Genomic DNA, 110,751 nt, shown 5'->3' with positions numbered 1-110,751 from the left:
GTGGGTCGGCAGCGAGCGCCCGGGGCCCTGTCTGGACGCGGTCCTGGACGCGTGCGCGGCGGCCGGGTTCACCCCGGACATCGCGGTGGAGTGCGAGGAGTACGCGACCGCGCAGGGTTTCGTCGCGGCCGGTCTCGGCATCAGCCTCGTCCCGCTGATGGGCCTCGGCGGCCGTCACCCGCACGTGGTGGTCCGGAAGGTCCGCGGTCCCGAGCCGGTCCGCTCCCTCCACGCGGCGGTACGGGAGTCCTCGCTGGCCCTGCCGGCCGTGCGGGACCTCCTGACGGCGCTTCAGGAGGTCCGGACGGGCGGGGTCACTCCGTCGGCGCCGTCACGGTGACAGGACGGACAGGAGGTGCGCGACCTCCTGGGCCACGGCCGCGCGGGCCGGGGTGAGGTAGTGGCGCGGGTCGACCGTGTCGGGGTGCTCGGCCAGGTGGGTGCGGACGGCCGCGGTGAAGGCCTTGTTGAGGTGGGTGGAGACGTTCACCTTGGTCATGCCCGCCGTGACCGCCTCGGCGAGGTGCGGGTCGGCGACCCCGGAGGAGCCGTGCAGGACGAGCGGGACGTCCACCGCCGCGCGGAGCCGGGCGATCAGGTCCAGGTCGAGGACGGCGTCGCGGGTCACCATCTGGTGGGAACTGCCGACCGCCACGGCGAGGGCGTCTACTCCGGTCGCGGAGACGAAGGCGCGGGCCTCATCGGGGTCCGTGCGCACGCCCGGGGTGTGGGCGCCGCCCTTGCCGCCGACCTCACCGAGCTCGGCCTCGACCCAGACGCCGTGGCGGTGGCAGTGCTCCACGACCTCGCGGGTCGCGGCGACGTTCTCCGCGTACGGCAGCTTCGAGGCGTCGAACATGACCGAGCCCAGGCCGAGGGCGACGGCCTCGCGGACGAGGTCGGGGTTCTCGGCGTGGTCGAGGTGCACGGCGACGGGGATCTTGGCGGCGCGTGCGACGGCCAGGGAGGCGAGCGCGACCGGTTCCAGGGCTCCGTGGTAGCGGACGGTGTTCTCGCTGATCTGGAGGACGACGGCACGGTCGGCGTTCTCGGCGCCCGTCACGATGGCCTGGGCGTGTTCGAGCTGGAGGACGTTGAAGGCCCCCACCCCGGTGCCCGCGGCGCGGGCGCGGCGGACGATCTCGTCGGTGGGCGTCAGCGGCATGGTGCTTCTCCGGGATGGTGGGCGGGCGCGGGTCGGCGGTCAGGCATGGACGTCGGAGAGGACGACGGAGCGCGTGAGGTTGCGGGGGGTGTCCGGGTTCAGCCCCTGGGCCTCGGCGACGGCGACGGCGAGGCGCTGCGCGCGGACGAGCTCGGCGAGCGGGTCGAGGTCGCTCTCGGCGAGGGTGCCGCCCACCTTGCGCACCTCGTCCGCGAGTCCGGCGGGCAGGACGCCGAAGCCCCAGGTCACGCGGCCGGGTCCGGTGATGCTGATGGGGCCGTGGCGGTACTCCATGGCGGGGTACGCCTCGGTCCAGGCGCCGGCCGCCTCCCGCATCTTCAGGCCGGCCTCCAGGGCGAGTCCGTAGGTCCAGCCGGTGCCGAGGAAGGTGAACTGCTCGGCCCCCCGCACGCTCTCGTCGAGCGGGGAGACGAGGGCCCGCTCGGCGTCGCGCGCGGCGTCCTCGACGGTCGCGAGCCCCTCCGGGAGGGCGTCCTCGGACTCCAGGTGCGCGCGGAAGAGGGCGAGCACGGTGGTCGCGAAGCGGGTCTGGACGACGGACTCCTCGTCGGCGAAGTCGAGGACGGCGACCTCGTCGGCGAGGTCCATCACCGGGGTCGTGGGATCGGCCGTGATCGCGCCGGTGGGGACGGTGCCGCGCAGGCGGGACAGGACGGCGAGGACCTCGCTGGTGGTGCCGGAACGGGTGATGGCCACGACCCGGTCGTAGCGGCGGCCGTGGGGGAACTCCGAGGCGGCGAAGGCGTCGGTCTCGCCGTGGCCGCCGGACTCGCGCAGCTCCGCGTAGGCGAGGGCCATGAACCAGGAGGTGCCGCAACCGATCACCGCGACCCGCTCGCCGCGCCGGGGCAGGGCCGCTACGTGCTGGGACAGGGTGCGGGCCGCCTGGCGCCAGGTCGCCGGCTGGGAAGCGATCTCCACGGCGGTGCGGGTGGTGGTCATGCCGATCTCCTTGCAAGAAGAATGCGCGATGATGATGGAAGATGCTTGAAGACACGCCCATTCAAGCAGAAACATGCATCCTCTTTCCAGATCTCGCACCCTTCGGCGGCTAGAATCGGACGCGCGCACGAGCGGGGTGGTCATGCGGGCGCGCCCCCGGTGGAGGGAGGGACCCATGTCCAAGCACGAGCGGTGGAACACGCTTCTGGAGCTGCTCGCGGCCTCGGGGAAGCTGGAGGTGGAGGAGGCGGCGACCGCGCTCGACGTCTCCGCGGCCACGATCCGCCGGGACCTCGACGAGCTCGCCGAGCAGCGGCTGCTCGTACGGACGCGGGGCGGGGCGGTGGCGCACGGCGTCTCCTACGAGCTTCCGCTGCGCTACAAGTCGGCCCGGCACGCGCCGGAGAAGCGCCGGATCGCGGAGGCGGTGGCGGATCTGGTGGCGCCCGGCGAGGTCGTCGGGCTCAACGGGGGCACGACGACCACGGAGGTCGCGCGGGCGCTCGCGCTGCGGTTCGCGAGCGGCCGGACCGAGGCTCCCGGAGCTCCGGCGGCCGGGCCCGCGCTGACCGTGGTCACCAACGCGCTGAACATCGCGGGCGAGCTCGCGGTGCGTCCGCAGATCAAGATCGTCACGACCGGGGGCGTCGCCCGTCCCCAGACCTATGAGCTGGTGGGGCCGCTGACGGTCGGCGTGCTCAACGAGGTCGTGCTCGACGTGGTGGTGCTCGGGGTGGACGGGGTCGACCCCGAGCTCGGCGTGATGGCCCACCAGGAGGACGAGGCGAGCATCAGCCGGCTCTTCGCGGAACGGGCGAGCCGGGTCGTCGTGGTGACCGACTCCTCGAAGATGGGCCGCCGGGCGTTCGCCCGGATCTGCGGGCTGGACCGGATCGACCTCCTGGTGACGGACACGGGCATCACCCCCGAGACCGTGGCCCAGCTCACGGAGGCCGGAGTGAAGGTCCTCGCCGTCTGACGCGCGTGGACCCTGCCGAAATCATCATTGGTCTGAAGTCGGACCAATCCGGGAGCCAGCGTCTCAGGGCCTTTGCGTGTTCACACAGTAATTACCGCACGGATGTATACCTTTAAGCTCCCCTCCCCCATCATGTCTCCGACGTGCCGCTGGGGCACACCGTGACAGGAGAGGCGGGGCATGATTCCCATCAGCCGCAGGGGTTTCGTCGGGATCGGTGCCGGGCTCATGGCGGGGGCCGCGCTGCCGCCGGCGCAGGCTTCGGCCGCCGCGAGCACCGCGACCGGCACGCTCACCGACGTCAAGCACGTGGTGATCCTCATGCAGGAGAACCGCAGCTTCGACCACTACTTCGGCACCCTGCGCGGCGTGCGGGGCTTCGGCGACCGGGCCGCGGGCAACCTGCCCGGCGGCTGGGGCATGTTCAACCAGCCCAACTGGGGCGGCCGTCAGTACCCCTGGAAGCTCAGCGACACCCCGGCCGCGGGCGGCGTCGACGGCGAGACCCTCGCGCAGTGCAACGGCGACCTGCCGCACAGCTGGACCTCGCAGCACGCCGCGTGGAACAAGGGGCGTCTCGACAACTGGGTCACGGGCGTGGGCAACACCCGCTCGCTCGGCCATCTCGACCGGGGCGACATCCCCTTCCACCACGCGCTCGCCGACCACTACACGATCTGCGACGCCTACTTCTGCTCGACGCTGAGCGCCACGGGCCCCAACCGCACGTTCCTGTGGAGCGGGAAGATCGACGGCTCCAGCAAGGACGGGGGCGACGAGTCGGGCCTCACCTGGGAGACCTACGCCGAGGCGCTCCAGCGCGCCGGGGTGAGCTGGAAGGTCTACCAGAACGCCCAGGACAACTACGGCGACAACGGCCTCGCGTACTTCAAGAAGTTCACCGACGCGCGGCCCGGCGACCCGCTGTACGACCGGGGCATGGGTTCGGTCCCGAAGGTGACCGGCTCGACGCCGGACGACATCGCCGCCGCGATCCGCGCCGACGTCGTCGCGGGCACCCTTCCGCAGGTGTCCTGGGTGGTCGCGAACGAGGCCTTCTCCGAGCACCCGTACGCCCCGCCCGGGGACGGCGCCCACTTCGTCGACCTCGTCTACCGCGCGCTGGCCGCGAACGCCGAGGTGTTCGACTCCACGGTGCTGTTCCTCAACTACGACGAGAACGACGGCTTCTTCGACCACGTGCCGCCGCCGGTGGCCCCGCCGGGCACCGCGGGCGAGTACCTGGACGGCACCCCGATCGGCCTGGGCTTCCGCGTCCCCATGCTTGTCATGTCCCCGTGGACCCGTGGCGGCTGGGTGAGCTCCGAGGTCTTCGACCACACGTCGGTGCTGCGCTTCATGGAGACCTGGACCGCGGCGCTCGGCACCCCGGCGACCTGCCCGAACATCAGCGCCTGGCGCCGGAGGGTCACCGGCGACCTGACCGGCGTCTTCGACTTCGCCCGCCCGGTGTACGGCGTGCCCGCGGGCCTGCCCTCCACGGCCAAGGTCATCGGACAGGCCACCTGCGGCCCGCTGCCGAACCCGGCCCCGCAGAACAACGCGCTGCCCGCGCAGGAGTCCGGCACCCGTCCGGCGCGCGCCCTGCCCTACCAGGTGAACGGCAACCTCGACCGCCTGGAGTTCGGCGCCTCGGGCAAGATCCTGGCCTGGTTCTCGATGACCAACCAGGGCGCGGAGGCCAGGCGGCCGGCGCACTTCTCGATCCATCCGCACCAGTACCGGGACACGGCCGCCTGGCAGTACACCGTCGACCCCGGTGACACGGCCACGGACTTCTTCAACATCGGCCTGGGGTCGGGCTCGGGCAAGTACGACATCTCGATGATGGGCCCCAACCGCTTCCTGCGCCGGTTCATCGGGGACGCATCCAAGGCCGGCAAGGCCGTCGAGGTGGCCGCGCGGTACGCACCCGATCCGGGAACGGGCAAGACGGCACTGTGGTTCCGGATGACCAACAGTTCCGCCGGCCCGGTCACCTTCACCATCCGCTCGAACGCGTACCGCTCGGACGGCCCGTGGACCTACACGGTGCCGGCGAACTCCAGCCGCGAGGACTACTTCAACGCCGTGGCGTACAACGGCGGCTGGTACGACTTCACGATCCTCGCCGACATCGACGGGACCTGGTCGCGCCGGTACACCGGCCACATCGAGAACGGCGCACCGAGCGTCAGCGGCTGACCTTCCCCCGCATGCCGGGCGACGGCCTTCGGGCCGCCGCCCGGCCCCGGCCGGGGGCGCGGCACCAGGCCATGGGGCCGGTGGCGCGCGGTCAGCGCCCGGCGAGCGCCGCCCGGCGGACCGTGGCGTCGAGGAGCGCCACCGCGTCGTCGGCCGTACGGCCGGGCGCCCGGTTCCACGGGCCGATCAGGCCGTGCCAGCCGCGGGACCGGAGCTCGGTCATGATCCAGGCGGCCGCCTCGTGCATGGTGTCCGCCCCTCCGTAGCCGAGGCGGTGGGCGGCGAGGAGGGCGCCGCAGACGCAGCGCGCGCCACGGGCGTCACGCAGCTTGTACGGGGCGTTCTGCCAGCCCCACTCCGTGAGCACCAGGCGCGCGTAGCCGAGGTGCACGGAGGGGCGCAGCTCGGCCTGCCCGACGCGGCGCCAGGCGTGGAGGCGGTCCGGCAGCACGGCTCCGAGCCGTCCGGGGAGGCGGCGCTCGCCGGGGAGCGCAGGCGGCAGGGCCGCGAGGGCGTCGGCCACGAGCCGGTCGACCGGGACGCTGAGCAGCTCCCGCCAGCCCTCCCCGGCCGGTGGTGACGCCTCGGGGGCGGTCCAGTCCGTGACGATCCGCTGCCAGGTGGCGCTCTCGAAGAGTGCGGCCGCCTCGCGGTCGAGGCCGTCGGGGCTGAGGACGGGGGCGGTGGGCGGCATGGGATGACTCCTGGGTCGACTTCCTCCATTTTTCAGGATGAATGTCTGTTTTGCGACTTTTAAGCCACCCCGGAGAGTCGCCCACGTCACCCCCCCGAGGCGGTGATTTCCGCTCGATTTACCCAGTGCGGAATGAAAAGACCTATTCGGACATTGCGCCCTGGGTGACGCGACTCACTGGACGGGCCCCGCCGGTTCGCGGCATCTCCGCCCACCCCTTGCCCGGCAAGGAAGTTCGACGCCCCGATGACTGCGTCGATCTTGAATTCTCCGAATTCCGTGATCCTTTTCCCCTTACCCGGCATCCACTCCTCTTGTTATCCGTCGCATTACTGGCCTACGGTCACCTCCATTCGAGCGGAACGCCCAATCCTGCCGCCGCTCGCTCAACGTCCCTTTTCACCCGACGGCAGGAGCGGGGGACCCACGAATACGCCGGTCCGGATTCCGGAACGGCTCGGGGTGCAGCCGCGTGCGCGCGGCCGGACATCTCCCGTCCGAACCCGACAGCTCACCCCGCAGGCGCCGGAGAGGAAACCGTCATGCCTGCTTTCGGTAAGCACCGCCGTCCCCGTCTCGGCCACGTCTCCCGCGGCTTCGCCCTGGTCGGAACCGGTGGCGTCGCCCTGACCCTGCCGCTCATCGCCCCGGCCGTCGCCGGCGCCGCACCCCTGTCCGGCGCCCCTCAGGCCGCCGTCCAGGCGCCCGCCTCTCCGGCCGCGACGATCACCGTCAAGGCCCCCGCGGCCCCGGCCGCCGCCCGCACCTACACCGTGGTGAGCGGCGACTCGCTTTCCCTGATCGCCCACAAGAAGGGAATTCAGGGCGGCTGGAAGAGCCTTTACCAGGCCAACAAGAGCGTCGTGGGTGACAATCCGTCACTCATTCGCCCGGGCCTTGAACTGACGATTCGTCGGGATGCCGCGAAGGCCACTCACGCCGAGGCGAAGAAGTCCGCCGCGACCGAGCGGGCGAGCCGCTCCGAGCGTCGCGCCACCCCGGCCGTCGCCACCGGAACGGGCTCCTCCGCCGCCGCGGCCGCTCCCGCCGTCGCCGCCCCCTCCGCCGTCAAGGCGGCCCCGATCGCCGCGACGAACTACGCCGACAACCTCGACGGCTGGATCCGCGAGTCGCTGGCCATCATGGGCCAGCGCGGCATCCCCGGGTCCTACGACGGGATCTACCGCAACGTCATGCGCGAGTCCTCCGGAAACCCCCAGGCCATCAACCTGTGGGACTCCAACGCGGTCGCCGGCACCCCCTCGAAGGGCCTCCTCCAGGTCATCCAGCCGACCTTCCTGGCCTACCACGTGCCCGGCACGTCCATGGACCTGTTCGACCCGGTCGCCAACATCACCGCCGCCTGCAACTACGCGGCCGACCGCTACGGCTCCATCGACAACGTCAACTCGGCGTACTGATCCCCCGCCGGAAGTGCCCGGCGAACCAGGAGGTGGCGAGGTCCGCCACCTCCTCCAGGGCGCCGGGCTCCTCGAAGAGATGCCCGGCGCCCCCCACCACGGCGAGCCGGTTCTCACAGCGCAGCAGCGCCAGCGCCCGCCGGTTGAGGTCCAGGACCAGCGCGTCCGCACCGCCCACCACCAGGAGCGTGGGGGCGCGCACCGCGGCCAGGTGCTCGGCCGCCAGGTCCGGCCGGCCGCCGCGCGAGACGACGGCGCTCACCGGGGACGCGGGGTCGCCCGCGGCCCACAGGGCCGCGGCGGCACCCGTGCTCGCGCCGAAGTACCCGAGCGGCAGCCCGGTGCTCTCGGGCCGCGCGGCCAGCCACTCCGTGGCCCCGGCGAGCCGCCCGGCGAGGAGCGGGGTGTCGAACACATGGGCCCGGTCGGTCGCCTCCGCCTCGGTCAGCAGGTCGAAGAGCAGCGTCCCGAGGCCCGCCCGGTTCAGCGCCGCGGCGACCGCCCGGTTCCGGGGACTGTGACAGCTGCTGCCGCTGCCGTGGGCGAACAGGACGACGCCGTCCGCGTCCTCGGGCACCGCGAGCCGCCCGCCGAGCGCGACCCCACCGACCGGGATCCTGACGTCCGTGTCCTGGACCACCGGGACACGCGCGGTCCTGTTCCGCTCCAGGCAGGCGACGACCTCGGCGTCCGGGGTCTGCGAGAAGTCACGGTAGAACTGCCCGATCGCGAAGAAGAGCTCCGGCGCGTGCACACCGACGGTCTCGTCGGCCTCCCCGCCGAGGCGGGTCGTCCACCCGCGCGGCCCGACCGGGACGGCGAGCACGATCCGGGCGGCGCCCCGGGCCCGGACCACCCGGCAGGCCGCCAGCGCCGTGGCTCCGGTGGCCAGACCGTCGTCGACCACGACGACCGTCCGCCCGTCCAGCGGCACCGGTGCCCGGCTGCCCCGGTACCGGCGGGTGCGCTGGTCGAGCTCGGCGAGCTCCCGCTCCTCCACCGCCGCGATGTCCCGGTCGGTGACGCCGGTCTCCCGTATCACCCGCTCGTTGAGGACCCGCACCCCTCCCTCCCCGAGCGCCCCCATCGCGAGTTCCGGCTGATCGGGCACCCCGAGCTTCCGCACGAGACAGATGTCGAGCGGCGCGTCGAGGGCCTCGGCGACCTCCACCGCCACCGGCACGCCACCCCGTGGAAGCCCCAGGACCACGACGTCATGGCCCCTGAGATGGTCGAGCCGGGCGGCGAGCTGCCGCCCCGCGTCCGTCCGATCGCCGAAGAACATGGTTCCGCCGCCCTTCCGCCCGCGCGGCCGGGACCCAGGGACGTCGCCCGCCCCCGGCCCGTCCCTCCAGGGTAGACGCGTCCACGCACGGGACGGCGGGCCGCGCCGCGCCGGAGGGGACCACGGGTCAGCGGGACTGAAGGGCGTCGAGGGCCACGGTCTGGGCTATCGCCAGGCGCCGGTCGAGCTCGGGGTCGGCGATGTCGAGGACGTACCGGTCCCGGATCCCGAACCGCTTGTCGACCGACATGACGCGCCGCTCCCCCTCGGCGAAGTCGAAGTGGTACGGCACGACGAAGGGCAGGAAGTCGGTGAAGGGCAGGAACTCCCAGGCTCTGCGCAGCAGCGCCACGGTCTCGTTCCGCTCCTGGCCGGTCACCTCCGCCGCGTCGCCCTCTCCGCTCATGTGCCAGGTGCTGCGCAGCAGGGAGGCGCCGAAGTTCTTGCGGAAGGAGCCCAGTCGGGTGCCGGAGGCTCCGAGCACGTCGTACGTCGCGCCGAGGTCGACGACCTGACGGGCCTTGAAGGTGAAGAGCACCTGGCGCCGGGACTCGTCGGTGTAGAAGGTGACGTGCTCCTTGAGCGCCATCCTCTTCTGGTGGGCGAAGGCGACGAGTTCTCCCTCGGAGCCGTCCGGACCGACGGTGTGGACCAGGTACCGGTTGGCCATGAGCGTGACCTTCTGCCGGACGAGAAAGCGGTGCTGCGACTGTGCGAGGCCCATCGGTGGTGCTCCTGCCGGTAGGGGACGGTCCCCGGAAGACCGCCCCCGAGGTCGAGAGCACGATGATCCGATGCCGGGGAGCCCCGGCGCTGTCCTCGAAAGTCGTCGGTTCCGTCGACCTTCGGATGAGGCACCGGGGCCCGGCGGTTCTCAGGCGGCGAGGAAGGCCTCGATCGCCTCCGCGAGGGCCCGCGGGGTCTCCTCGGGGGCGTAGTGGCCCGCGTCCTTGAGGACTTCGAGGCGCGCGTTGGGGTACCAGCGCAGCCAGGTCGCCTCCATCGCGTCGGTGCCGAGCGCGGGGTCGTGCGCGCCGACCACGAGCAGGACGGGGACCGGGTTGTCGCGGACGCGCTCGTGGAAGTCCGCGCGGGACCAGGAGTCCAGGTAGGCGCGGAAGGCCGTCGCGGAGGAGCGGGTGACGGAGCGTTCGACGAGCGCGCCCAGCCAGGCGTCGTCGTACCGTCCGCCGGTGGTGTTGTCGATGATCGCGCGGCGGTTGGCCGGTTCGTCGGCGGCTCCCGCGAAGAGCTCCCAGGTGTCCCCGTCGAGGGGGAAGCCGGCGGCGGAGACCGGTGAGACGCCGATGATCGAGCGGACGCGGTGCGGGGCGTCGAGGAGCACGAGCTGCGCGGCCTTGCCGCCCATCGAGTGGCCGATGACGGAGAACGACTCCCAGCCGAGGTCGTCCGCGACCGCGAGGGCGTCGGCCGCGACCTCCTCCATCGTGTACGCGCCCGCGTGGTCGAGGGCGTCCCCGTATCCCCGGCAGTCGACGAAGGCGTACGAGCCGACGGCGGCGTCCAGATGGGCGCGGAGGGGCGCGAAGCTGGTGCGGTCGCCGAACCAGTTGTGCAGCACGAGGGCCCTCCCGGGTCCCTCACCGTGTACGTCGTACGGAAGAACCCGGCCCGTCATCGTGCCCCCTGCTCGCGTGATCGTGCCGTCGCGCGGTCGGCGGCGGTCGACGACCGAGTGTGACGACGCGGACGCGTGGGGTCAACACCGTCGTCCGGGGCGTGCGGGAGCGCGTCGCGGGAGGGGCGTGCGGAGCCCGCGCGGGGTCGCGGGTCCGCCGCCGGGCGCGGACGCGGCGGCCCGGCGGGTCCGGGATGCGGGCCCTTTCGGGGCGGGGGCATGCTGGCTGTGTGACCTCGCACGGCGCGTCCGGCGCCGGCCCGGCGGGCGGCACCGGGCTCAGGTCCGGGATCGGAGCCGACGACGGGCCCGCTTCCGGTGCGCTGACCTGGGCGCTCGCGGAGACGGCCCTCTCGGCGGTGGAGGAGGTCGGCGGCTACGCGGGCGGGGTGTACCTGCGCTCCGGCACTCCGGGGCTGCTGCGGATGGCCGTTCTGGTCGGGCTGCCCGGACCCCTGTTCCGCCCGTGGACGCGGATGCACGCGAACCGGCCGTTCCCCGTCGCCGAGGTGCACCGCTCGGGGCAGGCCGTCCACCTCGCGGACGTCGAGGAGGCCATGCGGCGGTTCCCGCAGCTGGTGGCGAGCCTGCCGTTCCCCTTCGCCTCCCTGTACGCGCCGGTGGTCGCGGGCCGCGAGCGGTTCGGCGTGCTCGTGGCGCTGCGGCCGCCGACCCCGGGGGTGCCGGTGGACGGGCGGGACCGCAACCGGATGACCCGGGGCGCGCTCCGCCTGGGCGAGACCCTGGCCGGCCTGTCCCGGCAGGGCGTGGCGGTCGAGTGGCCCGGGGACCCGGTGTGCGTGCAGCTGCCCACCGGCTCGGGGCGCCCGGTCCGGTTCGGCTCCTTCGTCTGGGACCTGGCCTCGGGCACGGTCACGCTGGACGACGGGCTGCTCGCGATCCTGGGGGCGGGTGTCGTCTCGCCCTGCTCGATCGAGGTCCTGACGTCCCTGCTCGATCCCGAGGACGGCTACGCCCTGTGGGCGGCGGCCCGGCGGGCCACCGGCTCGGACGGGCGGCCGGAGGTCCGCAGGATCCGCCTCAAGGGTCCGGACGGCGGCCTGCACCTCCTGGAGGTGTCCGCGCGGGCCCGCCGGGCCGAGGGCAACGGCTCCGCCGGAGGCGCGCGGCTCGAAGGCACGCTGGTGGACCTCGGTACGGGTCTGATCGGTTCGGACGCCACGGACCGGCTGCCGCGCGCGATCCTGGCCGTCGACCGGCTGGGCCGGGTCACGTACGTCAACGAGCGCACGGAGCGGCTGCTGGGCCGGCCGCGCACGGCGCTGGCGGGGCGGACGCTGTGGGAGGCGCTGCCCTGGTTCGGCCACCCCTTCCACGAGGAGCAGCTGCGCGCCGCCCTGCTCTCCGGCGAGCCCGTGCACTTCCTGGCCCACCCCGAGCGGGGCCGCTGGCTGTCGGTCTCGCTGCACCCGGGCCGGGACGGCGTGACGATGGTGCTGGTCCCGGAGGAGGACCCGGCTCCGCTCGTACCGGCGTCGGCGGGCGCGCAGCGGACGGACCACGTCCTGTCCTCGCCCGGCGACCGTGCCGCGGCGCTGTACCGGCCGGTGGCGCTGGCGATCGCGCTCTCCGAGGCGGTGACGGCCCGGCAGGTCTCGGCGGTGGTGACGGAGGAGCTGCTGCCTGCGTTCGGCGGGCGCCAGCTGGCGATCTACCTGCTCAGCGACCGGCGGCTGTACCTGGCGTGGGAGACGGGGTTCCCCACGGGTTTCCTCGAACCCTTCGACGGGGTGGCCCTGGACGCCCATGTGCCGGGCGTGGAGACCCTGACGACGGGGAGGCCGCTCTTCTTCGAGTCCATGGAGCAGTTGGGGCGGGCGTATCCGGACCTGCCCCTGGACGCCCAGTCGGGCGCGCGGGCCTTCCTCCCGCTGATCGCCTCGGGCCGGCCGGTGGGCTCCTGCATCCTCGGCTTCGACGCGCCGCGCGGCTTCAGCCCGGAGGAGCGGACGGTGCTCACGGCGCTGGCGGGACTCATCGCGCAGGCGCTGGAGCGGGCGCAGCGGTACGACACGGAGTCGGCGGTCGCGCGCGGACTCCAGGACGCGCTGCTTCCCCACCGTCTGCCGGTGCGGGACGGCGTGGACACGGTGGGCCGCTACCTGCCGGGCACGCAGGGCATGGACGTGGGCGGCGACTGGTACGACGTGATCGAGACGGGCCACGGGCGCCTCGCGCTGGTGATCGGTGACGTGCAGGGACACGGTGTCGCGGCCGCGGCCACCATGGGGCAGCTGCGGAGCGCCGTCCGGGCGTTCGCGCTGGGCGGTCACCGGCCGCAGGACGTGATGCGGGGCACCAACCGGCTCCTGATCGACCTCGACCCCGGCCAGTTCGCGAGCTGCTGCTACGTCCTGCTCGACCCCGACACGGGCGAGGCGCGGGCGGTGCGGGCGGGGCATCCGCAGCCGCTGCTGCGGATGCCGGACGGGACGACGCGGCAGGTGGAGCTGGCGGGCGGGATGGTCCTGGGCGTGGACGCGCGGGCCTCGTATCCGGTGAACCGGCTGCGGCTGGCGCCGGGGGCCGTGCTCGCGCTGTTCACGGACGGCCTGGTGGAGCAGCCGGGCAAGGACATCGACGAGGGGATCGCGCGGCTGGGCGGCGCCCTCGCCGCGACGCACGCGCTGTCGCTCACGGAGGCCGCCGACCGGTTGATCCGGGAGGCACGGGCCGCGACGTCCCGGCCCGACGACATCGCGCTGCTGCTCGCGGCGCGGTGGGCGGACAGCCGCTGAGGCGCCCGTCGGGGCGGGGCGGATCCTTGAGGGCCCACCCGGTCGGGGCCCTCGGCTCCGGTCGCGGGCCCGAGCGGGGCCGGTCGCGGGCCCGAGCGGGAGCGGACGCGTGGCCGGTCGCGGGCCGTCACCAGGTCGGACCCGTGACCCGCCGCGCCGTCACCCGGTCGGACTCGTGGCGCTGGTCGGGGGCCGGGCGCGCGGGGAGGCTGGGGGTGCCGTGCCGATCAGGCCGGACGAGCCAGGGCGTCAGCCCGAGGAGGACACGTGCAGCAGGACAAGCAGCCCGAGTACGGCCCCGTGGTGTTCCGTGACCGCTCGGCGGGATACGCGTTCCTGACCCGCTCCACCGCGAGCAGCGACCGGACCATCGACTGGGACGACGGGAACACGTACCCCGTCATCGACGTCGAGATCTCCTCCGAGAGCCACCCGTTCTACACGGGCACGGCGCGGACGGTGGACTCCGAGGGGCGGATCGCCAAGTTCCAGCGCCGCTTCGGCGAGGAGGACTGAACTCTCCCGCGAAACTGGCCAGGAGATGGCCGGTTCGCCTTCCAGGATGAGGTCACGAGGACGGCGGGGCGCTCGCGCTCCGCCGCGGACTTCCCTGGAGGGGAACAGCTGTGATCGTGGTGACCGGAGCGACCGGAAACGTCGGGCGAACGCTGGTGGAGCTGCTGGCCGCGGCCGGCGAGGACGTCACGGCGGTGAGCCGCCGCCCCGCCGAGGGGCTGCCCGCGGGGGTGGCGCACCGGCGGGGGGACCTGGCCGATGTCGACGGTCTCAAGAGCGTGTTCGACGGTGCCGAGGCCGTGTATCTGCTGGTGGCGGGGCTCGGGGAGGAACTGCGTCCGCGCGAGATCGTGGCGGCGGCGGTGGCCTGCGGGGTGCGGCGGATCGTGCTCCAGTCCTCGCAGTTGGTGGGGACCCGGACCGGCTCGGCCTCGCACGAGATCCTGCGGGCGTTCGAGACCGCGGTACGGGAGTCGGGCGTCGCCTGGACGGTGCTGCGGCCGGGCGGCTTCGCGTCCAACGCCTTCCTGTGGGCCGATCCGGTGCGGTCGGCCCGGACGGTGGCGGCCCCGTTCGCCGATGTGGCGCTGCCCGTGGTGGATCCGGCGGACATCGCGGAGGTCGCGGCCGCCGCGCTGCGGGACCCGGCGCACGCCGGGCGGACGTACGTCCTGACCGGGCCGGTCGCGGTCTCGCCCCGCGATCAGGTGGGGGCGCTGGCCGACGCGCTGGGCGCCGCGGTGGAGTTCGTGCCGCAGAGCGCGGGCGAGGCCCGGGCGCAGCTGGTGCGGTTCCTGCCGGAGGCGGCCGTCGACGGGATGCTGTCGGTGCTGGGCGCGCCGAGCGACGAGGAACGGCGGGTGAGCCCCGACGTGGAACGGGTGCTGGGGCGGTCGCCCCGACCGTTCTCCGCGTGGGCGGAGCGGAACGTGTCCGCGTTCGTCTGAGGGGCGCAAGCGGAGGCGGGGGCGCGTGTCCATGGGACCGCGCTCCCCGCCTCGGCCGGGGGTGAGAGGGGGGCGGCGGGCCCTCCGCTCAGGTCGGGAAGGCGATCAGGCCTTCACGATGCCGGATTCGGCGACCTTGATGGTGGCCTTGGTGGCGCCGGAGGGGGAGCCGAGGGACTCGATCTTCTTGACCAGGTCCTGGCCCTCGAGGACCTCACCGAAGACGACGTGCTTGCCGTCGAGCCAGTCGGTGACGATCGTGGTGATGAAGAACTGCGAGCCGTTGGTGTTCTTGCCCGCGTTGGCCATCGAGAGCAGGTACGGGCGGTCGTGCTTCAGCTTGAAGTTCTCGTCCTCGAACTTCTCGCCGTAGATGCTCTTGCCGCCGGTGCCGTTGCCCCGGGTGAAGTCGCCGCCCTGGAGCATGAACTGCGGGATGACGCGGTGGAACGGGGAGCCGGCGTAGCCGAAGCCGTGGACGCCGGTCGCGAGCTCGCGGAAGTTGGTCGCCGTCTTCGGGACGACGTCGTCGTACAGCTTGAAGACGATGCGGCCCGCGGGCTCGTCGTTGATGGTGATGTCGAAGTAAACGTTGTCGCTCATGGGGACATCCTGTCATTAGTCACGTACGGCGCGCGCACGGGCCGCCTCCTCCCGGGTCACGGCGTGCCGGTGCCCCGCGTTCCCGTCGGAACGCGGGGCACCGGTCGCGACCTGGGACGCGGGCTCAGAGCAGCCCGCCGGCCTGCTGGTTCTGGAGGGCGCCCTGGGCGCCCTCGACGGTGTCGTGGAGGACGTCAGCGGCCTGGTCCTGCTGGAGGAGGCCCGTGGTGCCGGCCAGGGGGCTCTCGGTGGCGTTGGCCTGCGGCGGCGGGGTGACGAGGGCGGTGACGACACCGGCGGCGAGGGAGGCGATGGCGAGCATGCTGCGCTTCTTCATGCCCGGGTCAACTACCGAGGCGCCGTGGGGTTACGGTCGGCCGCGCTCGGATCCGTCCGGGGCGCCGATCGGCGCCTCCCCCTGACCCAGGCGAACAGCAGCAGGGAGGCGACCGCGGCGAGCGCGCACCAGGTGGAGACGAACGCGGTGCGCCACAGGAGGGCGCAGACGGCCGCGCCGAGGCCGGTGACGACGCCCAGGGCCCGCAGGAGCCGGTCGCGGGCGAGGAGCAGGGCGCCGACGGTGGCGAGCAGGTACCCGGTGAGGACGAGGGGCGCGTACGGCAGGTCGACGGCGTAGCCGAGGGTGTGCCCGCGGATCTCGGCCGAGACCGGGCGCGTGGCGAGGCGGTGGGCGAGCACGGCGGCGGTCGCGAGGCCCAGGACGAGCGGCGGGAGCGCGCGCGGCCGGTCCTCGGGCCGGGCGGCCGTCAGGACGCCGAGGGGCACCCAGACCGGCAACAGGGGCAGGGCGATCACGGCCCAGGCGAGGGTGGCGGGCCCGGCGCCGCCGCCGGTGTGCCAGACCGCGGCCTCCACGACCTGGTGGGCGCCGAGAAGCAGGGGCAGGGCGGCGAGCGGCGCGTCCCCGGCCCGGCGCACCGAGGCCAGGGAGGCCACGCCGACCGCGCCGATCCCGAGACCCGCCCAGAGGTCGGCGGTCGCACTCCAGCACATGACCTGACTTCTACCCGATATTCGAGCTTTGCGGCATATGGAGAAATTTGCGAGGAACCGTACGGCCGTCCCGTATGTCTCTGGCAGTGACACCTCTGTCCCCGGAACAGCGAAATGGGGGCCGTCATGCATCACCGCCACACCCTCGCGGCCGTCGCCGCCGGAATCCTCCTCACCGCCGGTACCGGCGCCACACTCCCGGCGGGCGCGGCCGCCGCACCGGCCCCGCGCTCCCCGGCCACGACCACGGCCCTGGTCGTCGGCGCCCGCTGGAGCGGGCACACCACCTACGACCGGCTCGTCATCGACGTCCGGGGCAAGCTGCCCCCGGTCACCGTCCATCAGGTCCGCTCGCTGCACTACGACGCGTCGGGGAAGAAGGTCCCGCTCCCGGGGAAGTACTTCCTGGAGATCCGGCTCTCCCCCGCCGCCGCGCACGACGGCGCCGGACGGTCCGTCCACCACGGTCCCCGGCTCGTGAGGATCGCCCTGCCCGCGCTCAGAGGGGTCGCCCTGACCGGTGACTTCGAGGGCGTGGTGACCGTGGGAGCCTCCTTCGACACCAAGCCCGCGTTCAAGACCCTCCGGCTGCACGCGCCGGAACGGTTCGTGGTCGACATCGCCCACCCCGTGGGCCGCCGGGGCTGACCTTCGGGTGGGGCCCGCCGTGCCGGACGGGCTCCACCCTCCGTACCGCCGCGGGTCCGCCGGCTCAGGCTCCGCCCGCTCCGGTCTCCACGTACACGGTCGACCCGGTCCTGCGCGCACGGTCGATCTCGGCGAGCCGGGCGAACTCGCGCGGGTGCATCTCCCGCTCCCACTCGTCCAGGGTCCGCAGGCGGTACTCGCTGTGCTCCTCGGGGTCGAGGACGACGGCGGCGATCTGCGCGTCCGTCAGTTCGCCGCCGTCGAAGATGAAACCGATGTGGTTGGCGGGCCAGTCCTCGCCCCGGTCCGTGGCGAAGTGGGTGGCGAGGAGGCGCGGCTCTCCGGTGAAGACGAGGCCGGTCTCCTCGTGGCACTCGCGCACGGCGGTCTCCCACGGGGTCTCCCCCGGGTCCATGTTGCCGCCGGGCCACTGCCACGGCTCCGTCTTGTAGGTGGCCCGCAGCTGGAGGGGGCGGCCGGCGGTGTCGGTGAAGTAGAGACAGGCGTACGCCGTCGCTCTCGGCAGGGTGTCGACGTACTCGGCGGCGGGCAGCCAGGTGTGCGCCATGGGCGGCTCTCTCTCGACGGACCGGATGGGTCGTCTCCATCCAAGCGGTCCGGGGCGGTCCGGCCGGCGGCTCGGCAGTGGATCACCGGATCGTGTGAGCGGCGTCCGCACCGGCCCCGCGCCGCGCCGCACCCCGTACGTCCTCGCGGGGCGCCGCGGAGAGGACCCGAGGGGTACGACCCCGGGTGACAGCGCCCGTCCCCGATTGTCGTCGCCGGTCCGATGTCCGGCCCGGCGTCCGGACGGCACGGTGGTGCGCATGATCGAAGTCAGCGAACTCACCAAGCGCTACGGCGCCACGACCGCCGTCGACGCGCTCACGTTCACCGTCCGCCCGGGCCGGGTCACCGGCTTCCTCGGCCCCAACGGCTCGGGCAAGAGCACCACCTTGCGCATGATCCTCGGCCTGCACGCGCCGACCGCCGGTGCGGTGACGGTCGGCGGCCGGCCGTTCGCCGACCGGGCGCGCGGTCTGCGGCACGTCGGGGCGCTCCTCGACGCCGGGGACGTGCACGGCGGCCGGACCGCCCGCGCGCATCTGGCGGCCCTGGCGCGCGGCAACCGCATCCCGCTCCCCCGCGTCGACGAGGTCCTGGAGGAGGTCGGCCTCGCGGGAGCGGCCCGGCGGCGGATCGGCGGCTACTCGCTGGGCATGCGCCAGCGGCTCGGCATCGCCGGGGCGCTGCTGGGCGATCCGCCGGTGCTGCTGTTCGACGAACCGCTGAACGGCCTGGACCCGGGGGGCGTCACCTGGGTGCGGGGACTGTTCCGGGGGCTCGCCGCCGAGGGCCGCACGGTGTTCGTGTCGAGTCATCTGATGACGGAGATGGAGCACACGGCGGACGAGCTGGTGGTGATCGGCCGGGGCGCGCTGATCGCGGCGGAGAGCCTGACGGAGTTCGCCGCGCGCGGCGGGCCGCCGAGCGTGACGGTCGGCACGCCGGAGCGGACGGGCCTGGCGGCGCTGCTCCGGGCGGAGGGAGCCGTGGTCGAGGAGGAGGCCGGGACGCTCAGGGTGACGGGTCTGACGGCCGGCCGCATCGGAGAACTGGCCCTGGAACACCGGGTGCCGCTCGACCGGCTGACCCCCCGTACCGCCTCGCTGGAGGAGGCCTTCATGGAACTGACCGGCGACAGCGTCGAGTACTCGGCGGGAGGTGCCCGATGACCGCCCTCGTGCCTCCTCACGCGCCCCCGGTCGAGCCCCGTGCCCGCTTCCGGGACCTGGTGGGAGCGGAGTGGCTGAAGCTGTGGTCGCTGCGCTCGACCGGCTGGTCGCTGCTGCTCGGCGCGCTCGCCGTGGTCGCCTTCAACCTCGGGACCGCCTGGGACCGCGCCCGCTACTGGCACCAGTACGACCCGAGGGGCCGGGCGGCCTTCGTGGCCGACGGCATGGCGCTGGGGGACGCCTTCACGTACAACGCGGCCCTGGTCCTGATCCTCGCCTCGGCGTCGATGGGCGCGGTGGCGGTGGTGGGCGAGTACGGCACCGGGCTGATCCGCACGACGTTCGCGGCGGTCCCGGCGCGGGGCGCGCTCATGGCGGCGAAGGTGCTGGTCGTGACGGTGACGCAGGTCCTGTTCGGGGCGGTCGTCGCGGGGGCCTCGTTCTGGTCGGCGCAGGCGGTGCTGTCGCTCCGGGACATCGGGCTCCCGATCACGCACCCGGGAGCGCCGCGCGTCGTGGTGGCCTCGGCGCTGCTCGCCCCGGTGTGCGCGGCGGTCGGGATGGCGCTCGGCGCGCTGCTGCGGCGGAGCGCGGTCTCGGTCGTCGGCGCGTTCGTCCTGCTCCTGCTGCTGCCCGCCGTCCTGACGGACCGGCGCCACACGACCGCGGTGCTCGCCCACGCGACCCCGCTGCACGCCTGGCAGCGGCTCGCGGACGCGAGGCCGCGCGCGCCGGAGCTGTTCCCGTGGACGGCGGGCGGGGCGTGGCTGGTGTTCGCGCTGTGGGCGCTGGGCGGGGCCGTGGTGACGGTGCTCGCGGTGCGGGGCCGGGACCAGTAGGGCTCAGGCGGGGCGCCGCAGGCGGCGGCGGACGAGGTGTTCGTGGACGAGGCGTCCGGCGAGGGCGCCTCCGTACACGACGAAGCCCACGCCGACGAGCCAGGACTGGAGGACGAGCACGGTGCCGAACTGTCCGTACGTCACGGCGTTCGAGGCGATCAGCGGGGAGAACACGAGCTGCGAGAAGATCCGCAGCCCGAGGAGGCCGAGTGCGGTGAGCACGGCCCCGGGGAGGAGGGCGCGCCAGCGGATGCGGCCGCAGAGCAGGAAGCGCTGCGACCACCAGAAGAAGACGAACGTCCCGAGGAGGTCGCCGAGGGCGACGACGGTGGTGACGCCCGCCGACGCGTTCTCGGGTGCCGGGAAGGCGACGAAGAGCAGCAGGGAGGCGACGAGCACGGCGAGCCAGACGACGTGCCGCCACATCGTGTGCCAGCGGGCGGTGGGCAGGTCCCAGACCCGCTCGTATCCGGTCTGGACGGCGGACCCGAAGGTCACGCCGAAGGCGGCGAGGGCGGCGAGGCCGAAGGCCGTGGTGCGCTGGAGGGCCTGTCCGGGCTGGCCGAAGAGCTGCTCGACCTCCTCCTCCGAGACGTCGGTGACCCCGAGGCCCTGGACCAGCCAGCGGGCGAAGCCCTGGCCGCTGGCGAGGTCGGCCGCGGCGACGACGATGAGCAGGGGGACGAGGGTGAGGAGGCTGAGCGCCGCGAAGCCCATGGCGCGGTGCATGAGCTCCATGGCCCGGCCGCGGCTCCAGGCGAGGCCGACGGAGGAGGCGAGGACGCGGTCGTGGAGCCGTGTGAACCAGTGGCCGTGTTCGGCGGGGGGACCGTCGCGCGGCGGACCGGGTGTGGAGGGCATGCCTGGTGAGGTACCCGGCCGGGCGGGGGGACATCGCAGCTGTGGGGCCGAACGGGTGGGGACGGTGCCGCCCCCGTGCCTCGCCGGCCGAGTGGGGCCGGTCCGCCGGAGCGTCAGACGGCTGTGCGCGGGCGGGCGGCCGGGCCCGTGCGGACGGTGACGTCGCGGGGCGTGAGCACGGCCCGTTCGTCGCCCTCGCACTGGACGACGACCCGGACGGGCGCGCCGCAGTCGGTGTGCCGGATGTCCAGGACGGGGCCCTCCGGCTCGGCGGCGTGGGTGTCGCCCCACTGTTTGAGGGCGAGGAGGACGGGCCAGAGGTCGACGCCCTTGCGGGTGAGGCGGTACTCGTGGCGGGTGCGGGCACCCGGTTCGCGGTAGGGCTCGCTGCGCAGCACACCGGCGGCGACGAGCTTGCGGAGGCGGTCGGCGAGGACGGCTTCCGAGAGGCCGAGGTGCCGGCGGAAGTCGTCGTACCGCCGGACGCCGTTGAAGGCCTCGCGCAGGATGAGCAGGCTCCACTTCTCGCCCACGACATCCAGGGCACGGCGCACCGGGCAGTTCTCGGTATCCGTCTCCAGCCAGTTCATCCGCCCACTGTAGCCATCTGGCTCTGTCGTTGACAGTCAGCTGACACGGAAGCTAGCTTCGCTGTGAAAAGTCAGCAGTGCGGCAGTCGGTGCCGTTCAGTGGCGCGACGGAGTGGAGTGGTGATGGGGCGGTCACGCACGGTCGAGTGGGAGGACGCCGGGATCACCGCGCGGGCCGCGGGGTCGATGGCGGGCATCGACCTCCTGCGCGAGATGGTGGCGGGCCGGCTGCCCGCGCCGCCGCTCGCCGCCCTGCTCGGTTTCGGCCTGGAGGAGGTCGAGCCGGGACGCGCCGTGTTCGCGCTCGAACCGGGCGAGGAGCACTACAACCCGATCGGCAGCGTGCACGGCGGGGTGTACGCGACGCTGCTGGACTCGGCGGCCGGCTGCGCGGTCCACAGCACGCTCCCGCAGGGCACGGCGTACACCTCGCTCGACCTGTCGACGCGCTTCCTCCGTCCGGTCACGAAGGACACGGGCAAGATCCGGGCGATCGGCACGGTGCTGTCGCGGGGGCGCCGCACGGCGCTCGCCGAGGCCGGCCTGTACGACGCGGAGGACCGGCTCCTGGCCCATGCGACCAGCACCTGCCTGCTGTTCCCGGCGCCCGCGTAAGCCCTCCTCACGGATCGGGGCCCGCGGCCCCGGCATGATCCGGGCCCCCAGGACCCGGCGCGGTCAGCGGGTGCCGGGGACCGGTCGGGTGCGGGTGCAGCCGTCCGGGGCGACGTCGGGCACGCCGTTGGCCTGGAGCGCGGCGCTCACCAGGGTGGCGAGCAGGTCGATGTCGGAGCCCATGTCCAGCAGCACCGTCACCCAGCCGGACCCCGCCCGCAGCCGGACCGCGCTCGACCCGAGCAGGGCCGGGCGCAGTTTGGCGACCATGGCGCGGGTGAGGTGGACGTCCGCCTCGTGTTCGCCGTGGAAGTGGACGATCTCCTGCGTCCCGGTGCCCAGTCCGAGCTCGGCGCCGCAATGGGCGCGGCCCGGGGTCAGCGAGGGCCAGCTCATCAGACGTTCACTGGCATGCCTGGCCGTGTTCATACGAGGAGCGTGCCGGGCGCCGGGGCCGTGCACAAGCGTCCTGCCGGAAGAATCCCGCCGCGGCCGGAAACAGGTGCTCGGCCGGGGTGGTGTGACCGTGCGTCACGGCGGCGCGTGGGGAGGATGTGACCCTGTGTCAGGGTTCCGGACGGGGGCGGATGCGGGCCGCGAGGACGGCGACGTCGTCCTCCGCGTGGTGGGCGTCGAGGCGGCGGAGCACCTCCTCGACGACCTGCTCGGGCCCGGAGTCCACGGGGAGCCGGAGAGCGGCGAGGCGGGCGAGCGAGACGTCGATGTCCTCGCCGCGCCGCTCCACGAGGCCGTCGGTGAAGAGCAGGAGGGTCTCGCCCGGGGCGAGCGGCCGGGTGATCGGTTCGTAGCCCCCGACGCCGGTGCCCAGCGGCGGACCCACCGGGAGGCGGACCAGCTCCGCGGAGCCGTCCGCGCCGAACACGGCGGGCGGCAGGTGCCCGGCGCCGGCGAAGGTGGCGGCGCCCCGGGCCGGGTCGACCCGGACGAGCAGACACGTGGCGGGCCGGCGGCCCTCGTCCTCGGCGACCACCGCGTCGAGGTGGCGCAGGACCCGGTGCGGTGGCAGGTCGGTGGCGGCGACCTCGCGGAGCGCCGTGCGGTACGCGTTCATGTCGACGGCCGCGTCGAGCCCATGGCCCATCACGTCGCCGACGACGAGGAGACTGCGCCCGAAGTGGAGCCGTACGGTCTCGAACCAGTCACCTCCCACGAGGGTGCGCGGGCCCGCCGGGAGGTAGGCGCCCGCGATCTCCAGATTGGGGTGCGGCCGGCCCGGCTCGGCGACGAGGGCGCGCTGGAGGTGGAGCGCGGTGTCCTCGGTGGCGGCGAGCAGGCGGGCGTGGCCGAGGTGGCGGGTGGCGAGCCGTGCCGCGTGCCGGACGACCTCGGTCTCGTCGGCGGAGAAGGCGGGGCCGTCGTGGCGCAGGACGGTCACGAAGCCGAGGGGGGCCTCGCCGTGGAGGGCCAGGGGCACGGTGAGCCCGGGGGCTCCTCCACCGCCGCGCGCGAGGTCGGGGGTGGGGGCGTCGGGCCGTGGCCGTGCGACGCCGGGAGGGAGGCCGTCCGACTGCGCGGCGCCGGGGAGCCTGTCCGACTGCGCGGCGCCGGGGACCCTGTCCGACTGCGCGGCGCCGGGGACCCTGTCCGGCTGCGCGGCGTCGCGAGGGAGGCCCTCCGGCCGGGCCACCCCGGGGGCGAGCCCGTCCGGCCCGGCCGCGCCAGGTGCCGCGCCCACGCCCGCAGGGTCCGCCAAGGCCGAAGCCCCGTCCGAAGCCCCGGCCGAAGCCGCACGCCGCGCCGGGGCGCCCGGTTCGGCGGCGAGGTCGACGGTGACGGAGCCGCGCACGTGGCGGGCGAGGAAGCCCGCGAGCTCGCGGCAGGTGGTCGTCTCGTCGAGCGTCGTGCCGATCTCGCCGATCGCCTCCTCCAGGGCGCGCACCCTGGCCAGGAGGGCCTCGTCCCGTTCCGCCACGACACCTCCACCGCCGTGCGGGCCTCCGGGTGGCGTACCCGGTCCCCCCATTGCACCAGTGGCCGGCGCCCCGCGCGCGGCGCGGAGCTCGTGCGGGACGGTTGTGCGGCGGTGCCCGATCTGATCAAGTACAGCTGAGGCTACTGGCCAGTACGAGTTTTCGCTCCCCAGGGGGACAGACATGACGACCGGATTCTTCACCTCCGTCGACGACGTCGCGGAACGGCTCGCCACGACCGGCTACCTGGCGTCGCCCGCCGTCGCCACCACCGTCTTCCTCGCCGACCGGCTGGGCAAACCGCTGCTCGTCGAGGGCCCCGCCGGTGTCGGCAAGACCGAGCTCGCCAAGGCCGTCACCGAGGTCACCGGGGCGCGCCTGGTCCGTCTCCAGTGCTACGAGGGCGTCGACGAGTCCCGCGCGCTCTACGAGTGGAACCACGCCAAGCAGCTGCTGCGGATCACGGCCGGGCGGGGCGAGTCCTGGGACGAGACCCGGACGGACATCTTCGGCGAGGAGTTCCTGCTCCCCCGGCCCCTGCTCACCGCCATCCGGTCCGAGGACCCGACGGTGCTGCTCATCGACGAGACGGACAAGGCCGACGTCGAGGTGGAGGGGCTGCTCCTGGAGGTCCTGAGCGACTTCCAGATCACCGTGCCCGAGCTCGGCACCATCACGGCGACCCGGCGGCCGTTCACCGTCCTCACCTCGAACGCCAGCCGCGAGCTGTCCGAGGCGCTGCGCCGGCGCTGCCTCTTCCTGCACATCGGCTTCCCCGAGGAGGAGCTGGAGCGGCGGATCGTCACCCTCAAGGTGCCCGGTCTCGACGCCGCGCTCGCCGCGTCGGTCGTCCGGGTCGTGGGCGCGCTGCGGGCCATGGACCTGCGCAAGGTGCCGTCCGTGTCGGAGACGATCGACTGGGCGCGCACCCTGCTCGCGCTCGGTGCGGACCGGCTGGACGAGCGGGTGGTGCGGGAGACCCTGGGCGTCCTCCTCAAGCACCAGGAGGACATCGTCAAGGCCGCTGCCAAGCTCGACCTGGACGCGGTGTGACGGGCGCGCCCTCCGGGACGCCGGCCCCGAGCGCCCCTGCCGACCCGGCCGGGACCGCCGCGCGGCTCACCGGTCTGGTGGCCGCGCTGCGCGCGCACGGGTTCGGGATCGGCACCGGAGAGACCGTCGACGCGGGACTCGCGCTCGAAGCGGTGGGCTTCACCGACCGGGAGCGGATCCGCGAGGCGCTGGCGGCGACCCTGCTGCACGGGGAGGGGCAGCGCACGGTGTTCGACCAGGTCTTCGACCTGTACTTCCCGCTCGGCGGGGCTCCCGGACGGGCCGAGGCGTACGACGACACCGCCACGGATCTGGCGGCGCTGCGGGAGCGGCTCGCGGAGGCCCTCGCCGCCGGGGACGGCGCCGCGCTGGACCGGCTGGCGGCCGAGGCGGTGGGCGGCTTCGGCGGATACGGCTCCGGCCCGGAGTCGGACGGCTGGTCCTCGTACCGGACGCTGTCCCGGGTGCGCCCCGAGACCCTGCTCGCCCGGGTGCGCGACCGGCTGCGCGCGGAGGCCGCGGCCGACGGGCCGGAGTTCGCCGAGCGGCTCCTCGACGACGAGATCCGGCGGCTCATCGAGGCGTTCCGCGAGCGCGTGCGGACCGAGGCCCGGCGCCGCGTGGCCGAGCGGCAGGGCCGTGACCGGGTCGCGCGGAGGGCGGTCGCGGGGACGGCGGACAGCGTGGACTTCCTGCTCGCGGGCCGGGCGCAGCTGGACGAACTGCGGCGTACGGTACGGCCGCTGGCGCGGAAGCTGGCCACCCGGCTCGCGGCGCGTCGGCGCCGGGCGGCGCGCGGGGAGATCGACCTGCGGCGGACGCTGCGCGGCTCGCTGTCGACCGGCGGGGTGCCGGTGCGTCCGGTCCTGCGGCGGCGCCGGCCGAGGCGTCCCGAGCTGGTCCTGCTGTGCGACGTGTCGGGGTCGGTGGCGGGCTTCGCACAGTTCACGATGCTGCTGGTGCAGGCGCTGCACGATCAGTTCAGCCGGGTCCGGGTGTTCGCCTTCGTCAACCGGGTCGACGAGGTGACCGGCCTGATCGCGCGGGGCGCCGCCGATCCCGCCGGCCTCGGCGACCGGATCCTCGCGGAGGCGGAGCTCACGGGCTGGCACGGGCAGAGCGACTACGGGACGGCGCTCGGGGAGTTCGCCGAGCGGTACGCGGAGGCGCTCGGCCCGCGCACCGTGGTGTTCGTCCTCGGCGACGCCCGCACCAACGGAGCCGACCCCAATCTGGCGGCGCTCCGCCTCGTCGCGGACCGCGCCCGCCGGGTCCACTGGCTCAACCCGGAACAGCCCTCGCTCTGGGGGACGGGCGACTCGGTGGCCCCCGCGTACGCGGAGCTCGTGGAGATGCGCCCGTGCCGCAACGCCCGCCAGCTGGGGGCGCTGATCGGCCGGCTGCTGCCGGTGTGAGGAGGGACCTGGCGGAGCGGCGGCTTCCGGTGCCGGGACCGGCTCCCGCCCGGTTGTACGCCGGAGGGGCCCTCGAACTAGCGTGGCCCCCATGGAACTCTTGGGACAGATCACGGCCGACCGTCCGCTGCTCGTGCTCGCCGTCAAGGAGGAGGCGCAGTTCCTCGACACGGAGCTGCCCGTCCTGCTCACCGGCATGGGGAAGGTGAACGCCGCGACCGCCCTCGCGACCGTGCTCGGGCGGGGGCCGCTGCCGTCCGGCATCGTGAACCTGGGGACGGCCGGGGCCCTGCGGCCGGGCTGGACCGGGACGCACGTCGTCGGCACGGTCGTTCAGCACGACCTGGACGGCGAGCTGCTCGCGACGCTGACCGGCGAGACGTACGGCGCGCCGCTGGGCCTGCCGGACGGTGGTGAGGTGGTCCTGGCCACCGGGGACGCCTTCATCTCGGACGAGGCGGCGCGCGCCCGGCTCGCCGAGCGCGCGCCGCTGGTCGACATGGAGGGGTACGCGCTCGCGGCGGCCGCGGAGCTCGCCGGAGTACCGCTGCGCATCGTGAAGCACGTCAGCGACGAGGCCGGTGACGGTGCCGCGCGCACCTGGCGCGAATCGGTCGCCGAGTGCGCGCGGGCGCTGGCCGACTGGGCGGCGGCGAACACCCCGTACCGTTCCTGACCCCGTCGCCGGACGGCCGTCAGCGGTGCTGGAAGTGGACCTCCGGGTTCTCGGGCGTCGGGCCGTCCAGGACCGGCCTCGGGAGGCCGCGCAGGTGCTGGTCGAAGAAGGCCGCGACATAGGTCCGGGTGACGGCGACCGCCCGTTCGGTGGGGAGCTCGGGCAGGGGCAGCCCGAAGTGACGTGAGATCACGGGCCCGTCGGAGAAGGTGAAGTGCTCGGATCCGGCGACCGTGATCCAGCGCTTCCAGCCGTCGAGCCGGGTCCACGTCCGGTCCCAGCTGTCGTCCTGGCCGCCGGGCAGGTGCACGCCGTCGTGCGTCCCGAGCATCAGGAACGGGCGGCCCCGCAGGCCTTCGGCCGGAAGGTCCTCCCAGAACCGTCCGTCCATGTTGACTCCCGCGTCGATCCGGGGATCGGCCGCCATCGCGGTGGCCGCGCTCGCCCCGCCGATGGAGTGGCCGGCCATGCCGACGTGGCGCGCGTCGATCGTGTCGGCGTACCGCCAGGCGGGACGCGGCCCGGTGAGCCGGTCCAGGACGTACCGCATGTCGGCGGCGCGGGTCGAGGTCACGACGCTGCCGTGCACCCCGCCCTCGTCGAGGGCCGTGCAGGCGACGCAGGTGAGGGTACGGCCGTCGGGGAGGCTGATCCCGTACGACTCGTAGGCGTGGTCGACGGAGGCGACGACGTAGCCCCGCGAGGCGAGGTCCTCGGCGAGATGGGTGAGCGTCCAGCGGGAGACGCTGAAGCCCGGTGAGAGCAGCACGAGCGGGTGGCGGCCGGGCGCGGGCCGGACGTCGGTCCTGCTGTGGGTGCGGGTGCGGGCGAGCACGTCGCCGGAGACGCCGGGCCCGAGCTGCTCGGCGAGCAGCCGCGCCTCCTCCCGGGTCGCGTACGGGGCCGGGCGGCCGCCGCCGGAGCGGGCGGCCGGGTAGTGGACCGTGACCATCAGCGCGCGGCCGTCGGCGGAGGGCACCCAGGGATCGGTGCGGGAGCGGTCGCGCAGCGGCAGGACGGAACTGCCCACGGCGTACGGGCCGGTGGGTGCCGGGAGCACGGGAGCCCGTGAGGCCGTGGCCGAGGCACCCGCGGCCGGGGTGTCGGGGACGGCCGCCGTGGCGACGCCGACCGGTAAGGCGAGGGAGCAGACGAGCGTGGCGGCGACGGCCGCCCTGGTGAATCGGATCATGTGGGGCACGCTAGGCCCGGCGGCCGGGGCGGCGCGTCCGCCTCTGGGCCGACGTCCGGTCAGACCGAGGTCTGACACGGCACCGTCCGGTCCGCCGCACGAGGAGCTCGGCCCGGACCCGCGCGGGGCGCCGCGCGGCGGGCAGCGGGCGGCGGGCGCCGCGTGGCAGGTGGCGGGTGACGGGTGACGGGCAGCCGGCCAACTGCCGCCCGTCGACGTGCCCCTGACGTCCCGGCGGCCGGAACGGCCTTGACAGCGCCGAAGGCGCCCTGCCTATGGTGAGCTGTCCCCGTCCCTTCTCCGGGCGGGACCGGACCAGGGGGGAGGCGCTCGTGCCGACGGTGTTCGCCACGTCGTACGCCACCGCCCCATCCGGTGCCAGGCTCGTCTGCCGTCGGCATGTCGACTTCTGCCGTACGTGCTCGGCCATCTGTCCTTCCCCTCGCGCCTGACCCCGCCCCGCGTGGGTCCGCGCGTCCCGTGACGTCCCGTCGCCCGGCCCCCGCGCCGCCGTGCTCCGCACCGCCGCGCCGTGCCGTCGCGCGTCCCTGCCGTTCGGAAGGACTCCCATGCCCCGCCCCGCCCTGCACCTGGCCGTCGAGATCGACGGCGACGGTGCCCATCCGGCCGCGTGGCGCCGTGCCGCGCACTCCCCCGGCGAGCTGCTGACTCCGCGTCGGCTCGCCCGGGTGGCGGCCGTCGCCGAGAACGCCGGATTCACCCTGGTCACTCTGGAGGACTCGATCCTGCCGCCCGGCAGCGCACCCGCCGGGGGTCCCGCGGGGCGGATCGGGGCGGTGGAGCGGGCCGCGTTCGTGGCCGCGTCGACGAGCGTGCTCGGCGTGGCGCCGGTCCTGGCGACCACGTACGCCGAGCCGTTCCACGTGTCCTCGCAGCTCGCCTCGCTCGACCACGTCTCGGCCGGCCGGGCCGGCTGGGTCGTCGGGGTCGAGGAGGACCCCGACGCCGCCCGCGCCTGGGGGCGGCCCGTCGTCGAGGGCGCCGACGCGCGCGCCCGGGAGGCCCGTGACGGCCTGCTCGTCGTACGGGACCTGTGGGACTCGTGGGAGGACGACGCGGTGATCCGGTCGGTGGCCACCAGCCGGTACCTGGACCGGTCCCGGCTCCACGCCATCGACTTCTCGGGCGAGACGTACTCCGTGCGGGGACCGTCGATCGTGCCGCGCCCGCCGCAGGGCCGGCCCGTGGTCCTCGCCCGCGCGGGCCTCGTCCCGGCCGGTCTCGCCGATGTGGCGCTGGTCGGCGGGGCCACCGCCGCCGAGGCGGGTGCGGCGGCCGCGGACTCCGGGGCGCCGCTCGCCTTCGCCGAGATCGAGGTCGCCCTCGACACCCCGGGCGAGCCGGCGCGGGAGCGGATCGCCGACCTGGAGCGGTACGCCCCGTGGGAGGGCGGCCCGGACCGGCTGCGCTACTCCGGTTCCGCCGCGGGTCTGGTGGAGCTGCTGACGGAGCTCGGCGGCCACGTCGACGGGGTGCGGCTGCACCCGCTGGTCCTGGACGAGGACCTGGCGGTGCTCTCCCGGCTCGTCCTGCCGGAGCTCTTCGTCCGGCGGATCGCCGCGCGCCCGCTGCCCGGCACCACGCTGCGCACCTCCCTGGGCCTCCCCCGGCCCGTCAGCCGCTTCACGACCGACGGCGCCGCCGCGCCCGTCCGGGAGGAGACCCGATGACCCGCGCCGATGTGAACGACGTCCCTCGCCCGGACGCCCAGCTGCACTTCGGGGTGTTCTTCCAGGGCGTGAACCACTGGACGATCTGGTCGGACCCGTCCAGCGGCTCCCAGATCGATCCGGCCTCCTTCCTGCGGGTGGCGAGGACCGCCGAGCGCGGCCTCTTCGACGCGTTCTTCCTCGGGGACGGCCTGCGGCTGCGCGAGTCCGAGGGCGGTGTGCACGAGCTGGACGTGGCCGGCCGGCCGGACTCGATCGTCCAGCTGTCGGCGATCGCCGCCGCGACCGAGCGGATCGGTCTCGTCTCCACGTCCAACACCACCTACAACGAGCCCGGCGACCTCGCCCGGCGGCTCGCGGGCCTGGACCTGCTCTCCGGCGGGCGGGCCGGATGGAACGTGGTGACCACGCACAACGCCTGGACCGGCGAGAACTTCCGGCGGGGCGGCTTCCTCGACCACGCCGACCGCTACCGGCGCGCCGAGGAGTTCCTCTCGCTCGCGCGCGCCGTGTGGAACGGCTGGGCGGAGGGCGCGGCGGCCGGCTCCGCCGAGGCCCGGTCCTGGTCGGTGCCGGGCTCGGTGGGGCGCGTGTCGTCGCGCAGCGACCACTTCGACATCGATCTGGCGCCGACGCTGCCGCGCAGCCGACAGGGGCATCCGGTGATCTTCCAGGCGGGCGACTCCGCCGAGGGCCGGGACTTCGCGGCGCGCAACGTGGACGTGATCTTCTCCGCGCACGGTACGGACTTCGACGACGCGCTGGCGTTCGCCGAGGACGTCCGGGCCCGGCTGCGGGCGGCCGGACGGGCGGAGGACGCCCTGCGGATCCTGCCCGGGACGGAGATCATCATCGGTGCCACCGAGAAGGAGGCGGAGGAGAAGGCCCGCTGGGTCCGCCTCGAACAGGTCACGCCCGCGGTCGCGCTGGGCATCGCGAGCCGGCTGTGGGGCTTCGACCTCGCCGGGCGGGACGCGGACGGGCCGCTGCCCGCCGAGGATCCGGTGGTCGCCGCGTACGACGGGAAGTTCGGCACCCGTCAGCTCGGCGAGACGCTGGCCACGGTGGCCGAGTGGCGGGCGAAGGCCGAGGCCAACGGCTGGTCGCTCCGCGAGACCGTGATCGAGCTCGGCCCGCAGCGCGGGCACGTGGGGACCCCCGCCGGGCTCGCCGAGAGGTTCGCCCGGTTCGCCCGGTACGGGGCGGTGGACGGCTTCAACATCTCGCCGTACCTCGTGCCGGACGGTCTCGACGACATCGTCGAACTGCTGGTGCCGGAGCTCCAGGAGCGGGGCGTGTACCGGACGGCGTACACGGGGACGACGCTCCGAGAGCACCTGGGGCTCGCGCCGGTGGCGTGACCGCCCGGCGTGGACGGGTGCCCGGCGCTCCCGGCCCCCGTCCGCGCCGTACGGTGCTCAGCCCAGCGGCAGTTCCAGGAAGGACGGCGCGTCCTGCGGTGAGGTGACCGTGGTCTGCGTCCAGGTGACGGAGGCGTCCCCGTACAGCGGGTCCTTGCTGTCGACGACCAGCATCAGCCGGTGTCCGGCGGCGACGTCGTACGCGGCGGCCTGGAGCCGCCAGGTGACGGTGCGGTCCTGCTCGGGCGTCAGCCCGTACACGTTGAGCGGCTCGTGGGTGACGATCCGGGCCGTGCCGCCCTCGGCGACGTCGAAGAGGTGGGCGACGAGGCAGGCGGAGGTGGCCGTGGAGCGGACGGTGAGGCGCAGCCTCGGGATGCCCCGGACCCGGCGTGCGGCCGCGCACCGCCCTCCGCGCTCGGTGAGGGGTGCCGTGGTCCACACGAGGGCGTGCCGCCGGTCGATCTTGCGGGTGTCGTAACTCTTGGGGTTGCCGGCCCGTTCCGCCCGGCCGGTGCTCAGGAGCGCGTCCATGGCGGTCGCCTCGGTGTCGACGCCGGCGAGGAAGGCGCGGCGCCAGCCGGTGACCTCGGAGGGTGCCGTCGTCTCGCCGGCGGGCAGGAGCCGGCCGTCGGCGCCGCCCGCGCCGTCGCCGGTGAGCCCGAGGACCTCGACGCCGGTGGTGACCCGGCCCCAGTCGGGGCGCTCCTCCCGGTAGGCGTCCTCGACGATCCGGTGCGCGCCGGACGGCCCGACGGCGCCGGGGTCCGGGACGGGTTCGGTGACCTGGGTGAACATGACCTGGCCGCAGACCTGCTGCCAGTGCTCGACTCCGTTGTGCTCGCCCTTGAGGTGGTGGTCGAGCCAGGCGTACGCCTCGGCCATGGGGAGGTTGGCCCCGTCGGGTTCCGTCCCGGTGAGACCCGGGCCCTCGGGGGCGGTGTGGTCGCCGATCCAGAGGTTGAGCCGCTTGGGGACGTCGAGCCCCTCGAAGGTCGGCAGGAGTTGGTTGACGGCGAAGAAGCCCTCGTGCCAGGCGTTCGAGAAGAGGGTGGCGGTCTCGTTGTCGTTGGTGAGGTGGAGGTACGACTCGGGGGCGCGCAGCCGGCCCCACTCGACGACCCGGTCCAGGTTCCGGTCGGCCAGGAAGTCGGCGAGGATCTCCCGGTTCGTCCGGTCGAACTTGGCCTCCACGGGGCCGCCGGTGAGGCCGAGGAGGGCTTTGACGGCGGCGAGCCGGCGGGTGCCGTGGTCGTAGAGGCTGGTGGCGAGGTTCCCCCAGGTGCTGAGCGCGACGACGGCGGAGACCCGGCCGTCGTGGGCGGCGACCAGCTGGCCGATGCCGGAGCCGTAGGACGCCCCGAGGAAGCCGATCACGCTCGGGGCGAGGTGGTCGGTGGCGAAGTCGATGACGGCGGATCCGTCGGCCCAGTCGTAGGGTCCGGCGACGTCGACGAAGCCCTCGGAGGTGGAGGGCAGCCCGGGGACGCCCAGGCCGCGGGGCGTGTAGGCGAGGACGTGGTAGCCCCGGCGGGCGAGGTCGAGGTAGCACCGGAGGAACAGGGGCCAGCCGAAGGGGTTCCAGCCGGCCGGGACGACGACGAGGGGGTGCGGGCCGGGGCCGCGCTGCCGGAGGCTGAAGGCGGAGAGCCGGATGCCGTCGGTCGCCTCGACGCGGTGGTACGCGGGATCGGCGAGGGCCCGTACCTCCCGGACGGCCGCGGCGAGTTCGGCCGGGAGCAGGGTCTCGGGGGCGCCGTTCCGGTCCAGGAGGGCGGTGGTGAGGGTCTGGGCGAGCCGGACGACGTCGGGGTCGACGGTTCCGTCGTCGGCCCAGAGGCCGCGTCCAGCGGTGCGGGAGGCCTCGGCGGCGGTGAGGCCGGCCGTGATGCCCGGGAAGCCGGGGAATGCTTCGGACGTTCCGTTGGTGAAGGGGTCGGTCACGTGCACCCGTTCCTCTCGACTGGGCGGTGGGCGGTCCGCACCGCGGACGGTCACAAGCCTCACGTACCGGGAACGGAGCGGCCAGAGCGCACGAACGGCGCACAGGACGCGCAACCGGGCGTCACCGACACAAGCCGCCCGGTTCGACGCCGGGCGCGAACGGGCGCGCCGGTCCCCCGACAATGCCCGGAAGTGTCGTCACTCTGCCGCCGTCGCGAGGCGGGCGGGAGCGTGACGACAGGCCCTACGGTGCCGCCAGACGGCATCCCGTCGCGGCGCGGGCGTAGGAGTGCAGGGCGGTGGTCACTTCCCCGGGAGAGCGGCGGCCGGCGAGCACGTCCATCTGGTAGCCGTCCTCCATCGCCACGAAGTTGGCGGCGACCAGGCGGGCCGGGTCGTCCAGGGTGAAGTGGCCCTGCGCCTCGCCGAGCACCAGGATCCCCTGGTAGACGCCGATCTGGCGCTCGGTCAGGACGCTGTCGAGGGCGGCGGCCTTGGGGTCCCTGAGGGTGCGGGGCCAGTACTCGAAGAGCAGCCGGGGCAGCCGGTCCTGGGGGCCCGAGGCCACACCGGCCGCGATGCAGCCGCGCAGCCTCCCGCGCGCGTCCGCGTCCCGCTCCGCCGCCGCCTCGCGCTCCCGGCAGAACCGCTCGATGGCCTGCTGGAACGTCTCGTACATCAGGGCGTCGAGATCCTCGTAGTAGTAGAGGACCGCCGCCGGGGTGACCCCGGCCTCGGCCGCGACGTCCTTCAGGCGGAGCCCTTCGAGCCCCCTGCTGAGCAGGGCCCGTGCCGCGGCCTCGCCCAGCTGGGCGCGCCGGGCCTCCTGGTCCTTGCTCCGCGCCACCGGGTCCCTCCGCACTCTCGTCCGCCACGCCGTGAACTGAACAGGGAGCAAAAGATACATCCCGAGGTCTTGACCTCGCCACGGCCATTTCCTTAAATCTGCGTTTAACGAATACGGGACGTGCCGTCCCGTCCGTACGCCCCTCATCGGGAGACCCCTCATGACCAGCGCGACCGACACCCCGCCCCCTCCGGAACCAGCTCCCGGGAAGGGCCTGCGGGGTGACTCCGTCGGCCTTCTCGCCACGATCGCCCTCGGGCTCGCCTCCGTGGCCCCCGCCTACAGCATCGCGATCACCCTCGGCCTGGTGACCCTCGTCGTCGGCGACCTGGCGCCCGCGGCGCTCGTCCTCGGCTTCGTCCCGATCCTCCTGACGGCGTTCGCCTTCCGGGAGCTCAACCGGCGGATGCCGGACTGCGGCACCACGTTCGTGTGGAACACCCGGGCGTTCGGCCCGGCCGTCGGCTGGCTGACGGGGGGCTGGACGGTCCTGGTCGCGACCGTCCTCGCGATGACCGCGCTCGCCCGGGTCGGGGCCGCCACGCTCCTGGCCTTCCTCGGTCTCGGAGCCGCGGCCCGCCACACCCCCACGGTGACCGCCGTCGCCGTCCTGCTGATCGCCCTGGTCGTCACCGTCGCCTACCGGGGCATCCAGCTCGCCGCCCAGGCGCAGTACGCGATGCTCGGCCTCCAGCTGCTCGCGCTGCTCGCCTTCGGTATCGCCGCCTTCACCCGGGACGGGGCCGCCACCCCCTCCGCGAGCTGGGTCGACCCCTCCTCCTTCGACGACTTCGGCTCCTTCGCCGAGGCCGTGCTCCTCTGTCTCTTCGTCTACTGGGGCTGGGACGCCCTGATCACCTTCAACGAGGAGACCGTCGACAGCGGCCGCACGCCCGGCAGGGCCGCGGTCGCCTCCACCCTGATCCTGCTCGTCACCTACCTCTTCACCGCCTTCGCCGCGATCTCCTTCGCCGGGACCGGCTCCGCAGGGCTGGGGCTCGGCTCGCCGGAGAACGCCTCCGACGTGCTGACCCACCTCGCACCGGCCCTCCTCGGCGACACCGCGAGCCGGGTCGTCACGCTCGCGATCGCCGTCTCGGCCGTGGGCGCGCTGCTGACCTGCGCCGGCTCCTCCCCCCGGGCCACCCTGTCGATGAGCGCGCACGGCGCGCTGCCCACCGCCTTCGGCCGCGTGCACCCGCGCTTCCGGACCCCCGCGTTCGGAACGGTGTTCTGCGGAGCCGCGGCGGCCGTGGCGCTGGTCCTGCTCACGCTGGTGTCGGCCGACTTCCTCGGCGACGCCATCCTGTCGATCGGCCTCCTCATCGCCTTCTACTACGGCGTCACCGGGTTCGCGTGCGCCTGGTACTTCCGCCGTCAGCTGCGGGACTCCCCGCACGCACTCCTCGTCAAGGGCGTCCTGCCGGTGGCCGGTGGCCGGTGGCCTGATGATGCTGGCGGCGTTCGTCCGCAGTGCCTGGGACATGGCCGATCCGGACTACGGCTCCACCTCGCTCGGCGGAGTGGGCGGGGTGTTCCTCCTCGGAGTCGGCTCGATCGTCCTCGGGGGCATCGTGATGCTGCTCGTGCGCGCCCGCCACCCCCGCTTCTTCCAGGACGGCCGCACGGCCGTCACCGCCCTCGTCGTCACGGAGAACTGAGCCCCATGCGCACCCTCGCCCTCGCGGCCGTCCAGACCGCCCCCGTCGCCCACGACACGAAGGCCAGTTGGGAGCGGTTCGCGGACCAGGTCCGCTCGGTCCGCGACACCTTCCCGCACGTCCAGCTCGTCGTCGTTCCCGAACTGCTGCTGTCCGCCGAGGCACCGCTGCTCCAGGCCCGCGCGGACTGGATGCGGGAGGCGGCCGTGCCGGTCCCCGGGCCGCTGACCGACCGGCTCGGCGCCCTGGCCCGCGAGACGGGCCTGTGGCTGGTACCGGGCAGCGTCTACGAGTCGGCCGACGACGGCCACGTCTACAACACGGCCCTCGCCGTCTCCCCCTCGGGCGAGATCGCCGCCCGCTACCGCAAGGTCTTCCCCTGGCAGCCGTACGAGCAGACCCGCCCGGGTCACGAGTTCGTCGTCTTCGACCTGCCCGGAATCGGCCGCGCCGGCCTCGCCGTCTGCTACGACGGCTCGTTCCCGGAGACGGCGCGGCAGCTGGCCTGGCTGGGGGCCGAGGTCATCATCCAGCCGACGCTGACCACCACCCGCGACCGCGAGATGGAGCTGGTCTGCGCACGGGCCAACGCGTGGACCAACCAGGTGTACGTGGTCAACGTCAACGCCGCCGACCCCGCCGGTGTCGGCGCCAGCGTCGTCGTCGACCCCGAGGGGATCGTCCGCCAGCAGGCCGGCTCCGGCGAGGAGGTCCTCGTCGACGTCCTCGACCTCGACACCGTGACCCGTGTCCGCCGGTACGGCTCCGCGGGCATCAACCGGCCCTGGGACCAGCTGGCCCGCTACGGCGACCGGATCCAGCTGCCCATGTACGGGGGATCGTTCCGGCCGGTCCCGCCGCGCGACTGAGCCGGCGACGCCGGCTCAGCGGACCTCGGGCGGGCGGACCACGACGACGGCGGCGACGTCGTCGTCGAGGCCGCCCACCCCGTAGGCGGACAGGTCGCGGTGGAGCAGGTCCGGCAGCGCCGCGCCCGGTTCCCGGGCCCAGCCGCGCAGGCGCGGTTCGAGCGGATAGAACGTGCCCGTGCGGTCGCGGGTCTCGCTGACGCCGTCCGTGTAGAGGAGCAGCCGGTCCCCCGGCCCGAAGGGCACCTCCTCGATCCGGTGGTGGTTCTCGGCGAGCCCCGCGAGGTTGACCGGCAGCGAGGGGTCGGCGAAGTGCACCGCCTCGACACCGTTCGCGCCCTGGAGCAGCGGCGCGGGGTGCCCGCAGCTGAGGAGCCGCGCCACGTCCTGGCCGTCGGGGAGCTCCACCAGGACGACGGTGGCGAAGCGTTCGGCGGCGTCGGAGTCCGGGTCCCACGCGCCGTAGCGGGCGAGTCCCTCGTCGAGCCGGTCCGCGAGGACCCCGAGGTCGGGCGCGTCGTTGACGGTCGCGCGGAAGGAGCCGAGCAGGACGGACGCGGTCTCCACGGCGCCGAGTCCCTTGCCCTGGACGTCGCCGAGCATCACGCGCACCGCGCCGGGGATCCTGACGGCCTCGTAGAAGTCGCCGCCGATCCGCGCCTTGGCCGCGGCCGCGACGTACAGCAGGTGCAGTTCGAAGCGGCCGAGGCGCTCGGGCAGCGGGCGCAGGACGACCCGTTGGACGACCTCGGCGACGGCCGTGACCTCGCGCAGGTCCCGCTCGTAGCGGGTCCTGACCCGGCTGACCCAGGCCGCGGCGACGGTCACCGCCGCGAGGATGGCCTCACTGGCGAGGAGGTCGGAGGCGAACGCCTCGCCGCGGCTGAGGTCGAGCAGGGCGCGGATGCCCATGGCGGCCGCCCCGATGGCGACGGTGGTGCGCACCGGCCACGTGACGGCCGCGAGGGCGGGCGCGGCGGCGAGGAGCCGGTCGAAGCGTTCCCGGTCGGGCGTGAAGAGGTCCGTGAGGACCGTCAGCACCAGGACCAGGAAGGGCAGCGCGCGACCGAGGTTGAACTGGGTGCGGGCCGTCGTGCCGGGAGGGCGGTGGGAACCGGCGTCGGGCATCTCATGATCGTACGCAGCGCCGTCGTCACGCCCCGGGTGCGACCGGCTCCGGGCGTGTCCTCCGCCGGACCGCCCGGCCGGGCAGGGCCAGGGCGGCGGGGACGGCGAGCGCGGCGACGAGCGTCAGGGCCGGAAGGGCGGCGCCCCTGGCCGGGACGAAACCGCCGTCCGGGACCAGGCCGAGGAGCAGGGTCGCGATGGCGACGCCGAGCGCCGGTCCGACGTTCATCGCGGTCTGCTGGAGGCCGCCGGCGACCCCGGCGTGCTCGGCGGGGGCCCGGTGGACGACGACGGAGGTCGCGGTGACCATGAGCGTGACGAACCCGGCGCCGAGCAGGGCGGCGGCGGCTCCGACGGGGGCCGTGCCGGACGCCGCGTCGAGCCGGGCCAGCAGCAGGACCCCGAGCGTGAGCAGCGCGGCGCCCGTGGTGGCGGTGGCCTTGGGGCCGAAGCGGCGCTGGAGGGGCGGGCAGAGCGGAGCGCCGAGGATCATCAGGACGGCGAGGGGCAGCATCCGCAGGGCGCAGCCGAGGGGGTCGAGGCCCTGGACGTCCTGGAGGAAGTACGTCAGCACGAAGAGAGCGCCGAAGAGGGCGGCCGAGGCCGCGAGGAGCACGGCGAGCCCCGCGACGACCGGCGCGCTCCGGAGCAGCGCCGGGGGCAGCAGGGGGTGCGCGACCCGGCGCTCCTGCCGCGCGAAGGCCGCCCCGGCGACCACGGCCCCGCCGCAGGCGAGCAGGGCGCCTTCGGCACCGCCGCCGCGTGAGGCCGCGTCGAGGCCCTGGACCAGGAGCCCGAGCGTGAGGGCGAGCAGGACCGCGCCCCCCGGGTCGAGCGCGGCGAGCGCGGACCCGGGGCGCGGCGAGGGCGGGAGGGACTGATGCTGCGAGGCGGGGGCGTTGTCCGGAGCGGCCAGGCGGTCCGGCGCCACCGATCGGTGCCGGGGTGCCGGGGCCGGAGCTCGAGCGCCGTCCGGAGCCGCCATGCCCTCCCCCACCGCCGATCGGCGCCAAGGCACGAGGGCCAGCGCGCCGATGGCGAGGGTCGGGGGGACGCCGAGGAGGAAGACCGAGCGCCAGCCGTACGAGGAGACCAGCGCCCCGCCGACCACGGGACCGGCCGCCGCTGCCAGGCCGATGGCCGCGGTGCGGATCGCGATCGGGGTCGCGAGCCGGTCCGGCGGGTAGGCCGTGCGCAGCATGCCGAGGGTCGCGGGCTGGAGGAGCGCCCCGCAGACGCCCTGCGCCACGCGCAGCGCGATCACGGCGCCGATGCCGGGGGCGAGGGCGATCCCGGTGGAGGCGGCGGCGAAGCCGAAGGCGCCGACGGCGAAGACCCGCCGGTGACCGTACCGGTCGCCGAGGCGGCCCGCGAGGACCAGGAGGCTCGCGACGGCGACGAGGTAGCCGGTGCTGGTCCACTGCACCTGGCCGACCCGGGCGTCCAGGTCGTGCTGGAGGGCCGGCTGGGCGACGGTCAGGACCGTGCCGTCGAGGGCGACGACGGCCGCGCCGACGACGCTGCAGGCGAGGGTGCGGTTCACCGGGCCGGCTCCGCGGGCCCGAGGTGGGCGTCGAGGGCGGCGGTCAGCAGGGGGCCGAGGCCGTCGCCGCCGGTGGCGAGGCGGAGGCTGCCCCAGTGCCAGAGCTGGGCGAGCCCGTGCAGGTTGGCCCAGAGGGCGCCGGCGAGAACGGCGGGTTCGGCCCCGGGGCGGACCCGGGCGACGAGTGCGGCGAGGTGCGCGAAGAGCGGCAGGCTGGTCTCGCGGAGCCCGAGCCGGCCGCTCTCCAGGAGGTCGTGCCGGAACATCAGCTCGTACATGCCGCGCCGCGTCCCGGCGTAGTCGAGGTAGACGCGGGCGAGGGCCTCGATCCGCTCGCGAGCCGGGGCTTCCTCGGGATCCTCCTCGGCGAGGCGGGCGGCCAGTTCGGCGAAGCCCTGCCGGGCGATCGCGGACAGCAGGTCCAGGTGGGCGGGGAAGTGACGGCGGGGCGCTCCGTGGGAGACCCCGGCGCGGCGGGCGATCTCGCGGAGCGAGAGCGCGTGGACGCCCTCGGCGTCGAGCAGCTCGACGCCGACCCGGACCAGCCGGGCGCGCAGCCCGTCGCCCTCGTCATGATCGGTGGAATGCATAGACACTGTCTACCAAGATCGAGTAGACAGTGTCTACCCTCTCTCGCGCCCCGATCGGTTACACTCGATGACAGCGAAGGGGAGTAGCCCTGCGAACCGGTCGTCGACACACTGGAGCCCTCGGGTTCCCGGTGACCGGGTCCGCGCGTCATGCGGACGGGCGAGACCTTCGGCCAGGCATCAGCCACGTCCGCGTTCCCGTGGGCGTGGTCCGTCATGCCGGGCCGAGTGGTCCTCCCGTCGCCCACCGAGGCGGCGCCCGGAATCACGGAGCCCGGACCGAGCAGAGAGCCCCGGTATGCACCTCGACCCCTTGGCGATCCTCACCGCCTTCGGGCTGATCTTCCTCGCCGAGCTTCCCGACAAGACGATGTTCGCGTCCCTCGCCATGGGCACGCGCATGCGTCCGCTGTACGTGTGGATCGGCACCTCCACCGCCTTCGCCGCCCATGTCGCCATCGCGGTGGGAGCCGGCAGCCTCCTCGGGCTGCTCCCCGGCTGGAGCGTCAAGCTGGTCTCGGCCCTGTTGTTCGGCTTCGGCGCGTTCATGCTCCTGCGCGGCGGGGGCGACGACGACGAGGCCGACGAGGGCGGCCGGACGGTCAGCGGCTTCTGGCCCGTCTTCTCGACCGCCTTCACGGCCGTGTTCATCAGCGAGTGGGGCGACCTGACCCAGATCACCACCGCCAACCTGGCCGCCACCAACGGCACCTGGTCCACGGCGATCGGCTCCTTCGCCGCCCTGACGACGGTCTCCGCCCTGGCCCTGGTCGCGGGCCGCTTCATCGCGAAGCGCGTCCCCCTCAAGACCGTGCAGCGCATCGGCGGCATCTGCATGGCGGGGCTCGCGATCTGGTCGCTGACCGAGGTCTTCACCGGCTGAGCGCCGTCCCCGCCCCACCGCGCGCCCCTTCCCGCCCCGGGAAGGGGCGCGCGGCGTTCCGGGACGGCGCGCCGGCATGCGGCATCCCGGGAAGGGGCGTCCCCCGTCCCGGGCCGGCCGGTCATCCCGGACTCTTGTTGAAGCACTGAATCACTGCTTCACTCCTTCCATGCCCTACCGACGCACCCCCGCCGTCCAGGCCCGGCTCGACGCCCAGCGCGTCGCGGTCGTCGACGCGGCCCTCGGCCTCCTCGCCGAGCAGGGCTACGCGGGCTGCACGATGGCCGCCGTCGCCACGCGCGCCGGAATCGCCACGGGCAGCGTGTACCGCCACTTCCCGAGCAAGGCCGAACTGGCCGTCGAGCTGTTCAGGACCGTGGTGACCCGGGAGGTCGCGGCCGTGTCGGAGGCGGCCGGGCACCCCGCGCACGGTTCGGCGGCCGAGCGGGTCGTCGCCGTCATCGAGACCTTCGCCCAGCGGGCGCTGAAGTCGCCGCGCCTCGCCTACGCGCTGCTGGCCGAACCGGTCGACCCGGCCGTGGACGCCGAGCGGCTCGTCTTCCGGCGGGCGTTCCGGGACGTGTTCGCGGCGCGCGTCGAGGAGGGCGTGCGCGCGGGCGAACTGCCCCCGCAGGACCCGGTCCTCACGGCGTCGGCGCTGGTCGGGGCGGGCGCGGAAGCGCTCGTCGGGCCGCTGGCGGAGGGGTCCGTCGGGCCCGGCACCGTACCCGCACTCGTCACCTTCACCCTGAGAGCACTGGGAGTTCCCGATGCCGACCACGCATGAGGTCACCAACCAGGCACCACCGCTGACCGGTTACGACGTCTCCGCCGACCCCGCGCTCCTGGAGGCGCTGCGCCGGGAGGGCGCGGGCTGGGCCGAGGCCGAGGTCCGCGAGCTCGGGGCGAAAGCGGGGGGCGAGGAGGCCCAGGAGTGGGGGCGGCTCGCCGAGCGCCACTCCCCCGTCCTGCACACCCACGACCGGTACGGGCACCGGATCGACGAGGTCGAGTTCCACCCCCACTGGCACGATCTGATGGACACCGCCGTGCGGCACGGACTGCACGCGGCGCCCTGGCGCGACGCGCGGCCGGGCGCGCACGTCGCTCGCGCGGCCAAGCTGTTCGTGTGGGGGCAGGCCGACGCGGGGCACCTGTGTCCGGTCTCCATGACGTACGCGGCGGTGCCCGCGCTCCGCGTCCAGCCGGAGCTCGCGGAGGTGTACGAGCCGCTGCTCACCTCCTCCTCGTACGACTTCGGGCTGCGGGTGCCGACGGAGAAGCGCGGCATCATCGCGGGGATGTCGATGACCGAGAAGCAGGGCGGTTCCGACGTCCGGGCGAACACCACCCGTGCCGTGCCCACGGGCGAACCCGGGCAGTACGCGCTGACCGGCCACAAGTGGTTCACCTCGGCGCCGATGTCGGACGTCTTCCTCACCCTGGCCCAGGCGCCCGGCGGCCTGTCCTGCTTCCTGGTGCCCCGCGTGCTCCCCGACGGCACCCGCAACGCGATCCGGCTCCAGCGCCTCAAGGACAAGCTGGGCAACCGGTCCAACGCCTCCTCCGAGATCGAGTACGAGGGGGCCGTCGGCCTGCTCGTCGGTGAGGAGGGACGCGGGGTGGCCACCATCATCCGTATGGTCAACATGACGCGGCTGGACTGCGCCGTCAGCTCCGCGTCCGGGATGCGGCTCGGGCTCGTCCAGGCGGTGCACCACGCCACGCACCGGGAGGCGTTCGGGGCGCGGCTCGTGGACCAGCCGTTGATGCGGAACGTCCTCGCCGACCTGGCCGTGGAGGCGGAGGCCGCCACCGTCGCGGCGCTGCGCCTGGCGGGCGCGGTGGACCGGGCGGCGCGCGGGGACGCCGAGGAGGAGCAGCTGCGGCGGCTCGGGCTCGCGGTCACCAAGTACTGGGTCTGCAAGCGGGCGCCCGCGCACGCGGCCGAGGCGCTCGAATGCCTCGGCGGCAACGGCTACGTCGAGGACTCGGGCCTGCCGAGGCTCTACCGGGAGTCGCCCCTGCCGTCCATCTGGGAGGGCTCGGGGAACGTCGCCGCGCTGGACGTGCTGCGGGCGATGGCCCGTCAGCCGCAGGCGGTGGAGGCGTACTTCGCGGAGGTCGACCGGGCCGCGGGGTCGGACCGCCGGCTCGACGCGGCCGTCGCGAGCCTCCGCAAGGACCTCGCCGGGCTGGCCGACCCCGACGCGGCCGCGTACGGCGCGCGGCGTCTCGTGGAGCGCCTCGCGCTGGTGCTCCAGGGCTCGCTGCTCGTCCGGCACGGACACCCGGCGGTCGCCGACGCCTTCTGCGCCTCCCGCCTCGACGGCGACCGGGGCCTGGCGTTCGGCACCCTCCCGGCGGGCGTGGACACGGCGGCGATCATCGCGCGGAGCGGTCCGGACGCGGTGGGCCCGGCGGCCTGAGCGGCCATGTCGGACAGGTGCTGACCTACTTCCCTCCTAGCGTGACTCCCGTACGGCACGGAGAGGCACACCGGCGAAGGGATCAGTGGGATGTCCGAGCACGACGGCAGCGTTCCGCGGGGGTACACGACCGTGGCCCCCTGGGTCGTCACCGACGACACGGGGGCCTTCCTCGACTTCGTCGCCCAGGTCTTCGGGGGTGAGGAGCTGGCCCGGGTGGTCACCGAGGACGGGGCCGTGGGGCACGGGGAGATCCGGGTCGGCGACACCGTCGTGCTGGCCTTCGACCGGCGCGCGGACTGGCCCGCCCTGCCGAGCCTGCTGCGGGTGTTCGTCGCCGACGCGGACGAGGCCTTCGCCCGGGCGGCCGCCGCCGGCGCCCGGGTCGTGACTCCGCTCGCCGACGACGCCTTCGGGCAGCGCGGCGGACGGGTCCGCGACCCCTTCGGCAACATCTGGTGGGTGACCTGCCTCGTCGAGGAGGTCCCGGAGGACGAGATGTGGCGGCGGCTCGAGGATCCGGCGTACGCGGAGGTCATGCGGGTCGCGCAGGAGACGCTCGACGCCGAACTCGGCGGCCGGGACGAGGGACGCAGCAGCGCGCCGGTGGGCCCGATCGACTGACCGGGGTGGCGGATCGGCGGATCGGCGGATCGGCGGGTCGCCGGGTCGCCGGGTCGCCGGGTCGCCGGGTCGCCGGGTCGCCGGGTCGCCGGGTCGCCGGGTCGCCGGGTCGCCGGGTCGCCGGGTCAATCCTCCTGCCCCGACGAGCCGTCGTGCGTGTCGCGTCCCGCGCCGACCTCCGTCACGAAGGCCCTGAGCAGGGCCGAGTCGGAGGCCGTGGGCCACACCAGGCCGTACTCCAGGGGCGGGACGTCGCGCAGGGGGACGTAGGAGATGCCGGGGCGGGGGTGGTAGCGCGCGCCGCGCGCCGCGCCCGGGGAGGCGCCCCGGCCGGCCGTCACATGGGAGAGGACCTCCTGCCAGGTGGCGGCGGCCGGTCCCCGGCCGACGGGGGCGCCGGACGGCGTGCGGCGGGGGTAGTGGTGGTCGGCCCAGTGGTCGGGGACGGTGCCACCGGGGGCGATCAGATCGAGGCCGGCGAGATCCTCCGGGCCGAGGGAGGCGCGGCCGGCCAGCGGGTGCCCGGCCGGGAGGAGGAGGACCCGCTCGTCGGTGACGAGGACGGGACCGGTGGTGAGGTCCGGTTCCAGGACCGGGAGGGTGGCGCACTGGGCGTCGAGCGTTCCGTCCCGGAGGGACCGGAAACCGCCGTCGAGGGGCACCTCGTGGACGGTGATCTCGCAGCCCGGATGGACGGCGAGCAGGCGGTCGGCGGCGGCCGTGAGCAGTTCTCCGCCCCAGGGGGTGCCGAAGCCGACGCGCAGGCGGCCGTGGACGCCGCGTCCGGCGGCGGTGGCGCGTTCCAGGGCCGCCTTGATCCGCCGGTACGCGGGCAGGAGGTCCTCGTACAGGGCGTGGCCGACGGGGGTGAGCCGGACGCTGCGGCTGGTGCGGGCGAAGAGGGGGGTGCCGACGCGCCGCTCCAGCTTCTTCACGGTCTGGCTGATCCGGCCGGTGGAGACGCCCAGTCGCTCGGCGGTGCGTCCGAAGTGGAGTTCTTCGGCGAGCGTGAGGAACGCCTCCAGTTCGTACCGTTCGAGCACCGGTCCCCGCCCCTCCCGTGTCCACCGATCGTTGAGTCCCGCTCAACGCCGGTTTCATGATGACATCTTGATCCACCGGGCTCCCGGCGAGGAGCCTTGAGGCGTCCCCTCCCCCGTACGGAAGAGCCTCCGTGGCCCCACGCCCCCTCGCCCCCGCGCGCCCCCCGAGCGTCCCGCTCCTCGCCCTCGCGGGGGCGGTCACCGTCGCCAACCTCTACTTCCCGCAGCCGCTGCTCGCCGCCGTGGCGCACGGCCTGGACGTGTCGGAGCGGACGGGGGGACTGCTCGCCTCGCTCGCGCAGATCGGCTACGCGCTCGGCATCCTGCTGCTCGTGCCGCTCGCCGACTCCGCGCGGCTGCGCCGCCTCACCTCGGTGCTGCTCGCGCTGACCAGCGCCGCCCTGATCGTCGCCGCGGCGGCGCCCGACGTCCTCACCCTGGCGCTCGCGACGCTCGCGCTCTCCACCACCACGGTGCTGCCGCAGATCCTCACCCCGGTGGCTGCGGTGCTCGCCGGACCGGACAGGCGGGGCCGGGTCGTGGGCCTGGTGGGCCTCGGCCTGACCCTCGGCTCGACCCTGTCCCGCACGGTGTCGGGCGCCGTGACCGACGCGAGCGGGAGCTGGCGGGTCGCCTACGGGGTCGCCGCCGTGGCCACGGCCGCGCTGCTCCTCGTCCTGCCCCGTCGGCTGCCCGAGCGTCTCGGGCCGCCGGGGCACGGCTCGTACGCGGGACTCCTGGCCGGGCTCCCCCGGCTCCTCGCGGTCCACCGCGAGTTGCGGACCTCCGCGCTGGTCGGCGCGTGCGCGTTCGCCGCCTTCAGCGTCTTCTGGTCCGTCCTCGCCTTCCACCTGGCGGCGCCGCCGCTCGGGTACGGGCCGGGGGCCGCGGGTCTCTTCGGGGTGCTGACCCTGCCGGCCGCGCTGCTGTCGGCGGCTTCGGGGCGGCTGACCGACCGGTACGGCGCCTCGGCGGTGAACGCGGGCAGTCTGGTCTGCGCGGGCCTCGGTCTCGCACTGGCGGGGCTCGCCCCTTCCTCGCCCGGGGCCCTGGTGGCGGGGGCGAACCTCCTGGTGGCCGGGGTCAGCTCGTGCCAGGTCGCGAACCAGGCCCGGATCTTCGGGATCGGCCCGGCGGTGGCGGCCCGCGTCAACACGGTCTTCACGCTCGCCACGTTCTCCGGCGGGGCGCTCGGCTCCCTCGCCGGGTCCTGGCTGTACGGGGCGCACGGCTGGCCGGCCGCGCTGCTCGCGGCGGGGGCGTGCGTGGCCGTCGCCGGGCTCGTGGTGGTGGCCGGGGCGCGACCGGGGGTCCCGACTTGCGGCGGGGGCGTCACACGGGAGGCTGGGGGTATCCGTCCGCGCATCCCGCAGGGAGAGTCATGATGCTGGACCTCACCGCCCTCGCCGACGAGCACCTGGCCGTGGCCCGCACGGCACCGCACGGGCGCAGCGCCCACCGGATCATGCACGACGGCGTGCTGCGGCAGACCGTCATCGCGCTGACCTCGGGCACCTCCCTGGACGAGCACAACGCGCCCCCGGCCGCCAGCCTCCAGGTGCTGCGGGGCCGGGTGAGCCTGACGGCGGCGGGATGGGCGGAGGAGCTGCCGGCGGGCACGCTGCGGATGATCCCGAAGGAACGGCACGGTCTGACGGCCCTTGAGGACGCGGTGGTGCTGCTGACCGCGGTGAACGACTAGGGCGTGTCCGGCCGACCCCGGGTCGCGGCTGCCACGGAAGCGGTCCGACCCGAGGAGGATCCTCGGCGGGCCGAGCCTGGTGGATCATGGACCGGTGGGCATCGAGGAACGCGAACGCAAGGTGTACCGGCCGCTGCGGCGGGCCGGTCTCGAGGTGATACCGGACGCGGTGCCGGACGGCACGATGCCGTTCGTGGCGGGGTATCGCCCCGAGGACGTCGTCGGCGGCTTCTCGCTCGGGTACGAGACCCCGCGGCTCGTGGAGCGTCTCAACGAGGACTGGTACGACCTGGCGGTCTCGTCGGGCCTCCTCGACGCCCGGCGCGAGTTCCTCGTCCTCCTCCCCCGGGGCGCCCACACCCACCAGGCCGTCCTGCGGCAGCGGAGCCGCCCCTACGGACGCCGTGCCGCACCGGCGGTCTGGACCCGGGTCCGGCTCCTCGACCGCTGGGACATCATGGGACGGGGCGCGGCGTCGGCGTTCCTCGGTCTGCGCGCGGGCCATCCCGGCTTCGGGATGATGGCGCTCGACGGCAGCGTGTACCTCAGCTGCTCGACGGGCGAGAGCGGTGTCGACGTGCGTGCCGTGGCGCACCCGGCCCGCTCCGACCACGTCCTGCGGTATCTGGAGTGGTACGCGCGCCGGGACGCGCGCCTCGCCGAGAGGGAGCTGCGGAAGCGGGTCGCCGACTGGCTCGCGGACCGCGCGCCGTCCCGGGCGGAGCCGGCGTAGACCCGAATATGCGATGCCGTGGCGGGCCGTGGCCGGGCAGACTCGCCCCATGGCAGACACGAGGGCGTTCCAGGACGAGATGAGCCGCTGGGCGGCGGGCGGTTCCGACGGGGAGACGGCCAGGGCCCTGGCCGTGGAGCTCGGTCTGCGGACGGCGGTGCTCCTTGAAGGTCCGAGTGACGTCGCGGCCGTCGACACGCTGGCCGCGGCGCGCGGCCGTGACCTCGCGGCGGAGGGCGTGTGCGTGGTGTCCATGGGCGGGGCGATGAGCGTCGCGCGGTACGCCGAACTGCTCGGGCCGCCCGGTCTCGACCTGCGCCTGACCGGTCTGTGCGACGAACACGAGCGGGGCTACTACGAGCGCGGACTGCGCCGGGCCGGCGCGCCCGACCGGGACTTCTTCGTCTGTGTGGCGGACCTGGAGGACGAGCTCGTCCGGACCCTGGGCTCCGCGCGGGTCGAGGAGATCATCCGTACGGAGGGCGATCTGCGCCCCTGGCAGACCTTCGTGAGCCAGCCCGCCCAGCACGGCCGTCCCCGGCACCAGCAGCTGCGGCGCTTCCTCGGCACGAAGAAGGGCCGCAAGATCCGCTACGGCACGCTCCTGGTGCGGGCCCTCGGCACCGCGCCGGCCCCGTCACCGCTTGAGTGCCTGCTGGCGGGGCTGTGATCCGCCGTGGTGCCGGCGGGCCCCCTGCCGGTGTCTCGCGTGCTCCCGTCCGTGGGAGCTCAGCCGTCCGTCGTGACCAGCACCAGCGGGGTGCCTCCGCAGGGCCGGAGCCGGAGGCCGTCGGCGCGGTGCTCGGCGGGTGGTCCGGCGAGGACGGCGGCGAAGTCGGGGCCCCGGGTGAGCGATCCGGCGAGATGGGCCGGGTCGGTGGAGGCGGCGACGCGGCCCCGCGCGTTGACGAGGCGGGCCGGGACGGGGAGCCGCTGGAGCACGGGCAGCACGGCCGCCTCGAAGTGCCGCAGGTACACGTCGGCGGCGGCGACGCCCGCGAAGCGGCCGCCGACGTCCACCGGCGCGGAGAGCGTGAGGCTGTACTCGTCGGAGCACAGGTAGTCCACGTAGGGCCCGGCGACGGCCCGGCGCCCGGTCTCGCGGGGCAGGGTGTACCAGTCCCAGTGCGTGTAGTCGGAGTAGGCGGAGTGCCGCGGGTCGAGGTCGAGCAGGAGCGGCCGGACGGCTCCGCCGGGCCCCCGCTGCCACCACTCCAGCCGGCCGGGTACGTCGGTCAGCAGACCCGGCGCGGCGACGAAGCCGACCCCGGAGACGAGCGGGTGCGCGCCCAGCCGGGCGCGCAGGCCGGGGCGGAGCGGCGCGAGGTCCGCGGCGACGGGCCCGCGCCCTGAGGTGCATACGCCGGTGAGCAGCGCGGCGGTGTCGGCAGCGGTCCCGGCGACGGCGGCGAAGACCTCTTCGAGGGAGCCCCGGACGCGGCGCACCACGTCACCGACCGGGTCCTCGGCCCGCCCCCGGTCGGCGGCCTCGCGCGCATCCCCAGCCTCGCGCCGGTTCACGGCCTCACGCGCCGCGCCCCCGTCCTGCCTCCGGACCTCACGCGCCGCGTCCCCAGCCCGGTCCGGTTCGACGGTCCCGACCGCGCGGTCCGAGTCAGTGACGGCCCCCGCGGGGCCCGCGAGCCCGGTGCTCCTGACCATGCGTGTCCTCCTCGGGACGAGGCTCGGCGCGGGCGGGGGTGCCGAGGCGCAGCGCGATCAGCCGCCCCACTGACTCCCGTACGCACGTCTCGGCGAGCGTTCTGGCCCGCTCGTCGGCCTCATCCTGCACGGCGGAGATCACGGCGCGGTGACGATCCGACACATTGGCCAGATGCGCGGGGTCGTCGAGGACGAGGCAGAGGAGTGCGCCCAGGTCCGTCTGCAACGCGATCTCCTCGCGGGTGAGGCGCGCGGACTGGGCCGCGGCGGCCAGCTCGACGTGGAAGCGGCCGTAGAGCCTGCTGCGGGCCGCCGGGTCCGCGGCGGCGGCGAGCTCCTCGACCGTGCGGGTGAGGGGGCGGAGGTCCCCGGGCTGGGTGCGGCGGGCGGCGAGCAGGGCGGCGGCGCCGGAGACGGCGGCCCAGTGGTCGCCGAGGTCGCGGAGTTCCTCGGTGGACCAGTCGGCGAGGCGGGCGAGCAGCCGCTCCTCGGGCGGGTCGTCGGGCAGGGTGACGAAGCTGCCGCCGCCCCGGCCCCGGCGGGTGGTGACGAGCCCCTGGTGCCGCAGGGCCATGAGCGCCTCGCGCAGGGTGACGGTGGAAACGCCGAGCTGCCCGGCGAGTTCGGTCTCGCCGGGCAACTGCTCCCCGTCGGCGAGGAGTCCGAGCTCGATGGCGTCGCCGATGCGGCGGACGACGGTGTCGACGCGCGCGCGGGTGTCGACGGGGGTGAAGACGGCCCTGCGGGCGGGGCCCGGGCCGGCGTCGCCTCCGGCGTCGTCCGGCCTGCCGTTCGGTCTCACGGTTAACCACCTCGCGCGTCGGGCGTTGACTCAGGCTTTACCTTAAAGGGGTCTTGAGATTTGAACTATGACTTCATATGTTTACGCCCACGCCCGAGCAACGCTCCACCGCACCAGAAAGGCTCCCGCCCATGGAGGCAATGGCGATCCGGCTGACGGGACTGCGCAGGACCTACGGGCGGACCGAGGCCGTGGCCGGGGTGGACCTGGACATCGCCGACGGGGAGTTCTTCTCGATGCTCGGCCCCTCGGGCTCCGGGAAGACGACCGTGCTGCGGATGATCGCGGGCTTCGAGACACCGACCGCCGGCACCGTGGAACTGGCCGGCCGCGACGTCACCCGGCTCGCTCCCTTCGAGCGGGACGTGCACACCGTCTTCCAGGACTACGCGCTCTTCCCGCACATGACGGTCGAACAGAACGTCGCCTACGGCCTGAAGGTCCGCGGCGTGCCCCGCGCCGAGCGCCTGGTGCGCGCCCGGGCCGCGCTGGCGCAGGTCGGCCTCGACGGCCTCGGCCGCCGCCGCCCGGCCGAGCTCTCCGGCGGCCAGCGGCAGCGCGTCGCCCTCGCCCGCGCGCTCGTCGGCCGTCCCCGCGTGCTCCTCCTCGACGAGCCCCTCGGCGCGCTCGACCTCAAGCTCCGCGAACGGATGCAGGTCGAACTCAAGGCGATCCAGCGCGAGGTCGGCATCACCTTCGTGTTCGTCACCCACGACCAGGAGGAGGCCCTCACGATGAGCGACCGCATCGCCGTCTTCCACCAGGGCCGGATCGAGCAGGTCGCCGCCCCCGCCGAGATCTACGAACACCCCGCGACCCCGTTCGTCGCCGGATTCGTCGGGTCCTCCAACCTGCTGAGCGGGGACGCCGCACGGCGGGTGGTGGGGGCGCCCGGCACGTACAGCATCCGGCCGGAGAAGATCCGGATCCTCTCCGACCACACGGCACCCGGCGAACCCGGGCACTCCACCGCCTCCGGCACCGTCGCGGAGGTCGTCTACCTGGGCGACTCCACCCGCTTCCTGGTCGACCTCGACGGCGGCGGCCGGCTCACCGCGCTCCAGCAGAACCTCCGGACCTCCTCCGCCGACCTCGCCGCCTTCCGGGGCGCCCGGATCGGCCTCCAGTGGCACCCGAGCCACGCCGTGTCCGTCCCGGAGCACCCGTAGGCCCCCAGCCCGCTCCCCCGTCCCCGCCCCCTCACGCAACGGAGATCCACGTGCGCCCGCACCGCTCCCTCCTGACCGCAGCCGCCCTCTCCGGGCTGCTCCTCGTCACCGCCTGCGGATCGGCCGACCCGGCGGGTTCCGGACGCTCCGGCGGGCTCAACCCGCCCGACCTGAAGGCGCCGACCTCGCTCGGCAAGGCCGAGGGCGAGGTCAACCTGATCGCCTGGGCGGGATACGTCGAGGACGGCTCCAACGACCCGAAGGCGGACTGGGTCAGCGCCTTCGAGAAGCGGACCGGCTGTCAGGTCAACACCAGGACCGCCGCGACCTCGGACGAGATGGTCTCGCTGATGAAGACCGGCGCGTACGACGCCGTCTCGGCCTCCGGCGACGCCTCCCTCCGCCTGATCGCCTCCGGCGACGCCGCACCCGTGAACACCTCGCTCGTCCCGAACTACGCCGATGTCTTCGCCGGGCTCAAGAACAAGGAGTGGAACTCCGTCAGGGGCGTCGCCTACGGCATTCCGCACGGCCGGGGCGCCAACCTCCTCATGTACGACACCGACCGGGTGAAGCCCGCCCCCGACTCCTGGTCCGCCGTCTTCGACCAGGCCTCGGCGCACAGCGGGAAGGTCACCGCCTACGACTCCCCGATCTACCTCGCGGACGCGGCCCTCTACCTCAAGGCCACCCGGCCCGAGCTCGGCATCGAGAACCCCTACGCCCTCGACCAGAAGCAGTTCGACGCCTCCGTGGCCCTGCTCAAGGCGCAGAACGCGCACATCGGCGAGTACTGGAGCGACTACCTCAAGGAGATCTCCGCCTTCAAGAGCGGCGACTCGGTCGTCGGCACCAGCTGGCAGGTGATCGCCAACCTCACCAAGGCCGAGGGCGGGAAGGTCGACGCGGTCCTGCCGAAGGAGGGCTCCACCGGCTGGTCCGACACCTGGATGGTCTCGGCGAGGGCCAAGCACCCCGCCTGCGCCTACAAGTGGCTCGACTGGATCGTCTCCCCGAAGACCAACGCGCAGGTCGCCGAGTACTTCGGCGAGGCCCCGGCCAACGCGAAGTCGTGCGCCGAGACCGCCGACAAGAACCACTGCGCCGTCTTCCACGCCGCCGACGAGGCGTACTGGAAGCGGGTCCACTTCTGGACCACGCCCATCGAGCAGTGCCTGGACGGCCGCACGGACACCCGCTGTGTCCCGTACGCCAAGTGGGTCCAGGCCTGGACCGAGATCAAGGGCTGACACCGGCGCCATGACCGCACTCTCCCCCAGGCTCTCCCCCGAGCCCGCGACGCGAGCGGCCGGCTCCGGCCGGAGCGCCGTCCGGCGGTTCGCCGGGGCCCTGCACCGGCGGCCCCGGCTGCGCCTCGCGGCCCTGCTCACCGCCCCGCTGCTGTGGCTGGTCCTCGCCTACCTCGGCTCGCTCGCGGCGCTGTTCCTCTCCGCCTTCTGGTCGACCGACACCTTCACCTCCGAGGTCGTCCGGATCTGGACCTCGCGGAACTTCGAGGAGCTCCTCACCTCCCCCGTCTACCGGACCGTCGCCCTGCGCACGATCGGCGTCGCGCTCGCCGTGACCGCGCTCTGCGCCGTCACGGCCTTCCCGATCGCCTTCTACACGGCCCGGGTCGCCCACCCGCGCCGCCGTCCGCTCTTCGTGGTGGCGATGCTGATGCCGCTGTGGGCCGGCTACCTCGTGAAGGTGTACGCGTGGCGGCTGATCCTCTCCGAAGGGGGGCCGCTGGACTGGGCGCTGAAGCCGTTCGGCCTGAGCGGACCGGGGTACGGTCTCACGGCCACGGTGCTCGTCCTCACGTACCTCTGGCTCCCGTACATGGTGCTGCCGATCCACACCGCGCTCGTCCAGCTCCCCGACAGCCTGCTGCACGCCTCGGCGGACCTGGGGGCGAGGTCCTGGCGGACCTTCGTCTCGGTGGTGCTGCCGCTGGTGCGGCCGGCGGTGGCCGCCGGGTCCGTCTTCACCTTCTCCCTCAGCCTCGGCGACTACATCACCGTGCAGATCGTCGGCGGCAAGACCCAGCTGATCGGCAACCTCGTCTCCTCCAACGTCACCCTGAACCTGCCGCTGGCGGCCGCGCTCGGCACCGTGCCGGTCGCCGTCATCGTGGTGTACCTGCTGGCGGTGCGGCGCTCCGGTGCGCTGCGCGGCCTGTGACCGGCCGGAAGGACCGCGACCGATGAACCTCTCCCGACCCGCGCGGATCGCGCTGCGCACCGCCGCCGGTCTCGGCTTCACGGCGATCTACCTGCCGCTGCTGCTCGTCCTGCTCGGCTCGCTCAACCCGGACCGCTCGGCGAGCTGGCCGCCGCCCGGTCTCACGCTCGACTGGTGGGCGGCGGCCTGGGACAACGAGGGTGCCCGCGCCGCCCTGTGGACCTCGGTCCGGGCCGGAGTCGCGGCGACGGCGGTCGCGCTCGTGCTGGGCACGCTCATCGCCTTCGCGGTGCAGCGGCACTCCTTCTTCGGACGCGAGGCCGTCTCGTTCGCGGTCGTGCTGCCGATCGCCCTGCCCGGCATCGTCACGGGCATCGCGCTCAACTCGGCGTTCGGCACGGTCCTGGAACCCCTCGGCGTGGGCCTCGGGATGTTCACGGTGGTCGTCGGACACGCCACCTTCTGTATCGTGGTCGTCTTCAACAACGTCGTGGCCCGGCTGCGGCGACTGCCCGGCTCGTACGAGGAGGCGGCCATGGACCTCGGCGCGCACACCTTCCGCGTCTTCTGGGACATCACCTTCCCGCTGATGCGCTCGGCCCTGCTCGCGGGCGGGCTGCTCGCCTTCGCCCTGTCCTTCGACGAGATCGTGGTGACCACCTTCACGGCGGGACCCGGCGTCCAGACCCTGCCGGTGTGGATCTTCAACAACATGACCCGTCCTCAGCAGGCGCCCGTGGTCAACGTGGTGGCGGCGGCCCTGGTGCTGCTCTCGGTGGTCCCCGTCTACGCGGCGCAGCGGCTGTCCTCGGACCCGCAGGGCGGCGGACGCGTGTGAGGGGCGCCAGGGCGGCGGTCACGTATCCGCCCTGCTAGTTTTCCCGAATGCGCCTTTTGCCCCGTCTTGATGTGCGCGCCCTCGCCCGGCGGGCCGGCGCTCTGCGGCTCCGTCGGCGCCGTGGGGACGACGTGACCCTGCCCGAGGCGGAGGGCGCGGGCCGCGAACGGCTGCGGGACCTGGCCGCGTTGCTGTGCGAGCTCGGCGCCGAACTGCTGCGCGCCGGGGAACGGACCGCCGAGGTGGAGGCGGTGCTGCACGACGTGGCCGCCCGCTACGGGATGCGCGTGCGCTCCTTCGTGGTCCCCACGGGCCTCTTCGTACGGGTCGGCGGCGGCCCCGACGGGCGGGGCGGCGAGCTGGACTTCGCCCCGGTCGACGGGCCCGCCCTCCGGCTCGACCAGGTGGAGGCGTTGCAGTCGCTGGTCGAGCGGATGCGGACGGAGGAAGTCTCCTTCGAGGACGCGCGGGACGCGCTGCGCCAGGTCAGGGAACGGCCCGAGCGCTTCAGCCCGGCCGCCACCGTCCTCGGGTACGTGCTCCTCACCGTCGGCCTCGGCGCGATGCGCCACGCGACCGTCCCGGCCGTCCTCGGGTACGCGGTGCTCGGCGCGGGCGTCGGACTGCTCCGGCTCGTCGGCGACCGGCTCCCGGCGGCCCGCACGGCCCTTCCGGTGATCGCCGCGATCCTGGTCACGGCGGTCTCGCTGCGCTGGGCCGGACCGCTCCTGCACGAGAACCCCACCGTCCTGTACATCCCGCCGCTGATCGCCTTCCTGCCGGGTGCCGCGCTGACCCTCGGCGCCATCGAACTCGCCACCGGGGCCGCCCTGTCGGGCATCGCACGGCTCGCCGGGGCCGTGAACGTCCTGCTGCTCCTGGCCCTGGGCATCCTGGTCGGCACCGAGCTCCTGCGGACCCGTCCGCCGGGCGGCCCCGCGGGCGCTCCGCTCGGCGCCTGGGCGGCGTGGGCCGGGGTACTGCTGCTGGGCTTCGGGTTCCTGCTGTACTTCTCCGCCCCGCCACGCGTCACCGGCTGGCTCCTGGGCGCGCTGCTCCTCGAACGCCTGGTGCAGTCGGTGGCCTCCGAGTTCGCCGGGGCGACCTTCGGCGCCTTCGCCGCGGGCATGCTCCTCCCGCCCATGGCGACCTGGATCGAGCGGCGGTCGCACACCCCGGACCAGGTGGTGTTCCTGCCGTGCTTCTGGCTCCTCGTGCCCGGCGCGGTGGGCCTCACCAGCGTCTCGGAGATCATCGTGCAGGGCGACACCACGGGCGGTCTCGACAGTCTGGTGACGATGGTCGTCACGGTGGCGTCGATCGCCCTGGGCGTGCTGGTGGGCGCCGGTCTCCAGCGGCGTCCCCGGCTGAGCCTCGGCGAACCCGCGCCCACGACACCGGCGCCCGCACCGGAGGACCGCGCGACGGAGGTCAGAACGTCGGACTGAGGGCGCCCGCGGCTCGGACGGCGACGGGTGGGGTGGTGGGGGCAGCGGGGGTGGTGGGGGTGCCCGCGGCGGCTGCGGTCTCGGCTCCGACCTCGCTGTGTGGGCCGGTCTCGGTGGGTGCGACCGCTTCGGCGCGTGCGCCCGCTTCGCTGGCCGTGCCGGCCAGGGCGCTGCCCCGGAGCCACTCGCGCCAGCCGAGGTTCCAGTCCCCGAAGCCGTTGTCGAAGGGCGTCATCGGCTGTCCGTACCCGTTGACGACCCGGACCAGGTCGCCCTCGCGCACGGTGCGGAAGAGCCAGGCGGCGTCCTCGGTGCTCATGCCCGTACAGCCGTGGCTGACGTCCTCGCTGCCCTGCGCGTCGAGCGACCAGGGCGCGGCGTGCAGGTACTCGCCGCTCCAGGTCACCCGGGTGGCCCAGCGGACCTTGAGGTCGTAGAAGTCCTCGGTGCCCCGGATGAGGCCGATGGAGTCGCCGCGCATGCGGACGAGGGGCTCCTTGCCGAGGACGACCTTGATGCCGCTCCTCGTGCGGTACCCGGCCTTGCCGGTGGTGACGGGCAGCACCCGCAGCGGTTCCCCGTCGCGGAACACGGTCATCTCGTGGGCGGAGACGTCGGTGACGGCCTCGATCCTGTGCCCGGTGGTGAAGGTCAGGGGACGTGAGGGGCCGCCGTAGAGTCCGTCGCCGATGCGGGCACCGTCGAGGCCGCTGCGCACGCGGACCGTGGCGCGCGCGGGCCAGTAGGTGCGCGGCCGGTAGTGGAGGGTGCTGTCGTCGACCCAGTGCCAGGCGCCCTCGACGTGGGGCTCGGCCCGGACGTCGAGCGCCCGCTCCACGGCGCGGCGGGCGTCCGGGGCGTCCTCCGGCACGGGCAGGCTGAGCTCGGCGGTGACCGGTCGGCCCACCCCGTACGTACCGCCGTCCTCCGGCCCGAAGGTGACGGTGAGGCGCTCCCCCTCCGGCGCCGGGCCGGTCCTGAAGTCGAGGCGGGCGCGACGCGGGCTGCCGGGGCGCACCCCGTCGACGACGAGCCGGGCCGCGTAGCGGGCGCCCGCGGGCAGGGGGGCGGCGCTGGTCCACCGGGTGCGGTCCGCGCTCTGCGCTCCGGCGATCCGCCGGCCCCGCTGGTCGGTGACGTTGACGTCGGCGAGCACCCCCGGGGTGCGCAGCGCGAGCACCACGGGCCTCGAGGCCTTCGGGTCCAGGGTGAACGGGCGGCCCGTCAGGACACGGCCCCCGCCGAGCGCGACCGCGTGGGGCGGGGCGGAGCACAGGCCGTCGGCGGCGGCGCAGCCGTCGACCGAGACGACGGCGCCGACGTCCTGCGAAGGGGCGCCCCACCACGCGTGCCGGCCGCCAGGGTCCGGGGACTGGGCGGCGGTGCTGACGAGGACGGCACCGACGGCCAGGGAGAGCGCACCCCACGCTCGCGCGGATCGGCGTGACGTCATGCCGGACACCCTCCCCTTCGACGGCGTCGGCGGATCGTGCCGACCTCAGCATCAAATCGGACGAGAGGAGAAAAAGATGATCAAGCCGCCGGGCGTGGCGGCGGAGTCGGGGGGCGGGACGACTCGAACGGGTCAACGGCGGCCCGAGGGGGTGGTCGGGGGGGCGGCTCAGCGCGGCGGGTCCGGGAGCTCCTCGCCGGTCTCCAGAAGGGACTTGAGGCTGGAGATCAACGCGGGCCAGCCCTCGCCGATCAGGGCCTTGATGATGCCGTCGGGCGCCAGGCCGCCGTGCGTGACGGTGAGCTTCACGGTGTCGCCGGACGGCTCGATCACGAAGGTCACCCGGGAGCGCGGTTCGCGGGCGAGGCGCTCGTACGCCTCCTTTTCGAGCCGGACGGCGTCCGCCCAGTCCTTCGTGAAGGTGTGCCAGGTGTACGAGAGCAGGCGGCCGGGCCTCGCCTCCAGGACCACCTGGTCCGGGTCCACGGTCCTGCGGCCGGCCTCGTCCCAGACCATGGAGGCGCCCGGGGTCCACGTCGTCTCGAAGGACACGCCCCAGTACCGGCGGGTGAGCTCCGGCTCGGTGAGGGCCTGCCACAGCTCGTCGGGCGTGGTCCGGATGTAGGTGGTGTAGACGAACGTGTCGCTGTCCATCGCGCTGCCCCTCGGATCTGCTCCCCCGCGGCCTGCCCCCTCCAGCCTAGGCAGCCGCCGGACGGACGTGCCAGCGAAGGGCCGCCGTCCGGCACCGCGGTCGGGGGCGCTCCCCGACGGGCGGGCCGACCGGCCTGCCACACCGGTTGAATAGGTGCGGAGGAAACTATTCAACGTGCTGCTAGCGTGGCCTGATGTCCCTCAAGCACGCCGTCCTCGCAGCTCTCCTGGAGGGCGAGGCCTCCGGATACGATCTGGCCAAGATCTTCGACGTGTCCGTCGCCAACTTCTGGGCGGCCACCCCGCAGCAGCTCTACCGCGAGCTGGAGCGGCTCGCCGAGGCCGGTCTGATCACGGCCCGCGTGGTGGAGCAGGAACGGCGCCCGAACAAGAGGATGTTCAGCCTCACGGAGCCGGGTCTGCGGGATCTGGCCGCCTACACGTCGGAGCCGCCGCGTCCGAGCGCCGTCCGTGACGAGCTGCTGGTCCAGGTGCAGGCCTGCGACGGGGGCGACACCGAGGCGGTCCGGGAGTTCGTCGCCCGTCGGATGGAGACGGCCCGGGCGAAGCTGGCCCGTTACGACCGGCTGCGGGAGCGGATGCTCGACGGACGCGACGAGGCCACGTACCTGGACGAGGCGGAGCGTGTCGGCCCCTACCTCACGCTCATGCGCGGCCGGTTCTTCGAGGAGGAGAACCTGCGCTGGGGCGAGCGGGCGCTCGCGGTGCTCGACCGGCGCGCCGCCGTGCGCGGGACGGCCGCGGCGGCGGTACGCCGGGGGTGACGGCGCTCGTACCGTGCGGTAACGTCACCGGCCGGCCGCCGGAGCACCGGCGGCACCGCGGGAACGGATCGGGGCGGGCCTGAAATGAACGTCGGTGACCTCGTCGAGGACTTCACCCTTCCGGACGAGACGGGCGCCCCGCGCTCGCTGACCGGCCTGCTGGCCGAAGGTCCGGTCGTGCTCTTCTTCTACCCGGCGGCCCTCACCCCGGGCTGCACCGCCGAGGCGTGCCACTTCCGGGACCTCGCGGCCGAGTTCCGCGCGGTCGGGGCCCGGCCGGTCGGCATCAGCTCCGACGTGGTGGAGCGCCAGCAGGAGTTCGCCGAGCGGCACTCGCTCGGCTACCCCCTGCTGTCCGACCCGGACGGCGCCGTACGGGAGCGGTTCGGCGTGAAGCGCGGGTTCTCGCTGGCCCCGACGAAGCGGGTCACCTTCGTGATCGGCCGGGACCAGCGGGTCCGGGAGGTCGTCCGCAGCGAGCTGCGGATGAGCGCCCACGCGGACCGTGCCCTGGCCGCCCTGCGCGACGCCTGAGCCGGCCGGGCCGTACAGAGGCCGCCGGGCGGGCGGCCCGTCGAGCGGGCGGGCGGCCCGTCGAGGCGGTCGCGGTCGGGCGGCGCGGAGAGGCCGGTCGGACGGGACTGCCGCGGGCGCCGCTCAGGCCCGCGACGGGCCCCGGATCCCGTCGGAACACGTCCGCGCGGGGTCCGCACGCCCAGCCGTCACGACGTGCGGGGGCGCGGAGGCTGGGTGAGACTCGCTCCAACGCAGGGCCCTCCCCGGCCCGCGCGCGAACGGAGTGTGCGGATATGGACGACTACCCCCTCCTCAACGTGTTCTGGACCATGATGTGGTTCTTCCTCTGGATCATGTGGCTCTTCCTGCTGTTCAAGGTCATCACGGACATCTTCCGGGACCACGACCTCCACGGCTGGGCCAAGGCGGGCTGGCTGATCTTCTGCATCGTGCTCCCCTACCTCGGAGTGCTCGTCTACGTGATCGCCCGCGGCAAGGGCATGAGCCGGCGGGACGTCAAGCAGGCCAAGCAGAGCGAGGCCGCCTTCCAGGACTACATCCGCAAGGCCGCGGGACCGCAGGGCGGCGGCAGCGCCACCGACGAACTGGCCCGGCTCGCCGACCTCAAGGCGAACGGCGCCATCACACCCGAGGAGTTCGAGAAGGCCAAGGCCAAGGTCCTGTCCTGAGACCACGGAGGTGGCGGGCGGGCCCGGAGAGGGGCGAGCGCGCCGACGGGCTCACGGGCTCCCTGCTGCGGGAAGTGGTGGCCGAACCCGCGCGGCTCCCCGAGGCCCTCGCCTCCTTCGCGCTGCGTCACCTGGGGCCCGGGGCCGGGCCCGCCGTCGATCGCCTCCGCGCCGCCCGTCCCGACGCCGATCCGGCGACGCTCCGGGCCCTCGTCGTCAGCCGAGGACGCCGCCGGGTCGTCACGGAAGGCGCGTTCGTGGGCGGCCCGTTCCTCGTCCTGATTCCCCTCGCCTTCTGCGGGGCCCTCCTCTCCCAGGCGCGGACGGTGCTCGAACTCGCCGCCACCGAGGGGCGGGACCCGGCCGATCCGGAGCGGGCCGCCGAACTGCTCGTCCTGCAAGGGGTGTACGGGGACACCGCGAGCGCCCGGGCCGCCCTGGAGACCCGCCCCGCCGCGCCCCGCGCCCGGCCGGCACGGGGCAGGACCGCCGGGCTCAGGGACCTGGTCCTGCGGATGGCGCGGCTCCTCGGACTCCTGACGCCGTCCGGCGAGCAGAAGTCGGGCCGGCTCGCGCGCATCGGGCAGTGGGCGCTCGTGGCCTGCGTGTTCCTGGTGGGGCTGGTGGCACCCCTCGTCTGGCTGCCCTACATGGCCCTCGCGTACAACCGCGCCACGACGCGCATGACGGACCGGGCCATCGTCTTCTACGTCGGCTCGCGCGACCTGCGCGCTCCCCGTCGCGTACGCGTCGACCCGTCCATGGTCGCCGCGGGGCTCCGCGCGACGGGGTCGCTGCTGCTCCCCCTGGGCGGCCTGCTCGTGGTCGCCGCGACGGACACCCGGATCGCGGGCGGCCAGTGGCCGGTGGCCACAATCGTCCTCGTGAGCAGCTGCCTGCTCACGGGCGGCTGGTGGCTGTGGCGCCGCCACCGGCGCTCCGAGGAGCCACCCCCTTAATACGCACCTCGGATACCTCTTTGATACGGTCGGCCCGTGAGGCTGACGAAGTTCACCGACCTGGCGCTCCGTGCCGTGATGCGCCTGGCGGTCACCGCACCCGAGGAGTCCGTCACCACCCGCGAGGTGGCGGAGTCGATGGACGTGCCCTACGCGCACATGGCGAAGGTGGTCACACGGCTCCAGCACCTCGGCGTGATCGAGGCGCGTCGCGGCCGCGCCGGCGGACTGACCCTGACGGAGGTCGGCCGGCGCTCTTCGGTCGGATGGCTGGCCAGGACCCTGGAGGGCGAGGAGGAGGTCGTCGCCTGCGAGGGTGATCCCCCGTGCCCGCTGCGCACCGCGTGCCGGCTGCGCGGTGCGCTGCGCGAGGCCCAGGAGGCCTTCTACCGCGCACTCGACCCGCTGACGGTGGCGGACATGGTGTCCTCGCCCACCGGCCCGCTGCTCCTGACCCTGAGCTCCCGCCCCACCCCTTAGGCCTGCCCCGCCCCCTTGCCGGATCCCCACCGCTTCCCCCGTCGGCGCCCACTCGCCCCGCCGGGGGCCAACCCACACTTTTAAATACGAAGATCATGTACCAGATTAGGAGACCCCATGCTGTCCGAGCAGGCCGTACCGGTCGTCCGCGCCACCCTGCCCGCCGTCGGCGGCGCCCTCGACGACATCACCGAGCGCTTCTACGGGCGGCTCTTCGCCGCCCGTCCGGAACTCCTGCGCGACCTGTTCAACCGGGGCAACCAGGCCAACGGCGAGCAGCGGAAGGCGCTCGCCGGCTCGATAGCCGCCTTCGCCGGCGCGCTGCTCGACAGGCCGGACAGCCGTCCGGACGCGATGCTGGCGCGGATCGCCCACAAGCACGCGTCGCTCGGCGTCACCTCCGAGCAGTACAAGACCGTGCACGAGCACCTCTTCGCCGCGATCGTGGAGGTGCTCGGCGACGCCGTGACGCCCGAGGTCGCGCGGGCCTGGGACGAGGTCTACTGGCTGATGGCGAACGCGCTCGTCGCCGTGGAGACCCGCCTCTACCAGGAGGCCGGCGTGCCCGAAGGGCAGGTCTGGCGGGCCATGGAGATCGTCGAGCGGCGCGAGGAGACGCCCGACACCGCGTCCTTCGTCCTGCGTCCCGCCGACGGCTCCCCCACGGCACCGTTCCGGCCGGGCCAGTACGCGAGTGTCCGGGTCGCGCTGCCCGACGGCGCCCGGCAGATCCGGCAGTACAGCCTGTCCGCCGCACCCGGCCGCCCGTGGTGGCGGATCACGGTGAAGCGCGTCGACGGCGACCCGGCCGGCGAGGTCTCCTCGTGGCTGCACGCGCACGCCCGCGCGGGCGACACCCTGGAGGTCTCGGCCGCCTTCGGCGACCTGGTCCTGCCCGAGGGACCGAGCCCCCTGCTGCTCGCCTCGGCCGGCATCGGCAGCACGCCGATGCTGGCGATGCTCGACCACCTGGCCACCACCGGATCGCCCCGGCCGGTCGTCGTGGTCCACGCCGACCGCTCCCCCGCCTCCCACGCCCACGCCGAGGAGCTGCGCCGCCTCGTGGACGCGCTGCCGCAGGGGGAACTGCACCTCTGGTACGAGGAGCCGGGGGACTCCGGCGCCCGGCCGGGGCACGCGGACGTCACGCTCATCGACCTGCCGACGGGAACCACCGCCTACCTGTGCGGGCCGCTCCCGTTCCTGCGCGCGGTGCGAGGGGACCTGCTCGGCCGAGGCACCCCCGCGGCCGACATCCACTACGAGGTGTTCGGCCCCGACCTGTGGCTCGGCGCCGAGAACTGACCCGCCCTCGCCGCTCCCCCTCACCGACGTGCCGAGCGGTCCGGTGCGGCTCGGCCGGGTGACGGACCCCGACTCCCGGCCGCGTCATCGCCGCGACAGCCGCCGACACGGATGAGCGACCTGGGAGGGGCCGCGGGCCGGCCGGACCGGGGGACGACGAAGCCCCGGTTGGACGGGGGATTCCAACCGGGGCCGATCGCCGTGACGGGCGAAGAGCGGTCACCTCTGGGGGGGGACCTTGGGGACCGGACCTCTTCGCGGTCACATACGTATGAACGGTAGACCTTTCCCGAATGTTCCGAGAAACGCCGAGTGGGCGATGTGAGGCACCTCACCCGATTTCGGCAGTTCCTCTCCGTCCCCCTCAGTCTCCCTCGGCCCCTCTCAGTCCCGCTCGGGGCGGTAGACCTCACCGGGCTCGGCCCTGCCGGGGGCGAGGAGCTCGGGCACCGTCACGAACGTGAAGCCGCGACGCTTCAGCTCGTCGATGATCGAGGGCACGGCGGGCACGGTCCCGTCGTAGATGTCGTGGAGCAGAATGATCCCGTCGCGGTGGGCGTTCTCCAGGACGCGCTGCCGTATGAGCGCCGAGTCGGTGGTCGAGTAGTCCTTGGCCGTGATGCTCCACAGGACCTGGGCGAGCCCGAGGTCACGACTGACGTCGGACACCGTGCCGTCCGTGCGCCCCTGCGGCGGGCGCATGAGAGTGGGCCTGCGGCCGGTGATCTTCCCTATCGCGTCCTGGGTGCGGGACAGCTCCTCGCGGACCTCGGACTCGTCGAGGTCGGTCAGGATCCGGTGCGACCAGGTGTGGTTGGCGACCTCGTGCCCTTCGGCCGCGATGCGCCGGACGACGTCCGGGTAGCGGTCGACGTGCTTGCTGCCGAGCAGGAAGAAGGTGGCGGGCACCTGCTTCTCCTTGAGCACGTCGAGGAGGTGGGGAGTGTCCTCGCCCGGCCCCGCGTCGAAGGTCAGGGCTATGCACTTCGCCTCGGCGCAGTCCACGCGGCGGGCGCCGTCGCCGCCCTTGTCGTCCGATCCGGCGTCCGCCCGGGCGTCCTGCGGGGTGAGGGACTGGACGCCACAGGCGCCCAGCGTCAGCATCAACGACGCCGCGGCGAGGAGAGCGGTGGTCACCGTCCGCTTTCGACCGGACCTGGATCGGAACATGGTGAACCCGCTTTCCCCGTGATGTCTTCGAATCGGCCGCCATCACCGCTGGTCAGGGCGGTGCGCGCAACAGGAAGGCACTCTACACACGGTGTATACGGGGGGTGTCGGCGGGGTCCACCGAACGTTCGCGGGCACAGCAGAAGTCCGGGCGGCGCCCGTCCGCGCCACCCGGAGCCGCTGTGCGTCCTCAGCGGGACGCGAGCAACAGTCGGGCCTCGGTCTCCTGGTCACCGGAGACGGCCTGGAGGGACTGGATGTCGAAGCCGACGGCGAGCACCTTCTCGACCTCGTCGACGGCGTGGTAGCCGCCGGTGAGGGTGGCGCCGACCGGGGCGGTCAGATGCGTGGGACCCGCCTCCTCGTGCCGTCCTCCGGCCGTGTCGAACGTGGCGGTCCAGACGGTGGGGGCCGGTCCGGCGGCCGGTCCGGTTCCCGACGTCGTCATGTCCTCCCGCTGGTAGAACCGGCTGAGGACGTCGAACACCGCCTGGGCGTCCTCCTTGCAGCAGTCGCTGAGATGCACGTTGACGTCGGTGTCGATGTTCAGGTCGTACACGTCGCTCATCTCCTCGCGGCCCCGGGCCGCTCGTGTGCCACGCGCTCCCCCTGCCGGGCGCTCGTCGTGCCACGTCTCCAGCATCCCTCGCGGGAGCCGGACCCGCGAGGGCCGTCGACGACGGCCGGCGCCCCTCGCCGACCCGCTGGACGAAGGCCGGCGAACCTCGGCGGTCGGCCCGACTGCGGTCGGTGTCCCCGGTGATCGGCTCGTCTGCGATCGGTGTCCCCGATGATCGGCTGGACCACGGTCAGCGCTCCTCAGCGATCCGCGGGACGGCGGTCAGGAGCCCTCGGCGATCCGCGGGACGCCGGTCAGTGGCCCTCGGTGATCCGCTGCACGGTGTCGGCCTCCGCCGCGCTCCTGTCGGGTCGGTACCGCACGACCCGTGCGAAGCGGAGCGTGACGCCCGCCGGGTAGCGCGTCGACACTTGCAGCCCGTCGTACGCGATCTCCACGACGAGCTCGGGCCGCACCCGCACGGTGAACCCGTCGTCCGACACCGCGAGTTCACCGAGCCGCTCCGTCTGCCAGCGCAGCATCTCGTCCGTGAGTCCCTTGAACGTCTTGCCCAGCATGACGAAGTCTCCGTCGTCGCCCCGCGCTCCGAGATGGAGGTTGGAGAGCAGCCCGGTCCTGCGACCGTGGCCGCGTTCCACGGCGAGCACCACCAGGTCGACCGTGTGGACGGGCTTCACCTTCAGCCAGCTGCGCCCCCGGCGCCCTGCCGCGTAGGGCGCGTCCAGCGCCTTGACGAGCACACCCTCGTGGCCCCGGGCCAGGGTGTCCGCGTAGAACTGCTCGGCGGCCTCGGTCTGCGCGGGGTCGGCCGGATCGGTGACGACGGTCCTGCGCACCCGCTGGGACTCCGGCAACAGACGGGCCAGGACGGCGTGCCGCTCGGGGCCCGGCCGGTCGATCAGCGACTCACCCTCGACCGCGAGGACGTCGAAGAAGACCGCCGTCAGGGGAAGCGCGGCCCGCGCTCCGGCCACGTCGGCGCGGGAGCCGACGCGCCCCGCGATCGACTGGAAGGACACGGGCCGCCCCGTCCCCGGGTCGACCGCGATCATCTCCCCGTCCAGGATGAACGCGTCGGCCGCGACGGCTCGCGCCATCGCCACCACCTCGGGGAGGCGGTCGGTGATGTCGTCCAGAGAGCGCGTGTACGCCCGGACGTCGTCGCCGCGCCGGTGCACCTGGACGCGGATCCCGTCGAGCTTCTCCTCGACGGCACAGGCCCCCAGAGCGGCGACGGCCTCGGCGACGGAGGCCGCGGTGTGCGCGAGCATCGGCTGCACGGGGCTTCCGACCCGCAGGGTGAAGCGCTCCAGAGCGCCCGCTCCCTCGGCCAGCACCGCCTGGGCCACCGGGGGCAGCGAGCCCTCCAGCATCACGGCCCGCCGCAGTTCACCGGCCGCCACCCCCGCCGCCTGCGCGACGCCCTCCAGGGCGACGGCGTCGAGAGCTCCCTGGCGCACCTCCCCCGACAGCAGCCGCAACAACAGCTCCTGCTCGTCGAGAGTGGCGGCGGCCAGCAGCGCGCGGACCAGCCGGGTCCGCTCCGCACGGGCACCCGCGCCGGACACCGCGGCCAGCTCCCCCATGGCCTCGTCGACCCGCCCGAGCGTCAGCCCGGGTCGCTCCGCGGGCGGAACCGCCGGCGGGACGACCTCCTTGAGAACGCTCCAGCCGACCCCGATCCGTCCCTGCGGCAGGCGACCGGAGAGGTAGGCGATGACGAGCGGGCTCTCGTCGGGCCCGGCCTCGGCGAACAACCCGGCCAGCAGAGCGATCTTCCGCGAGCGCGCGGAGACGGCGGCGACCTCTCCGGACACTTCGGCCACACGCGCCAGCAGCATGGGGCCATCCTCCCCACACCCGGCTCCGACCGCACGTCAGACCCGCGCATCAGGGCCAGCCCGCGGGCCGCTTCGGCCGCCGGGGCCGCGACGCATCCCGCGCCCGCCCACGCCGCAGACGCTCCAAGAGCCTCGCCCGCACCGCCCGGCCGCCCGAACGGCCACCACCCACGACCCACCGGTCCGCGAGCGACACCGGCGCGGCGGGCTCGCCAGGTGCGGCGAGCGCCACAGGCTCGGCGAGCGCAATCGGTTCAGCCCGTGTCACCGCCTCCGCAGCAGCCCCAGGCCCGGCATCAGCCACCCGCTCGGTCGAGGTCACCGATTCGAGAGCGGGCACAGGTTCGACTGAGGCCACAGATCCGACCGAGGTCTCCGATCCGACCGAGGCCACCGATCCGACCGAAGTCACCGATCCGGCAACAGGAACAGCCGCGGCCTCGGCGCGACCGGCCACCCGTCCCGCGGGCACCCCCGCCCAGGCAGCAGAGGCCGCCTCCCGACCTGCGGACACCGGCCCTCCAGCGGGCCGACCGCACCCCGTTTCTCCCAGCTCCCCGGGATGAGGTGCCTGACGTTCCGCGCGTGCCTCGTCCAGGGCCAGCGCCAGGCTCAGGCGGTGCCAGAGGAGCTCGTCCGGGTCGTCGGCCAGCGCCAGGCGCTCGGCAATCTCGCGCGAGATCGGCGACACCGGCATCCCGGGCGGCGGTGGCGGCCTCAGCCGGTCCAGGTAGGCGCGCTCGTAGGGATCGTCGACGACCTCGGCGAGCTGGACCGGGTCGAGGAGCGAGGCGATCGCGGCGGCCTGTGTCCACGGGTCCCCGGTGTCCCTGAGCAGCAGGCCGAGCCGCCGCGTCCGCCAGTTTCTGGGCCGCCGGTCCACGTGCGCGGCGAGACGCTCGCGGAGCTCCTGCGGCAGCCGCCCCCGGAGGAGATCCGGACGGGTGAGGCCGAACTCGACGACCTCCTGCGCCAGATACCTCCACACCACCATCCGGTAGCGGTTCAGCGAGAACCGCACCGGACTCAGGTGCCCCGTCCTGGCCAGCCGGGTGAAGCGCTCCGCGGTGATGCCGAGGAGGGCGGCCGCCTCCCCCGTACCGACCGTGCGCACCCGCTCGCGCAGTCCGGCCGGGAAGTCCGGGGCGGCCCTGAGGCGGTCGAGCTCGGCGCGCTCGATCCGCCTCCGGTCCCCTTCACCGGCCGACACCGTCCTCACCAGGCCGAGCAGCACCGCGAGCCGGAACTCGTCCTGCCTCAGCTCCAGTTCCCGCGCGGCCCGCCCCGGTGTCACCGTGTGCGTCCTCTCGTCCACGACCATGTCGCGGCCCTCCCCCTGCGTCCGTCGTCCTCCCGGCCCGTGGGCCTCTCGGACCCACGAGAAAGAACGTAACGCAGAGTGACGATGCTCGCACGGCCTGTGGACAACCGTCTGTGGACAACCGGCCTGACGGCTGGAGCGTCAGACCACGCCGCCGCCCGGGATCCCGGGCTGCCGCGCCGCGACCCCCAGGTGCTCGCCGACCCGATTGACCAGCAGCGTCATCTCGTACGCCACCTGGCCGACGTCCGCCTCCGCCGCGCTCAGGACGCACAGGCAGCTGCCCTCGCCCGCCGCCGTCACGAAGAGCAGTGCCTCGTCGAACTCCACCATCGTCTGCCGTGCCCTGCCTGCCCGGAAATGCCGGCCGGAGCCGCGTGCGAGGCTGTGCAGTCCCGAGGAGACCGCCGCGAGGTGCTCGGCGTCCTCGCGGACGAGCCCGCTGCTCGCGCCCGTCACCAGCCCGTCGTTCGACAGCACCAGCGCGTGCCGTATGTGCCCGACCCGCTGGGTCAGGTCGTCCAGGAGCCAGTCAAGTCCCTTGTCCAATGCCATCAGTGGTCCTCCCCCTAGCCGGTGGCCGCTCGGCCCGGACCACGGTGGTCCGCAGGCCGTCGTGGTCCGTACCGTCGTGGTCCGCGTATCGCCGCAAGCCTTACGCACTGTCGTGGGCAGGGCAAGCACTGCACCACGCCCGCGCGTGACGCAGGATGGGTGCATGACGAGGATGACCGAGGATCAGTGGCGGGCCTTCGTGTCCGAGGGCACCCGTACGGGGAAGCTGGCGACCGTGCGGGACGACGGCAGTCCGCACGTCGTACCGGTCTGGTTCCTGCTCGACGGCGACGACCTGGTCTTCAACACGGGCAAGCACACGGTGAAGGGCCGCAACCTCGCGCGCGACGGCCGGGTCTCCCTGTGCGTCGACGACGACACCCCGCCCTTCGCCTACGTGTCGCTGCGCGGCCGCGCCGAAATCAGCGAGGACCCGGCCGAGCTGCGGCTCTGGGCCGCCCGGATCGGCGGCCGCTACATGGGCGAGGACCGGGCGGAGGAGTTCGGGGAGCGCAACGCCGTCCCCGGCGAACTCCTCGTCCGGGTGCGGATCGAGAAGGTGGTCGCCGAGGCCGGCGTCGCCGACTGACACCCGCCGGGGAGCGGCTCCGGACCCGGCGGCCGCTCAGCCGACCGAGTCCAGAAGCCGCGCGGTGTGCATCCGCCCGGCGTACTCGACCAGGCGGATCAGCACCTCCTTCCCCGAATCCCGGTCCCGCGCGTCGCAGAGGACGACGGGCGTTCCGCGGTCCAGGTCCAGCGCCCGTGACACGTCGTGGGCCCCGTACGTACGCGCGCCCGTGAAGCAGTTGACCGCGACGACGAACGGGATCTTCCGGTGCTCGAAGTAGTCGACCGCCGGGAAGCAGTCCTCCAGGCGGCGGGTGTCGGCGAGGACGACGGCTCCCAGGGCGCCCTGTGCCAGCTCGTCCCAGAGGAACCAGAAGCGGTCCTGGCCGGGCGTCCCGAAGAGGTAGAGGGAGAGCCCGGAGCGGATCGTGATCCGTCCGAAGTCCATGGCGACGGTCGTGGTGGTCTTCTGGTCGACGCCCCCGGTGTCGTCGACCAGTTCGCCCGCCCTGCTGAGCCGTTCCTCGGTCCGCAGGGGCCGGATCTCGCTGACGGCGCCGACGAGGGTGGTCTTGCCGACCCCGAACCCGCCGGCGACCAGGATCTTCAGGGCGAGGGCGGAGGTGTCCGCGTCCTCGCCGGCGCCGCTGTTCTCAGAGCGCTCGTAGGCCATCGATTACTTCCCTCAGGATTCTTTCGTCAGGGAGCTGGGCGGGCGGAACGGGTCGGCTGACGCGCACGAAGCCCGATTCGAGGAGGTCGCCGAGGAGGACCCGGACGACACCGACGGGCAGGTCGGCGTCGGCGGCGAGTTCGGCCACGGACTGCGTCTCCGCCCGGCACAGCGTCAGCAGGGACCGGTGCTCGGGGCCGAGGAGCGACTCCTCGGCCGGTCCCGGCGGATCGTCGTCCACGACGACGAGGGCGATGAGGTCGAACCGTACGTTGCTGGGCCCGGGCTTGGTCCGGCCACCGGTCATCGCGTACGGACGCACGAGCGGCCCGGCCTCCGCGTCGTACCACTGGCTGCCCGGTACGGACCGGCCGTCGTCGCTGCTGTCCTCGTCCATGGTTCGCTCCGGGTCAGCCGCCGGCCGGCGGGGTCACCGTGAGCCGGGGCGGGGTGTGCAGGTGCTCGCCGACGCGCTTGACGAGCCGGGCCATCTCGTAGGCGATGAGCCCGATGTCCGCCCCGGCGGAGCTGAGCACGGCGAGACAGGAGCCGTCGCCCGCCGCGGCGACGAAGAGGAAGCCGTCGTCCATCTCCACCATCGTCTGCCGGACCCCGCCGGTGTGGAACTGGCGTCCGGCGCCCTTGGCGAGGCTGTGGAAGCCCGAGGCGATGGCCGCCAGGTGCTCGGCGTCCTCACGGCTGAGCCCGCTGGAGGCGCCCACGGCGAGCCCGTCGTTCGACAGGACCACGGTGTGGCGGACCTCGCGGACGCGCGTGACGAGGTCGTCGAGGAGCCAGTCCAGCTCGCCGGAGCGGTGGTGCGAGGGCCGTTCGTGGTCGATCATGCGTCGTCTCCTTCGGAGCGAGGGTCGAGAGGGGCGGCGCCGTGGCCGGTGCCGTGGCCGGTGCGCGAGCCCGTACCCGTGCCGGTGCTGGAGCCCGTGCCGGTGCCAGAGCTGGAGCTGGAGCTGAAGCCGGTGCCGGAGCTGGAACCGGTGCCGGAGCCCGTGCCGAGAGGGCGCCTGGTGCCCGGGGCGCTGCCGCCGCCCCGCTGCCAGCCGTCCCGGTACGCCGTCATGCGCTCCCGGACCTGCTCCGGAGTCCGTGTGTCCGGGCTGCCGGACGCGGCCGGAACGGTCAGCGGCGCGGGAGCCGGTGTCTGACGCAGCTGCGGGACGAGGCTCGCCTGCCGTACGCGGCGGGGCAGTTCGACCTCTGCCTCCGCCTCTGCTCCGGCTCCGGATTCGCCGTGGCCGGGGGATACATCGGGTCCCGAGGGACCTCCCCGGCGAGCCGCGTCCCGGGGGCCCGGCCCGGCCGTCCGGGTGGGCGGCTGCGCCTGCCCGGACGGCGTCGGTACGGAGGGCCCGCGGCGGCGCAGCTCGGTGACCCCCGCGGGCATGGGTCCGTTCCCGGTGCCCGGCCCGCTTCCGCCGCGCTGCCCCTCGCCAGGCTCCGGCGTGGCGGCCAGGGCGGGCACGACGGTCGGGCGTGCGAGCGGCTGCGGGCGCACGACGGGCGGGGACGGGGGCGGGACGGGCGGATGCGGAGGCCGCGCTCCGCCCGTCTGGCGGGGGAGGTTCCCGGGCCGCGCCCCCGCCGGTAGCTGTGGAGCGGCCGCTTCTCCCGGTGCGCCGGCCTGAACCGGCAGACCCGTCGTGCCCGAACCCACGGGTGAAGCACCGCGCGTACCCGAGGCACCGCCCGTACCCGACGCACCGCCCATGACGGACGCGTCCGAGGCAGCGTCGAGCGCATCGGACCGAGGCGGGATTCCGGAGCTCGCGGGGCCGCCCGTCGCGTCAGCCGAACCGGCCTGCGGCGGCAGCGGGGCCTGAGGCCGGCCGAAGCGGCGGGCTTCGGCGCGGTGTGCCTCCTCCCGCTCCCGCGCCGCCCGCTCCTCCGCCGTGCGCGGTGTCGTGCCGGTCCCGATGCCGAGGCCCGGTCCGGCCTCCACACGCGGGCGGGGGTTCCCCGCGCGCGGGGCTCCCGTCCGCGGGGTGTCGCCCCGCTCCGATCCGCGGCCGGGCGGCAGCGCACCTTGGAGGACGTCCGTCGGGAGCAGGACGACGGCGGTCGTGCCGCCGTACGGGGAGGTCCGCAGGTGCACCTTGATGTCGTGGCGCGACGAGAGGCGGCTGACCACGAAGAGGCCGAGCCGGTCGCTGTCGAACAGGTCGAGCGCCTCGGACTGCGCGATGCGGGCGTTCGCCTCGGCGAGGGTCTCCTTGCCCATGCCGAGCCCGCGGTCCTCGATCTCCAGGGCGTAGCCGTTGCCGACGGGTTCGCCGCTGACGCGCACCTTCGTGTGCGGCGGGGAGAACTGGGCGGCGTTCTCGATGAGCTCGGCCAGGAGGTGGGTGAGGTCCGCGACGGCTCCGCCCACGACGGCCGTCTCGGGAAGCCTGCGCACCTCCACGCGCGCGTAGTCCTCGATCTCGGAGACTGCGGCGCGGACGACGTTGGTGAGAGGAACGGGCATCCGCCAGGCGCGGCCCGGCGCGGCCCCGGAGAGGATGATCAGGCTCTCGGCGTGGCGCCGCATGCGGGTGGTGAGGTGGTCGAGCCGGAACAGGTCGCCGAGTTCGTTGGGGTCGTCGGCGCGACGCTCCATGCTGTCCAGGAGGTTGAGCTGCCGGTGGACGAGGACCTGGCTGCGGCGGGCGAGGTTGACGAAGACCCCGGAGATGCCGCTGGCGAGTTCGGCGCGCTCCACGGCGGCGGAGAGCGCCGCGCGGTGGACGGTGGTGAGGGCCTCGCCGACCTGACCGATCTCGTCCTGGGCGGCGGGCCCGGGCGGCGCCTCGGTCCTGACGTCGATCTCCTCGCCCGCGCGGAGCCTGCGCATGGCCGCGGGGAGTTTGCGGCGTGCGATGCCGAGGGCGGTGTTGCGGAGGCTGACGAGCTCGACGACGAGGCCGCGGCCGATGCGTACCGAGATGACGAGCGAGGCGGCGACGGCCGCGAGGCCGAGGACGACCGCCGCGCCACCCGCCGTGAGGGCCCCGCCGGTGAAGGGGTCGGTGCGGTCGGCGGCCGTGTCGCGCGCGTCGGTCTCGATCGCGGTCAGTCCGGCGCGTACGGCGGCGAGGGTGTCGTCCCACTCGGCGGAGGTGACCGCCTGGGCGGCGGGACGGCCCGGGGGCGCGGCGCTGACGCGGTCCTCGTTCCGGGTGAGGCGGGCGTGGTCGGCACCGGTGGAGAGCCGGGCCCAGGCGGCGCGTTCGGCGGCGGGCAGGTCGGCGGTGGCCGAGGAGAGGAGGACACGGCGGGTCTCTACGGCGCCGGAGAAGTCCCGGAGGCGGTCCGGTGCGAGGCGGCCGGTGAGGTGGGCGGAGGTGAGGAGGGCGTCCTCGCGGGACAGCATCTCGCCGGCCCTGCCGAATTCGAGGAGTACGCGCGCGTCGGAGCCCTGCCCGGCGGCCTGGACTCCGCTGAGGGCGCCGCCGACGGCGAAGGCCGCCGCGATGGTGTCCGTGTACTCCTCGTAGATCTGGTCCCAGTCGGCGCGCCCGTCGACGGCGGCGGTACGGAGTCGGGCGAGGCCCTCGACCTTGCCGACGAACACGCTCACCCGGCCGCCCACGTCGCCGGGCAGGTCTCCGGTGTCGCCGACGGTGTGCGAACCGTCCAGGCGGAGCAGGTCGACAGCGCCGTCCGTCCGGCGGATCCGGTCACGGAGTTCGGCGGCCCGGGTGGCGCCGGGTGCCGCGACCTGCCGAACGGCGGCACGCCGTTCGGCCTGGAGCGCGGTGAGGGCCGCCGCCACGGGCTCGCGGATCTCGGCGTCGACGCGCTGGAGGCCGCGGAGCCCGGCGATGTCCTGCGCGGTGGTGACGGTGGCGAAGCCCCAGAGGGCCAGCAGCGAGACGACCGGGACCATCAGGAGCGAGACGATCTTGGCCCGGACCGTGCGCGGGCGCAGTCCGTGGAAGGTGGGCCGGACACCGTGCGCCTGGGGCGGGTGCGGGCGCCTGACGGCCCCGGGCTTCCCGTGGCCGCCGCCGCGACCGGCGCCGCCGGCGTGACGGGGGACGTCGGTGTGACCCGGGAGATGCGTACGACCGGAGAGATCGGTGCGACCCGAGAGATCAGTACGACCGGAGAGATCCATGCGACCGGAGTGGTCGGTGTGGCCCGAGCGGTGGCCTGCACGGCCGCCGGAATCGTCGCCGCCGGGGGCAGAGAGGCCGCCGGGGACGGCGGGGCCGCCGGGCGCCTCGGGATCCGGGGTCGGGAGGGGCTCGGGGGTGCGCTCCCCCGGCTCGTCGGCGGGCGGGCCCGCGTGTGCGCGCCGCCCGCGCGCGGCCGCCGGTCGCGGCGTGGCCGCCTCGGCGTCCTTGGTCCTGCGGGGAGTTCGCATGGCCTCCTCGTTCCGGCTGTGCCTGTTCTCTGGTGCGGTGGGTCGTCCGTCGGGGTCGGGTCAGGGGCGTACGGGAGCCTCCGCCGCGCGGAAGCCGGGAGGTGCGACATCGACGGCGCGCTCGTCCGGTTCGGTGAGGCGTCCCGCCGAGGCGTACGCGGCGCGTTCCCCGGCCGTCGGGGAGAGGGCGACGAAGGCGGAGGTGATGAAGAGGTAGGAGCCGAGTCCGACGGCGAGCGGGAAGATGAACTGCATGAGCGACGCGCCCGACAGAGCGGCGGCGGAGGGGACCACGTCGACCCGTACGGCGAGCATGCCCGTGTAGTGCATGCTGCTGACGGCCGCGCCCATCACCAGCGAGGCGAGGGCCACGGCCGCGGGCCGGTGGATGTGGAGCGCCGCCCAGAGCGCGGCCGTCGCGGCGACGACGGCGATCAGCACCGACAGGGCGACGAGCAGCGGGTCGTACCGCACCTGGCCGTGGAGCCGGAGCGCGGCCATGCCCAGGTAGTGCATGCACGCCACGCCGACGCCCGTGGTCAGTCCCCCGACGAGGAGCGAGCGCACCGGGTCCCGTCCGTAACCGACGGCGAAGACCCCGACGCCGACGACGGCCATCGCGCCGACGAGGCTGAGGAGGGTGAGCGGCACGTCGTACCGGATGTCCGTGCCCGTCACGCCGAAGCCGAGCATCGCGACGAAGTGCATCGTCCAGATGCCGGTTCCGATCGCGGAGGCCGCGGTGAGCAGCCAGTTGCGCCGTGACCGGCCGGTGGCGTCGAGCGCTCGTACGGTGCAGCGCAATCCGAGGGCGGCGCCGATGCAGGCCATCGCGTACGACAGCACGGGTGTCAGCCAGCCGAAGGTGGCGTGGTCCAGGTGTCCCATGGCTCAGGGACGCTAGTGCGCATCGGGGGGCGCACCGGGGGCGCATTTCGAAAGCTGTTGGAATATGACAGAGAGACGATCCCGAACGATCAGGCCGGACTCGAACGTGGACACAGAAGGTTCACCCCTCCGTGTGAGGAATCGCGCGGATGCGTGGGCGATCATGGGTTCATGAGCGATGACCCCACACGCGTACGAGAGTTCTTCGGCGCCCGCGCCGCCGACTGGGACCGCCGCTTCCCGGACGACGGCCCGGCGTACGCCGCCGCCGTGGGCGAGCTCGGCCTGCGCCCCGGCGACGCCGTGCTCGACGCCGGCTGCGGGACCGGTCGCGCGCTCCCGCCGCTGCGCGCCGCCGTCGGCCCGTCCGGCACGGTGATCGGGGCCGACCTCACGCCCGAGATGCTCGACGCGGCCGTCGGCGCGGGACGCGCGGGCGAGAGCGGCGGGGCGCTGCTGCTCACCGACATCGGTCGGCTGCCGCTGCGCGACGGCGCGCTCGACGCGGTGTTCGGGGCCGGCCTCGTCTCGCACCTCGCGGAGCCCGTCGAAGGCCTGCGGGAACTCGCCCGGGTGGTACGGCCCGGGGGCCGCCTGGCGCTGTTCCACCCGATCGGGCGGGCCGCCCTCGCGGCCCGTCACGGCCGGCAGATCACCCCGGACGACCTGCGCGCCGAGCCCCGGCTGCGCCCCCTCCTCGCCGAGGCGGGCTGGCGGCTCGTCAGCTATGCCGACGAGGACACCCGCTATCTGGCCCTCGCCGTCCGCGAGGGGTGAACTCGACCCCTCTCCGACCCACGAGCCCCCTCACCGGTCCGACACTCCCGCCCAATGCGCCCCCCGTCCGAAGCCCCTCCCCCGGAATGATCTCGACCGCGGCTATCACCGATACCAACGCACCCTTCTTTACCGGCACTTCACTGTCTACCGTGGACTTGCCGGGCAGTCGTGCCCGGGAGAGGCGGCGGGCCGTGGCAACAGTTCCGGAAAGACTGCGCAGACTCCTCCCCTCCGGCCGGAAGGCCCCGGAGACCGCCGCGCCGGCGCCTCCGCGCCCCCGGCAGGGCCACAACCTCTTCGAGGCGGCGGCCGAGTACGTGGCCGCCTGCGCCGAGGACGATCCCGTGCGGGCGGAGGAGGCGGCGAGCCGGGTCTCCCCCGGCATGCTCTCCTTCGGCGTCAACGAACTGGCCTGCCGTGCGCTGATCACCCTCGCGCGGGAGCGGAACCAGTCGCCCCGCGCCGTGGCCCGCTCCCTGCTCGGCCTCCGCGATCCGTCCGCGGCGCCACGGGCGGCCGACACCTGACCGACCCGCGAGAGGCGGCGAGGTTCCCGGGCGAAGACCCTCGACGGACGGGTTACCCACTGGTACGGTGCGCCGACGACCGGATGGGGAGGATGCCGTGACCGGGACGGACCCGATCGCCGAGGCCGACGCCGACGCGCTGTTTGTGCTGACCGCGGCGCTGCTGACGCCCGGGCGCTTCCCGAGCGTGCTCGGCGACGACTACCCGGCGGCCTGTGCCGCACTCGGTCTGCAACCGTACGCCGAGGGGTACGGGCTCGTGTTCGGCCAGGACGGGAACGGGGCGCGGTGGACGGTCGTCGTCGACGACGTGTCGCTCGTCGCCGTGGCCATCTCGTCCTGGGACTGCGGCATGGCCTACGACCTCTCCCCGGACGAGCGCTCGGTGGTCGCCGGGCTGCCGGGCTGGCCGCTGCCTGTGGCGACCGCCGCCCCCGGCGTCCCCGCCCCGCACGACCCGGAGCCGGAGGAGGGGGACCCCGAGCCCCTCGCACCGCCCTCCGGCGCCGAGTGGGGCCCGGCCCAGCGCCGGCTCGGCGCTGACGAGGTGGCACTCCACTGGGACACCTGGCGGGCCCAGGTGGGAGGCACGACCGACGACAGCGGCCCAGCCGCGCCGGCCGGGAGCAGCCAAGCCGCTCCAGCCCCCGCCGCTCCCCCCGAAGACGCCGCTCCCCCCGCCGCCAGCACCGGCGCCCGTAAAGTCCTGGAGGAGCTGCGCGGATACCTGGAGGACCCCCCGCCGGTGGGCCGGGTGCGCGAGAACGCCGGGATGCTGCGCGCGGACGGTCCCGGCTGGTCGCTCGTGGCCAGGACCGACGACATGGCGTTCGTCCTCCTCGACGACCTGCCGCGCGAGGTGCTGCCCGTGACGCGGGGCCCCCGGCTGCCCGCCCTCCTCGAAGCGCTCGACGCGATGGCGGTACGCGCCTCCTGAAGGCCGCCTCCGGCCGCGCCCCTCCTCCCGGGGCGACAGGGGACTCCATAGGACGACGGCTCGTGGTGTGGTTCGACACCATGGCCCGGCGGTACGGGCGCGTCGCACGATGTGGCGCCGCACCCCCGTCCCGTCGTCCCACCGGAGGCTCATCATGCGCCTGATCCCAGGCGTGCCCCTGCTCGCCGCGCTCCTCACCGGAGTCACCGTCCTCGCTCCCGCGAGCCCCGCCGGGGCCCAGACACCGGCCGCCGCGCACTGCGCGCGCCAGGACCGGCTCCACGTGCCCGGCGCCGAACGGCACGCGTCCGCCTGTCTGGACGACCTCACGACCGCCGGGCTCGCCGGCACGCCGTACACCGACATGGCGGACCAGGCGGGGCTCGCCGCGAAGGGGACCCGCAATCCCTCGGGGGTGCCCGGCGTCCAGGTCGACGGCTACTTCCCCGACGACTCGCGTCTGAACACCACCCACGGCTGGGCCCATGACGCGCAGTTCGTCATCCGGCTGCCCGACCACTGGAACGGCGGGCTCGTCGTCACCGGGTCCCCCGGCAGCCGCCGCCAGTACTCCACGGACGCGCTGATCTCCGACCAGGTACTCGCCCGGGGCTTCGCCTACGCCGCCACCGACAAGGGCAACACCGGCCCGGACTTCTTCACCGACGGACGCGAGCCGGGCGACGCGGTCGCCGAGTGGAACCGCCGGGTGACCGAGCTGACGCGGGCCGCGAAGAAGGTCGTGCGGCAGCGCTACGGCCGGGCCCCGGAGCACACGTACATGACGGGCATCTCCAACGCCGGCTACCTCACGCGCTGGCAGCTGGAGAACCGGCCGGAGCTGTACGACGGCGGGGTCGACTGGGAGGGCGTGCTGTGGACGGCCCGGGGACCGAACCTCCTGACGAGCCTGCCCGTGACGGTGGCCAGGACCCAGGGCCGCGCGACCGACGAGGACCTGATCGCGGCGGGCTTCGCGCCCGGTTCGCGGTTCCTCTGGCCCTACCACGAGAAGGCCTACTGGGGTCTGACGCAGAAGCTCTTCCGGGCCGAGTTCGACCCTGCGTACGACCCGGCCTGCCCCGGCTCCACGGCCGGCGGGACGGTGGAGGAGATCTTCGCGCCCTGCGCCTCGGACGCCTCGTACGACTACGCGTCCCGGCCGCCGTCGGTGCACCGCGCGGTCGCGAGGGTGGCGCTCACCGGGCGGATCGGCAAGCCGCTCATCACGCTCCACGGCGACCTCGACACCCTGCTGCCCATCAGCACGGACTCCGACGTGTACGCGGGGATGATCGACGGGCGGGGCCGCGGTGCCCTGCACCGGTACTACAGGGTGCAGGACGGGACGCACACGGACGGTCTGTACGACACGTACCCGGACCGGCTGCGGCCGATCCTGCCCTGCTACCGCTCCGCGTTCGACGCCCTGACGCGCTGGGTCGAGGAGGGCACGGCGCCGCCCGCGGACCGGACGCTCGCGCGACCCGCGAGCGGTGACCTCGTCAACTCCTGCGCCCTGGAAAGTTGAGGGCGCCTCGCGGGAGGCTACGCCGCACCCTCGGCCCGGAGCGGGGCGCCCACCTCGTGCAGGTGGCCGAGGGCCTGGCGGTACGAGTCCACGAAGCCGGTCTCGGTGTACGGGACGCCCAGCGCCGCGCAGTGGGCCCGGACCGCGGGCTGCGCCAGGCGGAGGTTCGGGCGCGGCATGCTCGGGAAGAGGTGGTGCTCGACCTGGTAGTTGAGGCCGCCGAGGAACCAGTCGGTCAGGGCGCCGCCCCGGATGTTCCGTGAGGTGAGCACCTGGCGGCGCAGGTGGCCCCAGCTGTCGCCGTCCTCGTGCTCGTCCGGCCGGTCCATGCCCTTGTGGTTGGGGGCGAAGGCCATGCCGAGGTGAACCCCCAGGAGCATCTGGTGGACGAGGACGAAGACGAGGGCCTGGGCGGGCGTCAGGAGCGTGAGGAGCAGGGTCGCGTAGCCAGCGAAGTGGGCGAGGAGCAGCGCGCCTTCGACGATCCGCTCGCGCCGGGTGCGGCAGGGGCCGTCCTTCGCGAGCAGGGCCTGGACCCCGTACACCTTGAGCGCGATGCCCTCCAGGGTGGTCAGCGGGAAGAACAGCCAGGCCTGGTGGCGGGTGAGGAAGCCGCGCAGCCCGGCGCGGCCGGCCGTCTGGTGCTCGGCGAAGACGAGGATGTCGGCGGCGACGTCCGGGTCCTTGTCCAGGTGGTTGGGGTTCGCGTGGTGGCGGTTGTGCTTGTCGTTCCACCACTCCCGGCTCATGCCGAGGAGGAGGTTCGCGTGGACGAGCTGGAGGATCCGGCTCGTCCTGCGGTCGGCGGTGATCTGGGCGTGGCCGGCGTCGTGGCCGACGAAGGCGGCACGGGCGGACAACAGGGCGAGGGGGACCGCGAGCGGGAGCGCCCACCACGAGGGTCCGATCAGGGCGAGTCCCGCCGCGACGGCGGCGATGCCGAGGAGGTTGACGACGATGCCCCGGGCGTACCAGCCGGGCCGGTGTTCGAGGAGGCCCTGTTCCCTGACCGTACGGAGGAGCGGGCTGAACTCGCTGCCGCCCCGGGCGCGGACGGGCGCCGCGAGGGGTGCGGCGGCCGGGGGCAGGACGGTGGCCTGGGACATGGCGGGCTCCGGTTTCTGTCGGTCGGTGGGGTCGGTGGGCGCCTACCGAGAACCTACGGATCCGTGATCGTCCGGGGCCATGGCGTCACCACCCGTCCACCGCCGGGGGCGCGCCGGGGGGCGGGGGTGGGGCGAGCCCCACCCCCGCGCCGGGACCCCGGCCGGTATGGCGCGGATCACTCCGGGAAGGTGCGCGTCCCTCGATCCGGCGAGGTATCCTCGGCGACTCGGTCACCAGGTAGTCAAATTTGAGGAATGCGTTGTCGCTCTCGCACGGATCCGACGAACCGGCCCGCGAACCCGCCCGGGAACCCTCCCCCGGGCGCGAACTCTTCCGTCACTCCGCCGTCTTCCTGCCCGCCGATCCTCCGCGCGCCGGACGGATCGCCTTCTGGTCCCCGGACGGCGAACCGCTGCCGGCCGCCACCGGTGCCGCGCGCGGCACCACCCTCACGGTCGTCGAGGGCGACGGCCTCCGGGCCGTGACCGTCCCGGCCCTCACCCTGCCCGTGCGGGACGCCCTGCCGTCGCTCGGCCGGGCCCGCTTCTCCGACGACGCCTCCCCCGCCGCCGCCTTCTGGGGCGCGGCCTCGCTCCTCGCCCTGGACCTCGTGGCGCGCGGCCTGCTCCTGCCCGGCCTCAGCCCCGCCGACCACGACGCCTGGCGTGTGGGACCGCTCGGCACCGGGGAGCTGGCCGAACTCCGTACGCTCGCCGCGTCGATGCCGCCCGCCGCCCACGCCGTACCCCTGCCGCTCCCCACGTCCGAGTCCGAGTCCGAGCCCGACTCCGACTCCGACATCGTCACCCCGCCCGTCGACGAACCGCTGCTGCTGCCCGAACCCGATGCGCTGCTCCGTGCCTTCGCCGACGCGGTGGCCGACACGCTGCCCCGTTCCCCGGCGGCTCCGCTCGCGGCCGGCGGGGACGCCTTCGCCGCCGACGCACCGCAGACGGTGCCGGAGCAGCGGGCGTGGGCCGCCGACGTGGCGGCGGTGTACGACGCGGGCGTGAGGCTCTCGCTCCGCCTCGAACTGCCCGGCTTCACCGCGGAGTCGCCGGAGGCACCCGCCTTCCGGGCGGTGCTCCAACTGCACGACGTCGCCGACCCGACCCTGGTCGCGGACGCGGCGGACGTGTGGGCGGGATCGGGCCGGGTGGGCTCCTCCTTCGGTCCCCGGGCCCGGATGGACGCCCTGCTCGCCCTGCGGCGCGCCGCCCGTGCCTGGCCCCCGCTGTCCCCGCTCCTGTCCTCGGCCGTGCCCGACACGGTCGACCTCGCCGACGAGGAGCTCGTGGAACTCCTCGGGCCCGCCGCCGAGTCCCTCGCCGCGTCGGGCGTACGAGTCCACTGGCCGCGTGAACTGGCCGACCGGCTCTCCGCGCGCGCGGAGATCGGCCCGGCGGGAGCGGCCTCCGGTCCCATTCATGACGGCAAGTCCGTCGGAGGCGCGGGCGAAGGAGATTCCGTCGCCGGCCCGGGCGACGGCGTACGCGCCTCCGCGCTGCCCTCCTACCTGGCCACGGACTCGCTCCTCGCCTTCAACTGGCGCTTCGCCGTGGGCGACCACGAGCTGTCCCGGGCCGAGCTCGACCGGCTCGCGGAGGCCGGTCGGCCGCTGGTGCGGCTGCGCGACCGCTGGGTCCTCGTCGACCCGGCCGAGGTCCGCCGCGCCCGGGCCCAGCAGGACCGCAAGGTCACGCCCGTGGACGCCCTCTCGGCCGTCCTCACGGGCACGACCGAGATCGACGGCCGTCCCGTCGACGTGGCCGCCACGGGCTGGCTGGAGCGGCTCCGGGAGAGGCTGGCCCGGCCCGAGGGCGAGCGGCCCGAGATCGCGCAGCCCCCGGCGCTCGCCGCCACCCTGCGGGACTACCAGCTGCGCGGGCTCGCCTGGCTCGACCGGATGACCTCGCTCGGGCTCGGCGGCTGTCTGGCCGACGACATGGGCCTCGGCAAGACGATCACCGTCATCGCCCTGCACCTGCACCGCCAGGCGGACCCGGCCGCGACGGGGCCCACCCTCGTCGTGTGCCCGACCTCGCTGATGGGCAACTGGCAGCGGGAGATCGAGAAGTTCGCGCCAGGCACCCCCGTGCGCCGCTTCCACGGCGCGGCACGGGACCTGGAGGAGGTCTCCGGCGGCGGCTTCGTGCTCACCACCTACGGCACCATGCGGCGGGACGCCGAGCGGCTCGCCGCGCGGACCTGGGGACTCGTCGTCGCGGACGAGGCGCAGCACGTCAAGAACCCGTACTCCGCCACGGCCCGGCAGCTGCGCACCATCGGCGCACGCGCGCGCGTGGCGCTGTCCGGCACGCCCGTGGAGAACAACCTCTCCGAGCTGTGGGCGATCCTCGACTGGACCACGCCGGGGCTGCTGGGCAGTCTCGGCGCCTTCCGCACCCGGTTCGCCTCGGCCGTCGAGGGCGGCCGGGATCCGGCCGCCGCCGCGCGGCTCGCCGCCCTCGTGCGGCCCTTCCTGCTCCGCAGGCGCAAGTCCGACCCCGGCATCGCCCCCGAGCTGCCGCCGAAGACCGAGACCGACCGGACCGTCTCCCTGACGCCGGAACAGACCGGTCTGTACGAGGCGGTGGTGCGCGAGACCCTGGCGGCGATCTCCGAGGCGGACGGCATGGCGCGCCGGGGGCTCGTCGTGAAGCTCCTGACGGGCCTCAAGCAGATCTGCAACCATCCCGCCCAGTTCCTCAAGGAGGAGCGGCCGAGGATCGAGGGCCGCTCGGGCAAGCTGGAACTGCTCGACGAGCTCCTCGACACGATCCTCGCCGAAGGGGCCGCCACCCTGGTCTTCACCCAGTACGTGGGGATGGCCCGGCTCCTGGAGACGCACCTCGCGGCCCGGGGGGTGCGGACGCAGTTCCTGCACGGCGGCACGCCCGTCGCCGAGCGCGAGGCGATGGTCGCGCGCTTCCAGGCCGGTGAGGTCCCCGTCTTCCTGCTGTCGCTGAAGGCGGCCGGCACGGGGCTCAACCTGACCCGCGCCGAGCACGTCGTGCACTACGACCGCTGGTGGAATCCCGCCGTGGAGGCGCAGGCCACCGACCGCGCGTACCGGATCGGGCAGGACCGGCCGGTCCAGGTCCACCGCCTGATCGCCGAGGGCACGATCGAGGACCGGATCGCCGCCATGCTCGACCGCAAACGCGAGCTGGCGGACAGCGTGCTGGGGACCGGCGGGGACACCCCGCCGGAGCTGACCGAACTGACCGACGCCGAACTGGCGGAGCTGGTGCGACTGCGAGGGGACGGACGATGAGCGGATACGGGCAGGAGCACGGCCGGCGGCACGGTCAGGGGCAGGGGGACGAGGAGCGGACGTTCGCGGCGCTGCCTCCGGCGCTCGGCGGCGCCTTCACCCGGACCTGGTGGGGCCGGGCGTGGCTGAAGGCCCTGGAGGACTCGGCGCTCGACCTCCAGCAGCTCAAGGCGGGACGGCGGCAGGCGCGCGCGGGAGCGGTGGGAGCCGTCTCGGTGCGGCCGGGCCGGATCACCGCCATGGTCAAGGACCGTGACGGCACGTCGTACCGCGGCGACGTACTCGTACGGGAGTTCACCGAGGAGCAGTGGGAGCGGCTCGTCGACCTCGCCGTCGACAGCGCGGGGCACATCGCGGCGCTCCTCGACCGCGAGATGCCGCCGCATCTGGTGGAGGACGCGGCGGAGGCCGGGCTCGACCTGCTGCCGGGCGTCGGCGACCTCGAAGCGGAGTGCGGCTGCGAGGCGTGGGACCACTGCCCGCACACCACGGCGCTCTGCTACCAGGTGGCCCGGCTCCTCGACGAGGACCCGTTCGTCCTCCTCCTGATGCGGGGGCGCGGCGAGCGCGCGCTCCTGGAGGAGTTGCAGGCGCGCAGTGCCGCGCGGGCCGCCGCGCCCTCCGCGCGCGGGGACGGCGAGCCGGCCGGCCGCCCGGTGGGACCGGGCGGCATGCCGGGCGTGTCGGCGGAGGAGGTGTTCGCGGCGGGGTTCCTGGTGCCTCCGTTGCCCGGCCCTCCGGTCGTGCCGGCGGCTCCGGGCCGGTCACCGTCCCTGGACACCGACACCCCGCCGGAGCCGGGGGTCGATCCGGCGGCCCTCGAACTCCTCGCCACGGAGGCGGCGGCGCGCGCGCATCGGCTGCTCCGCACCCTGACGGTGGCCGACGGCGTGGGCGACGCGGCAGAGGAGGGCGTAGAGGCCCGGCTGACGGTCGCTCAGGACGCGGTCCGGCTCGCGGCGGGCGCTCCGGTGCCCTGGGTCGCGGCGCGGCTCGCCTCCGGTTCGGGCAGGTCGCGCGCGGAGCTGGAGCTGGCGGCACGCGCGTGGCGGTTCGGCGGGCCCGCCGCCCTCTCCGTACTGGACGAGGAGTGGGCGCCGGAGGCCGAGGCGGTCGACCGGGCGGCGGTGCGGCTCGCCGAGGCCTGGGACGACGGCGACCGGCCGGCACTGCGCCGCTCCGGGGCGCGGTGGACGGTCGTGGGCGCGGAGGCGCAGCTGCGGCTCGGCGAGGACGGACGCTGGTGGCCGTACGTGAAGGCCGGGGCGCGCTGGTCCCCGGCGGGTCCGGCGGAGCGTGACCCGGCGGCCGCCCTGGCGACGGCCTTCGCCGCCGGGGCTACCGGAGCCGGCGGCTGAGCGTGCCGGTGGTGGTCGCCAGGCTGCACGCGACGGTGTGCGCGCCGAGGAGGTGGCTCGACCGGTACGGGTACTGGACGAAGGTCGTCCAGCGCGTGCCCAGCGGCTGCCGGGTGGCCTTGCGGCGGAGCGGTTCGCGGCAGAGGACGGTGGCCGCCTCGCGTACGGCCTGATCGGTGGCGAAGGTGCCGGTCAGGCGGAGCCGCGCCACCAGTTCCGCGCGGTGGGGCGTGTCGCAGCGCCGCCGGAGGGCGGTGCCCGGCGCGTCGCGGTCGATGTCGAAGCACTCGCCCACGCGCAGCGCCTCGAAGGAGACCGGCAACACGCGACGCCGTTCGCCCGCCGGGCGTCCGGAGGGGCTGGTGGTGGCCGAGGGTGTGGTCTTCGACCGGCGCGGCGTCGGTGACGTGCTCTCCCTCGGCCGGCCCGAGCGGTGCCCGGACGCCGTGCGGGTCGGCGTGGCGCCCGTGGTGGCGGCGTGCGGGGGCGTGCTCGCGATCGGCGTGTCGGCGGGTCCGGCGGTCGGGGTGGCGGATCCCGTGGAACGGGTGACGACGGGGGACGGCACGCCGACCGGGTCGCCGCCCGGCCGTCCGTCGGCGAGACCGGCGCCTTCGTGTCCGCCCCGGGCCGTCAGGAACGCCCCGGCCACCAGGGCGGCCGTGAGCAGCGGCACGAGCGGCACACCCCACCAGCGTGCGCGCCGGGCCGCGGGCCCGGGCCTGGGTGCACCGGCGCGTACGAAGCGGGCCGGCCACGCCGCCTCGGCACCGGGCGCGTCCGGTACGGGGCCCACGCGGTCGGGTCCTGCCGCCGTGGGCGTGTCGGACCCGACCGGGCGGCCGGGCTCGGGGGTGTCGGTCGGGAAGATGTCGGTCGGAGGAGGCACGGGGTCAAGGTTCGCCGTTCGACGGCGGCGGTACCAGGGTTCACCGGTCACCGGACGCGGCAGGTACGGAATCGTGACCATCGCCGCCCGCCCGCGCCTCCGCCGCTCGCCCGTCACCGCCGCCGCCCGTCCATCGATGCCTACAGGCCGAGCCGGCGCTCCGCGCCCTCGACCGTCTGGGCGAGGAGCACGGCGATGGTCATGGGGCCGACGCCGCCGGGGACCGGGGTGATGAGGGAGGCCCGCTGGGCGGCCGAGGCGAAGTCGACGTCGCCGACGTTGCCCGGGTTGTAGCCGGCGTCGATGACGACGGCGCCCGGCTTGATGTCCTCGCCCTTGATGAAGTTCGGCTTGCCGACGGCGGCGACGAGGACGTCCGCCTCGCGCACAACCGAGGAGAGGTCCTTGGTGCGGGAGTGGCAGTAGGTGACGGTGGCGTCGCGGCCGAGGAGCAGCAGACCGGCCGGCTTGCCCAGGATGGCGCTGCGGCCGACGACGACCGCGCGCTTGCCGCTCAGCTCGACGTCGTAGGCGTCGAGGAGCCGCATGATGCCGCCGGGCGTGCAGGAGACGAAGCCCGGCAGGCCGAAGCCCATGGCGGCGAACGAGGCCATCGTGACGCCGTCGACGTCCTTCTCGGGGGCGATGGCCTCGAAGGCGGCCCGCTCGTCGATGTGCGGGCCGACCGGGTGCTGGAGCAGGATGCCGTGGACCTCGGGGTCCTCGGACAGGGCCGTGATCGCGGCGACGAGCTCCTCGGTCGTCGTCTCGGCGGGCAGCTCGACGTGCTTCGAGCGGATTCCGGCCTTCGCGCAGCGGTTCTGCTTCATCTTCACGTACGTGACGGAAGCCGGGTCCGCGCCGACCAGCACGGTCGCGAGGCAGGGGGTGACGCCGGTGCGGCGGGTGATCTCGGCGGCGCGGGCCGCGGTCTCCTCGACCGTGCGGCGGGCGAGGGCGGTGCCGTCCATGAGGGTGGCGGTGCTGGTGGACATGGGGACTCCTGGGCGTCGTGTCTGACCGGTCTGTCGCCCAGGCGCACGGCATCGGCACGGTCGCGCCGCCGGGGCGCGCTCCGCCGGGCCGCTCCCCGGTGGTGATCCACCTCAAGCGCCAGTCACGGCCCGGGCCCCACTCTACGTGAGGGGTCGGAGGCCGGTCCCGGACAGGGTGCGCATGCCGGGGTGCGGGGAAGCTTGTCGGCGGCACCCGGGCGCACCACGATGAGCGCGACGGGCCGGAACGACCTCGACGAGGAGGCCGAGTTGAGCGATGCGTGGGTGGCCGGGGAGCCACGGACGGGACGGACACCGAGGGCGGACGGCGAGGCGGGGCGGTCGGCTCCGGCCCGGGTCCGGGGCGGGGAACCGGTCCGTGAAGAATCGGTTCGTGACGAGGAGCCCCGTGCGCACCGGCCCCGTCCGCTGGTGGCCGAGTCCTGGCGCCGTTCCGTACGCGCGCGCGTGAGCCCCGACGGGGCGGCGCGGGTGGAGCTGGACGAGGACGAGCTGGCGGCTTCCCGGGAGGCCCACCCCCTGGCCGGGGCGATGCCGGTGATCCGGGAGCTGATGGGCGCGTACGCGACGGACGGGGAGCACCTCCTCGCGGTGTGCGACGCCGCCGGGCGGATGCTGTGGGTCGAGGGGCACCCGGGCACCCTGCGCGAGGCCGGGAGGATGAACTTCGTGGCCGGGGCCCGCTGGTCCGAGGCGGCGGCCGGGACGAACGCGCCCGGGACCGCCCTGGCCGTCGACCGCCCCGTCCAGGTGGTCGCGGCGGAGCACTTCCGGCGCCCGGTGCGGGCCTGGACGTGCGCGGCGGCGCCCGTGCACGACCCGAGGAGTGGAAGGGTGCTCGGCGCGGTCGACATCACCGGAGGGAAGGGGCTCGCGCACCCGCACAGCCTCGGTTTCGTCCAGGCGGTGGCGCGCGCGGCCGAGTCGCAGCTGGCGCTGCTCGGTCCGGCCCCCGAGCCGGGACGGCTGAGGCTGTCGGCGCTGGGCCGGGACGAGGCGGTGCTCTCGGTGGGCGGGCGCGGGCTGCGGCTGAGCCGCCGTCACAGCGAGATCCTGGTGGTCCTCGCGCACCGGCCGGAGGGGGTGGGCGGCGACGAACTTTTGACGCTGCTGTACGAGGACGAATCGGTGACCCCGGTGACCCTGCGGGCGGAGCTGTCGCGGCTGCGCGCGCTGCTCGGGCCCGACGTGCTGGGGTCGCGGCCGTACCGGCTGGCCGGGGTGGTGGACGCGGACTTCGCGACGGTCGACCGCCGGCTCGCCTCGGGGGCCGTCGCGGCGGCGGCCGGGGAGTACGCGGGTCCGTTGCTCCCGGCTTCGGCCGCGCCCGGGGTCGTACGGCTGCGGGAGCGGCTCGCCGACCGGCTGCGGGCGGCCCTCGTGGACCGCGGCGATCCCGGGCTGCTGGCGGACTGGGCGTACAGCGCGTGGGGCGAGGACGACGTGGTGGTCTGGCGGGCGCTGTGCGAGGCCGTGCCCGCGACCCGGCTCCCTCCCGTACGGGCGAGGCTGGACGCCCTGGAGGCGGAACTGTCCGCCGGTGCAACGGGCTTGCAACGTCCCGGCCCGCACACTCGGGCGTGAGCGCCGGCCAGGGACGGCCGGCGCGCCCAGGGAGGCGAAGCCCATGACCCGTTACGCCGCACCCGGCAGCGACGGCGCGCTCATGTCGTACCAGGCCCGCTACGACCACTGGATCGGCGGCGCGTACGTCGCCCCGGCGGCCGGCCGCTACTTCGAGAACCCGAGTCCGGTCGACGGGCGCCCCTTCACGGAGGTCGCGCGCGGGACCGCCGAAGACGTGGAGCGCGCCCTGGACGCGGCGCACGCGTCGGCCCCGGCCTGGGGGCGGACGGCGCCGGCGGAGCGGGCCGCCGTCCTGCTGCGGATCGCGGACCGCATGGAGAGCAACCTGGAGGCGCTCGCGGTCGCCGAGACCTGGGACAACGGGAAGCCGGTGCGGGAGACGCTGGCCGCGGACATCCCGCTCGCGATCGACCACTTCCGCTACTTCGCGGGGGCGCTGCGGGCCCAGGAGGGCGCGCTGAGCGAGATCGACGACGACACCGTGGCGTACCACTTCCACGAGCCGCTCGGGGTGGTCGCGCAGATCATCCCCTGGAACTTCCCGATCCTGATGGCCGTCTGGAAACTGGCCCCGGCGCTGGCCGCGGGGAACGCGGTGGTGCTCAAGCCGGCCGAACAGACCCCGGCCTCGGTGCACTTCTGGCTGAGCCTGGTCGGGGACCTGCTGCCGCCGGGCGTCCTGAACGTGGTGAACGGCTTCGGCGAGGAGGCCGGCAAGCCGCTGGCGTCGAGCCCGCGGGTGGCGAAGATCGCGTTCACGGGCGAGACGTCGACGGGCCGGCTGATCATGGGGTACGCCTCGGAGAACCTCAAGCCGGTCACGCTGGAACTCGGCGGCAAGTCCCCCAACATCTTCTTCGACGACGTGTGGGCGGCGGACGACGACTTCCGCGACAAGGCGCTCGAAGGCTTCACGATGTTCGCCCTGAACCAGGGCGAGGTGTGCACCTGCCCCTCGCGGGCCCTGGTCCAGCGCGGCCACTACGCGGACTTCCTGGAGGCGGCGGTCGCCCGCACGGAGAAGATCGTCCCGGGCCACCCGCTGGACACGGACACCATGATCGGCGCCCAGGCCTCGGCCGACCAGCTCGCCAAGATCGTCTCGTACCTGGAGATCGGCCAGAAGGAGGGCGCGAGGATCCTGACGGGCGGCCAGATCGTCGAACACGGGGGCGAGCTGGCAGGCGGCTACTACGTCCAGCCGACGATCTTCGAGGGCGACAACCGCATGCGGGTGTTCCAGGAGGAGATCTTCGGCCCGGTGGTGGCGGTGACCTCCTTCACCGACTTCGACGACGCGATCCGCACGGCGAACGACACGCTCTACGGCCTCGGCGCGGGCGTCTGGACCCGCGACACGAACACCGCCTACCGCGCGGGCCGCGCGATCCAGGCGGGCCGCGTCTGGACGAACTGCTACCACGCCTACCCGGCCCACGCGGCCTTCGGCGGCTACAAGCAGTCGGGCATCGGCCGCGAGACCCACCGCATGATGCTGGACCACTACCAGCAGACGAAGAACATTCTTCAGAGCTACAGCCCCAAGAAGCTTGGGTTCTTCTAGGAACACAGAGACGCCTGCCCCGGGTTCAGGCGCGGCAGGCGCCTCCCACCGGTGGTGCGGCGGGGCCCGTCCCGTCGGCGAGAACCTCGTGTCCGAACGTTCTGGACACGTCTCGTGAAGAAGATTCACGTGACAGCGAGTTCAGCGCTGATCGCGGGCGTAGGCAGGAGTCAGCCGTCGGCCTGCGCCGATCACGTGTCCTTCGAGAAGAGGATTCCCGCCGCCGGTCTATCGACGTCGATCCCGTACCCGAACTCGAGGCGGCCCCCGTCCTCACTCTGAAAGGGTGCTTCAGCTGAACTGAACAGACGGACGGGCTATATGGCGTCGAGGCTGCTCGCGTGTGAATGCCCAGCTTCGCGAGCTGCTGGGTGTCCACCAGGGTGTACGCGGCGTTGGCGTCGGCTCGGAAGGGCGCGACTCGCCGGTCCTGATGCGTCCCCCGGCGACGAGTACGTCGGCCGGATTCTGCCTACCTCCTGCCACGCCCGCCCCTGGCATCGGTGACGCCGTCTCCGCCGCAAGGCCACGGGCCATTGGCGTCGGCCGCTGCCGGTCAGCCGACGGAGCCGGCCGCCGCGAGGTCCAGGGCGATGTCCGTGATCATGTCCTCCTGGCCGCCGACCATCTCGCGGCGGCCGACCTCGACGAGGATCGCGCGGGTGTCGAGGCCGTACCTACGGGCGGCGGTCTCGGCATGGCGCAGGAAGCTGGAGTACACGCCCGCGTAGCCGAGGGTGAGGGTCTCGCGGTCGACGCGGACCTCGCGGTCCTGCAGGGGGCGTACGACGTCGTCGGCGGCGTCCATCAGGGGGAACAGGTCGCAGCCGTGTTCCCAGCCCATCAGGTCGGCGACCGCGACGAACGCCTCCAGCGGGCAGTTTCCGGCTCCGGCGCCTTGGCCGGCGAGGGAGGCGTCGACGCGGGTGACACCGTTCTCGACGGCGACGACGGAGTTGGCGACGCCCAGGCCGAGGTTGTGGTGGGCGTGGATGCCGATCTCGGTGTCGGGTGCGAGGGCGTCGCGGTAGGCGCGGACGCGATCGCGGACGCCGTCCATGGTCAGGCGGCCGCCGGAGTCGGTGACGTAGACGCACCCCGCTCCATAGGACTCCATCAGCTCGGCCTGGCGGGCCAGTTCGGCGGGTTCGGCCATGTGGGACATCATCAGGAACCCGGCCACGTCCATGCCGAGGTCGCGGGCGGCCGCGATGTGCTGGGCTGAGATGTCGGCCTCGGTGCAGTGGGTGGCGACGCGGACCGAGCGGATGCCGAGGGCGTGGGCCTGGCGCAGGTCGTGCAGGGTGCCGATGCCGGGCAGGAGCAGCGTGGTGGGCACCGCGTGGCGAACGCCGTCGCAGACGGCTTCTATCCACTCCCAGTCGGTGTGCGCACCCACGCCGTAGGTGATGCTGGAGCCGGACAGGCCGTCGCCGTGGGCGATCTCGATCGCGCCGACCCCGGCGGCGTCCAGCGCGGCGGCGATGTTGCGGGCCTGGTCGACGGTGTAGCGGTGGCGTACGGCGTGCATGCCGTCCCGCAGGGTCACGTCCTGTACGTACAGGGCGGGGGGCTGGTTCGCGGTCATCGGGAGACCACCTCCGTGAGGGGCTGCGCGGCGGCCATGCGCTCGGCGGTGCGCAGGGCGGCCGAGGTCATGATGTCGAGGTTCCCGGCGTAGGCGGGCAGGTAGTGGGCGGCGCCCTCGACCTCCAGGAAGACCGAGACCTTCGCGGCGCCGGTGGTCCGCGTACCGGCGGGCAGCAGCGAGCGCAGGGGGTCGTCCTCGGCGACGCGCTCGAACTGGACCTTCTGCTTGAGGCGGTAACCGGGCACGTACGCCTGGACCCGGGCGACCATGTCCTCCACCGAAGCGGTCACCGCGGCGTCGTCGCACTCGCCGACGAGGCAGTACACGGTGTCGCGCATGATCAGCGGGGGTTCGGCCGGGTTCAGGACGATGATCGCCTTGCCCCGGGCGGCGCCGCCCACCTTCTCGATGGCCGACGAGGTCGTCTCGGTGAACTCGTCGATGTTGGCCCGGGTGCCGGGACCGGCCGAACGGGAGGAGATCGAGGCGACGATCTCGCCGTAGTGGACGGGTGTCACAGCTGCGACGGCGGCCACGATCGGAATAGTGGCCTGGCCGCCGCAGGTGACCATGTTGACGTTCGGTGCGTCGAGGTGGTCGTCGCCGTTGACCGGCGGGACGACGTACGGGCCGAGCGCGGCGGGCGTCAGGTCCACGACCCTGCGCCCCAGCGCGCGCAGTACCTCGTCGTGGCGGCGGTGCGCGCCGGCCGAGGTGGCGTCGAAGACGATCTCGACGTCCGCGAACTCGTCGAGCCGCACCAGGCCGTCGACGCCCTCGTGGGTGGTGGCGACCTTGAGGCGGCGGGCGCGGGCGAGGCCGTCGGAGCCGGGATCGATCCCGACCATGGCGGCGATCTCCAGGGAGTCGGAGAGCCGCAGGATCTTGATCATCAGGTCGGTGCCGATGTTGCCCGACCCGATGACGGCGACCTTCGTGCTCATGCCGCTGCTCCTTCCGTGGCGGCGGACGCGAACGCGGCCGTGACCGTGCCGAGTCCTTCGATGTGCGCGGCGAACTCGTCGCCCTCGGCGGCGACGGCCATCGGGCCGAGCGCGCCGGTCAGGACGATGTCGCCGGCCCGCAGCGGGTCGCCGAGCCCGGCGAGGGTGGAGGCGAGCCAGAGGGCGGCGGTGAGGGGGCTGCCCAGGCAGTCGGCTCCGGTGCCCTCGGAGACCGTCTCGCCGTTCTTGGTGAGGGTCATCGTCACGGCCCGCAGGTCGACGCGGTCCAGGGGAACGGGGGTGCCGCCCAGGACGTACAGGCCGCAGGAGGCGTTGTCGGCGACGGTGTCGACGATGGTGATGTCCCAGTCGGCGATCCGGCTGTCGACGATCTCCAGCGCGGGCAGCGCGAACGCCGTGGCGCGCAGCAGGTCGGCGACGGTCGGGTCGCGATGCGGCAGGTCCGTGCCGAGGATCAGGGCGACCTCGGCCTCGACCTTCGGCTGGAGGAGTCGGCCGGGGGCGATCGACCGTCCCTCGGGCACCGCCATGTCGGCGAACAGCGCGCCGAAGTCCGGCCGGTCCACGCCGAGCTGGCGCTGCACGGCGGGCGAGGTCAGGCCGATCTTGCGGCCCACCAGCCGTCGCCCGGCGGCGATCCCGCGTTCCACGTGCAGGCGCTGCACGGCGTACGCGGCGTCGATGTCCGCTTCGGGCAGGAGCGAGCGCACCGGGGCACAGGGGGCTCCGGTGCGGGCGGCCTCCTCCAGGACGGCAGCCGCCTCGGTCACGGCGTCCGCGGACTCGTGGGTGCTCATGGTCGCCCCCGGCGGGCACTGGCGGGTCGGTGGGGAGCGAACATGCGGGTACCTCCGGGCGGAGAGTGGCGAGGGTGTCGGAGAGGCGGCGGTGGCCGTCCGTCGATCCACGACAGGTATAGGCGTACGGTTCGAGCGGCGGCAAAATATGTTCCATGACACGGAACAGTGCTCAGGGGAACATGCTCGACAAGGCGGCCGCCGTCCTCGACTGCTTCCGTCCGGACGGCGGCACGTTCCGTCTCACGGAAATCACCGCCCGTACGGGACTGACCAAGACGACCGCGTTCCGTCTCTGCGCCGACCTGGTGCGCCTCGGTCTGCTCGAACGTGCCGGCGGGGCGTACCGGCTCGGCGGCAAGCTCTTCGAGCTGGGCTCGCTGGTGCCACGCCGCCTCGACCTGCGGGAGGCTGCACTGCCGTTCCTCCAGGACCTCTTCGAGGCGACCCACGAGACCGTGCACCTCGGCATCCGGGAGGGGCACGATGTGGTCTACGTCGAGCGGATCCACGGCCACCAGACCCTGACGCTGCCTTCACGCATCGGGGGGCGCCTTCCCCTGACCTGCACGGGCGTCGGCAAGGCGCTGCTGGCCTTCTCCGGATCCGAGCTGGCGGACGAGCTGCTGGCCGGGCCCCTGCCCCGTCTCACCCCGCACTCGGTCACCGATCCGGCACGGCTGCGTACCGCCCTGGAGCAGATCCAGGTCTCCGGCCTCGCATACGAGGAGCAGGAGGCCGCCCTCGGCGTGAACTGCATCGCTTCGCCCGTCTTCGACGGGGCGACGGCGGTGGCCGCCCTGTCCGTCGCCGTGCCGCGTGGCCGGTTCCACCCGGCCCAGCTCGCGCCCGCCGTACGGACAGCCGCTCTGGGCCTGTCCCGCGTGCTGCGCTCGGGCCGCGGATCGGTGGACAGCACCTCTTCCTGAGCCGGCAGCGGGCGCCCGGCCCGTGGGCAGCGGGCGCACCCGGCAGGCTCTCACCCCAGCAGTTCACCCCTGCCGCGATCCTTGACGCCCACTCCCGCCGCTCTTACCGTAGCGATCATTCCAGCCACTGTAGTGAACGCTACAAGAAGCCGGTGCGGTCGTCGCCGCCGCACCGGCCACCTGTGGCTGCCCGGTGTCCGCGTCGATCCTCCAGCGGACGCGCCTTCCCCCATCCCCCTTCGGTGAGGTGTTTTCCATGGCTGTTCCAGGACAAGCCGAGTCACACGGCATGAGACGGCGCGGACTGCTCAAGGCGGCGTTGCCGCTGGGAGCCTCCGCGACAGCCCTCGGCGCTTGGCCGGCGACCGCGACCGGCAGCGCCCCCTCCGGCGCGCCGGTACGCCGCGGCAGAGACCGCATCGACGTGCACTGTCATCTGATTCCGGACTTCTACCGCCGGGACCTGGCGGCGCACGGCGTCACCGAGATCGGAGGCGTGCCGGTCCCCCTGTGGAGCCCGGACCTCGCGGTGAACTTCATGAACCGCTACGGCATCCAGACCCAGGTGGTCTCCGTCTCCGAGCCGGGCGTCACCTACCTGTCGTCCGCGACGGACCGGGTGGCGATGGCACAGCGTCTGAACACCTACACGAGTCGTGACCTGGTCCACACGACGTCCGCGCGTCTGAAGGGCCGCTTCGGCGGATTCGCCGTCCTGCCCCTTGGCAGCACCGTCGACGCGCAGGACGTCTCCCACGCCGTCACCGAGGCACGTCGGGCGGTGCGGGACCTGAAGTTGGACGGCGTGGGCATCTTCAGCAGCTACGGCGCAACGTACCTGGACGATCCCGTGTTCGCCCCGCTGATGACGGCGCTCGACGACCTGGGCACCATGGTGTTCATCCACCCCTCGACCCCGCAAAGCTACCCGGACCTCGGGTTGCCGCCGTTCTTGTACGAGTTCACGTTCGACACCACCCGCGCACTGGTCAACATGCTCTACAAGGGCGTCTACCGGCGGTACCCGCGCATCCGGTGGCTGGCCGCGCACGCCGGCGGCACCCTGCCGTACATCTCCTACCGCACCAGCCTGCTGACTCTGACCCCGGCGCTAGCGCAACAGGTGGGGGCCGCCGGCCTGGACGACAGCAGCCCGCATTTCCGCAAGATCTTCTACGACACCGCCCTGTCCCCTGCACCCCAGGCGATGAAATCCGTGCGCGAGCTGGCCGGAACCGAGCACGTCCTCTTCGCCACCGACTGGCCGTTCACCAGCGCCCTGTTCCCCACGGCAGGAGACCCCGCCCCACAGCTGGACGAGACCTTCTTGCCCGCTGAGCGACTGGCCGTCGAGCGGTCCAACGCACTGACCCAGTTCCCCGCACTGGCCGCCAGGATCGGAGCCAAGCCGGCCTGAGCAGCGCCTGGCAGCGGTGAGCCCGTCCTGTTGCCGTGAGTGAGTGCGCGGCGTGTGCCGCGGCCCGGCATGGTTGCCGGGCCGCGGCACACGTCATTGCTCTCCTCCGCCGACGAGAACGCGTTCGCGCCAGCGGAGGTCCGCCCCGGGTTCTTCCACCGGCCGTCCACGCCGTCCTACGACGCTGCCCACCCACCCGAGCAGGAATCCCGTGGGAATGGCCATCACGGCGGTCGACTGCAGCCCGATGAGGTGGAAGTCGTATCCCGACAGCAGCGAGGTGGACGCGCCCGAGAAGGAGAGGGAGCACACATACAGGGCGGTCGTGCAGAGGATTCCGCCGTACACGGTCCACAGGAGCCCGGTCCGGTTGTACCGGCTCCAGAACAGTCCGTACAGACACGCGGGCAGGACCGTGGAGGCGGCGAGAGCGAGTGCCAGATAGGTCAGGGACTGAAGGTCCCGCCCCTGGGCCATCGCCGCCAGGAAGATGCCGATCCCACCCACGGCTCCTACGGCCCATCTGGCCGATCGGAATTCCCGACGCTCGGACATGCGCGCCCCACGTGCCACGTGCGCGTGCAGGTCGTGCGCCAGGGCGGCCGCGGCGCTCAGGGCAATGCCGGCGACCACCGCCAGTACGGTGACGAAGACGGAGCACGCGACAGCGGTGTACAGCACCCTGCCAGCAAGTCCCGAGGTACCGCCTCCCAGCTCCCCGGCCAGGAGGAAGAGGGCCGCCTGGCCGCTGCTGTCGACGGCACGGATCTTCTGGCCTCCCACGATACCGGCGGCACCGAGTCCCGCGATGACGACGCAGAGGAAGAAGACGGCCATGATGGCGATGGCGTAGCGGGTAGCTCGGCGGGCGGTGGCGCCGTCGGCGGCCGAGTTGATCCTCATCAGGACGTGCGGCATGCACGCGCCGCCCAGGACCACGGACAGTTGCAGGCTCAGGAAGTCGAGGCGGCCGACCGCGCTGCTCCCCAGGGCGTGACCGGGTTCGAAGTAGCGGTCGTGAAGCCCGCTCCCCCGCTCGGCCGCGGTCAGCAGGGCGCCCGGGTCGAAGTCGTGGTGCCGCAGGACCAGAAGGGCGAGGAGGACCATGGTGGTGAACACCACGGCCACCTTGACGATCTGGACGAGGCTCGTCCCTCTCATGCCGCCGAGCACCGCGTAGCAGATCATCAGCGCTCCGACGAAGACGGTGCAGACTTGTTCGGCGCCCAGGCTGGTCAGTCCGAGCAGGAGGGCCGTGGCGCTGCCGGCTCCGGCCAGTTGAAGGACGAGAAAGGGCAGGCAGACGGCCAAGGTGGCCGTGGCGGCGGCGATACGGGACGACGAACCCGGAGAACGCAGCGCGAAGACGTCGCCCAGGGTGTAGCGGCCGGCATTGCGCAGCGGACCGGCGAGGAGCAGGAACACCCCGACGGCCAGGCAGCTGCTGACCGCAAGGGAGATGCCGTCGTATCCGACCACGGCCACCAGGCCGGACACGCCCAGGAGTGTGGCGGCCGATATGTAGTCCCCGGTGAGCGCCAGCGCGTTCTGCACCGGCGTCAGTGACCGGTTGCCGGTGTAGAAGTCGGCCGCGGTGTCGTCCTCGGGGCCGGCCAGAACACACAGCAGCAGGGACACAACGATGAACGCCAGGAAGCCGATCAGCACCATTGTCCGGTCGTCGGAACCGCCCGAGACCGATGTGAGCCCCGCGGCGAGCGACAGCTCGGTCATCTCCGCCTCCCCTGCGACGGTTGCGGCCGTCGGGACGTGGTCCCTGCCGGCCCCGGCTGGGGCGGTGACGGGTGCACGAGCTGGGCACGGTGGCGCAGCCGGTCGACGAGCGGATCGGCTTGGCGGCTGAGCGTGCGGTCGTACCACCATGAGGACAGCAGCAGAACGGCCAGCTGCAGAGTGCCGAGCACGATGCCCAGAGGCATCCTGCCGGCCAGGCGGGTGGCGAACAGCTCGCCGAGTGTGCCGGACAGCGCTGCGGAGACCAGAAAGGCGGCGCCATTGACCGCCAGGAACCGCCGACGCGCTTCGGAATGTGCGCGAGGCGCTTCCTGCAGAGCGCTCGCGGCAGCCTCATGGGGCCGCTCGTACGGTGGGGGCCCGCTGTCGGGCCTGGGAGGCGGAACGGACATGGGGCGGGGTCCTCTCGCGAAGTGGATGGTCACTCACCGGGGGCCCGGCATCACGGTTCCCGGCGTCCCCTGACGGGAGCACGACGGGCGGTGGGCCGAACGGACCGAGCAGTGCGGGACGGCGACGGGCAGGCATGAGGAACCGCAGACGTCCGGGATCGCCGGACCCGCAGGAGTTCGCCCGTGATCGAGCCGTGAGGCCAGGTGCCTGTGGAAACCCCAGTGCGAGGGATGTGCGACCGGGCGAGAGGGCCGGCGGCGGTGTTCCGCCGCGCTGCCGGGGATCGAGCGAGTGCGGTCGCCCCGCCGGGCGGCGGAGTGACCGTGCCGGTTCAGTCGTCGGGGATGCCGGCGCCGCTGAGGGCGGGGACGGTCCTCTCCGGCCGGACGAGGGAACGGGCGCCGAGCCGGAACTGGTCGAGCTTGTCGACGATCGTCTGGCCGACGGGCTTGTGGCCCCAGATGCTGATGCCCTGGTGGGTGGAGGGCTCCCAGGTCCTCTCGTCGATGACGACGGGGTTCCAGCCGACCTCCCACTCGAAGCCCGAGGGAGTGCGGGCGTAGTAGGAGAGTTCCTTGTCGTTGGTGTGCTGGCCCACCGACAGGGCCATGTCGAAGCCGAGTTCGTGTACGCGTTCGTAGCTCTGGGCCAGGTCGTCCAGGCTGTCGGCCTGGATGTTGAGGTGCTGGACGCGGGTGCGGATCGGGTCGATCGGCAGGCCTCGGAGGGCGGCGATCGCGATGGAGTGGTGGCGTTCGTTGACGCGCAGGAAGCGGATCTTGAGCTTGACGCCGCTGATCGTCTCGTCGATGTAGTCGGTCAGGCGGGCGTCGAAGACCGTGTTGTAGTAGCCGCGCATCAGGGTGGGCTTGGCGGAGGTGATCGCGACGTGCCCCATGCCCGCGTCGCCGGTGACCCAGCCGGAGGCGACCATCCGCAGCGGCTCGGACGAGATGAGCGGGGTGGTGTAGATCTCCTGCACGATGCCCTTGGGACCGGGGAAACGCAGCAGGCGTTCCACGCCGCGCAAGGCCGCCTCCTCGTCGGAGCCCCGCACGACAGGAACGCCGTGGGCTCGGATGCGGGCTTCGATCTGCTCGAAGGAGGCGTGGTCGTCGATGTGCCAGCCGATCGCCACCACGTCCTCGGCGGGACCACGCCGGATCAGGAACCGGCACTCGTGGTCGTCGAGGCGGAAACGCATCACGTCACGGGAGATGTCGTCGTGGTGCATGCCGATGGCGTCGGTGCCGAACCGGCGCCAGTCGGCGAAGCGGTTGGACTCGACGACGACGTAGCCGAGGTGGACGGAGCCGAAGACGGAGGGCGCGGTGTTCATCGGCGGCCCGCCAGGAAGTCGGCGCAGAGCCGGTTGAACAGCTCTGCGCGCTCCCACTGCACCCAGTGCCCCGTGTTGGCGACCTCGTACAGGTCGCAGTTGGGCATGCGCTCGGCCAGCATCCGGCCACCCGAGGGCCGGTTGACCTTGTCCGCGGCGCCCCACAGCACCAGGGTGGGCACGGCCAGCCGGTTCAGGCGCTTGTCGCGGGTGAAGTCCATCTTCCACAGCGCGCCGAGCGACTTCGGGCGCCTGAGCGGCGGGGCGGCGACGACCTCGGGGTCGATGCTGTCCCGGTAGCGCGCGTCGATGACCGAGTCGGGCACCTGGGCGGCGTTGAAGACCAGGTAGTCGCGGATGAACTTCTCCAGCTTCGGCCGCGAGGGCCCGTCCCCCGTGTAGTAGTTCAACAGGCTGTTCAGGCCAGGCGTGGGCAGCACACGGGTGGTGCCGATGCCGCCGGGGCCCATGAGCACCATGCGGTCGACCCGCTGGGGGGTGTCGAGGGCGAGACGCAGGGCGCAGGCACCGCCGTAGGAATTGCCGACGAAGTGGGCCTTCTTCAGGCCGAGCTGGTCGAGCACACCGCGGATGCCGGTGGCCAGGGCGCCGAAGGGGTCGGCGAGGTCGATGCCCTTGCTGCTGCGACCGTAGCCGGGGAGGTCGGGCACGATGACCCGGAACTCCTGGGACAGTTCCACGATGTTGCGGCTGTAGTTGGAGACCCCGGAAGCTCCGGGGCCGCCACCATGCAGCAGCAGGACGGGGGCGCCCCGCCCCGTCTCGGCGACGAAGATCTTCCTGCCGTCGACGTCGAGCAGGTGCTCCTGCATCGCGGGGACTTCGGTGGGTGTGGTCATGGTGGTCCTCACTGGGCGATGGTCGTGGCCGGGCGTGACGCGGGGGCGAGTCCAGCCGGGGGCGGCGGGAGCGGGGCACCGACGGGGGCGGCGGCGTAGACGTAGGCGTCGGGGCGCAGGGCCACAGTGGTGACACCGTGCTCGATCAGCCAGGGGAGCAGGACGCCGTCGCTGTCGACGACCGCGCCGCCGGCCGGGCGCGAGCCCACCGGCAGAACGGCCAGCGACTCGACGCCGAGGCGCTCCCACGCGGGCTGCGGGGTGGGCCGGCCGAGAGACAGCAGGAGCCAGCGGCCGCCGAGCGCGTCGTCCAGCCGTACGCGTTCGCCGTCGGCACCAGTCACCCAGGGCTGCGGAATCTGGTGCCCGGTCGCCTTGGTGCGCGGGCCGGCCTGCAGACCGGCGTCGTAGCGGGCCACGGGGATCCAGTTCGAGTCCTGCAGCCAGTCGCCGAAGCCGGGTATGCGGTCCAAGGCCCGCAGGGCGCCATTGCGGACACGGGCGACCGGGCGCCGTCGTTCGGTGATCATGCGGCCGACGAACACCGCTCGCTTGGTGACCTCCCTGACGTGCGGTTTGCGTTCGGTCTCGTAGCTGTCGAGGACGCTTTCGGGCAGTTCACCGTGGAGGACGGAGTTCAGCTTCCAGCAGAGGTTGGCCACGTCCCGGACGCCGGCGGCCATGCCCTGGCCGATCCACGGCGGCATGGCGTGCGCGGCGTCGCCGGCGAGGAAGACCCGGCCGACGCGGAAGCGCGAGGCGAACCGGACGTGGTGGCTGTAGACGGTGGCGCGCAGAACCTTGATGCTGTCGCGGCCGATCCCGTACCGGGAGATCAACCGGTACACGGCGTCTTCGGTGACCAGCTGCTTCTCATCGTCTCCGGGCAGGAGGGGGAACTCGTAGCGGTGGTGGTCCAGCGGGGTCGGGCAGTCGACGGCCGGGCGGGCCGGGTCGCAGTGGAACCGCAGCTTGTCGTGGTCGGGCCAGGGCTTGAGCATCTTGGTGTCGATGACGATCCAGCGGTCCTCGTACGTGCGGCCCTCGTACCCGATGTTGAGCTGCGCGCGGGTGAGGCTGGAGCCGCCGTCGGCCGCGATCACGTAGGAGGCGCGCAGCCGGTGGACCGAGTCGTCGGCCGTGCCGACCACGGTCAACTCCACCCCGTCGGCGTCCTGGCGCAGGCGCAGGCACTCGTGGCGCAGCAGGATCTCCACGTTCGGGTAGCGGTCGACACCGTCACGCAGGACCTGCTCGAGGGCCGGCTGGTAGATGAACATCTGCGGCGGGTGCCCGTGGCCGCGTGATGTGGGGGAGGCGCTGAGGAACGTACGGCCGTCGGCGTCGACGAAGTCCACCGGCCGCTCCGTCAGCATGTCCTGCTTGAGGCGCTCGGCCAGGCCGATCCGCTGCCAGATGCGGACGACCTCCTCGTCGGTGGAGATGGCCCGGGCGCGCGTGAAGATCTCGGCGTCCCGTTCCAGGACGACGACGCGCAGCCCCATCGCACCCAGCAGGTTGGCGGCTGTCACGCCCGTGGGCCCGTACCCGATCACCGCCACGTCGTAGGCGCTGTCCTCGGTCTCTGCGCCGGCCGCGGTCTCGCTCATCAGGCCACCTCACTGTCGATCATGCTGCACGATTCTTACCGTAGTGTTCACTCCAATTGGAACGAGTGCTACGGTAGGCTTATCGCTGGATAGGGTCAAGCAGCCGGCGAGAAGCGCACACCAGAGGGGCACCTGCCATGACAAAGCCGCAGACGACCCGCAAGAAGCGCGCGAACGGAGTGGAGTCGCGGCAACGCATCCTCGACGCCGCCGTCGAGATCGCGGGCGAGCGGGGATACGAAGGCACGTCGATCGCGGCCGTCAGCACCAAGTGCGGACTGCCCGCCAGCTCGATCTACTGGCATTTCAAGGACAAGGACGACTTGATCGCCGCGGTCATCGAGCGCAGCTTCGAGACGTGGCTCGCCGCCGTGGAGCTTCCGAGCGAAGAGACGGGGACCCCGCTGGAACGGGTCACCGCCATGGCGGGAATCGTGGGCAAGTCGCTGATCGACGCCCCCGACTTCCTCCGCCTCGGTCTGATGCTCGCGCTCGAACGGCGTCCTGCCGAACCCCGCGGCCGGACGGTCTTCCTCCAGGTCCGCGACATCGCGCGCGCGAAGATCGCCGACATGGCCCGGGAACTCGTCCCGGACCTCGACGAGGAGTCCGTGCACGCCCTGACGACCTACGCCGTCGCGGGCGCCGACGGGCTCTTCGTCCAGCGGGAGATCAACGGTGACGCCGTAGACCTCGTGGCGATGTTCGAACTGCACGCCCAGCTGGTCTACGAGGCGGCGACGCGCCTGGCGGCGAGGAGCGGGACATGAGGCCGGCGGCCACCTGGCGACGGATGGAGGCCGCCCGGCTTCTCCGCGAGGCGGAGCGCCGCACGGCCCCGGTCGAACCGCTCACCACGAGGTGGCCCGCTCTCGATCTCGCCGACGCCTACGCCGTCCAGCAGGACAACGTCGCCCACCGCCTGGCCACCGGCTCGACGGTGATCGGGCACAAGGTCGGTCTCACCTCGGCCTCGATGCGGAATCTGCTCGGCGTGCACGAGCCGGATTTCGGGCATCTGCTGGACGACATGCTCCACCGCGACGGCGGGGCGGTCCGCGCCGCCCGATACTGCGCCCCACGCGTCGAACCCGAGATCTGCTTCCGCCTCGCCCGGCCGCTGCACGGCCCCGGCGTAACCCTCAGTGACGTACTGGCCGCGACCGATGCGGTCGCGCCGGCACTGGAGATCGTCGACAGCCGCATCCGCGACTGGCGGATCGCCCTCGCCGACACCGTCGCGGACAACGCCAGCTGCGCGGGACTCGTCTGCGGCTCCTGGACGCCGATGGCGTACGCACCCGACCTCGCTGCGGTGAACGTGGACCTGCTCGTCGACGGAAGCCGCGTGGCGACCGGCAGCAGCAATGAGGTCATGGGACACCCGGCCGCCGCAGTCGCCTGGCTGGCCAACGCTCTCACCGCCTACGGCAAAAGGCTGGACCCCGGGCACGTGATCCTGCCCGGCGCCATAACCGCAGCCCCCTGCATCGGCGCCGGCCAGAAGGCAGAGGCACGTTTCGGAGCCCTCGGCTCCGTGTCGGTGTCCTTCATCTGACGACGGCCGGCCTCCTCTGAGACATCGCGGCCACACCGGCGACTCTCTGAGCATCCGCTCTACCCCCGATCTCTCCCTCCGGTCACCCAAAGGCCCTGGCGCCACCGCCGAACCGGGCTCGTTCGCCTCCCCGGGCACCGATGCCAAGAGCGCCGTCCGGGTCGGCAGCGCACGGTCGCCGGGCGGAAGAACTCCCCCGCCATAACCCGTAGAACGCATGAAAGGCCCCTTCATGTCCCCTTCGGCACAGCGCATCGACGTCCACCAGCATGTGGTGCCCGACTTCTACCGCGACGAGCTCGCCAAGGCCGGCATCGCCGACGCCGGCGGCCGCGCCCTGCCCGCCTGGAACCCCCAGTCCGCCCTGCACCTGATGGACCTGCTGGGCACCACCACGTCGATCCTCTCCGTCTCCACTCCCGGCACCGGATTCCTCACCGAACCCGCCGAGGCCGCCGACCTGGCGCGGCGCCTCAACGACCACTGCGCGAGCCTGGTCTCCGACCACCACGGCCGCTTCGGATTCTTCGCCACCCTGCCCATGCCCGACACCGACGCCTCGGCCACCGAGGCCGCGCGCGCACTGGACGAGCTGCGCGCCGACGGCGTGACCCTGCTCGCCAACAGCCGGGGCACCTACCTCGGCGTGGACGGCCAGGACGCACTGTGGCGGACGCTGGACGACCGCGGCGCGGTGGTCTTCATACACCCGGCCGAGCTGCCCGCTCCCCCGGTCGACGGCATTCCCGCCTTCGCCGCCGACTTCCTCCTGGACACCACCCGCGCCACCTACCTTCTGGTCCGCAACGGCATCCCACGCCGCTACCCGAACATCCGCTTCATCCTCAGCCACGCCGGCGGCTTCGTGCCGTACTCCTCACACCGCATGGCCCTCACCATCGCCAACGACACCGCGCGCAGCCCGCTCGACGTACTGGACGACTTCCGCTCCTTCTACTTCGACACCGCACTGTCCTCCAGCCCCGCCGCCCTGCCCACCCTGCTCGCCTTCGCCCGCCCCGGACACGTCCTCTTCGGCAGCGACTGGCCCTTCGCCCCCACTCCCGCAGGGCAGTACTTCGCGGGCGGACTCGACGGCAACGTCGACGCGACCACGCTCACGGCCGTCAACCGCACCAACGCCGAAGCGCTCTTCCCCCGCCTGGCCGCCACTCCCCCGACGCCGCCCCCGGCCCTGCCGGCCCCGGTACGCCTGCGCCACGCGGTGCAGCGCTCCGCCGCGCGCCTGGTCTTCAAACTGCTCCAGCCGGGCAACGACTGAGACGAGTTCCTCATGTCCACCACCCCCCACCGCCCCTCCGACGACCAGCCCGAAGACCGGCAGGTCAACGTCGCGACCGGCCGGGCCGGCCACCACGGCGTCCTCTTCGCCATGTGCCTGTCCCTGGTCCTCGTCGTCGCCTCCGTCTCCGCGCTCAACCTCGCCCTGCCCGACCTCGCCATCGACCTGTCGGCCACCAACGCCTCACTGACCTGGATCGCCGACGGCTACACCGTCGCCCTGGCCGCTCTCGTCCTGCCCCTCGGCGCCATCGGTGACCGCATCGGGCGCCGCAACGTCCTCGTCGCGGGCACCGTCGTCTTCGGCATCGCCTCCCTGGCCGCCTCCTTCGCCGACTCCACCACCACGCTCATCATCTGGCGAGTCGTCATGGGCCTGGGCGCCGCGATGATCATGCCGGGCACCCTGTCCACGATCACCGCCGCCTTCCCTCCCGAACAGCGCGTCAAGGGCGTGGCCACCTGGTCCGGATTCGCCGCCGCCGGAGCCATCATCGGCATGCTCGCCGCAGGGGCCCTGCTGGAGTGGTTCTCCTGGCGGTCGATCTTCATCACCAGCGCCGCGACCGCCCTGCTAGCCGCCGTCGCCGCCCTCCTCCTGTCGCCCGACACCAAGGACGAGCACCCGTCCCCGCCCGACGTGCCCGGGGCCGTCTGCACCGCCGTCGGGATCGGCACCCTCGTCTTCGCCATCATCGAAGGCAACGAGCAGGGCTGGACGGAGCCCGTCGTGATCGCCGCCCTCGTGGTCACGGTCCTGGCCTTCACCGCGTACGCCTGGCTCGGCCTGCGGCGTGAGCACCCCCTGCTCGATCCCGCCCTGTTCGGCATCCGCGGCTTCCGGGCCGGCGCGATCGTCGTCCTCGTACAGTTCATGGCCGTCTTCGGGTTCTTCTTCGTCGGCCTGCAGTACCTGCAGCTCATCCTCGGCTACAGCCCGCTCAAGGCCGCCGCGGCCCTCGTACCCGTCGCGGTCGTCGTCCTGCCCACCTCCCAGGCCACCCCTCACCTGGTGCGACGGGTCGGGATGAAGGCCACCATGACCGTCGGGCTGCTCCTGCTGAGCGCCGGCCTGTTCGTCATCTCCCGGCTCGACGTCGGCTCCGGCTACCTGCCGTTCCTCGGCGGACTCGTCCTGGCCGGCTTCGGCATCGGCCTGTCCGGGGCCGTGGGCACGTCTGCCATCACCGGCTCGCTCGGCCGCGGCCAGCAGGGAGTCGCCTCCGCGATGAACGACACCACCCGTGAGGTCGGCTCGGCCGTCGGCATCGCCCTCATGGGCTCGATCTACGGCAGCCACTACCGCGCGAACCTGCCCGACTCACTCGACCAACTCCCCTCCGAAGCCGCCGAGGCCGCACGCGACTCCGCCGCGGCGGGCCTGCACGTCGCCGACCAGCTCGGCGCCCGGGGCGCGGCCCTGGCGGACGGCGTCAAGTCCGCCTTCATGGACGGCCTGTCCGCCTCGCTCGTCGCCGTCGGCGTCATCGTTCTCGCCGCAGCCGTCGGGTGCCTGCTCCGCGCGCCGAAGACACCACCGACGTCGGACTGAACGGCTGGCGATCGGATGCCCTGCGGACCTCTGGTGGCGCAGGGCCCTCGGCTCCGAACGGCGCCGCCGACTGCGGCAACGACGCACCTCGGCCGCTCTCATTCACCCCGATGGCGCCGCACGAGAGTCGGTGGACCCGTACACCCTCTTCCCGTTGCCGAGCGGAAGACAGCCCCACGCGGTTTCCGACAACCCGAGTCGCAAACCCCACCGCACCCCTCCCCGTCAGCCTGACCACTGAAGGACCGCAGGTATCCGTCATGCAGTACCCCCTCCACGACCCGTGGGCCGGCCTGATCGGCGACCGGTACGCGCTGCGTGAGCTGATCGGCCGCGGCGGCATGGGCGAGGTCTGGTCGGCCGACGACCTGGTCCTGCACCGCGCGGTCGCCGTGAAGCTGATGCACACACAGCTCGCCCTCGACGACGTCGCCCAGAGCCGCTTCCAGCGCGAGGTCCGCGCGGCCGCCTCCCTCAACCATCCGTGCGTCGCAGCCGTCCATGACGCGGGCTGGCTTCCGACAGCGCCCCCACGTCCCTTCCTGGTCATGGAGCACATCACCGGACACACGGCCGCCGAACGGCTGAGGTCGGCCCCACCCTCGACGCAGGAAGCGGTCGACTGGGTCGCGGGAACACTGGAAGCACTCGGCTGCGCCCACGCGGCCGGTCTGGTCCACCGGGACATCAAGCCGGCCAATGTCATGATCACCGCCGACGGGCTGGTCAAGGTCATGGACTTCGGAATCGCCCACATATCCGACGGGCACGACACGAGCGTGACCGGCACGGGCATCTCCGTCGGCACCACCGCGTACATGTCCCCCGAGCAGGCCCAGGGACGGCCCGTCGACGCCCGCTCCGACCTCTACTCGACCGGCTGCATGCTCTACGAACTCCTCACAGGCCGCCGGCCCTTCACCGGGGACAGCCCGTTCGCCATCGCCTACCAGCACATGTACGCGGAGCCGCCCGCCCCGAGGGACCTCGGAGTGGAACTGCCCGGGCACGTCCAGGCGGCTCTTGCCCGAGCCATGGCCAAGAGTCCCGACGACCGGTTCGCCGACGCGGCGGCCATGCGTGACGCATTGCTCACCCCCGGACGTCACGACCTCGCGCCTCCTCAGGACATCACGCTCGCGAAAGCGCCGACCTTCCCGGAGGAACAGACGACAACCGCGCCGAGGCCCTCCAGGAGGTCCCGCGGTCCCCAACGGGCGGCACTCGCGGCGTTGGCCCTCCTCGGCGCAGGCGCAGTCGTCACCGCTGTCCTCGCTGCGGCTCCGGATGCGACGCACGCCACCGGCCCCCGCACGCAGACCTCGCCCTCCTCCTTCTCCTCCTCCGCAAGCCCTTCGCCCGAACCAGAGCCCACCGCCAGTGGTCTGGAAGGCGCCACCGATCCCAGCAGCGGCGCCAGCCCGATGAGCCCTCATGCATCGACGGAGCCCACGACCCCCACCATCGTCGTCCCCGGAGACCTGGTCGGGAAGTCCCTCGCACAAGCCAGAGCAGACCTGGCCGAGCTGGGCCTGAACATCGCACTCACTCCCCGCTCCAGTGCCGCCGGCGCCAGCACCGTGATCGGAACCATCCCGACCGCCGGTACGCGACTGAAGCGCGGCGACACCGTCCTCCTCGCCACCCGGACCGAAACGGAGGAGCCCGCCAGTGCCAGGCCGACGAGCGAATCGCCAAGCCCCAGCCCGAGTGCCTCAAGCAACAGCCCCGGCATCCCCTCAACGTCACCCACGGCCACCGGCAACGGCCCGATGATCCGCCGACCGCCGATCCACCGCTGACAGGCCGACGCCGCGGCGAGCAGACGTCACCCCGCGGAACTCGCCTGATGGGCAATCAGAAGCTCTTGATGGCTCACGTCGACACGCGGCGCAAGGCTGCGGGGTCTCTAGAAGGAGAGAACATGAACGGACCAGAGTACGGCCGGGCAACGCGGCGCAGGCGTCGCCGGAACGTATGGGCCGCAGCGGCCCTGGCGCTGCTCACCGCCGCCGGCAGCGAGGTGCTGGCCACACAGTACGCGCAGGACCGCATCGCCGACTCGATTCGACGGGACATCGGCCTGAACTCCGCTCCCCAGGTGCGTGTGAACGGCTTTCCCGTGTCACTTCAACTGGCTCGAAAGGTGATCACCGAGGCGGACATCGACGCCGCACAGGTTCCAGCCACCCTGAACGGTCGCGTCCTGACCATTCAGGATCTCGCCATCCATCTGCACGGCGTACGCCGAGAGCAGGGCGGGCGGGAGCAGGCCGACAAGGCCGAGGTCACGGCGACCATCGCGTACGAAGACCTCTCGGCCTTCTACGGGGTCGACATCAACCGAGGCAACGGCGACGATCAAGTGGTGGCGACCACCCAGATCCCGCTGCTTGGACAGGTCTCGGCCTCCGCGCACGTCGGTGTCGCCGGCTCGAGAGCTATCGGGGTCGACGACGTCCGGCTCTCCGAGAACGTGCCTCCTGCCGCACGCACCCTGCTGGAGAAGTCCCTGGAGCGTCAGGCCCCGCTCGACAACCTGCCCGAAGGGCTCGCACTCCGGTCCGTGGCCGTCACCGACCACGGAATCGTTGCCCTCATGGCCGGGAGTGATGTCGACCTGCAGCCGCGCACCGCATAGAAGTCGAGCCGGTCAAGGCGGCACGTCGAGCAGGTCGAAATCGGCGGTGAGGGGCTGCTCGGTCCAGATGGTCTTCCCGCTCCGGGTGTAGCGGCTGCCCCAGCGAGTGGTGAGTTGGGCGATGAGGAACAAGCCTCGGCCTCCTTCGTCGGACCACCGGGCCCGGCGCAGCCGCGGCTGGGTGTTGCTGGGATCGTTGACCTCGCAGACCAATACGTCTCCCCGGATGAGCCGCATGCCGATGGGACCGCCCGCGTACCGGACGGCGTTGGTGACGAGTTCACTCACGACCAGTTCGGTGATGAAGGACACCTCGTCCAGTCCCCACGCGGCCAGCCGCCCGGCCGCCGCCCTACGCGCGGCGGCGACGACGGAGGCGTCTGCGGGGAATTCCCAGGTCGCGGTGTTCCCCGGGTCGATGGCACGCGTGCGTGCCAGGAGCAGGGCCATGTCGTCGCGGGCCGGAGCGTCGCCCAGGCTGCGGAGAAGCTCGCGTCCCGCGCCGTCCAGACCACGGCCGGGGCCGGCGAACCGCGCGAGACGGTCGGTCAGTCGTCGCAGACCGGCGTCGGGATCGTGGTCGTCGCGGTAGATGACGCCCTTGGTGTACACCGCGACGATGCTGCCGGGTTCGAGGTCGAACGTGGTCGCCTCGAACGGCAACCCGCCCACACCGAGCAGCGGTCCGGGAGAGATCTCGACGGAATCGACGGTGCCGTCGGGCCGGATCACGAGGGGTGGCGGGTGTCCGGCGCTGGCCAGGGTGCACTGGCAGGTGACGGGGTCGTAGACGGCGTACAGGCAACTGGCGCCGATGGTGTCCCCTTGGTGGGGCGCCTCGGTCTGGAGTTGGTGGACGAGGTCGTCGAGGTGGGTGAGGAGTTCGTCCGGGTCCAGTTCCAGGTCGGCCAGTGTGTCGACGGCCGTGCGCAGTCGCCCCATGGTGGCGGTGGCGGGCAGGCCGTGTCCCGTGACGTCACCCGCGACGAGGGCGACGCGGAAGGACGGGAGAGCGATGACGTCGTACCAGTCGCCGCCGATCTCCGCCCCGCCTCCCGCCGGCACGTAGAACCCCACGGTCTCCGCCGCGGGGGTGTCGGTGGTGGCGGCGGGGAGCAGCCGCTGCTGCAGGGCGACGGCCGCCCGGTGCTCTCGCGTGTAACGGCGGGCGTTGTCCACACCGAGTGCGGCCCGAGAGGCTATCTCCGTCAGCAGGTCGGCGTCCTCCTGGCCGAAGGAGCCGGGTCGGAGGGTGCGCCAGACGACCACGGTGCCGAGGACGAGGCCACGGGCGAACAACGGAGCCGCGATCGCCGAGTGGCCGTGCTCGGGGACGAACAGAGGGGCCAGCTCCGAGTGCCCCTCCGCTGCGGCGATCACGCTGTCCCGGTCAGGAAGCAGGACCGTCTCACCCTGCCCGATTCTCCGCAGAAGCGGGTGGTCCGGCAGCGCTGACGGAGCCACGCCCACGGCAGGCAGACCGGCGGGCCAGTCGTCACCCGGCGGAGCCACGCCGATCCGGCGCAGATGCCACTGCCCCGGACCGAGCATCTTCGGGGGTTCGTCCCCCTCGAGCACTGCCTCGGACAGGGCCACCCAGGCCACGTCACCGAGGGCCGGCACGAGGACGTCCGCCAGCTCCTGCGCGGTACGCGCCACGTCCAGCGTGGCACCGATGCCGGCTCCGGCCTTGGTCAGCAGTTCCAGGTGCCGCTCGGCCCGGTACCCGTCGGTGATGTCGACGTACGTCTGGCACGTGCCGAGGGGACGGTCGGTCGGGTCGGTCAGTCGGAACGCGGACAGCGACCACATCCGATCGCGGTCCGACCCGGACTGAGGGCTTCCGTGGACCGGAAGGCCGAGGACCGGCTCACCGGTCTCCCGCACCTGCCGCAGAACCCGGTCGATCGCTCCGGAGTCGACGTGGGAGGTGTCCGCGCCGACGTGCCGGCCGATGAACTCGCTTCCGGGGTGGCTGACAGCTCGCTCTGCCGCCCCGTTCAGCAACCGGTACCGCGATTCGTCGTCCGTGATGGCGATGGGGGCGGGATACTGCTGAAACACGGCACGCATCATCGCCCGGTCGACGTCCGCCCGCTCGATCCGCCCAGCGTCTCCTGCGGAGACCGACCATCCCGCCCGGCCCTCCCGGTCCGTGACCGGACGCACGCGCAGCGCGACCCTCCCCTCGTGCCCGTCGCGGTGCCGCAGGCCGAGAACGCCGTCCCACCTCTGCCCGGCCTCAGACCGGGCGAGCCCGGCCAGCGCCGCTTCACGGTCCCCGCGTGTGGCCAGCAGCTCCACCGCCGGTGTGCCGCAGACTTCCTTCGCCGTGTATCCGAGGAGGGCTTCCGCCTCCACGCTCCACAGCTGGACGGTGCCCACCCGGTCCACCCAGGCAGTGGCGGGATAGAGCTCCGACGGCGACCCTTCCTCTCCCGCGCGGGTCCCCTCGGCGTTCACGGGTCCGCTCATCGGCATCAGTCCGTTTCTGGCCTCGCCCTCTGGCCATCATAGGAGAATCGGACATTCGATACGTCTTGAACGCCTATCAGGCGAGACCTCCGACGGGGCTGCGGCGCTCACCCCAGCTGTACGGTCGGCCGCTGCGCTCGAGGCGGAGAACTACGGCTTCGATGGCCCCTCCCCCAGGCGCGCCGTCACGGCAAGGGCGAGCTCGAGCCACTACGGCGTCGCGTGCGCTCCGGCCGCCTCACGCGCCTCGCGAACGGCCACAGCGCTTCCCGGGGGATCTGGGGAGTATCGATAGCCCTGGGGAGCACGTGGGGCGAACCAAAACACGTGGGCCGGCGGTCAGGGGTCCGTGTCCTGCCGACCAAGATCCGGGCCATACGCGGACCAGCCGCCTGCCCCTTGGCCGCATCGTTGCCGTTTCCACTGGTCAGCGGCCACGCGAGGCGTGTACCACCAGCACACGAAGAACGTTCTCGTGTCGTACTCGCCGAAGAAGCCCGGCTTCTTCTAGGGGTAGAGGAAAGGGCGCCTGAACTGGTCTTTTACCCAGGCAGGCGCCCACCGTTCGCGTCGGCCAGCGCGAGATGAGCTAAGCGGCGTAACTCCCAGCTTCTCCCACTGCCAATCCGCTCCTGACCAGCCCTTCCGGTCTGTTTCCGGTCCAAGTCCGGTCCGACTGAGGGCGGCTCCCCGGCTGACACGGTCCCATCCCTCCATGGACTGCTCGATGAGGCGGTTGGCCCGCTCTCGAACGCCGTCCAGGAACTTGGCGCGGAAGCGGAAGAGGAGAACTGCGGCGGGATCGGGAGTTCGTCCACGGGTGGCTCGGCCGCGCGGCGGGCGGCGGGCGCCGTGGAGAACGTCGGGGGCGGTGACGTTCGCGTGCTCGTCCGTCAATTCGCCGGCGCCTGGTTCGACGCGGCGGGGGCCGGATCCACGTCCGGGCACAACCCTTTGGGTCGTTCGAGGGTCCGAGAGGCGACCTGCATGTGAAGGGGAGTGCGTTCGCTCCTCCTCGCGTCCACAAGGCTTCTGGGGAGATCCGTGACAGGCAAGCGTGTGACTCTGGCGATCGCGACGGCGCTTGCCATCGGATCGGCACCCGTGGTGCTGGGCGGGACGGCGGCCGTCGCCGCACCAGCGCCGGCTGTGGCGGCGACGGGGACCGGGACGATCGTCCAGGAGGGCGGCCCGCTGGCCGTACCCTCCGGCGAGGAAGGCGCGGTGACGACCCGGATCAGGGTCACGCTCCCGGCCGGCCTCACCGGCCCCGTCAAGGCGCGGCTGCTCTTCCC

At 73.6% G+C, this 110,751-nt stretch carries 101 protein-coding genes and 1 riboswitch (2 of these 102 cut by a window edge); of the genes, 54 read left to right on the top strand and 47 right to left on the bottom strand.

What is annotated here, in order from left to right; translation table 11 throughout:
• A protein-coding gene (locus tag ACFYXU_RS20950) for a LysR family transcriptional regulator (RefSeq protein WP_389405777.1) crosses the window boundary here: on the top strand, nucleotides 1–340 show its 3' end. It extends 572 nt beyond the left edge of the window; the window shows 340 of its 912 coding nt (coding positions 573–912); its start codon lies beyond the left edge, outside the window; the stop codon is at nucleotides 338–340.
• On the opposite strand, the gene ACFYXU_RS20945 is transcribed toward ACFYXU_RS20950, so the two are convergent.
• Nucleotides 332–1,165, bottom strand: coding sequence for a ketose-bisphosphate aldolase (locus ACFYXU_RS20945; RefSeq protein ID WP_389405778.1), 834 nt, complete (start codon nucleotides 1,163–1,165; stop codon nucleotides 332–334). The two genes, ACFYXU_RS20950 and ACFYXU_RS20945, sit on opposite strands and share 9 nt — an antisense overlap.
• Nucleotides 1,166–1,204: 39 nt before the next feature.
• Entirely contained in the window at nucleotides 1,205–2,128 is a 924-nt protein-coding gene (locus ACFYXU_RS20940) for a sugar isomerase (protein WP_329858442.1), read from the bottom strand.
• Nucleotides 2,129–2,303: 175 nt separating this feature from the next.
• Between ACFYXU_RS20940 and ACFYXU_RS20935 the strand changes: the two genes are divergently transcribed.
• Both ACFYXU_RS20935 and ACFYXU_RS20930 read left to right on the top strand, forming a co-directional pair.
• The gene (locus ACFYXU_RS20935) at nucleotides 2,304–3,107 is read left to right on the top strand and encodes a DeoR/GlpR family DNA-binding transcription regulator (protein ID WP_376515571.1); all 804 of its coding nucleotides are present in this window, start codon (nucleotides 2,304–2,306) and stop codon (nucleotides 3,105–3,107) included.
• Between the two features lie 180 nt (nucleotides 3,108–3,287).
• Nucleotides 3,288–5,312 carry a phosphocholine-specific phospholipase C gene (locus ACFYXU_RS20930; protein WP_389405779.1) on the top strand — a complete coding sequence of 675 codons (2,025 nt, stop codon included), beginning with the start codon at nucleotides 3,288–3,290 and terminating at the stop codon, nucleotides 5,310–5,312.
• Between the two features lie 91 nt (nucleotides 5,313–5,403).
• Here the strand turns inward: ACFYXU_RS20930 and ACFYXU_RS20925 are convergent, their stop codons facing one another.
• Entirely contained in the window at nucleotides 5,404–6,006 is a 603-nt protein-coding gene (locus ACFYXU_RS20925) for a hypothetical protein (protein ID WP_389405780.1), read from the bottom strand.
• Nucleotides 6,007–6,359: 353 nt separating this feature from the next.
• Nucleotides 6,360–6,544: riboswitch (cyclic di-AMP (ydaO/yuaA leader) on the top strand.
• Between the two features lie 4 nt (nucleotides 6,545–6,548).
• On the opposite strand from ACFYXU_RS20925, the gene ACFYXU_RS20920 reads away from it, so the two are divergent.
• On the top strand, nucleotides 6,549–7,427 hold the full coding sequence (locus tag ACFYXU_RS20920; RefSeq protein ID WP_389405781.1) for a transglycosylase SLT domain-containing protein: 879 nt from the start codon (nucleotides 6,549–6,551) through the stop codon (nucleotides 7,425–7,427).
• Here the strand turns inward: ACFYXU_RS20920 and ACFYXU_RS20915 are convergent.
• From ACFYXU_RS20915 to ACFYXU_RS20905, 3 genes are all read right to left on the bottom strand, one after another.
• A complete protein-coding gene (locus ACFYXU_RS20915) occupies nucleotides 7,411–8,712 on the bottom strand; it encodes a phosphoribosyltransferase family protein (RefSeq protein WP_389405782.1) in 1,302 nt (433 codons plus the stop codon). The genes ACFYXU_RS20920 and ACFYXU_RS20915 overlap by 17 nt on opposite strands.
• A gap of 127 nt (nucleotides 8,713–8,839) precedes the next feature.
• A complete protein-coding gene (locus ACFYXU_RS20910; RefSeq protein WP_376515559.1) occupies nucleotides 8,840–9,436 on the bottom strand; it encodes a hypothetical protein in 597 nt (198 codons plus the stop codon).
• Between the two features lie 150 nt (nucleotides 9,437–9,586).
• A complete protein-coding gene (locus ACFYXU_RS20905; protein WP_389405783.1) occupies nucleotides 9,587–10,351 on the bottom strand; it encodes an alpha/beta fold hydrolase in 765 nt (254 codons plus the stop codon).
• Nucleotides 10,352–10,581: 230 nt separating this feature from the next.
• Between ACFYXU_RS20905 and ACFYXU_RS20900 the strand changes: the two genes are divergently transcribed.
• The 3 genes from ACFYXU_RS20900 (at nucleotide 10,582) to ACFYXU_RS20890 (ending at nucleotide 14,573) form a co-directional block, all read left to right on the top strand.
• Nucleotides 10,582–13,110 (top strand): SpoIIE family protein phosphatase, encoded by a 2,529-nt coding sequence (locus tag ACFYXU_RS20900; RefSeq protein ID WP_389405784.1) that lies wholly within the window; start codon nucleotides 10,582–10,584, stop codon nucleotides 13,108–13,110.
• 267 nt (nucleotides 13,111–13,377) lie between these two features.
• Nucleotides 13,378–13,626: a type B 50S ribosomal protein L31 gene (locus ACFYXU_RS20895; RefSeq protein WP_376515552.1), complete on the top strand. Its 249-nt coding sequence runs from the start codon at nucleotides 13,378–13,380 to the stop codon at nucleotides 13,624–13,626.
• A gap of 110 nt (nucleotides 13,627–13,736) precedes the next feature.
• Complete coding sequence (locus tag ACFYXU_RS20890; protein ID WP_376515550.1) at nucleotides 13,737–14,573, top strand: SDR family oxidoreductase; 837 nt, start codon at nucleotides 13,737–13,739, stop codon at nucleotides 14,571–14,573.
• Between the two features lie 105 nt (nucleotides 14,574–14,678).
• Here ACFYXU_RS20890 and ACFYXU_RS20885 read toward each other — a convergent pair whose 3' ends face one another.
• The 3 genes from ACFYXU_RS20885 to ACFYXU_RS20875 form a co-directional block, all read right to left on the bottom strand.
• A complete protein-coding gene (locus ACFYXU_RS20885; RefSeq protein ID WP_329858458.1) occupies nucleotides 14,679–15,176 on the bottom strand; it encodes a peptidylprolyl isomerase in 498 nt (165 codons plus the stop codon).
• Nucleotides 15,177–15,300: 124 nt separating this feature from the next.
• The gene (locus ACFYXU_RS20880; protein ID WP_329858459.1) at nucleotides 15,301–15,513 is read right to left on the bottom strand and encodes a hypothetical protein; all 213 of its coding nucleotides are present in this window, start codon (nucleotides 15,511–15,513) and stop codon (nucleotides 15,301–15,303) included.
• A gap of 11 nt (nucleotides 15,514–15,524) precedes the next feature.
• The gene (locus ACFYXU_RS20875; protein ID WP_376517544.1) at nucleotides 15,525–16,190 is read right to left on the bottom strand and encodes a DUF6629 family protein; all 666 of its coding nucleotides are present in this window, start codon (nucleotides 16,188–16,190) and stop codon (nucleotides 15,525–15,527) included.
• A gap of 126 nt (nucleotides 16,191–16,316) precedes the next feature.
• Here ACFYXU_RS20875 and ACFYXU_RS20870 point away from each other — a divergent pair, with 126 nt between their 5' ends.
• Entirely contained in the window at nucleotides 16,317–16,838 is a 522-nt protein-coding gene (locus ACFYXU_RS20870) for a hypothetical protein (protein ID WP_389405785.1), read from the top strand.
• A gap of 64 nt (nucleotides 16,839–16,902) precedes the next feature.
• Here the strand turns inward: ACFYXU_RS20870 and ACFYXU_RS20865 are convergent, their stop codons facing one another.
• The gene (locus tag ACFYXU_RS20865; RefSeq protein WP_389405786.1) at nucleotides 16,903–17,406 is read right to left on the bottom strand and encodes an NUDIX domain-containing protein; all 504 of its coding nucleotides are present in this window, start codon (nucleotides 17,404–17,406) and stop codon (nucleotides 16,903–16,905) included.
• Between the two features lie 259 nt (nucleotides 17,407–17,665).
• Between ACFYXU_RS20865 and ACFYXU_RS20860 the strand changes: the two genes are divergently transcribed.
• Together ACFYXU_RS20860 and ACFYXU_RS20855 are read left to right on the top strand one after the other, a co-directional pair.
• Nucleotides 17,666–18,574, top strand: coding sequence for an ABC transporter ATP-binding protein (locus ACFYXU_RS20860; RefSeq protein ID WP_389405787.1), 909 nt, complete (start codon nucleotides 17,666–17,668; stop codon nucleotides 18,572–18,574).
• A complete protein-coding gene (locus tag ACFYXU_RS20855) occupies nucleotides 18,571–19,413 on the top strand; it encodes an ABC transporter permease (RefSeq protein ID WP_389405788.1) in 843 nt (280 codons plus the stop codon). Before ACFYXU_RS20860 ends, ACFYXU_RS20855 begins: the two co-directional genes overlap by 4 nt.
• 3 nt (nucleotides 19,414–19,416) lie before the next feature.
• Here the strand turns inward: ACFYXU_RS20855 and ACFYXU_RS20850 are convergent, their stop codons facing one another.
• Both ACFYXU_RS20850 and ACFYXU_RS20845 read right to left on the bottom strand, forming a co-directional pair.
• Nucleotides 19,417–20,274, bottom strand: coding sequence for a YhjD/YihY/BrkB family envelope integrity protein (locus ACFYXU_RS20850; RefSeq protein WP_389405789.1), 858 nt, complete (start codon nucleotides 20,272–20,274; stop codon nucleotides 19,417–19,419).
• A gap of 113 nt (nucleotides 20,275–20,387) precedes the next feature.
• Nucleotides 20,388–20,864: a helix-turn-helix domain-containing protein gene (locus tag ACFYXU_RS20845; protein WP_361392019.1), complete on the bottom strand. Its 477-nt coding sequence runs from the start codon at nucleotides 20,862–20,864 to the stop codon at nucleotides 20,388–20,390.
• Between the two features lie 123 nt (nucleotides 20,865–20,987).
• Here ACFYXU_RS20845 and ACFYXU_RS20840 point away from each other — a divergent pair, with 123 nt between their 5' ends.
• Nucleotides 20,988–21,479, top strand: coding sequence for a PaaI family thioesterase (locus ACFYXU_RS20840; protein WP_389405790.1), 492 nt, complete (start codon nucleotides 20,988–20,990; stop codon nucleotides 21,477–21,479).
• A 63-nt stretch (nucleotides 21,480–21,542) separates the two neighbouring features.
• Here ACFYXU_RS20840 and ACFYXU_RS20835 read toward each other — a convergent pair whose 3' ends face one another.
• The gene (locus ACFYXU_RS20835; protein ID WP_361392013.1) at nucleotides 21,543–21,908 is read right to left on the bottom strand and encodes a luciferase family protein; all 366 of its coding nucleotides are present in this window, start codon (nucleotides 21,906–21,908) and stop codon (nucleotides 21,543–21,545) included.
• A 136-nt stretch (nucleotides 21,909–22,044) separates the two neighbouring features.
• Nucleotides 22,045–23,412, bottom strand: coding sequence for a PP2C family protein-serine/threonine phosphatase (locus tag ACFYXU_RS20830; protein WP_389405791.1), 1,368 nt, complete (start codon nucleotides 23,410–23,412; stop codon nucleotides 22,045–22,047).
• Nucleotides 23,413–23,593: 181 nt separating this feature from the next.
• Here ACFYXU_RS20830 and ACFYXU_RS20825 point away from each other — a divergent pair, with 181 nt between their 5' ends.
• From ACFYXU_RS20825 to ACFYXU_RS20815, 3 genes are all read left to right on the top strand, one after another.
• Nucleotides 23,594–24,463, top strand: a complete 870-nt coding sequence (locus ACFYXU_RS20825; RefSeq protein WP_376513016.1) for an AAA family ATPase — start codon at nucleotides 23,594–23,596, stop codon at nucleotides 24,461–24,463.
• The gene (locus tag ACFYXU_RS20820; protein ID WP_389405792.1) at nucleotides 24,460–25,878 is read left to right on the top strand and encodes a VWA domain-containing protein; all 1,419 of its coding nucleotides are present in this window, start codon (nucleotides 24,460–24,462) and stop codon (nucleotides 25,876–25,878) included. The genes ACFYXU_RS20825 and ACFYXU_RS20820 overlap by 4 nt, the downstream gene beginning before the upstream one ends.
• A 91-nt stretch (nucleotides 25,879–25,969) precedes the next feature.
• On the top strand, nucleotides 25,970–26,554 hold the full coding sequence (locus ACFYXU_RS20815; RefSeq protein ID WP_361392005.1) for a nucleosidase: 585 nt from the start codon (nucleotides 25,970–25,972) through the stop codon (nucleotides 26,552–26,554).
• 19 nt (nucleotides 26,555–26,573) lie between these two features.
• On the opposite strand, the gene ACFYXU_RS20810 is transcribed toward ACFYXU_RS20815, so the two are convergent.
• A complete protein-coding gene (locus tag ACFYXU_RS20810) occupies nucleotides 26,574–27,746 on the bottom strand; it encodes an alpha/beta hydrolase family protein (RefSeq protein ID WP_389405793.1) in 1,173 nt (390 codons plus the stop codon).
• A gap of 569 nt (nucleotides 27,747–28,315) precedes the next feature.
• On the opposite strand from ACFYXU_RS20810, the gene ACFYXU_RS20805 reads away from it, so the two are divergent.
• On the top strand, nucleotides 28,316–29,437 hold the full coding sequence (locus ACFYXU_RS20805; protein WP_389405794.1) for an LLM class flavin-dependent oxidoreductase: 1,122 nt from the start codon (nucleotides 28,316–28,318) through the stop codon (nucleotides 29,435–29,437).
• A complete protein-coding gene (locus tag ACFYXU_RS20800; protein ID WP_389405795.1) occupies nucleotides 29,434–30,798 on the top strand; it encodes an NtaA/DmoA family FMN-dependent monooxygenase in 1,365 nt (454 codons plus the stop codon). The genes ACFYXU_RS20805 and ACFYXU_RS20800 overlap by 4 nt, the downstream gene beginning before the upstream one ends.
• Nucleotides 30,799–30,855: 57 nt before the next feature.
• Here the strand turns inward: ACFYXU_RS20800 and ACFYXU_RS20795 are convergent, their stop codons facing one another.
• Entirely contained in the window at nucleotides 30,856–32,742 is a 1,887-nt protein-coding gene (locus tag ACFYXU_RS20795; RefSeq protein WP_389405796.1) for a CocE/NonD family hydrolase C-terminal non-catalytic domain-containing protein, read from the bottom strand.
• 244 nt (nucleotides 32,743–32,986) lie between these two features.
• On the bottom strand, nucleotides 32,987–33,589 hold the full coding sequence (locus ACFYXU_RS20790; RefSeq protein ID WP_361391990.1) for a TetR family transcriptional regulator: 603 nt from the start codon (nucleotides 33,587–33,589) through the stop codon (nucleotides 32,987–32,989).
• Between the two features lie 160 nt (nucleotides 33,590–33,749).
• Between ACFYXU_RS20790 and ACFYXU_RS20785 the strand changes: the two genes are divergently transcribed.
• Nucleotides 33,750–36,119 carry an amino acid permease gene (locus ACFYXU_RS20785; RefSeq protein ID WP_389459186.1) on the top strand — a complete coding sequence of 790 codons (2,370 nt, stop codon included), beginning with the start codon at nucleotides 33,750–33,752 and terminating at the stop codon, nucleotides 36,117–36,119.
• Between the two features lie 15 nt (nucleotides 36,120–36,134).
• Here the strand turns inward: ACFYXU_RS20785 and ACFYXU_RS20780 are convergent, their stop codons facing one another.
• Genes ACFYXU_RS20780 through ACFYXU_RS20770 form a run of 3 tightly spaced genes read right to left on the bottom strand, consistent with a single transcriptional unit; the run spans nucleotide 36,135 to nucleotide 39,380 of the window.
• Nucleotides 36,135–37,247, bottom strand: a complete 1,113-nt coding sequence (locus ACFYXU_RS20780; protein ID WP_389459184.1) for a PP2C family protein-serine/threonine phosphatase — start codon at nucleotides 37,245–37,247, stop codon at nucleotides 36,135–36,137.
• A gap of 25 nt (nucleotides 37,248–37,272) precedes the next feature.
• Nucleotides 37,273–38,790 carry an MFS transporter gene (locus ACFYXU_RS20775; protein ID WP_389459182.1) on the bottom strand — a complete coding sequence of 506 codons (1,518 nt, stop codon included), beginning with the start codon at nucleotides 38,788–38,790 and terminating at the stop codon, nucleotides 37,273–37,275.
• Nucleotides 38,787–39,380, bottom strand: a complete 594-nt coding sequence (locus tag ACFYXU_RS20770) for a TetR/AcrR family transcriptional regulator (protein ID WP_376513000.1) — start codon at nucleotides 39,378–39,380, stop codon at nucleotides 38,787–38,789. Before ACFYXU_RS20770 ends, ACFYXU_RS20775 begins: the two co-directional genes overlap by 4 nt.
• Before the next feature lie 298 nt (nucleotides 39,381–39,678).
• Here ACFYXU_RS20770 and ACFYXU_RS20765 point away from each other — a divergent pair, with 298 nt between their 5' ends.
• From ACFYXU_RS20765 to ACFYXU_RS20750, 4 genes are all read left to right on the top strand, one after another.
• On the top strand, nucleotides 39,679–40,263 hold the full coding sequence (locus tag ACFYXU_RS20765; protein WP_376512998.1) for a TMEM165/GDT1 family protein: 585 nt from the start codon (nucleotides 39,679–39,681) through the stop codon (nucleotides 40,261–40,263).
• A gap of 169 nt (nucleotides 40,264–40,432) precedes the next feature.
• A complete protein-coding gene (locus tag ACFYXU_RS20760) occupies nucleotides 40,433–41,050 on the top strand; it encodes a TetR/AcrR family transcriptional regulator (RefSeq protein ID WP_389405799.1) in 618 nt (205 codons plus the stop codon).
• Nucleotides 41,034–42,692, top strand: coding sequence for an acyl-CoA dehydrogenase family protein (locus tag ACFYXU_RS20755; RefSeq protein WP_389459180.1), 1,659 nt, complete (start codon nucleotides 41,034–41,036; stop codon nucleotides 42,690–42,692). Before ACFYXU_RS20760 ends, ACFYXU_RS20755 begins: the two co-directional genes overlap by 17 nt.
• A 90-nt stretch (nucleotides 42,693–42,782) precedes the next feature.
• Nucleotides 42,783–43,316, top strand: coding sequence for a VOC family protein (locus ACFYXU_RS20750; protein ID WP_389459178.1), 534 nt, complete (start codon nucleotides 42,783–42,785; stop codon nucleotides 43,314–43,316).
• Nucleotides 43,317–43,441: 125 nt separating this feature from the next.
• Here the strand turns inward: ACFYXU_RS20750 and ACFYXU_RS20745 are convergent, their stop codons facing one another.
• Nucleotides 43,442–44,359: a LysR family transcriptional regulator gene (locus ACFYXU_RS20745; protein ID WP_389459176.1), complete on the bottom strand. Its 918-nt coding sequence runs from the start codon at nucleotides 44,357–44,359 to the stop codon at nucleotides 43,442–43,444.
• Nucleotides 44,360–44,490: 131 nt separating this feature from the next.
• On the opposite strand from ACFYXU_RS20745, the gene ACFYXU_RS20740 reads away from it, so the two are divergent.
• From ACFYXU_RS20740 to ACFYXU_RS20725, 4 genes are all read left to right on the top strand, one after another.
• On the top strand, nucleotides 44,491–45,744 hold the full coding sequence (locus tag ACFYXU_RS20740; RefSeq protein WP_389459174.1) for an MFS transporter: 1,254 nt from the start codon (nucleotides 44,491–44,493) through the stop codon (nucleotides 45,742–45,744).
• On the top strand, nucleotides 45,744–46,061 hold the full coding sequence (locus ACFYXU_RS20735; protein ID WP_329858689.1) for a cupin: 318 nt from the start codon (nucleotides 45,744–45,746) through the stop codon (nucleotides 46,059–46,061). Before ACFYXU_RS20740 ends, ACFYXU_RS20735 begins: the two co-directional genes overlap by 1 nt.
• A 94-nt stretch (nucleotides 46,062–46,155) precedes the next feature.
• Nucleotides 46,156–46,794, top strand: coding sequence for a hypothetical protein (locus ACFYXU_RS20730; protein ID WP_389459172.1), 639 nt, complete (start codon nucleotides 46,156–46,158; stop codon nucleotides 46,792–46,794).
• A 49-nt stretch (nucleotides 46,795–46,843) separates the two neighbouring features.
• Entirely contained in the window at nucleotides 46,844–47,464 is a 621-nt protein-coding gene (locus ACFYXU_RS20725; protein ID WP_389459169.1) for a TOPRIM nucleotidyl transferase/hydrolase domain-containing protein, read from the top strand.
• A 59-nt stretch (nucleotides 47,465–47,523) separates the two neighbouring features.
• Here the strand turns inward: ACFYXU_RS20725 and ACFYXU_RS20720 are convergent, their stop codons facing one another.
• On the bottom strand, nucleotides 47,524–48,456 hold the full coding sequence (locus tag ACFYXU_RS20720) for a hypothetical protein (RefSeq protein ID WP_389459167.1): 933 nt from the start codon (nucleotides 48,454–48,456) through the stop codon (nucleotides 47,524–47,526).
• Nucleotides 48,410–49,258 carry a FadR/GntR family transcriptional regulator gene (locus ACFYXU_RS20715; RefSeq protein ID WP_376512982.1) on the bottom strand — a complete coding sequence of 283 codons (849 nt, stop codon included), beginning with the start codon at nucleotides 49,256–49,258 and terminating at the stop codon, nucleotides 48,410–48,412. Before ACFYXU_RS20715 ends, ACFYXU_RS20720 begins: the two co-directional genes overlap by 47 nt.
• A 131-nt stretch (nucleotides 49,259–49,389) precedes the next feature.
• On the opposite strand from ACFYXU_RS20715, the gene ACFYXU_RS20710 reads away from it, so the two are divergent.
• The 5 genes from ACFYXU_RS20710 (at nucleotide 49,390) to ACFYXU_RS20690 (ending at nucleotide 54,897) form a co-directional block, all read left to right on the top strand.
• Nucleotides 49,390–50,427 (top strand): ABC transporter ATP-binding protein, encoded by a 1,038-nt coding sequence (locus ACFYXU_RS20710; RefSeq protein WP_389459165.1) that lies wholly within the window; start codon nucleotides 49,390–49,392, stop codon nucleotides 50,425–50,427.
• A 50-nt stretch (nucleotides 50,428–50,477) separates the two neighbouring features.
• Complete coding sequence (locus ACFYXU_RS20705) at nucleotides 50,478–51,677, top strand: ABC transporter substrate-binding protein (protein WP_389459162.1); 1,200 nt, start codon at nucleotides 50,478–50,480, stop codon at nucleotides 51,675–51,677.
• 10 nt (nucleotides 51,678–51,687) lie between these two features.
• Nucleotides 51,688–52,611, top strand: coding sequence for an ABC transporter permease (locus ACFYXU_RS20700; RefSeq protein WP_389459160.1), 924 nt, complete (start codon nucleotides 51,688–51,690; stop codon nucleotides 52,609–52,611).
• 22 nt (nucleotides 52,612–52,633) lie between these two features.
• Nucleotides 52,634–53,449, top strand: a complete 816-nt coding sequence (locus ACFYXU_RS20695) for an ABC transporter permease (RefSeq protein WP_376512974.1) — start codon at nucleotides 52,634–52,636, stop codon at nucleotides 53,447–53,449.
• Nucleotides 53,450–53,580: 131 nt separating this feature from the next.
• Entirely contained in the window at nucleotides 53,581–54,897 is a 1,317-nt protein-coding gene (locus ACFYXU_RS20690; RefSeq protein ID WP_389459157.1) for a threonine/serine exporter ThrE family protein, read from the top strand.
• Here ACFYXU_RS20690 and ACFYXU_RS20685 read toward each other — a convergent pair.
• Entirely contained in the window at nucleotides 54,881–56,350 is a 1,470-nt protein-coding gene (locus ACFYXU_RS20685; protein ID WP_389459155.1) for an Ig-like domain-containing protein, read from the bottom strand. The two genes, ACFYXU_RS20690 and ACFYXU_RS20685, sit on opposite strands and share 17 nt — an antisense overlap.
• Nucleotides 56,351–56,518: 168 nt before the next feature.
• Nucleotides 56,519–57,004, bottom strand: a complete 486-nt coding sequence (locus ACFYXU_RS20680; protein ID WP_376512968.1) for an SRPBCC family protein — start codon at nucleotides 57,002–57,004, stop codon at nucleotides 56,519–56,521.
• Nucleotides 57,005–57,198: 194 nt separating this feature from the next.
• Between ACFYXU_RS20680 and ACFYXU_RS20675 the strand changes: the two genes are divergently transcribed.
• The 6 genes from ACFYXU_RS20675 (at nucleotide 57,199) to ACFYXU_RS20650 (ending at nucleotide 61,738) form a co-directional block, all read left to right on the top strand.
• Nucleotides 57,199–57,789, top strand: a complete 591-nt coding sequence (locus ACFYXU_RS20675) for a PadR family transcriptional regulator (RefSeq protein ID WP_389459153.1) — start codon at nucleotides 57,199–57,201, stop codon at nucleotides 57,787–57,789.
• 84 nt (nucleotides 57,790–57,873) lie between these two features.
• On the top strand, nucleotides 57,874–58,323 hold the full coding sequence (locus tag ACFYXU_RS20670) for a peroxiredoxin (RefSeq protein ID WP_376512964.1): 450 nt from the start codon (nucleotides 57,874–57,876) through the stop codon (nucleotides 58,321–58,323).
• A 275-nt stretch (nucleotides 58,324–58,598) separates the two neighbouring features.
• Nucleotides 58,599–58,994 (top strand): SHOCT domain-containing protein, encoded by a 396-nt coding sequence (locus ACFYXU_RS20665; RefSeq protein ID WP_361391941.1) that lies wholly within the window; start codon nucleotides 58,599–58,601, stop codon nucleotides 58,992–58,994.
• 77 nt (nucleotides 58,995–59,071) lie between these two features.
• Entirely contained in the window at nucleotides 59,072–59,953 is an 882-nt protein-coding gene (locus ACFYXU_RS20660; RefSeq protein ID WP_376512962.1) for a hypothetical protein, read from the top strand.
• 36 nt (nucleotides 59,954–59,989) lie between these two features.
• Nucleotides 59,990–60,433: an RrF2 family transcriptional regulator gene (locus ACFYXU_RS20655; protein ID WP_376512961.1), complete on the top strand. Its 444-nt coding sequence runs from the start codon at nucleotides 59,990–59,992 to the stop codon at nucleotides 60,431–60,433.
• A gap of 117 nt (nucleotides 60,434–60,550) precedes the next feature.
• Nucleotides 60,551–61,738, top strand: coding sequence for a globin domain-containing protein (locus ACFYXU_RS20650; protein WP_389459149.1), 1,188 nt, complete (start codon nucleotides 60,551–60,553; stop codon nucleotides 61,736–61,738).
• Between the two features lie 384 nt (nucleotides 61,739–62,122).
• On the opposite strand, the gene ACFYXU_RS20645 is transcribed toward ACFYXU_RS20650, so the two are convergent.
• The 5 genes from ACFYXU_RS20645 to ACFYXU_RS20625 all read right to left on the bottom strand — a co-directional run bounded on the left by ACFYXU_RS20645 (nucleotide 62,123) and on the right by ACFYXU_RS20625 (nucleotide 67,205).
• A complete protein-coding gene (locus tag ACFYXU_RS20645) occupies nucleotides 62,123–62,908 on the bottom strand; it encodes a polysaccharide deacetylase family protein (protein WP_389459147.1) in 786 nt (261 codons plus the stop codon).
• A gap of 190 nt (nucleotides 62,909–63,098) precedes the next feature.
• Complete coding sequence (locus ACFYXU_RS20640) at nucleotides 63,099–63,476, bottom strand: hypothetical protein (protein WP_376512951.1); 378 nt, start codon at nucleotides 63,474–63,476, stop codon at nucleotides 63,099–63,101.
• A gap of 305 nt (nucleotides 63,477–63,781) precedes the next feature.
• On the bottom strand, nucleotides 63,782–65,329 hold the full coding sequence (locus ACFYXU_RS20635; protein ID WP_389459145.1) for an ATP-dependent DNA ligase: 1,548 nt from the start codon (nucleotides 65,327–65,329) through the stop codon (nucleotides 63,782–63,784).
• 49 nt (nucleotides 65,330–65,378) lie between these two features.
• Nucleotides 65,379–66,650: a DUF6397 family protein gene (locus ACFYXU_RS20630; protein WP_389459143.1), complete on the bottom strand. Its 1,272-nt coding sequence runs from the start codon at nucleotides 66,648–66,650 to the stop codon at nucleotides 65,379–65,381.
• Between the two features lie 141 nt (nucleotides 66,651–66,791).
• The gene (locus ACFYXU_RS20625) at nucleotides 66,792–67,205 is read right to left on the bottom strand and encodes a roadblock/LC7 domain-containing protein (protein ID WP_376512945.1); all 414 of its coding nucleotides are present in this window, start codon (nucleotides 67,203–67,205) and stop codon (nucleotides 66,792–66,794) included.
• Between the two features lie 163 nt (nucleotides 67,206–67,368).
• Here ACFYXU_RS20625 and ACFYXU_RS20620 point away from each other — a divergent pair, with 163 nt between their 5' ends.
• The gene (locus ACFYXU_RS20620) at nucleotides 67,369–67,794 is read left to right on the top strand and encodes a PPOX class F420-dependent oxidoreductase (protein WP_376512943.1); all 426 of its coding nucleotides are present in this window, start codon (nucleotides 67,369–67,371) and stop codon (nucleotides 67,792–67,794) included.
• Between the two features lie 36 nt (nucleotides 67,795–67,830).
• Here the strand turns inward: ACFYXU_RS20620 and ACFYXU_RS20615 are convergent, their stop codons facing one another.
• The 5 genes from ACFYXU_RS20615 to ACFYXU_RS20595 are packed head-to-tail and all read right to left on the bottom strand — an operon-like array spanning nucleotide 67,831 to nucleotide 73,699.
• On the bottom strand, nucleotides 67,831–68,448 hold the full coding sequence (locus ACFYXU_RS20615; RefSeq protein WP_329858529.1) for an ATP/GTP-binding protein: 618 nt from the start codon (nucleotides 68,446–68,448) through the stop codon (nucleotides 67,831–67,833).
• The gene (locus ACFYXU_RS20610) at nucleotides 68,429–68,845 is read right to left on the bottom strand and encodes a DUF742 domain-containing protein (RefSeq protein WP_376512941.1); all 417 of its coding nucleotides are present in this window, start codon (nucleotides 68,843–68,845) and stop codon (nucleotides 68,429–68,431) included. Before ACFYXU_RS20610 ends, ACFYXU_RS20615 begins: the two co-directional genes overlap by 20 nt.
• A gap of 13 nt (nucleotides 68,846–68,858) precedes the next feature.
• Entirely contained in the window at nucleotides 68,859–69,293 is a 435-nt protein-coding gene (locus ACFYXU_RS20605) for a roadblock/LC7 domain-containing protein (protein ID WP_329858532.1), read from the bottom strand.
• Nucleotides 69,290–72,811, bottom strand: a complete 3,522-nt coding sequence (locus ACFYXU_RS20600) for a nitrate- and nitrite sensing domain-containing protein (RefSeq protein WP_389459140.1) — start codon at nucleotides 72,809–72,811, stop codon at nucleotides 69,290–69,292. The genes ACFYXU_RS20605 and ACFYXU_RS20600 overlap by 4 nt, the downstream gene beginning before the upstream one ends.
• 60 nt (nucleotides 72,812–72,871) lie before the next feature.
• Nucleotides 72,872–73,699, bottom strand: coding sequence for an MHYT domain-containing protein (locus ACFYXU_RS20595; protein ID WP_376512937.1), 828 nt, complete (start codon nucleotides 73,697–73,699; stop codon nucleotides 72,872–72,874).
• A 171-nt stretch (nucleotides 73,700–73,870) separates the two neighbouring features.
• On the opposite strand from ACFYXU_RS20595, the gene ACFYXU_RS20590 reads away from it, so the two are divergent.
• From ACFYXU_RS20590 to ACFYXU_RS20575, 4 genes are all read left to right on the top strand, one after another.
• Nucleotides 73,871–74,476: a class I SAM-dependent methyltransferase gene (locus ACFYXU_RS20590; protein WP_376512935.1), complete on the top strand. Its 606-nt coding sequence runs from the start codon at nucleotides 73,871–73,873 to the stop codon at nucleotides 74,474–74,476.
• 194 nt (nucleotides 74,477–74,670) lie between these two features.
• Nucleotides 74,671–75,006 carry a hypothetical protein gene (locus ACFYXU_RS20585; RefSeq protein ID WP_361391904.1) on the top strand — a complete coding sequence of 112 codons (336 nt, stop codon included), beginning with the start codon at nucleotides 74,671–74,673 and terminating at the stop codon, nucleotides 75,004–75,006.
• Nucleotides 75,007–75,103: 97 nt separating this feature from the next.
• Nucleotides 75,104–75,943, top strand: coding sequence for a hypothetical protein (locus tag ACFYXU_RS20580; protein WP_389459137.1), 840 nt, complete (start codon nucleotides 75,104–75,106; stop codon nucleotides 75,941–75,943).
• Between the two features lie 154 nt (nucleotides 75,944–76,097).
• Complete coding sequence (locus tag ACFYXU_RS20575) at nucleotides 76,098–77,474, top strand: tannase/feruloyl esterase family alpha/beta hydrolase (protein WP_389459134.1); 1,377 nt, start codon at nucleotides 76,098–76,100, stop codon at nucleotides 77,472–77,474.
• A 17-nt stretch (nucleotides 77,475–77,491) separates the two neighbouring features.
• Here ACFYXU_RS20575 and ACFYXU_RS20570 read toward each other — a convergent pair whose 3' ends face one another.
• Nucleotides 77,492–78,580 (bottom strand): fatty acid desaturase family protein, encoded by a 1,089-nt coding sequence (locus ACFYXU_RS20570; RefSeq protein WP_389459132.1) that lies wholly within the window; start codon nucleotides 78,578–78,580, stop codon nucleotides 77,492–77,494.
• Nucleotides 78,581–78,840: 260 nt separating this feature from the next.
• Here ACFYXU_RS20570 and ACFYXU_RS20565 point away from each other — a divergent pair, with 260 nt between their 5' ends.
• Both ACFYXU_RS20565 and ACFYXU_RS20560 read left to right on the top strand, forming a co-directional pair.
• Entirely contained in the window at nucleotides 78,841–81,858 is a 3,018-nt protein-coding gene (locus ACFYXU_RS20565; RefSeq protein ID WP_389459130.1) for an SNF2-related protein, read from the top strand.
• Complete coding sequence (locus ACFYXU_RS20560; RefSeq protein WP_376517405.1) at nucleotides 81,855–83,216, top strand: SWF or SNF family helicase; 1,362 nt, start codon at nucleotides 81,855–81,857, stop codon at nucleotides 83,214–83,216. The genes ACFYXU_RS20565 and ACFYXU_RS20560 overlap by 4 nt, the downstream gene beginning before the upstream one ends.
• Here ACFYXU_RS20560 and ACFYXU_RS20555 read toward each other — a convergent pair.
• Both ACFYXU_RS20555 and ACFYXU_RS20550 read right to left on the bottom strand, forming a co-directional pair.
• Nucleotides 83,197–84,105, bottom strand: coding sequence for a hypothetical protein (locus tag ACFYXU_RS20555; RefSeq protein ID WP_389459128.1), 909 nt, complete (start codon nucleotides 84,103–84,105; stop codon nucleotides 83,197–83,199). The genes ACFYXU_RS20560 and ACFYXU_RS20555 overlap by 20 nt on opposite strands.
• Before the next feature lie 140 nt (nucleotides 84,106–84,245).
• The gene (locus tag ACFYXU_RS20550) at nucleotides 84,246–85,100 is read right to left on the bottom strand and encodes a bifunctional 5,10-methylenetetrahydrofolate dehydrogenase/5,10-methenyltetrahydrofolate cyclohydrolase (RefSeq protein ID WP_376517411.1); all 855 of its coding nucleotides are present in this window, start codon (nucleotides 85,098–85,100) and stop codon (nucleotides 84,246–84,248) included.
• Between the two features lie 228 nt (nucleotides 85,101–85,328).
• Between ACFYXU_RS20550 and ACFYXU_RS20545 the strand changes: the two genes are divergently transcribed.
• Nucleotides 85,329–86,705: a GAF domain-containing protein gene (locus ACFYXU_RS20545; RefSeq protein ID WP_389459125.1), complete on the top strand. Its 1,377-nt coding sequence runs from the start codon at nucleotides 85,329–85,331 to the stop codon at nucleotides 86,703–86,705.
• Between the two features lie 43 nt (nucleotides 86,706–86,748).
• Nucleotides 86,749–88,272 (top strand): aldehyde dehydrogenase family protein, encoded by a 1,524-nt coding sequence (locus ACFYXU_RS20540; RefSeq protein ID WP_389459123.1) that lies wholly within the window; start codon nucleotides 86,749–86,751, stop codon nucleotides 88,270–88,272.
• Between the two features lie 556 nt (nucleotides 88,273–88,828).
• Here the strand turns inward: ACFYXU_RS20540 and dmpG are convergent.
• From dmpG to mhpD, 3 genes are read right to left on the bottom strand one after another with little or no spacing between them, the layout of a single operon-like run.
• Entirely contained in the window at nucleotides 88,829–89,860 is a 1,032-nt protein-coding gene (gene dmpG, locus ACFYXU_RS20535) for a 4-hydroxy-2-oxovalerate aldolase (protein ID WP_389459121.1), read from the bottom strand.
• Entirely contained in the window at nucleotides 89,857–90,807 is a 951-nt protein-coding gene (locus ACFYXU_RS20530) for an acetaldehyde dehydrogenase (acetylating) (protein ID WP_389459118.1), read from the bottom strand. The genes dmpG and ACFYXU_RS20530 overlap by 4 nt, the downstream gene beginning before the upstream one ends.
• Nucleotides 90,804–91,625 carry a 2-keto-4-pentenoate hydratase gene (gene mhpD, locus ACFYXU_RS20525; RefSeq protein WP_389459116.1) on the bottom strand — a complete coding sequence of 274 codons (822 nt, stop codon included), beginning with the start codon at nucleotides 91,623–91,625 and terminating at the stop codon, nucleotides 90,804–90,806. Before mhpD ends, ACFYXU_RS20530 begins: the two co-directional genes overlap by 4 nt.
• Nucleotides 91,626–91,807: 182 nt before the next feature.
• On the opposite strand from mhpD, the gene ACFYXU_RS20520 reads away from it, so the two are divergent.
• Nucleotides 91,808–92,554: an IclR family transcriptional regulator gene (locus tag ACFYXU_RS20520; protein ID WP_389406438.1), complete on the top strand. Its 747-nt coding sequence runs from the start codon at nucleotides 91,808–91,810 to the stop codon at nucleotides 92,552–92,554.
• 256 nt (nucleotides 92,555–92,810) lie between these two features.
• Nucleotides 92,811–93,971: an amidohydrolase family protein gene (locus ACFYXU_RS20515; protein WP_389459114.1), complete on the top strand. Its 1,161-nt coding sequence runs from the start codon at nucleotides 92,811–92,813 to the stop codon at nucleotides 93,969–93,971.
• 93 nt (nucleotides 93,972–94,064) lie between these two features.
• Here ACFYXU_RS20515 and ACFYXU_RS20510 read toward each other — a convergent pair whose 3' ends face one another.
• The 5 genes from ACFYXU_RS20510 to ACFYXU_RS20490 all read right to left on the bottom strand — a co-directional run bounded on the left by ACFYXU_RS20510 (nucleotide 94,065) and on the right by ACFYXU_RS20490 (nucleotide 99,928).
• Nucleotides 94,065–95,705, bottom strand: coding sequence for a cation acetate symporter (locus ACFYXU_RS20510; RefSeq protein WP_389459112.1), 1,641 nt, complete (start codon nucleotides 95,703–95,705; stop codon nucleotides 94,065–94,067).
• Nucleotides 95,702–96,118, bottom strand: coding sequence for a DUF485 domain-containing protein (locus ACFYXU_RS20505; protein ID WP_389459110.1), 417 nt, complete (start codon nucleotides 96,116–96,118; stop codon nucleotides 95,702–95,704). The genes ACFYXU_RS20510 and ACFYXU_RS20505 overlap by 4 nt, the downstream gene beginning before the upstream one ends.
• Before the next feature lie 332 nt (nucleotides 96,119–96,450).
• On the bottom strand, nucleotides 96,451–97,458 hold the full coding sequence (locus tag ACFYXU_RS20500; protein WP_389459108.1) for a VOC family protein: 1,008 nt from the start codon (nucleotides 97,456–97,458) through the stop codon (nucleotides 96,451–96,453).
• Nucleotides 97,455–98,318 carry an alpha/beta fold hydrolase gene (locus ACFYXU_RS20495; protein WP_389459106.1) on the bottom strand — a complete coding sequence of 288 codons (864 nt, stop codon included), beginning with the start codon at nucleotides 98,316–98,318 and terminating at the stop codon, nucleotides 97,455–97,457. The genes ACFYXU_RS20500 and ACFYXU_RS20495 overlap by 4 nt, the downstream gene beginning before the upstream one ends.
• Before the next feature lie 8 nt (nucleotides 98,319–98,326).
• On the bottom strand, nucleotides 98,327–99,928 hold the full coding sequence (locus ACFYXU_RS20490) for a bifunctional 3-(3-hydroxy-phenyl)propionate/3-hydroxycinnamic acid hydroxylase (RefSeq protein WP_389459104.1): 1,602 nt from the start codon (nucleotides 99,926–99,928) through the stop codon (nucleotides 98,327–98,329).
• A 137-nt stretch (nucleotides 99,929–100,065) separates the two neighbouring features.
• On the opposite strand from ACFYXU_RS20490, the gene ACFYXU_RS20485 reads away from it, so the two are divergent.
• The 6 genes from ACFYXU_RS20485 to ACFYXU_RS20460 all read left to right on the top strand — a co-directional run bounded on the left by ACFYXU_RS20485 (nucleotide 100,066) and on the right by ACFYXU_RS20460 (nucleotide 106,981).
• The gene (locus tag ACFYXU_RS20485) at nucleotides 100,066–100,698 is read left to right on the top strand and encodes a TetR family transcriptional regulator (protein ID WP_389405841.1); all 633 of its coding nucleotides are present in this window, start codon (nucleotides 100,066–100,068) and stop codon (nucleotides 100,696–100,698) included.
• Nucleotides 100,695–101,486 carry a 2-keto-4-pentenoate hydratase gene (locus tag ACFYXU_RS20480; protein ID WP_389459102.1) on the top strand — a complete coding sequence of 264 codons (792 nt, stop codon included), beginning with the start codon at nucleotides 100,695–100,697 and terminating at the stop codon, nucleotides 101,484–101,486. Before ACFYXU_RS20485 ends, ACFYXU_RS20480 begins: the two co-directional genes overlap by 4 nt.
• A 232-nt stretch (nucleotides 101,487–101,718) precedes the next feature.
• Nucleotides 101,719–102,768 carry an amidohydrolase family protein gene (locus ACFYXU_RS20475; RefSeq protein WP_389459100.1) on the top strand — a complete coding sequence of 350 codons (1,050 nt, stop codon included), beginning with the start codon at nucleotides 101,719–101,721 and terminating at the stop codon, nucleotides 102,766–102,768.
• A 12-nt stretch (nucleotides 102,769–102,780) separates the two neighbouring features.
• Nucleotides 102,781–104,340: an MFS transporter gene (locus ACFYXU_RS20470; RefSeq protein ID WP_389459098.1), complete on the top strand. Its 1,560-nt coding sequence runs from the start codon at nucleotides 102,781–102,783 to the stop codon at nucleotides 104,338–104,340.
• Nucleotides 104,341–104,600: 260 nt separating this feature from the next.
• Nucleotides 104,601–106,142, top strand: a complete 1,542-nt coding sequence (locus ACFYXU_RS20465; protein ID WP_389459096.1) for a protein kinase — start codon at nucleotides 104,601–104,603, stop codon at nucleotides 106,140–106,142.
• A 122-nt stretch (nucleotides 106,143–106,264) separates the two neighbouring features.
• The gene (locus tag ACFYXU_RS20460) at nucleotides 106,265–106,981 is read left to right on the top strand and encodes a DUF2993 domain-containing protein (RefSeq protein WP_389459094.1); all 717 of its coding nucleotides are present in this window, start codon (nucleotides 106,265–106,267) and stop codon (nucleotides 106,979–106,981) included.
• Nucleotides 106,982–106,993: 12 nt separating this feature from the next.
• On the opposite strand, the gene ACFYXU_RS20455 is transcribed toward ACFYXU_RS20460, so the two are convergent.
• Nucleotides 106,994–109,456 (bottom strand): SpoIIE family protein phosphatase, encoded by a 2,463-nt coding sequence (locus tag ACFYXU_RS20455; RefSeq protein ID WP_389459092.1) that lies wholly within the window; start codon nucleotides 109,454–109,456, stop codon nucleotides 106,994–106,996.
• A gap of 1,044 nt (nucleotides 109,457–110,500) precedes the next feature.
• On the opposite strand from ACFYXU_RS20455, the gene ACFYXU_RS20450 reads away from it, so the two are divergent.
• A protein-coding gene (locus tag ACFYXU_RS20450; RefSeq protein ID WP_389459090.1) for a hypothetical protein crosses the window boundary here: on the top strand, nucleotides 110,501–110,751 show its 5' portion. 556 nt of this gene lie beyond the right edge of the window; the window shows 251 of its 807 coding nt (coding positions 1–251); it begins with the start codon at nucleotides 110,501–110,503; the stop codon falls past the right edge of the window.

Origin of the sequence: Streptomyces sp. NPDC002232, assembly GCF_042890295.1 — a bacterium.
GTDB lineage: Bacteria > Actinomycetota > Actinomycetes > Streptomycetales > Streptomycetaceae > Streptomyces.
This window is presented reverse-complemented; position numbering and strand designations above follow the sequence as displayed.

Bases quoted from the DNA above. Each gene is read 5' to 3' on its own strand.
- ACFYXU_RS20840 (WP_389405790.1), top strand. From the start codon at position 20,988: ATGGGGCGGTCACGCACGGTCGAGTGGGAGGACGCCGGGATCACCGCG.
- ACFYXU_RS20645 (WP_389459147.1), bottom strand. From the start codon at position 62,908: ATGTTCCGATCCAGGTCCGGTCGAAAGCGGACGGTGACCACCGCTCTC.
- ACFYXU_RS20800 (WP_389405795.1), top strand. From the start codon at position 29,434: ATGACCCGCGCCGATGTGAACGACGTCCCTCGCCCGGACGCCCAGCTG.
- ACFYXU_RS20610 (WP_376512941.1), bottom strand. From the start codon at position 68,845: ATGGACGAGGACAGCAGCGACGACGGCCGGTCCGTACCGGGCAGCCAG.
- ACFYXU_RS20940 (WP_329858442.1), bottom strand. From the start codon at position 2,128: ATGACCACCACCCGCACCGCCGTGGAGATCGCTTCCCAGCCGGCGACC.
- ACFYXU_RS20675 (WP_389459153.1), top strand. From the start codon at position 57,199: ATGTCCCTCAAGCACGCCGTCCTCGCAGCTCTCCTGGAGGGCGAGGCC.
- ACFYXU_RS20765 (WP_376512998.1), top strand. From the start codon at position 39,679: ATGCACCTCGACCCCTTGGCGATCCTCACCGCCTTCGGGCTGATCTTC.
- ACFYXU_RS20680 (WP_376512968.1), bottom strand. From the start codon at position 57,004: ATGGACAGCGACACGTTCGTCTACACCACCTACATCCGGACCACGCCC.
- ACFYXU_RS20540 (WP_389459123.1), top strand. From the start codon at position 86,749: ATGACCCGTTACGCCGCACCCGGCAGCGACGGCGCGCTCATGTCGTAC.
- ACFYXU_RS20480 (WP_389459102.1), top strand. From the start codon at position 100,695: ATGAGGCCGGCGGCCACCTGGCGACGGATGGAGGCCGCCCGGCTTCTC.
- ACFYXU_RS20910 (WP_376515559.1), bottom strand. From the start codon at position 9,436: ATGGGCCTCGCACAGTCGCAGCACCGCTTTCTCGTCCGGCAGAAGGTC.
- ACFYXU_RS20500 (WP_389459108.1), bottom strand. From the start codon at position 97,458: ATGAACACCGCGCCCTCCGTCTTCGGCTCCGTCCACCTCGGCTACGTC.
- ACFYXU_RS20455 (WP_389459092.1), bottom strand. From the start codon at position 109,456: ATGAGCGGACCCGTGAACGCCGAGGGGACCCGCGCGGGAGAGGAAGGG.
- ACFYXU_RS20855 (WP_389405788.1), top strand. From the start codon at position 18,571: ATGACCGCCCTCGTGCCTCCTCACGCGCCCCCGGTCGAGCCCCGTGCC.
- ACFYXU_RS20605 (WP_329858532.1), bottom strand. From the start codon at position 69,293: ATGATCGACCACGAACGGCCCTCGCACCACCGCTCCGGCGAGCTGGAC.
- ACFYXU_RS20600 (WP_389459140.1), bottom strand. From the start codon at position 72,811: ATGCGAACTCCCCGCAGGACCAAGGACGCCGAGGCGGCCACGCCGCGA.
- ACFYXU_RS20760 (WP_389405799.1), top strand. From the start codon at position 40,433: ATGCCCTACCGACGCACCCCCGCCGTCCAGGCCCGGCTCGACGCCCAG.
- ACFYXU_RS20620 (WP_376512943.1), top strand. From the start codon at position 67,369: ATGACGAGGATGACCGAGGATCAGTGGCGGGCCTTCGTGTCCGAGGGC.
- ACFYXU_RS20735 (WP_329858689.1), top strand. From the start codon at position 45,744: ATGCTGGACCTCACCGCCCTCGCCGACGAGCACCTGGCCGTGGCCCGC.
- ACFYXU_RS20545 (WP_389459125.1), top strand. From the start codon at position 85,329: ATGAGCGCGACGGGCCGGAACGACCTCGACGAGGAGGCCGAGTTGAGC.
- ACFYXU_RS20815 (WP_361392005.1), top strand. From the start codon at position 25,970: ATGGAACTCTTGGGACAGATCACGGCCGACCGTCCGCTGCTCGTGCTC.
- ACFYXU_RS20470 (WP_389459098.1), top strand. From the start codon at position 102,781: ATGTCCACCACCCCCCACCGCCCCTCCGACGACCAGCCCGAAGACCGG.
- ACFYXU_RS20710 (WP_389459165.1), top strand. From the start codon at position 49,390: ATGGAGGCAATGGCGATCCGGCTGACGGGACTGCGCAGGACCTACGGG.
- ACFYXU_RS20865 (WP_389405786.1), bottom strand. From the start codon at position 17,406: ATGGCGCACACCTGGCTGCCCGCCGCCGAGTACGTCGACACCCTGCCG.
- ACFYXU_RS20550 (WP_376517411.1), bottom strand. From the start codon at position 85,100: ATGTCCACCAGCACCGCCACCCTCATGGACGGCACCGCCCTCGCCCGC.
- ACFYXU_RS20785 (WP_389459186.1), top strand. From the start codon at position 33,750: ATGACCAGCGCGACCGACACCCCGCCCCCTCCGGAACCAGCTCCCGGG.
- ACFYXU_RS20860 (WP_389405787.1), top strand. From the start codon at position 17,666: ATGATCGAAGTCAGCGAACTCACCAAGCGCTACGGCGCCACGACCGCC.
- ACFYXU_RS20875 (WP_376517544.1), bottom strand. From the start codon at position 16,190: ATGTGCTGGAGTGCGACCGCCGACCTCTGGGCGGGTCTCGGGATCGGC.
- ACFYXU_RS20560 (WP_376517405.1), top strand. From the start codon at position 81,855: ATGAGCGGATACGGGCAGGAGCACGGCCGGCGGCACGGTCAGGGGCAG.
- ACFYXU_RS20810 (WP_389405793.1), bottom strand. From the start codon at position 27,746: ATGATCCGATTCACCAGGGCGGCCGTCGCCGCCACGCTCGTCTGCTCC.
- ACFYXU_RS20685 (WP_389459155.1), bottom strand. From the start codon at position 56,350: ATGACGTCACGCCGATCCGCGCGAGCGTGGGGTGCGCTCTCCCTGGCC.
- ACFYXU_RS20725 (WP_389459169.1), top strand. From the start codon at position 46,844: ATGGCAGACACGAGGGCGTTCCAGGACGAGATGAGCCGCTGGGCGGCG.
- dmpG (WP_389459121.1), bottom strand. From the start codon at position 89,860: ATGACCGCGAACCAGCCCCCCGCCCTGTACGTACAGGACGTGACCCTG.
- ACFYXU_RS20570 (WP_389459132.1), bottom strand. From the start codon at position 78,580: ATGTCCCAGGCCACCGTCCTGCCCCCGGCCGCCGCACCCCTCGCGGCG.
- ACFYXU_RS20835 (WP_361392013.1), bottom strand. From the start codon at position 21,908: ATGAACACGGCCAGGCATGCCAGTGAACGTCTGATGAGCTGGCCCTCG.
- ACFYXU_RS20490 (WP_389459104.1), bottom strand. From the start codon at position 99,928: ATGAGCGAGACCGCGGCCGGCGCAGAGACCGAGGACAGCGCCTACGAC.
- ACFYXU_RS20880 (WP_329858459.1), bottom strand. From the start codon at position 15,513: ATGAAGAAGCGCAGCATGCTCGCCATCGCCTCCCTCGCCGCCGGTGTC.
- ACFYXU_RS20665 (WP_361391941.1), top strand. From the start codon at position 58,599: ATGGACGACTACCCCCTCCTCAACGTGTTCTGGACCATGATGTGGTTC.
- ACFYXU_RS20755 (WP_389459180.1), top strand. From the start codon at position 41,034: ATGCCGACCACGCATGAGGTCACCAACCAGGCACCACCGCTGACCGGT.
- ACFYXU_RS20520 (WP_389406438.1), top strand. From the start codon at position 91,808: ATGCTCGACAAGGCGGCCGCCGTCCTCGACTGCTTCCGTCCGGACGGC.
- ACFYXU_RS20670 (WP_376512964.1), top strand. From the start codon at position 57,874: ATGAACGTCGGTGACCTCGTCGAGGACTTCACCCTTCCGGACGAGACG.
- ACFYXU_RS20530 (WP_389459118.1), bottom strand. From the start codon at position 90,807: ATGAGCACGAAGGTCGCCGTCATCGGGTCGGGCAACATCGGCACCGAC.
- ACFYXU_RS20515 (WP_389459114.1), top strand. From the start codon at position 92,811: ATGGCTGTTCCAGGACAAGCCGAGTCACACGGCATGAGACGGCGCGGA.
- ACFYXU_RS20495 (WP_389459106.1), bottom strand. From the start codon at position 98,318: ATGACCACACCCACCGAAGTCCCCGCGATGCAGGAGCACCTGCTCGAC.
- ACFYXU_RS20590 (WP_376512935.1), top strand. From the start codon at position 73,871: ATGAGCGATGACCCCACACGCGTACGAGAGTTCTTCGGCGCCCGCGCC.
- ACFYXU_RS20770 (WP_376513000.1), bottom strand. From the start codon at position 39,380: ATGCATTCCACCGATCATGACGAGGGCGACGGGCTGCGCGCCCGGCTG.
- ACFYXU_RS20700 (WP_389459160.1), top strand. From the start codon at position 51,688: ATGACCGCACTCTCCCCCAGGCTCTCCCCCGAGCCCGCGACGCGAGCG.
- ACFYXU_RS20505 (WP_389459110.1), bottom strand. From the start codon at position 96,118: ATGTCCGTTCCGCCTCCCAGGCCCGACAGCGGGCCCCCACCGTACGAG.
- ACFYXU_RS20595 (WP_376512937.1), bottom strand. From the start codon at position 73,699: ATGGGACACCTGGACCACGCCACCTTCGGCTGGCTGACACCCGTGCTG.
- ACFYXU_RS20640 (WP_376512951.1), bottom strand. From the start codon at position 63,476: ATGAGCGACGTGTACGACCTGAACATCGACACCGACGTCAACGTGCAT.
- ACFYXU_RS20945 (WP_389405778.1), bottom strand. From the start codon at position 1,165: ATGCCGCTGACGCCCACCGACGAGATCGTCCGCCGCGCCCGCGCCGCG.
- ACFYXU_RS20575 (WP_389459134.1), top strand. From the start codon at position 76,098: ATGCGCCTGATCCCAGGCGTGCCCCTGCTCGCCGCGCTCCTCACCGGA.
- ACFYXU_RS20915 (WP_389405782.1), bottom strand. From the start codon at position 8,712: ATGTTCTTCGGCGATCGGACGGACGCGGGGCGGCAGCTCGCCGCCCGG.
- ACFYXU_RS20630 (WP_389459143.1), bottom strand. From the start codon at position 66,650: ATGGTCGTGGACGAGAGGACGCACACGGTGACACCGGGGCGGGCCGCG.
- ACFYXU_RS20650 (WP_389459149.1), top strand. From the start codon at position 60,551: ATGCTGTCCGAGCAGGCCGTACCGGTCGTCCGCGCCACCCTGCCCGCC.
- ACFYXU_RS20465 (WP_389459096.1), top strand. From the start codon at position 104,601: ATGCAGTACCCCCTCCACGACCCGTGGGCCGGCCTGATCGGCGACCGG.
- ACFYXU_RS20475 (WP_389459100.1), top strand. From the start codon at position 101,719: ATGTCCCCTTCGGCACAGCGCATCGACGTCCACCAGCATGTGGTGCCC.
- ACFYXU_RS20460 (WP_389459094.1), top strand. From the start codon at position 106,265: ATGAACGGACCAGAGTACGGCCGGGCAACGCGGCGCAGGCGTCGCCGG.
- ACFYXU_RS20510 (WP_389459112.1), bottom strand. From the start codon at position 95,705: ATGACCGAGCTGTCGCTCGCCGCGGGGCTCACATCGGTCTCGGGCGGT.
- ACFYXU_RS20750 (WP_389459178.1), top strand. From the start codon at position 42,783: ATGTCCGAGCACGACGGCAGCGTTCCGCGGGGGTACACGACCGTGGCC.
- ACFYXU_RS20870 (WP_389405785.1), top strand. From the start codon at position 16,317: ATGCATCACCGCCACACCCTCGCGGCCGTCGCCGCCGGAATCCTCCTC.
- ACFYXU_RS20720 (WP_389459167.1), bottom strand. From the start codon at position 48,456: ATGGTCAGGAGCACCGGGCTCGCGGGCCCCGCGGGGGCCGTCACTGAC.
- ACFYXU_RS20920 (WP_389405781.1), top strand. From the start codon at position 6,549: ATGCCTGCTTTCGGTAAGCACCGCCGTCCCCGTCTCGGCCACGTCTCC.
- ACFYXU_RS20485 (WP_389405841.1), top strand. From the start codon at position 100,066: ATGACAAAGCCGCAGACGACCCGCAAGAAGCGCGCGAACGGAGTGGAG.
- ACFYXU_RS20850 (WP_389405789.1), bottom strand. From the start codon at position 20,274: ATGCCCTCCACACCCGGTCCGCCGCGCGACGGTCCCCCCGCCGAACAC.
- ACFYXU_RS20885 (WP_329858458.1), bottom strand. From the start codon at position 15,176: ATGAGCGACAACGTTTACTTCGACATCACCATCAACGACGAGCCCGCG.
- ACFYXU_RS20925 (WP_389405780.1), bottom strand. From the start codon at position 6,006: ATGCCGCCCACCGCCCCCGTCCTCAGCCCCGACGGCCTCGACCGCGAG.
- ACFYXU_RS20930 (WP_389405779.1), top strand. From the start codon at position 3,288: ATGATTCCCATCAGCCGCAGGGGTTTCGTCGGGATCGGTGCCGGGCTC.
- ACFYXU_RS20845 (WP_361392019.1), bottom strand. From the start codon at position 20,864: ATGAACTGGCTGGAGACGGATACCGAGAACTGCCCGGTGCGCCGTGCC.
- ACFYXU_RS20625 (WP_376512945.1), bottom strand. From the start codon at position 67,205: ATGGCATTGGACAAGGGACTTGACTGGCTCCTGGACGACCTGACCCAG.
- ACFYXU_RS20695 (WP_376512974.1), top strand. From the start codon at position 52,634: ATGAACCTCTCCCGACCCGCGCGGATCGCGCTGCGCACCGCCGCCGGT.
- ACFYXU_RS20935 (WP_376515571.1), top strand. From the start codon at position 2,304: ATGTCCAAGCACGAGCGGTGGAACACGCTTCTGGAGCTGCTCGCGGCC.
- ACFYXU_RS20825 (WP_376513016.1), top strand. From the start codon at position 23,594: ATGACGACCGGATTCTTCACCTCCGTCGACGACGTCGCGGAACGGCTC.
- mhpD (WP_389459116.1), bottom strand. From the start codon at position 91,625: ATGAGCACCCACGAGTCCGCGGACGCCGTGACCGAGGCGGCTGCCGTC.
- ACFYXU_RS20780 (WP_389459184.1), bottom strand. From the start codon at position 37,247: ATGCCCGACGCCGGTTCCCACCGCCCTCCCGGCACGACGGCCCGCACC.
- ACFYXU_RS20905 (WP_389405783.1), bottom strand. From the start codon at position 10,351: ATGACGGGCCGGGTTCTTCCGTACGACGTACACGGTGAGGGACCCGGG.
- ACFYXU_RS20635 (WP_389459145.1), bottom strand. From the start codon at position 65,329: ATGCTGCTGGCGCGTGTGGCCGAAGTGTCCGGAGAGGTCGCCGCCGTC.
- ACFYXU_RS20615 (WP_329858529.1), bottom strand. From the start codon at position 68,448: ATGGCCTACGAGCGCTCTGAGAACAGCGGCGCCGGCGAGGACGCGGAC.
- ACFYXU_RS20805 (WP_389405794.1), top strand. From the start codon at position 28,316: ATGCCCCGCCCCGCCCTGCACCTGGCCGTCGAGATCGACGGCGACGGT.